Consider the following 113658-nt stretch of genomic DNA (forward strand, 5'->3'; position numbering starts at 1 on the left):
GGCACCTGCGGCCGAGGATGTCGCCGTTCAACCGGCGGATCACGCTGCACACCCCGTTCCGGGTCACCGGCCCGGCCGCGGGCAGCGACCTGCTGAAGACCCCGGCCGACCCGAGCGGCACACTCGTGCACGGCACCATGAACAACTGTGCCGGTGGCGTGACCCCGTGGGGCACGATCCTGTCCGGCGAGGAGAACGTCAACCAGTACTTCGCCAACGCGGACCTGGTCGCCGACGAGACCACCCGCAGGCGGCTGGCCCGCTACGGCATCCGCGGCAAGGAGACCGTCCGCAAGTGGGAGCGGTTCGACTCCCGGTTCGACCTGACCAAGCAGGTCAACGAGGCCAACCGGTTCGGCTGGGTGATCGAACTCGACCCGCACGACCCGAACTCGACCCCGGTCAAGCACACCGCGCTGGGCCGGTTCAAGCACGAGTGCGCCAACGTCCGGGTCGCCCACGACGGCCGGGTCGTCGCGTACTCCGGCGACGACGAGCGCTTCGAGTACATCTACAAGTTCATCTCCGACAAGAAGATGAAGCACGGCGACAGCGCGCACGCCCGCAGGCACAACATGACCCTGCTCGACGAGGGCACGCTCTACGTCGCCCGGTTCACCGGCGACAGCCCGCCCGCCGAGATCGACGGCTCCGGCAGGCTGCCCTCCGACGGCGAGTTCGACGGCGTCGGCGAGTGGATTCCGCTGGCCGCGGGCAAGCGCTCGTTCGTGGACGGCATGACCGCCGAGGAGGTCTACGTCTTCACCCGCGAGGCCGCCGACAAGGTGCACGCCACGAAGATGGACCGCCCGGAGGACATCCAGGCCCACCCGCGGACTGGCCGGATCTACTGCGCGCTCAGCAACAACGTCGAGCGTGGCAACCCGGGCAAGGAGGGCGCGACCGAGCCCAACCCGCGGGTCAACAACAAGCACGGCCAGGTCCTCGAGCTGGAGGAGGCCCGTGGCGACGCGCTCGCGCTGCGGTTCTCCTGGCGCCTGCTGCTCGTGTGCGGCGACCCGAGGTCGCCGGACACCTACTTCGCGGGCTTCCCGAAGGACCAGGTCTCCCCGATCTCCAGCCCGGACAACGTCGCCTTCGACCGCCACGGCAACCTGTGGATCTCCACCGACTCCGCCGGCGCGCTGGGCATCAACGACGGCCTCTACGCCGTGCCGCTGGAGGGCAGGCGCCGCGGTGACCTGAAGCTGTTCCTGACCGTGCCGAAGGGCGCGGAAACATGCGGGCCGGTCGTCCAGGACAAGATCGTCACCGTCTGTGTTCAGCATCCCGGTGAGGTCGACGGTGCCAGCGCCGACAAGCCCGTCTCGCACTGGCCGGACGGTGGGAAAAGCCAGCCGAGGCCGTCGGTGGTGGCCGTCTGGAAGCCGGGTAGGCACGGTCTGTCCGATATCGGCGGTAGGTGAAAAGTCCAGCTCAGGGGTAGTGCGTCACTCACGGTTCGCGTGTTGTTAACCAAGCCGTCGAGGCGAAATCGCCTTGCTTGCTTAACGTCACGGCGTTCCCCTGACTGGACTACCCCGGAGGCACTGTGTCCACCGAACCTCGGCGGCTGCTGCCGCTGATGACCTCTCACCCGGGCGGCCGATCCGCGGTCACCTGCGAGTACCGCTGTGGCAACGCCTGCGCCCACCCCGCTCCGAACACGAGCGACAACGAGTACTTCGGTGACGTCGCCAAGGACGTCCTGTCCCGCCGCGGGGCACTCAAGGCCGGTGCGGTGATGGCCGCCGCGGCCGGCGGGTTCGCCGCGTTGTCCGGCACCGCCGCCGCGGCCGAGCCCGCCGGTGTGGAGGCCGCGGGCCGCGGCCGCCCCGCCCGCAAGGTGCCCGGCACCGACTTCGACAAGGTGCCGCCGAACACCAACGACGCCGTCACCATCCCGCCCGGCTACGACCAGCGGATCGTCATCCGCTGGGGCGATCCGGTCGTCCCCGGCGCGCCGAAGTTCGACTTCGCCAAGCAGACGGCTGCCGCGCAGGAGAAGCAGTTCGGCTACAACAACGACTTCGTCGGGCTGATCCCGCAGGACCCGCTGGGCCTGCGCAGCCTGCTCGTGGCCAACCACGAGTACACGACCGAAACGCACATGTTCCCGGCCGACCAGTACGACAAGAACAACCCGACCGAGGAGCAGGTCCGCATCGCCTGGGCCGCGCACGGGCTGTCGGTCGTCCAGGTCACCCGTGACCTGCTGCGCGGCGGCCTGCACGTCGTGCCCAGCCGGTACAACCGCCGCATCACGCTGAACACGCCGTTCGAGGTGCGTGGCCCCGCCGCCGGGTCGCAGTACCTGAAGACCTCCGCCGACCCGACCGGCCGCCGGATCCTCGGCACGCAGAACAACTGCGCGGGCAGCGTCACCCCGTGGGGCACGGTGCTGTCCGGCGAGGAGAACGTCAACCAGTACTTCGGTCACGCGGGCGAGGTCACCGATCCGGTGGTCGCCGCGCGGCTCAAGCGGTACGGCTTCTCCGGCGCGGAGAGCACGCGGAAGTGGGAGCGGTTCGACAAGCGCTGGGACGTCCGCGCCGAGCCCAACGAGACCAACCGGTTCGGCTGGGTCGTCGAGATCGACCCGAACGACCCGAACTCGACGCCGATCAAGCACACCCACCTCGGCCGGTTCAAGCACGAGGCCGCCGCGGTGAAGATCGCGCGCGACGGGAGGGTGGTCGCGTACTCCGGCGACGACGAGCGCTTCGAGTACATCTACAAGTACGTCTCCAACGGCAAGTACAAGCCGGGCAAGAGCGCGCACGCCCGCAGGCACAACTCGGCGCTGCTCGACGACGGCACGCTCTACGTCGGCCGGTTCACCGGTGACAGCCCGGCTGGCGAGATCGACGGTTCCGGCAGGCTGCCGTCCGACGGTGAGTTCGACGGCGTCGGCGAGTGGATCCCGCTGGCCGCAGGCAACAAGTCCTTTGTGGACGGTTTCACGGCCGAGGAGGTCTACGTCTTCACCCGGCTCGCCGCCGACAAGGTGATGCCGACGAAGATGGACCGCCCCGAGGACATCGAGCCGAACCCGGTCAACGGCAGGGTGTACGTCGCGCTGACCAACAACAGCGACCGCGGCAAGGCTGGCAAGGCGGGCGTCGACGAGGCCAACCCGCGCAACATCAACCGCAACGGCCACGTGCTGGAGTTCGAGGAGATCGGCGACGCCACCTCGACGAAGTTCGCCTGGCGGCTGCTGCTGGTGTGCGGCGATCCGAAGGAGGCCGACACCTACTTCGGCGGGTTCGACAAGAACCTGGTCTCGCCGATCTCCTGCCCGGACAACGTCGCGTTCGACCCGCACGGCAACCTGTGGATCTCCACCGACGGCAACGCGCTGGGCTCGCACGACGGCCTGTTCTCGGTGCCGGTGACCGGTCCGGAGCGGGGCTACGTCAAGCAGTTCCTCTCGGTGCCGGTCGGCGCGGAGACCTGCGGCCCGGTGGTGACCGACAACGTCGTGCTCGTCGCCGTGCAGCACCCCGGTGAGAACGCCGACAGCTCGGCCAACCCGACGTCGCACTGGCCCGACGGCGGCAACTCGCAGCCGCGCCCGTCGATCGTCTCGGTGTGGCGCAAGGGCGCCTGGGGCCTGCCCGGCCGCATCGGGATTAGGTAGTTAGGTGGTGGTCCGCGGGCGTGGCCGCAACGCGATGGCCACGCCCGCGGCGACCACCATGCAGATGCCGACCGCCCACATGCCGGCCTTCTGGCTGCCGGTCAGGTCACGCAGCCAGCCGGTGACGTAGGGCGCGGCGAAGCCGCTGATGTTGCCGAGCGAGTTGATCAACGCGATGCCCCCGGCCGCCGCCGCGCCGGACAGGAACTGCGACGGCAGCGCCCAGAACGTCGGCAACGCGGCGCAGACACCGACGGCGCAGACCGTCACCGCTGCCATCGTGGCGAACGGGTTACCGAGGTAGAGCGCGACCGGGATGGCCAGCCCGCCGACCAGCATCGGCAGTGCGACGTGCCAGGTCCGTTCGCCGGTACGGTCGCCGTGGCGCGCCCAGAACACCATGACCACCGCGCCCACCACGTACGGGATGGCGTTGATCAGCCCGGACTGCGTCACCGTGAACGTCGTGCCGAACTGCTGGGCGAACCCGGCGATGATCGTCGGCAGGAAGAAGCCCAGCGCGTACAGGCCGTAGGCGATTCCGAAGTAGACGAACGCCAGCGCCAGGATGCGCGGGTGGGTCAGCGCCTTGCGCAGCGGCCAGTGGTGTTGTGCCTCGGTGGCCTTGCGCTCGGCGTCCAGCGTGCGGGTGAGCCAGTCGCGTTCGGACTCGGTCAGCCAGCGGGCCTTCTCCGGCCGGTCGGTGAGGTAGAACCAGGTGACGAACGCCAGCAGGATCGCCGGGATGCCCTCGACCAGGAACATGAACCGCCAGCCGGGCAGCCCAGCGACCCCGTGACCCGCCGAGATGAGCAGGCTGGACAGCGTCGCGCCGACCGCCGACGAGATCGGCACCGCCATCATGAACAACGCGACGGCCTTGGCGCGCTGCGCGGCGGGGAACCAGTAGGTCAGGTAGAGGATGATGCCGGGGAAGAAACCCGCCTCGGCGACGCCGAGCAGGAACCGCAGGATGATCAACGTCGTCGCGTTCGGGACGAACGCCATGGCGGTGGCCACGATGCCCCAGCTGATCATGATCCGGGCCATCCACCGGCGGGCACCGAAGCGGTGCAGCGCCAGGTTGCTCGGCACCTCCAGCACGAGGTAACCGAGGAAGAAGATGCCGGAGGCGAAGCCGAACGCGGTCGCGGTCAGGCCCAGCTCGGCGTTCATGCCGTTGGGCGCGGCGAAGCCGATGTTGACTCGGTCGAGGTAGTTGACGAAGTACAGCAGGCACAGGAACGGCATGATCCGCAGCGCGACCTTGCCGAGCACCCGGTCGCCCTCGGTGATCTTCTTCGCCGTCCTCAGCCCCGCCGCCACCCTCAACGGAGACGCTTCGCGTCGCTTCTTCATCCGTGGCATCCCACGCCCACGCGACCGCCGAGTCAAGGGGTTACCGTGAGCCGGTGACCGATCTGCCGCTCGCGTTGGTGACCGGGGCGTCCCGGGGCATCGGCGCCGCCGTCGCCCATGTCCTGGAACCGTCCTACCGCGTGCTGCTCGGCGGCCGGGACGCCGACGCGCTGCGGGAACGGGCCGATGAGCTGCCCGGTTCGGAGCCGTGGCCCGTCGACCTCGCCGACGCCGGTGCCGTGCGGGAGGCCGCTGCCCACATCGACAGCCTCGACGTGCTGGTGCACTCGGCAGGCGTCGCCGAGCTGGGCACGATCGCCGAGGCGGATGACGCTGCCTGGCAGGCGAACTTCGAGGTCAACGTGCTGGCCATGGTGCGCCTGACCCGGCTGCTGCTACCCGCCTTGCGAGCGGCCCGCGGACACGTCGTGGTGATCAACTCCGGCGCCGGGCTGAACGCGCGGCCGGGCTGGGGGCCGTACGCGGCGAGCAAGTTCGCCGCCAAGGCGTTCGCCGACGCGCTGCGGGCCGAGGAGGAGGGCAACGGCGTGCGGGTCACCTCGATCCACCCCGGCCGTACCGACACCGAGATGCAGCGCGGCATCGTCGCCGGCGAGGGCAAGGAGTACGACCCGTCCCGCTTCCTGCGGCCGGACTCGGTGGCCACGGCCGTCCTGACCGCCGTGTCGGCCACGCCGGACGCCCACCTCACCGACCTGGTCCTCCGCCCCTCCTAACCACGCAAACGCACCGCGCGGGCGGCCACGTCGGCCTGCGCCGCGGCGCGGTCCACGCGGGTGGACTCCCCGTCGCCGACCACCTGCTCACCGGCCACCCAGACGTCCCGCACCCGGCGCGAGCCGGCCGCCCACACCAGGTTCGCCAGCAGCTGGTCGTCGGGCACGTCCAGGCCGGTGGCGAACGCCGGGTCGTCCAGGTCGACGTGCACCACGTCGGCCCACCGGCCCGGCTCCAGCGCGCCGATGTCGTCCCGGCCCAGCGCCTCGGCGCCCCCGCGGGTCGCCATCAGCAGCGCCTGCGCCCCGGTCAGCGCCGCGGAGTCCATCGTGGACACCCGGCTGAACATGGCCGCCAGCTGGATCTCCTCCCACAGGTCGAGGTCGTCGTTGCTGGCCGGACCGTCGGTGCCGAGGCCGACCCGGACCGCCGCCTCCCGCATCCGGGCCAGCCGCGCGATCCCGGAAGCCAGCTTCGCGTTCGACCCGGGGCAGTGCGCCACCCCGGTGCCCCGCGCGGCGAACAACGCGATGTCCTCATCGGACAGATGCACGCAGTGCGCGGCCAGCGTCCGCCCGGCCAGCATGCCGACCTCGTCGAGCAGCCGCGGCACCGATCCGTGCTCGGCCCGCTGCCGCGCGTCCTCCTCGGCGGACTCGGCCACGTGGATCTGCACCAGCGCACCCCGCGCCGCGGCGGCCTTCGCGGTCAGCGTCAGCGCCTCGACCGGCAGCGTGTACGCCGAGTGCGGGCCGTAGCCGAGCTCAATCCGCTCACCCGGGCCGAACCGCAGGCCGTCGGCGTCGATCCAGCGGTCGGCGTCGTCCAGCATGGCCCGCCAGTCCAGGCCCGGCAGGTCCAGGATCGGCAGCCCGAGCACCGCCCGGCCGCCGGTGGTGAGCACGGCGTCGGCCGCCTGCTCGTTGTAGAAGTACATTTCCGCGCTCGTCGTGACGCCGCGCCGCAGCATCTCCAGCGACCCGAGCAGCATCCCGGCCCGCACATCGTCCGGCCGCAGTTTCGACTCGGCAGGCCAGATCACCTCGCGCAGCCACCGCAGCAGCGGCAGGTCGCCACCCATGCCACGCAGCAACACCATTGGGGTGTGCGCGTGGGTGTTCACCAAGCCGGGCAGCAGGATCCCCGGCAGGTCGGTGACCATGGCGTCGCCCGGCGCCTCGGTGGCGGGCCCGCAGTAGGCGATGCGGCCGTCGGCGTCGATGTCGACGACGGCGTCACGCAGGACGGAACAGGCGGGGTCGGCGGGAATGACGACCGGGGCACGGAGGCGGCGCATGCCCGACTTTAAGCCTTAGTCCATGAGCCCACTACGCCAGGCCCAGGCCGCGATCTCGACCCGGCCGCGGGCGCCGATCTTCGACTGCACCGAAGCCAGGTGCGTCTTCACCGTGGACAGCGAGAGGAACAGCTCCGCGCCGATCTCGGTGTTGGTCAGTCCGCGCGCGGCGGCCTTGACCACGTCGATTTCCCGCGGGGTCAGCGGCTCGGCAGGCGGGTCGACCTCGGGCCGGGCGGGCGCGGTGTTGAAGTGCTTCAGCAGCCGGACGGTGATCTGCGGCGACACCAGCGCGTCACCCCGGTAGGCCGCCCGCACGGCCTCGATCAGCAACGCGGGCCCGGCGTCCTTGAGCAGGAAGCCGCTCGCGCCGTTGCGCAGTGCCGTGTGCACGTACTCGTCGAGGTCGAACGTCGTCACGACCACGACCTTCAGTGGATCGGCGACGTCCGGCCCGGCCAGCGCCTTCGTGACGGCCAGCCCGTCCATCCCCGGCATGCGGATGTCCAGCAGGCACACGTCCGGCCGCAGCTCGCGGGCCTTGCGTACCGCCTCGACGCCGTCCGGCACGTCGGCGACGACCTCGATGTCCTCCTGGGCGTCGAGAATCATCCGGAACCCCGTGCGCACCATGTCCTGGTCGTCGGCGATCAGTACCCGAATCACTCTGCCCCTTCCAGCGGCAACCAGGCCTCCACCAGCCACCCGCCCTCCGGCGACGGACCGGCCTCGAGGCGCCCGTTCAGCAGCGCGACCCGCTCGCGCATGCCGACCAGACCGTAGCCGCCCGATCCGCCGGGCGGGTTGGCGCTCCCCGTGCTGCCGTCGTCGTGCACCCGGATGTACAGCAGATCACCCGCCGTGCGCACCGAGACGTGGGCCAGTGACGCGCCGGTCGCGTGCTTGCCGACGTTGGTCAGCGCCTCCTGCACCAGCCGCAGCGCGGACCGGGACACCTCCTGCGGCAGGCCGGGCGGCAGGTCCAGCTCGACCTCGGTCGGCACGCCGTGGCTGGCCTGGTCGACGAGTTTGCGCAGGTCCGCGGCCAGGTCCATGGTCGCCTGCTCGCTGAACTCGGTACTGCCGATCGGCGCGTCCCCGCGCATGCTCCTGACCAGCCTGCGCATGGCCGTCATCGCCTCGGTGCCTGCCAGCTCGATGCGTTCCAGCGCCTCCAGCGCGGCGCCCGGGTTCTGCGCGGCGACCACCTTCGCTGCCTGTGCCTGCACGACGATGCCGGTGACGTGGTGGGCGACGACGTCGTGCAGTTCCCTCGCCAGTGCCATCCGCTCGGACGTCTGCGCGCCGGCGACCGCGGACTTGACCACCTGCTTGCGTTCGGAGTCACGCGACTTCAGGAACAGCCCGAACGCCACGGCCATGCCGAGCAGCATGCAGGCGCCGATGAACAGCGACTGGATGTCGCCGCGGAAGGTCCGGTTGGCGATCACCGCGACCGCGACCCCGAACGACATGGCCGCGATGCCGCCCCACGCGCGCGGCGGCGATTCGTACCGGATCAGGAAGATGGTGACCGCGATGCCGGCGGCGACGGCGGTCAGCGGCAGCGAGCCGGGGATGGTGGCCGAGGTACGCCCCAGGCCGAACAGGTACACCGTCGCCCCGACGACCAGGAAGGTGCCTGCCAGCAGCACCGCGGCGGGCAGCCGCCAGCGGCTGGCGGCGATCGCGAGCACGGCGGCGGCGACCGAGCACATCGCCAGCGGGATGCCGACAAGACCCCTGCCGACCTGGTTGGTCACTTCGAAGAACAGCAGCAGCGACATCACGCCCATCAGCGGCCACTGCGCGCGGGCCAACCGGGTGATGACGTTGTCGTCGGACTTGCGGTCAGGTGAGCGTCCGACGAAACCGACCGCGACGGCGACGATCAGCATCACCAGGCCGAAGATCCCCGACCGCAGCACCGCGTATCCGTCGCCGCCGGTCATGTCGCGGCCGAGCACGGCGCCGAGCCCGCTGATCACCAGCATGGTCACCGCCACGAACGCGGCCCCGCCGCGGACTCCGCGCACACACAGGTAGACCAGCTCGAACCCGGCGACGGTCTCGGCGAAGGACACGTTGGCCAGCACCGTGCTGTAGGCCGGGATGTCACCCAGTCGAACGACCACAGTGGACACCATCATCGTCGCCGCACCGGCGAAGGCGGCCGCCAGCGGCTGCGTCCGCGCCCACAGCGCGCACCCGGAGATCGCCAGGACGCCGGGCAGGAACAGCAGGTCACGCAGCACCGGGCCGGTCTCGTCGACGGCGGCCGGAAGGATGATCGCCAGGTCCACCAGCAGAGCGGCGAGCAGCACGATTCCCGGCGGGCCGAGCCAGCGGGCAGCCGCCGTGGCCCGCTCTACGAGTCTGGTGGCGGTGGACACCAGACTGACGGTAGAGGATCGCGCGTACCGCGCACCCCGGCCATGGAGCCACCGCGGGGTCGGCCGATCGGCCGAGGCGGGCCGGGCCCGGCATGGCCGTCTGCCCGAAGTCCCGCACCCCTTCCGAAGGCGAGTCTTACCGCCGAGACAAACACGGAGGGAGTACGAGACAGTGCACGCCGAGCAACTGCAGCGTCCGAACAGGACAACGGGAACACCGGTGCTGTCCGGGCGCGGGCTGGTCAAGCGCTACGGCACCCAGCACGCACTCGACGGGGTCGACATCGACATCGCGGCGGGTGAGGCCATCGCCATCGTCGGGCCGTCCGGCTCGGGCAAGACGTCGCTGCTGCACGTCCTGGCCGGCATCCTGCGTGCCGACGCGGGCGAGATCCACCTCGCCGGCCAGCGCATCGATCAGCTGAACGAGAGCAAGCGCAGCCTGCTGCGGCGCAGCGAGTTCGGTTTCGTGTTCCAGTCCGGGATGCTCGTGGCCGAGCTGACGGCCGAGGAGAACGCCGCGTTGCCGCTGCTGCTCAGCGGTACGAGCCGGGGCGACGCGTTGACGGCGGCCCGCGGCTGGCTGACCCGCCTCGGCCTGCGTGGCAAGGAGTCCAGGCGGCCGGGTGAGCTGTCCGGCGGTGAGGCCCAGCGGGTCGCCATCGCCCGCGCACTGGCCCACCAGCCGAAGGTCATCTTCGCCGACGAGCCGACCGGCGCGCTGGACACCCGCACCGGCGGGGAGACCATGAACGCCCTGCTCGCCGCGGGGCGGGAAACCGGCGCCGCGGTTCTCGTCGTCACGCACGACCGTGACCTCGCCGCCGCCATGCCGAGGACCGTCGCCATCCGCGACGGCCGGATCGACGTCGAGGTGCCGGTGTGAACCCGGTGCAGCTCGCCCTGCGGGTGCTGCGTGGCGACCGCCGTACCCGTACCTCGGCCATCCTCACCGCGGTCGGTGTCGCCGTCGCCACCGCGCTGGTTTTGCTGCTGGTCAGCCTGCCGTTCGCGACGGAGGCCAGGTCGCAGCGTGGCCTGTGGCAGGAGTACCCGCGCGAGTCCACGCAGGACAGCACGCCGACCCTCGCGCTGGCATACAGCAAGGACTTCACCGGCGATCGGCAGATCAGCCGGGTCGACGTCGCGCGGCTGGCCGACGTCCCGCACCGCAGCCTGCCACCGGGCATCGACCGGCTGCCCGAGCCCGGCGAGGTGCTGCTGTCGCCGGAGCTGGCGCAGCTGGCCTCGAAACTGCCCGCCTCGCAGCTGTCCGACCGGTTCGGCGGCAAGGTGGTCGGCGTACTCGGGCAGGACGCGCTGACGTTCCCCGAGCAGCTGGTCGCCCTCGTCGGGCAGACACCACAGTCCATCGGGGACAACGCCGTGCCGGTACCGGCCTTCCCCAGCACGGGGGCGCAGGTCGACCCGTATCTGCAGCTGCTGTCCGGCGTCGGGATCGTGGTGTTGCTGGTGCCCAGCCTGGTGCTGGTGGCCTCGGCGGCACGGCTGACGGCGGCGCGCAGGGAGCAGCGGCTGGCCGCGCTGCGCCTCGCCGGTGCCACGCCCGGCCAGGTCACCGCGACCGTCGCGGCGGAGACGGCCATCGCGGCCGTCGCCGGTGCCGTGCTCGGCGTCGCGGCCGGTCCCGGGTTCCACCTGCTGGCCTCGCTGGTGCCGTGGGCGGGTGGCACGTGGCAGACCGACGACTTCGTCCTGCCGGTCGGGGTGACCGTCGCCATCGCCGTCGCCATCCCCGCACTGGTCGTGCTGGCCGCCGTGCTCGGCCTGCGCCGGGTGGTGCGGCAGCCGCTCGGGGCGGCCTCGTCGCACGCCCGCAGGCCGCTGCACTGGTGGCGGCTGCTGGTGCTGCCGGTCGCCGGTCTGCTGTTCGCGCTGGCGCTGATCGCCTCGAAGGAGTCCGGCGCCGGGATCCTGCCGGTGCTGGCTGGGCTGGCGCTGCTGGTCGGCTCGGCGGCGGTGGTCGGGCCGTGGGTGACCTCGGCCGTCGGCGGCATCTTCGTCAAGCTGTGGCGCAGGCCCGCGGCGCTGCTGGCCGGCAGGCGGCTGCGGGACGACCCGAGGGGTGCCTACCGTGCGTCGGCGGGCGTGGTCCTCGCGGTGTTCGCCGGTTCGATGGCGCTCACCCTGCTGCCCAGCCTGGAGTCGCTCGCCGGTGGCGGACGGTCGTTCCAGGACTCGGTGCTCTACATCGACACGTCGCCGGACAAAGCCGCCCAGGTCGCCGAGAAGGCCGGCGCCGAGCTGGACCGCTACGGCATCGCCGAGCGTCCGGTGTCGATCCCGCAGGTCAGCCTCAAGTACGGCAACACCGGCCAGTACGCCATGGTCATGCCCTGCGCCGACGCGGCGCGGCTCACCCGGCTCGTGCCCGGCGCCGCCTGCACCGGCGGGCCGGCGATCTACTCCGGCTACCCGGTGACCGCCAGGGACGTGACCGTGTCCGCCGACTACGAGCAGCCGGGCGTGCCGCTGACCCCGGGCACCGTGGAGCGGACCGTGCCGGCCACGGACAGCGACGCCCGTGGCGCGGTCATCGTCGAACCGTCGGCGGTGCCGGCCTCGGTACGGCCGGAAAAGGTGACCGTGGCCGTGCAGACCACCCCGGCCAGCCGGGAGGTCGTGCGGACCGCGCTGGTCGGCGCGGCGAACGGTGAGCAGATCGAGAGCAGGGAGCTGCACCTGAGCGACCAGCAGACCCAGCTGGCCGACCTGCGCAGGGTCACGGTGATCGGCCTGGTCGCGGCCGGGCTGCTCGCCGGATGCAGTGCCGCCATCGCCACCGCGGGTTCGGTGATGGACCGCAGGCGGACGTTCGGTGCCCTGCTGGCGGCGGGAACGCCGGTCCGCACGCTGGCGCGGGCGCTGCGTACGGAAGCCGCGCTGCCCGCGATGGTCGCCACCATCGGGGCAGGCGTGGTCGGGGCGTTCGTCGGGCTGGGGCTGTTCAGCATCGTCGACAGTTCGCCGGTGGTGATCAGTCCCTGGATCCTCGCGCCGGTCGGGGTCGGCGCGCTGGTCGCCGTGCTGGCGGCGTCGGTCTGCACACCCGCGTTGAAGCGGGTCCAGGCCGAACCGCTGGCCGACGAGTAAGGGGGCCGCCTGGGTTGCCCTCTCGTCGGGGGGAGGGCAACCCAGGCATGATCGGCGCTGTGCTGAGCAGAGATCTGGGTGACGGCGCCGAGCTGCGCCCGCTGGAGCCGTGGCAGGCGGCGGAGTTCGCCGCGTTCGTCGACGAGGCGCGGGAGATCCTGGCGCCGTACCTGCCGTGGGCCTCGACGGTCGTCGACGAGGAGTCCGCCCGGGAGTGGCTGCGGTCCTTCGCCGACGAGCAGGCCCGTGACGGTCGCCGCATCCTCGGGATCTATCTGGACGGGACACTCGTCGGGGGGATCACCGTCGTCGTCTTCGACAAGGTCCGGAGCATTTGCGAGCTGGGTGTCTGGCTGACGCCGTCCGCGCAGGGCCGCGGCCTGGTCACCCGGGCGAGCCGGGTGCTGATCGACTGGGCCGTCCGCGTCCGCGGCATGGCCAGGATCGAGTGGCGCGCCTCGGCGGACAACGAACGCAGCCTCGCCGTGCCCAAGCGGCTCGGCATGACCTACGAGGGCACGTTGCGATCGGCCTTCCCGTGCAACGGCGTCCGGCAGGACATCGAGGTGTGGTCGCTGCTCGCAGACGAGTGGACCGGCTAGCCCGCGACCCGTTCGAAGATCAGATCGCGGCTGATCCGGTTCTCCTCGCGGGCCCGGTTCTCGAACTTCGTCACCGGGCGCCACGCCGGGCGCGGCGCCCAGTCGTCGAAGCGGTTACGCAGCAGCGGCTCGGCCGAGCACACCGCCAGCATCTGGTCGGCGTAGTCGGCCCAGTCGGTCGCCATGTGGAAGGTGGCGCCCTCCGCGAGACGCGACGCGACCAGCGCCACGAACTTCGGCTGCACCAGCCGGCGCTTGTGGTGACGCTTCTTCGGCCACGGGTCCGGGAAGAACAGCCGCACCCCGGCCAGCGACCCGGGCGCCACATGCTCGGTGAGCAGCGTGACCGCGTCGCCGTGCAGCAGCCGGAGGTTGTCGACGCCGAGCCGCTCGGCACGCAGCATCAGCTGCCCCAGCCCGGCCTGGTAGACCTCCACCGCGACGTAGTTGACCTCGGGCGCGGCCGCGGCCAGCGCCGACGTCGTCTCGCCCATGCCGGACCCGATCTCCAGCAGTACCGGGGCACGACGGCCGAACCACTCGGCGAAGTCGATCGGTCCCGCCGGCAGTTCGGACACCTCACGGCCCAGCCGCGGCCAGTGCTGTTCCCAGGCACGCTGCTGGCCGACGGTCATCCGCCCGCCACGCTGCACGTAGCTGACCACACTGCGCAGCCTCGGTTGCTGCTCGCTCTCCACCAGCCTCACGCTAGCCGGGAGCTACCTGACGGCCTCGAACTCCCCCAGCCTGGCCCGCAGGCCGGCGAGACCGGCGACGGCGATCGGCGCCGGGCTGGTCACGCTGTAGGCGGGCAGGACGTCGATCCAGCCGGTGTGCCGGTCCGTCGTCAACACGGTGGTGGGAATGCGGTTACCGGTGTTGCCGCCCTCCGACGGCATGAACTCCCAGTAACCCGACTCGCCGTCGGCCGCCCACGGCACGAACTCCCAGCCGGGACGGCGGGTGAGTAGCTGGTGGATGCGGTCTTCGACGCGGAAACCGTCCTCACGGGACAGCAGTGTCCCCGCGGCCATGGCTCGTAGCCACCAGGGCGCCGGCATGGGCCCGCCGCTCGCGCTGGCGGCGTGGTAAAGCGCCAGCACCTGTTCTTCGGGTGCGCGGTGCACCCAGGACCGCCGGGCTTCCGACGGCTTGGTCGCGCTCGACGCGACCCGGGGCAGTTCGATGGCCTGCGACCACTCGAGATCGACCATCGGCTCCAGGCGGAGCTGTGGGGAATCGTGACGTGGTGCCGGGATCGTGCTGTCCACTCCTCGACCGGAATCCACCACCGTCAAGTGTCACCTCCGTAAGGCTTCCTAGGCGGGGTTCTGAACCAAATATCGCCTGGTCAGCGCGGCGTGTCCGGTGCTTGTGGGCGATCCCACAGGCAATTAACGCGGTCTTAATGTCCCGCCGTGCATTAATGCGCCTCACGTTATATCGAATTGATCTTCGCGATTGTTACCGCGCGCGAACGGGTGATCACAGCGAAGGCCCGGGTCGCCCCCCGATAGGCGACCCGGGCCTTCATCCCCTGTCCGATCAGGCCGTCGCCGGCCCGATCGTGTTTCCTGTGGAAACGATCATGCGTCCCGCTTCTTCGCCACCCCGATGGCGACGGCCAGCATCACCAGGGCGAACCCGGCGAAGTACGCCAGCGCCCAGCCGGGGGTCAGCGGGGAGTTCGACAGCGGCGGACCGTCCTGCGCCACACCGTCACCGGCGATGAACCGGTGCGCGACGTTGAACGGCAGCCAGGCGTAGATCTTCTCGCCGACGGTGGGGATCAACTGCACCAGGTTCTCCACCGCGAGTGCGTAGATCAGCAGGATGGCGACCGCGCCGGCGCTGTGCCGGACGAGGATGCCGATGGCCACCGCGATGATCGCGGCGAGGCCGTAGACCACGCTGATGCCCGCGACGTTGATCCAGTCCGCGGCGCTGTCCAGCGCGAGGTCGCCGTCGGGCTGGATCAGCAGCGCCACCGCCCAGGAGCCGAACCCGGCGAGCAGGCCGATGAACGCCGCCAGCGCGGCGACGACCGTCGCCTTGGCGGTGAGCGCGGCGCCGCGGTGCGGCACGGCCTGGAAGGTGGTGCGGATGGTCCCGAAGCGGTACTCGGTGGTCACCGCCAGCGCGGCGAGCACCATGACGACGGCCATGCCGAACCGGTAACCGAACTCGGAGCTGGCCACGTTGACGAACTCGGCCGAGGGAGCGGAGGCGCTGATCATCGCGGCGAACCCGACGGTGACCGCGAGCGCGACGAGGGCACACCACCACGGCGAGCGCGTGGTGAACAGCTTGATGCGTTCGACTGCGAGCAGAGTCATGGGAGAGGTTCCTTCGAAAGTCAGCTGGCCGCGGACGCCAGCACCTGGCGCGCCTCGGTGTCCAGGTCGGTGTGGTACTCCACCGAGTCGCCGGTGATCTGCATGAACGCCTGCTCCAGCGAGCCCTGCTGGGGGCTCAGCTCGTGCAGCACGATGCCGTTGGCGGCGGCCAGCTCACCGATCTTCGAGCTGTCCACATCGGACACCAGGATGGCGTCGTCGACGTCGTTGACGGTGGCGCCGAACTCGGCGAGCGCGGCACGGAGCCGCGGCAGGTGCGGGCTGCGCACGCGCACCGAGCTGTCCGAGGCGCGGGCGACGAACTCCTTGGTGCTGCTCTGCGAGATCAGCCTGCCCTTGCCGATCACCACCAGTTCGGTGGCGGTCAGCGCCATCTCCGAGAGCAGGTGGCTGGACACGAACACGGTCCGGCCCTCGTCGGCGAGGCGGTGCATGAACTTCCTGATCCACAGGATGCCCTCGGGGTCCAGCCCGTTGACCGGCTCGTCGAACAGCAGCACCTCGGGGTCACCGAGCAGCGCGCCCGCGATGCCGAGCCGCTGCGACATGCCCAGCGAGAAACCGCCGGCGCGCTTGCCCGCCACCGAGGTCAGGCCCACCGCGTCGAGCACCTCGTCGACCCGGCGGGCGGGGATCTGGTTGGACCGCGCCATCCAGGTCAGGTGTGCGCGGGCGGAGCGGTTGGGGTGGACCCACTTCGCGTCCAGCAGCGCGCCGACCGTGCGCAGCGGGTGCTTGAGTTCGTGGTACTGCTTGCCGCCGATCCGGACACTCCCCGACGTGGGGTTGTCCAGGCCGAGGACCATACGCATGGTCGTCGACTTGCCCGCCCCGTTCGGGCCGAGGAAGCCGGTGACCTTGCCCGGTGCCACGGTGAACGACAGGTCGTTCACCGCGACCGTCTTGCCGTATCGCTTGGTGAGGCTGGTCGCCTCGATCATGTCTCCTCCTGTGGCCTGCGGACGTTCCCCCGGTCCGTAGCCGTAGCTTGGTGCCTCGAGGGGGTCGAGCACGATCGGGAATGACCCTGAACCGCACCCTGAACTCTGTCCGCCGAAAGTCAGGCGACGCCGGGACGGGTGAGGCCGGTTTCGTAGGCCAGCACCACGGCCTGGACGCGGTCCCGCAGGCTGAGCTTGGACAGGATGCGGCCGACGTGGGTCTTCACGGTCGCCTCGGAAAGGAACAGGGTCTCGGCGATCTCGGTGTTGGACAGGCCCTTGGCGATCAGCACCAGGACCTCCCGCTCCCGGTCGGTCAGCACGTTCAGGACGGACGCGTCGCGCAGCGGCACGTCGCCCGCGCCGAAGAAGCGGTCGAGCAGCCGCCGGGTCACCGACGGCGACACCACCGAGTCGCCGCTGGCGACCGCCCGCAGCGCCGAGACCAGGTGATCCGGCGGAGTGTCCTTGAGCAGGAACCCGCTGGCTCCGCCGCGCAGCGCGGAGTACACGTACTCGTCCAGGTCGAACGTGGTCATCACCAGGACCTTCGACGTCCCGGCCTCGACGATCCGCTTCGTCGCCTCGACGCCGTCGAGCACCGGCATCCGCACGTCCATCAGGACGACGTCCGGCCGCAGTTCCTCGGCGAGCCGCGCGGCCTCGGCGCCGTTGCCTGCCTCGCCGACGATGTCGATGTCCGGCTGCGCGCCGAGCACCATCCGGAAGCCGACCCGCATCAGTTCCTGGTCGTCAACCAGGATCACCCGAATCACGTCTCCAACCTAACGGGAATCCGCGCGTGCACGCGCCAGCCCCCACCCGGCCGGGGCCCCGCGGTGAGTCGCCCGCCGAGCACGTTGGCCCGCTCGCGCATCCCGATCAGCCCGTTCCCGCCGGGTAGTGCGGTGGTCAGCCCGGTGGTGCCGTTCACCCGTGTCCTGGTTCCGACCAGGGACGGGCCCCTGCCGTTGTCGAGCACCTCGACCTCCACTTCGGACTCTTCGAGCCGGACCGACACGGTCGCCCGCGCCTGCGGTCCGGCGTGCTTGAGCACGTTGGTCAGCGATTCCTGGACGATCCGGTAGACGCCGAGGGACACCCCGGTGGGCAGCCTGTCCAGGTCCTTGTCGAGATCGACCGACACCGGGAGGCCTGCCGCGGTCATCCGCTCGGCCAGCTCGGCCAGCGACCCGGCCGTCGGCTGCGGCACCCTCGGTTCCTGGTCGTCGTCGTTACGCAGCACGTCGAGCAGCCGACGTAGCTCGGCCAGCGCCCCGCGGCCGGTTTCCGAGATGGTCCGCACCGCGCGTTCGGCCAGCTCCGGGTTGCTGCGCACGGCGTAGGACGCGCCGTCGGCCTGCACCACGATGACGCTGACGGCGTGCGCCACCACGTCGTGCAACTCCCGCGAGATCCGGCTGCGCTCCTGCGCCACCGCGATGCGGGTGGCCTGGTCGCGCTCGGTCTCCAGCAGGTGCAGCCGCGCCTCGACCTCGGCGTGGTACGCCCGCCGCGCGCTGACGAACTCGCCGAGCACCCAGCAGAACGCGAAGCTGACGGTGAGGATCAGCGTGGTCGCGTTGTTCTCGCCGTCCTGTGGTCCTCCGGTCACCAGTTGTATGGAACTGATCGCGATCAGTAGCAGCAGGTACACCACGCCACTGCGCCTGCCCGTGTAGACGACCAGGGTGTAGACGGCGATGGCATTGACGATGATCCCGCTGACGCCGACGGCCAGCGTGCCCTGGAGCAGGCCGAGCGGCAGGGCCAGGTATGCGAACCACAGCGGGTGCTTGCGGCGGATGGTCAGCGGGGCCACCGCGACGACGTTGAGCAGGACGGCGGCCGACCAGTCGTCCTCCAGCACGAACTCGAGGAACCCGATGTCGACGACCAGGAGCAGCAGTGCGACGAAGCAGTCCCCGACCATCGGGTGCTTACGCATCCAGAGGCTCAGCTGTCGCACCGGTTCACACTAGGTCGTTCGGGGCGCCACCGCGTCGGTCGCCGGGACCACCTTCGGTGCGACCGGGGGATGACAGGCATGGCACGATGCAGCGGGGCCGAGTTCGAGGGAGGGACACGCGGGTGACGGCAGTGAGTGAGCAGGGCGGCCGGCTGGCGGGGCCGCTGTCGACCTCCGTCGGCAACCTGTGCCACCGCCTGCAGTCCCAGGTCTCGGCGCGGACGGCGGCCGGCTTCGCCGAGGTGATGCGCAGGCTGGCCGCGCCACTGCAGGTCGCGGTCGCCGGCCGCATCAAGTCCGGCAAGTCCACCCTGGTCAACGCGCTCATCGGGCGCCGCGTGGCGCCGACAGACGTCGGTGAGTGCACGCGGCTGGTGACTCGTTTCCAGTACGGGACGGTCGACCGGGTCGAGGTCGTCTTCAACGACGGCCACAAGCAGGTGCTGCCGTTCGGCCCGGACGGGATGATCCCCGCCGAGCTGGGCGTGGACATCGAGCGGGTGTCGCACCTGGAGGCGTACCTGACCAACGCCGTGCTGCAGAGCATGACCGTCATCGACACACCCGGTCTCGGTTCGCTGGACGCCGCGTCGGTGTCGCGGACCGAGGAGCTGCTGGGCGCCGCACGCGGCAGGCACAGCAAGGAGGACGGCGACGCCGACGAGGACGGGACCGACGAGCTGGACGACACCTCGCGCAACGCCGTCGCCGGTGCGGAGGCGGTGCTCTACGTCGTGACCCAGGGCGTGCGGGCCGACGACCAGCAGGCGCTGGCCGCGTTCACGGCGGCGACCGCGAGCCGCGAGGCCGGGCCGGTCAACGCCATCGCCGTGCTGAACAAGGCCGACACCATCACGCCGGAGTCGGTCGAGGGCTCCGACGGCGAGGTGTGGAAGGCGGCGACCCTGCTCGCCGAGCGGCAGGCGGCCACCCTCAAGCCGAGGGTGGCCGACGTGCTGCCGGTGATCGGCCTGCTGGCCGAGTCCGCCGAGTCCGGCGGTTTCACCTCGTCCGACGCCGACGCGCTGCGGCAACTGTCCGAACTGGACGACGCCACGCTGGAGACCATGCTGATCTCCGCGGACATCTTCACCAGCTGGGAGTGCGACGTCCCGTCCGGCATCCGGCTGCGGCTGCTGGAGAAGCTGGACCTGTACGGCATCCGCAGCGCCATCGACGCCATCCGGGCCGACCCGCAGATCACCGCGGGCGCGCTGCGGCGCACCCTGCTGGACCGCTCCGGCCTGGAGGCCGTGCGGGCCAGGCTGGCGACCGTGTTCGCCGCCAGGGCCGACGGCATCAAGGCCGCCGCCGCGCTGGCGTCGGTGACCGCGCTGGCCCACGCGTCCGGCGACCCGGCCGAGCGGCAGCGGGTGCACGACGCCATCGAGGTACTGCTGGCCAAGCCGGAAGCTCATCAGCTGCGTCTGCTGGAGGCGTTGACGCTGGTGGCGTCCGGTGCGGTGGACATGCCCGAGGACCTCGCCGACGAGGTACTGCGGGTCGGCAGCAACGCCGACGTCGGCGCGATCCTCGGCATGCCGGGCCGCCCGCGCGAGGAGCTGGCCGCCCAGGCGCTGGAGCGGGCCGGCTGGTGGCGCTCGTTCGCGTCGTTCGGGGCGACCCCGGCGCAGAGCCGGGTCGCCCACGTCGTGCACCGCGCCTACTTCCTGCTCTGGCAGTCGCTGCGGGACACCGCCGCGGCGCAGTAATCCGGCAGGTCGATGTCCTCGGTGACGTCGACGCCGTCCTCGATCCGCTCGGCCGTGGCTGAGACGTCGGCGAACGCCGCGTCGCGTTCGGCCAGCGCGGCGGCCGTCGGCGGGGCGAGCACCGCGGCGGTCTCCGCACCGCCCTCCTGGCAGCGGGTGGCGTAGCCGCGGACCATCCGTTCGTACCGTTCGAACGCGACGCGGTGCTCACCGCGGGCGAGCTCGCCGGCCAGCACGTACGCGGCGACGAGTGCCGTCCCGGTGCCCCTGCCACCGAGCGTCGCCCCGCATGCGGCGTCGCCGACCAGCACGACCCTGCCGCGGCTCCACGGTTCGACGTCGATCCGGCTGATGGAGTCGAAGTAGAGGTCCTCGGCGTCGTCCAGGGTGGCCAGCAGGCTGGGAACGAGCCAGCCCATGCCCGCGAAGGCCTCCCGCAGCTGCCGCTTCGGGTCGGCGTCGGTGTCCCGCTCGGAGGCGAACAGCAGGTAGGCGTTGTTGCCCGAGATGCCGGCGTACCGGCCCGGCTGGGAGTGCGCAAGCGTTTGCCTCCCGGCGTCGCCGGGCAACTGCCAGCCCGCGACCTGATAGCCGAGGTACGTCCGGTACCGCGACTCGGGGCCGAACACCAGCGCGCGGACGTTCGAGTGCATCCCGTCCGCGCCGGCCACCAGGTCGAAGCGGCGGGCAGGCGCGTGGCCGAACTCGACGTGCACACCGTCGCCGTCGTCGTGCAGTGAGCGGATCGAGTCGCCGTGGACGTACTCGGCGCCGGACTCCTCGATCAGCAGCCGCGAGAGGTCACCTCGCCGCACCTCGAGTGCGCCGGCGGCCCACTCGGCAGGCAGGACGAACTTCGTCGCACCGTGCTCGTCGACGAACCGGGGTGCCACCGGCTCGGTCCGCAGCTCACGCAGCCGGTCGAGCAGCCCCATCCGGCGCAGCAGGCCGAGGTGGACCTCGCCACGGAAGTCGACGGCGTAGCCGCCCGTGCGGGGGCGAGGGGCGGTCTCGACGACGGTGACGTCGAAGCCGTAGCGGCACAGCCAGAAGGCGAGCGCGGGACCGGCGACACCGGCGCCGGAGATCAGAACAGAAGTACGGGAGAGCAAGCGACACTCCTTCGAGTGAGGATCGGGAGGGCATGACGAACCGCCGTGTCACGGGCCATGGCGGTCAACCTCCCCGGTCGCAGTGCTCTTGGCGGGCAGACTATAGGTTCTGCTGGACTTGTTGCGGCGGTTTTCTGACCAGCGGGGGTTGGGATGTCACTCTGGTCCCGGAGGGGGAAGCAGGGCGAGAACCCGGACGATGTGCCGACCGTGAAGATCGGCGCGGACGATCTGACGAGAATCCTCGCGGACCCGGGAACCGAACCGGTGCCCGCCGCGTCGAAGGTCATCGTGGAGCCGTCTGTGGAGGCCGTCGAGCTGGCCGATCCCGACCGCGCGCTGACCGAGCGCAGGGCGCTCATCCAGCTGTGCCTTTACGCCATGGACCGCGCGCGCAGCGGCGGTGTCGTCGAACGGCTGGAACACGGCCTCGCCGAGGTGGGGGTCCGGGCACTGCGCCCGGACGGTGAACGGTTCGACCCGGCCCACCACGAGGCCGGCGGCGCCGTGCCGACCGACGACACCACGCTGGACGGCATCGTCGCCGAGACCGAGGTGGTCGGGTTCGCCGACCGCGACGTCGTGCTGCGCGCACCCGTCGTCACGGTGTACACCGCTCGCTAGAGTTCGGTGCGTGACCGCACCAGCCGCCTTAGGGTCCATCGGCCAGCCGTCCCTGCCCGCGCAGGTCAAGCAGGTCAGGGAAAGCCTGCTCACGCTGCTGAAGGAACTGGACCCGGCCGCGGCCAAGTGGGTCGAGGACCAGCGCAAGGCCCGGCCGAAGAAGCCGTCGGTCGTCGTGGTCGGCGAGACCAACCGCGGTAAGAGTTCCCTGGTCAACGCCCTACTGGCGATGCCAGGCCTGTCCCCGGTCGACGCGAACGTCGCCACCTCCACCTACCTCGTGTTCGAGCACGCCGAGGAGTGGGCTGCCCAGGCGTGTTATCCCGGCCAGCTCGCACCGGTCGGCATCGGCATGGACGAGCTGGTGCGCTGGGTGTCCGCGCAGCACGAGCTGCCCGAGGGGCAACTGCCGCCGCGCTACGTCGAGGTCGCCGGGCCGGTGCCGCTGCTGGAGCGGGTGTCGATCGTGGACACCCCCGGCGTCGGCGGGCTCGACTCCTCACACGCCGAGCTGGCCATGGAGGCGGCGGCCAACGCGACGGCGCTGCTGTTCGTCGTCGACGCGTCGGCCCCGTTCACGTCCAGCGAGCTGAACTTCCTGAGCAACATGGGCGATCGTGTCGAGACAGTGGTGTTCGCACTGTCGAAGACCGACCAGTTCCGCGGCTGGCGGCAGGTGCTGGAGGCCAACCAGGAGCTGCTGGCCGAGCACGCGCCGCGGTTTGCCGGTTCCCCGTTCCACCCGGTGTCGGCCCGGATGTTCGAGATGGCCGCCAAAGCGCCCAACGAGCAGGCGATGTCGATGCTGCGGGAGCGCTCCGGCGTCGTCGAACTGCAGATCGCGCTGCAGGAGCTGGTGGTCGGCCGGTCGGCCATGCTCGGCGAGGCCAACACGCTGCGGTCGCTGTCCAGCGCGATGGCCGAGCAGCACGCGAAGCTGCAGGCCGAGCGCAGGGCACTGTCCGCGGGCGAGGCCGAGGCCGAGGCGCTGCGGGAACGCCGGGATCAGCTGGCGGTCGAGCGCCGGTCGTCGACCAGGGGCTGGCAGCTCAAGCTGCGGGGCGAGATCCAGCGGACCAGGGTCGAGATCGGCCACGAGGGCGCGCGGCAGATGCGGGACGCGCAGGCGTACTTCCGTCAGCAGATCGACGGCGCCAAGCGCGAGCAGCTGCAGGAGCTGCCCGGTCAGGTGGACGTCGCGTTGCAGACGATCTCGCAACGGGTGTCGCTGACGCTGGCGCAGCGGCTCAACCAGGTCACCGACGTGGCGCTGTCCGAGCTGTTCTCCGCGGAGGAACTCGACGTCATCCGGGCGCAGTTCGCCAGGGCCGGTGGCCCGCCGGTGGTGCTGCGCCCGCCGGACAAGCGGCCGCCGACCGCCGAGGACAAGCTGCTGGTGTTCATGGGGGTCTCCGGCGGGGTCGGCGCGGGCAAGCTGGTGGCCGCGCCGCTGGCCGGGGTCGCCCTGCTCAACCCCGTCGTGCTGCCCGCGACGATCGTCATCGGCCTGGGTGCGGGCTGGTGGATGGCCCGTACCCGCAGGCACGCGGCGGACAAGCAGCACATGAAGCAGTGGCTGGTCGAGTCGATTGCCGACGCACGCTCCACACTGGACCAGCTGGTCGCCGAGCAGCTGATCGAGGCGGAGCAGCAGCTGTCGCTGGCGCTCGACGAGGCGCTGGGCCGTCGCATCGACGCCATCGAGGCCGAGCTCAAGGAAGTCGACAAGACGATCAAGATGAGCACCCAGGAGCGGAACAAGAAGCTCAGCGTGGTGGTCAAGCGGCTGAAGGAGGTCGGCGACGGGCGGGATCGCGCCGAGAACTTCCTCAACCGCATTCGCAGCCTGCGTGACAAGGCCTGACCAGCCACTCGAAGGGGACCCTCGGTTGTGGATGGGAACCGAACGGGCCTACCGTGAGTCTCACCTTCAACGAAGCAAACAGACAGCTGAGCAGCCGGCCAGGCCGGCGAAGGGGGCAGTCCCGTGTGGGTTGACGAGAGTGGTGGCACCGACACCACCGAGACCGCCTCGGACGAGATGACCATCTCGGTCGGAGGCGAGGAGTACACCGCCGACGTCAACTTCGACATCAACGAAGACGGCGTCAACGACACCGCGACCATCGAGACCGAGGACGGCGGGGTCCAGGCCTTCGTCGACAAGGACGGCGACGGCGACGCTGACGAGTACCTGCAGCTCGACGCCCAGGGCGAGAAGGTCGCGCACGCGACCTACGACGAGGCCAGCGGCCAGTGGATCGACGCGGGCGGCGCCGGCACCGGCCCGACCGGTACCGACTCGCAGACCGGGTCCGAGGGCACGATCACCGCCGACCTGCCGCAGGGCGACGTCGAGGTGGGTCCGGCGACCGTCGACACCAACGAGGACGGTGTGAACGACACCGCCGTGGTCAAGGACGAGGCGGGCAACACCATCGGCTTCACCGACGTGGACGGCGACGGCAACGCCGACGTCGCGGTGGTCATCGACTCCTCGGGCAACGCCACCACCTACGAGCACACCGGCGACGGCCAGTGGACCGAGACGCAGGGCGGCCAGCCCAGCGGTGCCGTCGGCGACACCGGCGTCGACACCAGCGACGCGGCGTGGGGCGGTGCGGGCACCGACCACGTCGAGGGCGTCGCCAAGATCGACCCGGGCACGGGGCAGTGGATCTCGCAGAATTAACTGGCCAGTAGCCAGACAAATTTCCCGAAGGCCACCTTCACTACGCCAATCGTGGTGAAGGTGGCCTTTGCTCGTTTGTCTCGCGCGTTGTCTCGCCGTGCCGGAATCCTTTTCGTGCTCGTCCGGTTCAGCGACAACTGAATCGATTCCCTTATCGTTCCTGTGAGAGAACCGACAGGCCAGGGCTCGGTTACCTGACGTTTGCCCCGCTACTCTCGGGGAATCCCAAAACCTGCACACCGGTTCGCCGCCGGTGTGCGAAGCCATTCGGTCGCCGGCGATGGAGCCCGCATCCGGACGATGAAGTCCGGGGTGGGCTTTATTCGTCGGAGTTCAGGAGAAGAGATGACTGCAGTAGCCATCCCCGGACTCGACAACGCCCCCACGACGCACAGCGGGGTCGTGTCGTGGGTGCGGGAGGTCGCTGAGCTGACCACCCCGGACCGAGTGGTGTGGGTGGACGGCTCCGATGAGGAAGCCGCCCGCCTGAACGCTGAGCTGGTGGAGGCAGGCACGTTCGTCCCCCTGAAGAACCGGCCCAACTCGTACTGGGCTGCCTCGGACCCGGAAGACGTCGCCAGGGTCGAGGAGCGCACCTTCATCTGTTCGGTCGACGAGGAGGACGCCGGCCCGACCAACCACTGGGCGGACCCGGTCGAGATGAAGGCCACCATGACCGAGCTCTACCGGGGCTGCATGCGGGGCCGCACGATGTACGTCATCCCGTTCTGCATGGGCCCGCTCGGTGACGACAACCCCAAGCTCGGAGTCGAGATCACCGACTTCGCCTACGTCGTCGCCTCGATGCGGGTGATGACCCGCGCCGGCAAGGCCGCGCTGGACAAGTTCATCGCCCCGGACGGCACCGAGCGTCCGTTCGTGCCCGCACTGCACTCGGTCGGCGCGCCGCTGGAGCCCGGCCAGAAGGACGTGCCGTGGCCGTGCAACAAGACCAAGTACATCACCCACTTCCCCGAGGAGCGCACGATCTGGAGCTACGGCTCCGGGTACGGCGGCAACTCGCTGCTCGGCAAGAAGTGCTACTCGCTGCGGATCGCGTCGGTCATGGCCCGCGACGAGGGCTGGCTGGCCGAGCACATGCTGATCCTCAAGCTGATCTCGCCGGAGGACAAGGTCTACTACGTCGCCGCCGCGTTCCCCAGCGCCTGCGGCAAGACCAACCTCGCCATGCTGCAGCCGAGCATCCCCGGCTGGCGTGCCGAGACCCTCGGTGACGACATCGCCTGGATGCGGTTCGGCGAGGACGGCAGGCTGTACGCCGTCAACCCCGAGTTCGGCTTCTTCGGTGTCGCGCCCGGCACGGACTGGCACACCAACCCGAACGCCATGCGCACCATGGAGAAGGGCAACACCGTCTACACCAACGTCGCGCTGACCGACGACGGCGACGTCTGGTGGGAGGGCATGGGCAACCCGCCCGCGCACGCCACCTCGTGGAAGAAGCAGGACTGGACGCCGGACTCCGACGAGAAGGCCGCGCACCCGAACTCCCGGTACTGCACGCCGATGTCGCAGTGCCCGATCCTGGCGCCGGAGTGGGACGACCCGAAGGGCGTGCCGATCTCGGCGATCCTGTTCGGCGGCCGTCGCAAGACCACCGTCCCGCTGGTCAACGAGGCCCGCGACTGGCAGCACGGCGTGTTCATGGGCGCCACCATGTCGTCGGAGACCACCGCCGCCGCCGCGGGTGCCGTCGGCAACGTCCGGCGCGACCCGATGGCGATGCTGCCGTTCCTCGGCTACCACGCCGGTGACTACTTCCAGCACTGGCTGGACATCGGCAAGAACGCCGACGACGCGAAGCTGCCGAAGGTCTTCTACGTCAACTGGTTCCGCCGCGGCGACGACGGCCGGTTCCTGTGGCCGGGCTTCGGCGAGAACTCGCGTGTGCTGAAGTGGGTCGTCGAGCGGATCGAGGGCACCGCCTCGGCCACCGAGACCCCGGTCGGCTTCGTGCCGAAGGCCGAGGACATGGACACCTCCGGCCTGTCCGAGCCGATCGAGGACATCCAGGCCGCGCTGAACGTCGACCCGGCGGAGTGGCGCGAGGAGCTGCCGCTGATTGAGGAGTGGTTCGCCAAGATCGGCGACAAGGTGCCGTCGGCGCTGCGTGACGAGCTGGAGGCGCTGCGGCAGCGTCTCGGCTAGAAGATGACTCCGGTGGGGCCCGGGGCGCGACAACGGCGTCGTGTCCCGGGCCTCATCGGTAACGTCGGAGCATGACCCTGCCCCGGGAACGTCCCTTCCGTTTCGGTGTCGTCCTGCTCGCCCCCGCCACGCGTGCCGAGTGGATCGCCGCGTGCCGCAGGGCGGAGGAACTCGGCTACGACGTCGTGTCCGCGGCCGATCACCTAGGCAGGCCCGCTCCGTTTCCCGCGCTGGTGCTGGCCGCCGAGGCCACCGAGCGGATCCGGCTGGGCACCTGCGTGATCAACACGGCGTTCTACAACCCGACCCTGCTGGCCAGGGACATCGCCACCACCGACCAGTTCACCGGCGGCAGGCTGGAGCTGGGCCTCGGCGCCGGCTACGTCAAGGCAGAGTTCGACGCCGCCGGGATCGAGTGGCAGCGCGCCGGCAAGCGCGTCGACCACCTGGAACACACCATCGAGGTGCTGGACCGGCTGTTCGCCGACGAGCGTGTCCAGCCTCGTCCGGCCCGGCGGCCGCCGCTGATGCTGGCTGGCAACGGTGACCGCATGCTCGGGCTGGCCGCCCGGCACGCCGACGTCGTCGGGTTCACCGGCGCACCCATCCCGGCCGACGGCGAGCTGCCGAGCCTGGCCAGGAGCGAAGCCGTCGCGGAGCGGGTCGCCTACGTCACCGGGCTGCTCGGCGAGCGGATCTCCGAGGTCGAGTTCAACATCCTCGTCCAGAAGGTGCTCCCCGAAGGCGCCGAGGAGGTGCGGGATGTCTGGGGTGGCCCGGTCCACGCGTCGGATGCCGAGCTGCTCGACGTCCCGACGTTGCTGATCGGCTCGCCCGCGGAGAAGGCGGAGATACTGCGGCGGCGGCGCGAGACCTTCGGCTTCAGCTACGTCACGGTGCTCGGCGACGCCATGGAGGAGTTCGCCGAGGTGATCAGCGAGCTACGGTGATGGGCATGGGGGTGACCGCGAGAAACTTCGGGGTGCGGGCAGGCGACGTCTGGCTGTTTCGTGAGCTGGACCTGGACGTGCCGGCCGGTGAGTGCCTCGCACTCGTCGGGGAGAACGGCAGCGGGAAGTCGACGATCCTGCGTTGCCTGTACGGGATGCAGGTGCCGCTGGAGGGCACGCTCAGCGTCGCGGACAGGCAGCCGGACGAGCTGGACGTCGAGTTCCGGCGGGACGTCGCGGTGCTGTTCGACGACTCCGACCTGTTCGTCGAGCTGACCCCGGTCCAGCACCTCGAACTGCTGGCCGGCACGTTCGGGCTCGACCTCGACATCGGCGAGCTGCTGCGGGACGCCGGGCTCGACGAGCGGTCCGACGTCACCGCGGGCAGCCTGTCCGCCGGTCAGCGGCGCCGGCTGATGCTGCTCGGCGCCACCGCCCGGCCGTTCCGGGTGCTGCTGCTCGACGAGCCGGAACGTGCGCTGGACGCCGGTGGCAAGCAGTGGCTGACCGAGGTCGTCGGCAGGGCGAAGGACGCGGGTGCCGCCGTGGTCGTCGCCACCCATCATCCGCCGCTGCTTGAGGTTGCCGAGTCCGTCGTCGACCTGTCCGGTCAGCTGTGACGGACACGCTCACCCGCGTCCGGATCCCCGGTAGGCAGCGGTTCGCCGGGGTGTTCACCGGTGACACGCCGACGCTCGTCGCGTTGTTCGTCGTCGGCCTGCTGGTCAGTGCGTTCTACAAGCTGGCCTGGTGGCGGGGGTTCCTGCTTGGACAGTCCACACCGGACTCCGGTGGAGCGGCGGCGATGGTCGCGCTGGTGCTGGTGTTCTCGGCGCTGGCCGCGCGGTCGATGCTGCGCCGCGGATTCCTGTGGGCCGAGGCCGCTGAGTTGACCTGGGTCCACCTGGACCGGGTGCCGCGGCTGGGTGTCCGGCTCTGGCGGCTGTGGTTCGGCTGGCTGGTCGCGGTGGGATACGCGGGCACGCTGGCGACGGCGGTCTACGGGCTGGGTGCGGCGCTGTGGTCGGCCGGTGCCGCACTGCTCGTCGCCGGTTTCACGTTGACGCTGGCCGCGACCCGCAGACCGGGTGTGTTCGGTGAGCACGCAGGCCCGGTGGTGCTGGCGGGAGCGGGTCTGCTGGTCGCGGTCGCCGGACTGTCGGTGTTCTGGCTGTATGTGCTGGCCGGGGTGCTCGCGGTGGCGGCGGTCGTCCTGCTGTGGGGTTCCGGCGGACCGCTGCGGCCCGAGTCCGCGGCGCGGGCCGACCGGGCTCAGCTGCTGGAGAACTGGCGTGAGCGAGTGGTCCGTTCGGTCGCCGTCACGTTCCTGGATCCGATGCTGCTGCTGCCGTCGGGCCGCCCGATCGGTGGCCGCTCGCTACGGAAGGCGACCGTGCTGCGGTTCGCCTGGCTCTCGGTGCGTTCCCGTGCCCGCTACGCGACGTCCGCGGTGCTGCTCGCCGTGCTGGTCGTCATCGGGCACCGCGCGTTCCCCGCGTTCCCGGACACGGTGCTGGTCGCCGTCGGGATGTTCGTCGCGTTGATTCCGTTCGCCGGTGGCATCGGTGCCGTCTGGCGCAGCCCCGGTCTGCGCAGGTGGATCGGCGGGAAGGACCTGACGGTCCGTGCCTGGCACTCGCTGGTGTTCGCCGGGGTCGGTGCGGCGTGGGCGGTGGTCCTGCTCGGTCTCTCGCTGCTGGTGGCGGCCCCGTTGAGCCTCGCCGCGTGGCTGACCGTGCCGCTCGCGGCCATGGCCATCGGCCGCACGGCGACCCGCAAGCAGATGGACTACGGGAACGTGGCCGTCAGCGACACCCCGATGGGCCAGCTGCCGGTCGGCCTGGCCACGCAGGCGGTGCGCGGGCCGGACCTGCTGCTGGTCGGTGTCGTCCTGCTGACCGCGTGGCCGGGTCCACTGCTCGTGCCGACGCTGGTGGTCGCTGTTCTCACGCTGTGGAGTGCGCTGCGCTGAGTTGGTACGGTCACTCTGGGGATGGGGGTGAACCGTGACAGTTATCAAGGCTGGCTGGGAAGCTCTCACCGAGCGCGAGAGTGCGCTGGGTGAGGCAGGCCGAGCCTGGGACGCCGACTTCGAGGACCTCGAGTTCGGGCTGCGTGCTCTGCACGCGAGCTGGAAGGGACTAGGTGCGGACGCGTTCGGCCGCGCGATCGACGAGTGGCGGGCTGCGGCCGAGGAGATGCGCGAGGTGCTGCGCGACATCGAGCGCCGCATGGGCACGGTCCAGTCGAACTACGGATCGGCCGTGCGCTCAGCCAACGAACTGTGGGCCGGCGGCGGAGGGGCAGCCCCGGGAGCCTCCGGTGGTTTCGAGATCACCGTCGACAGCCTGCGGGAGACCGTCCGGACGATCGCCGATGTGCAGTTGGGGCTGGTCGCTGCCGTCGACCGGGCGACTGGGGCCTTGGCGGCCACGGGTGGAATGGTCGGCGACGCCCTTCTGGAGGGTTGGCGTGAGCCGTACGATCGGTGCGCCAAGGCGGTGTGCAACGCGGTGGGCGGTGTCGTCACTGTGCTCGGGGCGGTGGCGATCAGTCTGAAGGACACCGCCAATCGCTTCCTGGAGGCTGAGGAAGCCAACGGCGCGCCACCCGAGGAGCCGATTCCATTTCCGGGAACGCGGTCGGACTTCGAGATGGCGCCGCCACCCGGCAGTGGGGGCCAGGGACCGGAGCCGTTCGTTCCGGAGATTTTGGCTGGCTTCTGGCCGAATGCCCACCTCGACCGACTGTGGGGGGCTGCGGAAGCATGGCGGCAGCTGGGGTTCAAGCTCTTCGAGGCCAACCAGGTTGCGACACGAGCCTTTATGGCGCTCTCCGAGCAGAATCAGGGCGAGACGTTCAGTTTGATCCGTGGCTATTGGGGTGCGCTGTGCAGCGGCGAAAACTGCCGTCCTGACCTGCCGTTCGACTGTGCATTTGTGACGACGATGGCGATGGCGGGATCATGTAAGACCCTGGCCGACGCCATCGCTGAGGTCCAGCACGGTGTGGCGAATGCCGTCAACAATGCCACCGAGCAGCTGGAGGTATTCGAGCAGATCGCCATCGCGATGGACGCCCTGCTGACCCGAGGTGCATCGCAATGGGTGGTCAAAGTTGCCACGGCGTTCTGGGCTGGCGCTGATATGGCGGATTTCAGGCATGCCTACCTGGCCAATCTTCGTTCGGCGATCGACCAGCTTCCCACGGAGTACCAGAATGCGTTGAACTTGTTCGGCGATACGCACAAGAAGACCTTGGTCGAGGGCGGTCGTCTGGAACAGGTCGACGACGTGGTGATGGGAGAACTGCGTGGCAAGTGGGACGAGGTAGAAGGTGATCACCCCAGGCCTGACCAGATTCATATCACGCAAGATCGTGTGGTACATATTCTTGACGGTGACGGGCCCGGCCTAGGTGGCGGCCATCGACATGGGACAGGGAAGCCTGGTAAGACAGAATTTCCGGACGACTGGGACGATCCGCAGATAACCAATAATGTAGTCAGTGTTGCAAGGAATCCAGATTCTGTCGAACTGCAATCCAATGGACGGTACAAGCTCTCAGGAGTTCGAGATGGAGTGCACATCATTGTGATAGTCATGCCGGACGGCAGGGTATGGACCGCGTGGCCGCCTCCTCAACCTGGTATAACTAAGAACCCGAAGTAGGTGGAGATATGGCGGGGATCGACCTCGGTGCTGAAATGGAAGAATTGCTTACATCTATGGAAGATCGCTTGCCTGTCAAAGATGTAAGGTCGCTTCGGGAATTTTTGGAGGGCGGCGAAGAAGAGGAATTTGCGGACCTCATGCTGGCCAGTTTGGAACAGGGAAACATTGAGGTAAAGCAGGTGGAGCGGGGCCGTCTTCTGGCGATCGCTGACGTCTACCGAGAGGTGCACACGGTTGGGTATCCTTACCTCGTCCGCATTGACGAGATCGTCGAGGCATTGCCTGACGCGGGATCGTGAACCACCTTCGGGTACGGGTTCACCCGTCCGATGAAGGGGCAGCCGACAGTAGTGCGGAGTAGTCTGCTCGCGCCGGAAGGAGGCACCGTGGGTGGTGGACACGCACCGGGCAAGGGACGAAGAGCGACCACCGAGTTCCCCGTCGGCTGGACCGACGAGCGGATTCTGAGCACCGTCGTCGACGTCGCCAAGAATCCGGACGAGCGACCCCGCCGACTACGCAACGGGCGCTGGCGCACCGCCGGCGTCCGCGACGGCGTCGAGATCGTCGTCCTCATCGAGCAGAACGGCCAGGTCCACATCGCCTACCCGGTCGGCGGCACCGGCGTCGTGCGCAATCCGGACACGGCCCGCGATCCGGCCCATCCGACGGTCGCCGACCTGACCGACGGCCGCGTCAGCTACTTCGCCGAGACGCTGTTGTCCCAGCTGTCCGACCGCATCCCGCCCGACGACCTGGCGCACTACCGCAGCCTGCACCACTCCGGGGAGTGGGAGGAGCTGGTCGACGTGCTGGCGGCGCACCTGTCGGCGCAGGACGTGGTGCTCACCCCGGACGAGCTGGCCGACTTCACGCGGCTGATGAACAGCTACGACATCCCGCGGCCGGGCTACAACTTCCTCAACGACAGGGACAACATCCTCGGCCTCCTGCGACCGCGACGCCTCGTCTGAAGTCCCAAGCACGTGAAGGCCACCTTCATTACGTGAGACGTCAGGGCCCCGGCAAAGTCCGGGAGTCGTGGTGGTGCGGGAGCGTGGAGTTCGCGTGCCGGAGCGTGGGACTCGCGTGCACGACGGTGGGACTCGCGGGTCCGGATGGTGAGTGTCGTGTTCGGGAACGCGAATGACGTGTTCAGGAACGCGAAACTCGCGTTCCGGCCCGGCAGGGCCGCGCGAGCGGCCCGTTCGGCCAGGCGAGGACGGGTTCGTCCCGCGATCTGGAATCGGCGTGCCGGGCGGTGGGACCAGGTGGACGGGAACGTGCGACTCGTGGGTCCGCAACGGTCGACTCGCGGGTCGGGAACGGAGGACTCGGCGACCGGCCCGTTCACGCGGCGATCGGCACGAGGTGAGAACCGGCGTCCACATCGTGAGTTCTGCGCTCACGCACGCGAGTTCCGCACTCCGGCCCGCGAGTTCTGCGTTCGAACGCACAGAGCCCGACTGTGCCGGGGCCCTGGCGTTTCACCTAATGAAGGTGGCCTTCACGAGCTTGGAGCCCGCGCCACCGCCGGAACGTCAGACCGCCTGCTCCAGCGGCGCGGCCTCGACGGCGCGCCGCAGCAGGTCCAGCGGCAGGTCGACCGCGTCGGCGATGGCCGCGACAGTGAAGAACGCCGGGGTCGGGATCCGGCCGGTCTCGATCTTGCGCAGGGTTTCCACGGAGATCCCCGCCCGCGTGGCCACCTCCGCCATGCTGCGCGCGCCCCGCGCCTCACGCAGCACCACGCCCAGTCGCTCGCCCCGCTCGCGTTCGGCTTCGGTCAACGGCACACGCACCATGGAACCAATAGTAATACCACTCGTACCCGACACTTGCCCACAGCCTGTGGACAACTCTGTGCACAGGCTGTGGGCAAGTGAAATGCAACTGAACGGATCGGGTCCCCCGTGCGTCTCAGTCAGTGACGGTGGTCACCGAGGCCGCTGCGGACAGCGCACGAGGAGGTAGGTCATGCTGCTCGCCGGAATCGCGATGCTCGTCCTCGCGCTCGGCGCGGTCCTGCTGGTCCTGGTCAGCGGGATGTTCGGCGACGACGAGGTGGAAACGAAAGAGAGCCCCGCCGAGCCGAGGCTCGACGGGGCTCTCGCCCGCTAGCGGAAATCAGGCGCCGGGCGGCACCGGCAACGGCAGGCCGGGCAGGCTCTGGTCGTTCGGGACGATCCCGTCCACCAGGTAGCGCTCCACCACGTTGTCCACCGGCGCGTTGCCGCCGGCGTAGATGCCGTGGTCACCCTCAGCGGTGACGGTGATCATCCGCGAACCCTGGAACGCCCGGTGCGCACGCTGCGCACCCTCCAGCGGCGTCGCCGGGTCGTTCACCGACTGCACGATCAGCACCGGCGGAACGCCCTTGCCGTCGACCGTGGGCAGCGGCATCGGCTGGTTCTTCCAGAAGATGCACGGCTGGATCAGCCAGCCAGCGCCCAGCAGCGGCAGGTCCTGGTCGATCAGCCGCTGCGACTGCCGGATGACGCTGTTGCGGTTGGCGTTCCACGGACCCTCGTTGCACGGGATGGTCCAGAAGCTGGCGTCGTAGGCGTCGTCGTAGTCGGTCGGCACCATCAGCGGCTGCGGACCGATCACGTCGCTGTCGGCCTGCTCGGCCTTGACCTTCTGCTTCGCGGCGACCTTCTGCTCGGCCGTCGTGGAGCCCTCTGTCAGCGTGCGCACGGCGACCAGGTACTCGGCCAGCACCGGGAAGTTCCGCTTGGCGTAGAGGTAACCCGGGATGGTCGAGTCGAACTTGGCCGCGCTGACCTTCTCGCCGTCCAGCTCCACCGGGTTCTGCGTGAGCGCGTAGCGGACCTTCTCGTAGGTCTGCCGCGCGGCCTCACCGGTGGCGCCGAAGTGGTAGACCGAGTCGTACTTGGCCATCCACGGCAGAAAGTCCTCCCGCCAGCGCCGCTCGAAGCCCAGCGGCTGCCAGTCGAACGACTTCTGCCAGGTGGTGGTGAACTCGGTCGCCGAGTCCAGCACGAACCGGCCGACGTGGTCCGGGAAGCGGGTCGCGTAGTGCGCGCCCATCCAGGTGCCCGCCGAGTAACCGACCCAGTTGATCTTGTCGCGCTTGAGCAGCACGCGCAGCAGGTCGATGTCCTTGGTGGTCTGGTAGGTGTTGATCAGCGGGCCCAGCTCGCCGGACTTCACCTGGCACGAGTTCGCGGCGTACCGCGTGGCGTCCAGGATCAGGTTCAGGTTGGCGCGGTTGCGGTCCCTCGGGTCGAGGTGGCTGCCGGTGCCGATGGCACCGCCGCAGGTGATGTTGGTGCTCTTGCCGGTGCCGCGCGGGTCGAAACCGACGATCTCCTGGCTGGCACGCAGCTTGGCCTGGTTGCGCAGCCGGGTCGGGAACGCGCGGCCGGGCGCACCCGGGCCGCCGGGGTTGGTGATGACGCTGGCGGTCGCCTCACCGCCGGTCGCCTTCAGCCTGCTGACCGCGATGGTCAGGTCCTGCTTGTCGTCGGCGCGGTCCCAGTTGCGCGGGGTCCGGTACGTCGCGCACTCGATGTCCTCGGCACCCGGCGGCGGCGCCGACGGCAGCTCGCCCTCCCCGCAACGGTGCCAGTCGAGGACCTGGTCGGCGTAGCGGGCCGGAATGTTCGTCGAGTTGAGTGGCGGCGCGGCCGCCGGCTGGGCAACGGCAGGCGCCACGCCGGCCAGCATCCCACCCGCCAGCGCCGGAATCGCCACGGCGAGGCGAAGTTTTTTCATTTATTGACCCCTTGCTATCCGTTTTCTCGGCTCCCCGACCGCACGATCAAACTCAGGAAGTCCCTCGGTGGACAACAGACGTTCGTCGGGTAGACCAACCCGTTATCTGGGCAGCGGTGCGTTGCCGATGCCCTTGAGCTGCCGCGTCACCGGGGCGTCCACCTGGGCGAAGCAGGTGACGTTGGTGTAGCCCTGCGCCCACTCCTGCTGGCTCGGCCAGCGCCACGCGGCCAGCACGTCGGACCGCGTCGACGTGCCGAGGTAGTTCACCAGCGCCTGGGTGCACTTCGGCCGCGCGGCGGCGTTGAACTGCTCCGGGCTGGGGATCGGGTCGGTCGGCTTGCCCATCGGCACGACGGCCAGGCCTTCCGCGACGTGCGGTCCGGCGCAGTCGACCCGGGCGACGGCCGCCTCCTGCGGCTTGACCGACGAGCACGCCTGGAAGGCGTAGAACCCGTCGCCGGCCAGCGCGCCGCGGACCGTTCCCGCGCGCATCATGGCCTTGTTGTCCGGGGTGAGCTGCGCGATGCCGCACCGGTACCAGCGGTTGCCCGCTTGCCAGTCCTGCTCGCTGGCCCACAGCATCCACGCCGCCAGCGTCGTCGCGTCGTACGCGTCGCTGCCCAGGTACCGCGCCGCCTCGGCACGGCAGTCGGGCAGCGCGGCCTTGAAGATGTCCAGCTGCGGCGGCCGGGTCGCGGGCAGTTCCATCGGGAACGTGCCGCCCTTGGTCACCTCGACCGTATGTGGCTTCGTGCAGTCGATCGGTGTCAGGCTGTCACCGGCGACGCACTGCCCTGCCTCGGGCAGGCCGGGACGCCCGGACGTCGGGGTGGCAGGCGCCGACGGACTCGGCGGAGGTGGGGGCGGCGCTCCGGCGACGGCACGCCCGCTCACCTGCGTGGTGCAGGCGGCGAGCGTGGTCACCACCAGCGCGGCCATCACCACGTGCGACAGTCTCATCACCGCTCGCACTCCTCACCCCCGATCGCTCGCGCTGACCTTACCTACCGGTTCGATCAAATCGACACAGGACGGCGTGACGGGACCGCCCCGAGGTTCTAGGGTCTACGCGATCTAACGCGTCCCTGCCCAGGGCGTGACCGGAAACGTTGGTGAGGCCGCATGTCGTCAGGCAAGCACGGTGGCAGGGCGACCGGGCTGGTGTTCAGCCCGTGGAACCTGCTGCTGATCATTCCACTGTGGATCGTGATCACCCCGTTGTTCAACTTCGAGGGGCCCGCCCTGTTCGGGTTGCCGTTCTTCTACTGGTTCCAGTTCGTGGGAATCGTGATCGGCGTGGTCAGCACCTCGCTGGTCTACCTGGCGACGAAGAACAAGCCGACCGTCGCGCCCCGTACGCCTGAGCACGACGTGGACGAGCTGGACGAGGGGAGCGCCCGGTGAACGAGATCCAGTGGCCGGAGCTGATCATCTTCGCCCTGCTCTTCCTGGTGGTGACCGTCCTCGGGTTCGTGGCGTCCCGCTGGAAGGCAGGCGAGACCCTGGACCACCTCGACGAGTGGGGCCTCGGCGGCCGCAAGTTCGGCTCGTGGATCACCTGGTTCCTCATCGGTGGTGACCTCTACACGGCCTACACGTTCGTCGCCGTGCCCGCGCTGATGTTCAGCGCCGGCGCGATGGGCTTCTTCGCCCTGCCCTACACGATCCTGGTGTACCCGCTGGTGTTCCTGCCGCTGCTGCGCCTGTGGTCGGTGTCGCGGGCCCGCGGTTACGTCACGCCTGCCGACTTCGTGAAGGGCCGGTACGGCTCGAAGGTGCTGGCCACCCTCGTCGCCATCACCGGCATCGTCGCCACGATGCCCTACATCGCGCTGCAGCTGGTCGGCCTGGAGGCCGTGCTGCGCACCATGGGCTTCAACGAGGCAGGCTTCCTCGGCCACCTTCCGCTGCTGATCGCGTTCATCATCCTGGCGGTCTACACCTACCAGTCCGGCCTGCGCGCGCCCGCGTTGATCGCGTTCGTCAAGGACATCCTGATCTACGTGGTCATCCTGGTCGCGGTGATCTACCTGCCGCTCAAGCTGGGCGGCTGGAGCGAGATCTTCGGTGCCGCCGACGCGAAGTTCGACGCGACCCCGTCGCCGAACGACGGCATCCTGCTCAACTCGAACAACCAGCTGCAGTACGCCACGCTGGCGCTCGGTTCGGCACTCGCGTTGTTCCTCTACCCGCACTCGGTCACCGGCGTGCTCGCCTCCCGCGGCCGCAACGTGATCAAGCGGAACATGTCGGCGCTGCCCGCCTACTCGCTGCTGCTGGGCCTGCTGGCCCTGCTCGGCTACGTGGCCATCTCCGCCGGCACCAAGGCGCTGACCAACAACGCCACCGGCAAGCCGGACACGAACACGGTCATCCCGGTGCTGTTCGAGCAGCAGTTCCCGGCCTGGTTCGCCGGGATCGCATTCGCCGCCATCGGCATCGGCGCACTGGTGCCCGCGGCGATCATGTCGATCGCGGCGGCCAACCTGTGGACGCGCAACATGTACAAGGAGTTCATCAAGCCGGACGCCACCCCGGTGCAGGAAGCCAAGCAGGCCAAGCTCGCATCGCTGATCGTGAAGTTCGGCGCGGTCGCGTTCATCCTGTTCATCGACCCGCAGTTCTCGATCGACCTGCAGCTGATCGGCGGCGTGATGATCCTGCAGACGCTGCCCGCCGTGGTCATCGCGCTGTACACCAGGTGGCTGCACATCTGGGGCCTGGTCGCCGGCTGGATCGTCGGCATGGGCTGGGGAATGCTGCTGCTCTACAACATCCCCAACCCGGCGACCGGCAAGGCGCACTTCGGCGGATCGGCGCTGACCCTGGACAAGCTGAACCTGTTCGGCTGGCAGCCGTTCCCCGGCTCGCAGGTCCAGATCTACGTCGGCATCGTCGCCCTGGTGGCGAACCTGGTCGTGGCGCTGGTGGTGACGGCGATCGTCCGCCGGTTCAAGGTGTCCAACGGCACCGACGACACCGACGACGCCGACTACCACGTCGACGAGGGCGACAAGGACCTCCGTCCGGTCGCCGCACCGCACTAGCCGGACGTTCGCGGCGGCGGCGGTGCCAGCGCCGCCGCCGCGGACACCAGGTACAGCACCAGCCCGTTGAGCAGGTGCCACAGGAAGTGCGTGCCCGGCGGGAAGCTGCCGCAGACACTGTGGTCGGCGGTGCGCAGCGCGAGCGAGGCGCCGAAGACGCCGCCGGTCACCGCGAACCGCGGCCACCATCGCCGGATCTCCGGTCTGCGTGACGCCGCCAGCAGCCCGGCGAACACGAACAGGCCGATCAACGCGGGCAGGTACGTCCCGCCGATGCCGAGCAGTCCGAACGCGACGGTCACGGCGAGGAAGGCGGGCGCGGCCAGCCAGGCGTAACGCCACCGCACGTCGAGGAACAGGCGCGTGAACGCGGCCGCGTAGAACAGGACGAACACCAGGATGAACCCGGTGTCCGCGGCCCCGGCCCACCGCGTCGCCAGGGTGTGGAACGCGCTGCTGGCCAGGAAGATCAACCCGAGCAGGACCGAGAGGGTCCTGGTGATGCGCGGGTGCGCGCTGCGCCCGGCCAGCCGCCAGGTCGCCACCGTGGCGACGAGGAACGACAGGTTGCTCACGGCGTTCAGCGGTTCGGCCCAGAAGCCGGGCGCCAGCCGCTCGCAGTAGCCGTCGACGTAGGCCGTCCAGTCCACGCGGCGTGTCTATCAGCCCGAGGTGAACTCCAGACGTCGTTCGATAAACCTTCGCTGAGGCTCTGAGCAGGGCAGTTCCAGTGCCCGCCGGTAGCACTCGGCCGCCTTCCGCGGCTCGTCCGCCCGCAGCCACAGCGCGCCCAGCGCCGCGGGCAGCAGGACGTACCCGGCGAGCCGGGGATGCCCGGTCAGCTTCTCCAGCTCGGCGATCCCGGCCGCCGGACCGTCCACCATGGACACCGCGATGGCCCGGTTGAGCCGGGCGACCGGTGACGGGTGCAGCTCGATGAGCTGGTCGTAGAGCGCGACGATCCGCGCCCAGTCGGTGTCCTCCGGCTGCTCGGCGGCCGCGTGACACAGCGCGATGGCCGCCTCGACGTGATACGCCGACAGCTCGGGACCGGTGCACGCGGCGGCGAACAGCCGGGTGCCCTCGCCGATCATCGCGCGGTCCCAGCGGGTGCGGTCCTGCTCGTCGAGCAGCAGCAGGTCACCGGAGGAGTCGGTGCGCGCGGGCAGCCTGCTGGCCTGCAACAGCATCAACGCCACCAGGGCACGGGCCCGCGGGGTGTCCGTGCGACGGTCGGTGAGCAGCAGCCTGCCCAGCCGGATCGCCTCCCCGCACAGCTCGCCGCGGACGGCCGCCTCGCCGCTGGACGCGTCGTACCCCTCGGTGAACAGCAGGTAGAGCACGGCCAGCACGCTGTCCACCCTGGACTCCAGCTCGGTAGGCGAGGGCAGTTCGAACGCCTGACCGCTGGCGGCCAGCCAGCCCCGCGCCCTGGTCAGCCGCCGCGCGACGGCCGCGGGTTTGGCGAGCAGCGCGGCGGCGATCTCGCCGATGCCGAGACCGCCGACGGTCCGCAGCGTGAGCGCCACCTGCGAGGACATCGACAGTTCGGGGTGGCAGCACAGCAGCATCAGCGCCAGCTCGTCGTCGGTGCCCTGCCGGTCGGTGGTGACGTCCAGCTCGGCGAGCATCGGCAGCTTGCCGCGCAGGGTGTTCTCCCTGCGCAGGAGGTCGACGGCCCGGTTGCGGGCGGCGCGGAACAGCCAGCCCCGCGGGTTGTCCGGCACGCCGGCGTGCGGCCACGTCCGCAGCGCCTGCTCCACCGCGTCGGCGACCGCCTCCTCGGCGAGGTCGAGCCGTTCCGGCCCGAGGAACCGGGCGAGCGTGGCGGTGATCCGCCCGGCGCTGTGCCGGAACAGATGCGCCACCAGCTCGCCCGGCTCCGCGCTCATTCGAGGACCACCTCACGGACCTCCAGCGGCCCGAACTCTAGGTGCGGGTGATCGGAGAAGATCCGGACGGCCTCGTCGTAGTCGGCCGCCTCGATCATCGCCCAGCCGCCGACGACCTCGCTGGCCTCGGCGAACGGCCCGTCGCTGACCAGGACGTCGTCCTCCTTGCGGCGCAGTACCCGGGCGGTCTCGTTGAGACCGGCGCCGGAGACCATCCGGCCCTGCGCACGCAGCTTCTCGTCCCACTCGCCGTAGCGGGCCATCGCCTCCTCGGCCGTCTTCGGATCGGCCCACACCGGGTGATCCTCCCCGCCGATGGCGAACCCCACGTACTTCGGCATCTCAGTCCTCACATCCCTTTTCGCCGATCTTGCGGATCTCGATGGGCCCGTAGGCAAGGTGCGGGTGCGTGCCGAAGATCCGCTCGGCCTCGTCGAGGTCGGCCGCGGCGATCTCCAGGTACCCGCCGACGATCTCGGTCGCCTCGGTGTGCGGCCCGTCGGTCGTTTTCAGGCCGTCCCGGAGCACCCTGCCGCTACGGGAGAGCGGGTTGCTGCCGGTCAGCACCCCGTCCAGCCGGGCCTTCTCGCTCCAGTTCAGGTAGTCCTCCAGCAGCTGCTGTGCCTCGGCAGGTCCCAGGTGGGCCTGCGCGTCGCTGGTGGACCGGAGCATTCCGACATATCTGGGCATCTCGTCCTCCACTGCCTCTGTGGTCGGTGTTCGGAACGGAGACGAACGACGACACCGCAACCAGGACACCCGTAGCGTGGACAGCATGACCGAAACGAGCAGGTTCGGCGTGGTCGAACCGGACGAACTGCCCGCTGACCTGGCCGAACGTGTCTCGGCGATCGCCGAGAAATCCGGCTTCGTCCCGAACATCTTCCGTGCGCTCGGGCACCGTCCGGCCGAGCTGCGGGCGTTCCTCGACTACCACGACGCGTTGATGGACAAGTCCGAAGGACTGAGCAAGGCCGAGCGGGAGCTGGTCGTGGTGGCGACGTCGGGCGCCAACCACTGCACCTACTGCGTGGTCGCGCACGGCGCCATCCTGCGCATCCGGTCCAAGGATCCCGAGCTGGCCGACCGGGTGTCGAGCAACCCGTGGCAGGCCAAGCTGGACGCGCGCGGCCGCGCCATCGTCGACCTCGCGCTCGCGCTGGCCCAGGACTCGGCCCGGTTTGGTGACGAGCACGTGTCCGCCGCGCGGGCGGCCGGCCTGACCGAGGACGAGATCTGGGACGTCGGGGCCATCACCGCGTTGTTCGCCATGTCGAACCGGCTGGCGCACCTCACCGCGCTGCGCCCGAACCCGGAGTTCTACTCAATGGGGCGATAGCCGCGGCCACAGCGCCAGCAGACGCGTCCACCAGCGGCGCGACGTGCGCAGCCAGCACGGCCTCGTGTCGAAGACCCTCGGGTCGACGCGCGGAGTGAACGACTCGCCGGTCAGCACCACGAGCTGGTGCCCGCGCGGGCAGGTGCTGGTCACCGAGATCAGGCCAGGTGCGAGGTTGTGCACCCACTCGACCTCGTCGATCCCGACCAGCATCCGCCGGTCGCACACCGCGCAGTACCCGACTAACACGGCGGGAACTCCAGTCGCCAGGTTTGCCAGACCAGGCGGTGACCGAAGTCGTCGCTGGGGTTCTGGTCGATGAGCTGGAAACCGGCGTCCTGGTAGAGCTTGCGGGCAGCGGCGAGCAGGTCGACGGTGAGCAGTTCCATGGCCGTGTAGCCGTGGCTCCTGGCGAACTCGACGCACTCGGTCACCAGCCGTCTGCCGACGCCGTAGCCACGGGCGGTCGGTTCGACCAGCAGCAACCGCAACTTGGCGGTCTGCTCGTCGGAGCCGCGGACGCAGGCGATGCTGCCGACCCGCTCGCCGTCCAGTTCGGCGATCCAGACGGCTTCGCGCCGCGGGTCGTGCTGCTCGACGTAGTCGGCGACGATCTTGGCGACCATGGCCTCGAAACCGGCGTCCCAGCCGTACTCCCTGGCGTAGATGTCGCCGTGCCGCTGGACGACCCAGCCCAGGTCGCCCGGTCGCGGCGGGCGAAGGACCAGCGTCGGCCGCTCCTCGCGGCCGGCCACGACGTCGGTGATGGTGGCCATGGCACGCAGCAGCCGCTGCTGCTGGTCCTCGTCGAAGCGGCCGAGCAGCGAGCTGATGTTGCTGACACTGCGCTGGTCGAGGATGCGGAACGCGGCGCGGCCGTGCTCGGTCAGTTCGACGACCTGGCGGCGGCCGTCGTCCGCGCAGCGGCTGCGGGCGACCAGGCCGCGGGATTCGAGCCTGCCGAGCAGGCGGCTGGCGTACCCGGGGTCGAGGTCGAGGCGTTTGCGCAGGTCGGGGACGGGGGTGCGGTCCCGGCGGGACAGCTCGAACAGCACCCGCGCCTCGCTCAGCGAGTACTCGGCGTCGGCGGGGCCTTCGTCGAGAACCCCGATCACACCCGTGTAGAGGCGGTTGAACGCACGCACGGTGGATACGCGTTCGGCCAGATCGACGTTGTTCATTGACCCGCTCCAACAAGTTCGTTGACTGAGTCAATGATCAGGTCACAGGTCGGCCGAAGGCAAGTCATTTTCTCGCTGCGGCGCCCTGAACAGGGCAGACATATGGAAACCCCGTGATGCTGCCAGGTCGGGGGTCCGCCAGCATCACGGGGTCATACGGGGTATCGACGGCGCCTTCGGCTGCGTTACACCCCTGGCTTGATGTGTCCTAGGTCACTCGTTTGGGTGAAAATCACCCGCCGAGGACCGTCAGCGCATGGTGGTCTGACGGGCCTGGGCGATGGCGATGAGCTCCTGACGAACAGTCGCGGTGGCCGCGGTGTCGATCGCCCGGTTCAGCGCCCGGCGAGTACGAGCCTCGGCGCGGCGGGCACGGAGCTTGGCGGCGATGTTGTTCATCGGTTCTGGCATCCCCTTCGGAGGTCTTTGGTCTTGCTCGGTGGCTGTGCTTCTAGTATGCACCTTTTTTCACAAGGTTGCCAACGATTATCCGGTGATGTGGCACACCAGCCGATGAATCATCGGCAACATCGAGCTGAATCCGGCCAGATTAGGTGTCACCGCTCACTCTCGCGGCGTATGCCGTAATATCGCGATTTCGCTAGAAAGCTGTAGCGACAGCTAGCCGCCGACGCCGTGCCCGGCAAAGTCCGGGTGCTGTGTGCCCCCAATGTGGCATTGGCGACCCTGCTTTTGTGTACATACTCTTGAGGCATGGGTGCCGACAACGAGGTTAATGCAGGTCAGGGCTCCGACCGGCCGTTGGTGCTGGACTCCTACGGCCGGTTGTCGAAGAAGCCGGACACGGGCGAGTTGGAGAAGGTTGAGGACCAGTGGGCCGATAACCGCGAGGTCATCGCCGAGATTCCCAACGCGGTGTTGGGGCTGGAGTTGGCCGACGGGATGTCGGCGTGGCGGCGTGGTGCCCGGCGTAAGGACTGGGAGAAGCTGCTAGCGCGGGTGGAGTCGGGCGAGTCGCAGGGTGCGGTCATCTGGCACACTGACCGGCTGTTTCGGCAGCCGCGTGACCTGGAGAAGCTCATCGAGTTGGGCGAGAGTGGCTACAAGATCTACTCGGCTCATGGCACCCGGGATCTGTCCAACCCTGACGACCGGTACGCGTTGCGTATTGAGGTCGCGCAGGCGTGTAAGTCCTCGGATGACAAGTCGCGTCGCATTCGGCGCCGGTTCAAGACGAAGCGCAAGCAGGGTCGGGCATATCTGGGGGGTCCGCGTCGGTTCGGCTGGCCGGGCAAGGAGGCGTTGTGGACGCCTGGTCCCGGCGAGTCTGAGGAGGATCGGCCGGATGTGGCGCCGGAGAAGCTGGAGGGCGAGCGGGAGGCCATCCGGACGGGGACGGATGCGCAGCTTGCCGGGATCGGGTTGGGCACGATCGCGGCGGAGTGGAACGCGGCAGGTGTGCGGTCGGTGAACGGGAATGAGTTCGTGCCGGTCACGGTGCGGGCTGTGCTGGAGCGTCCGGCCAACGCTGGGCTGATCGAGTACGAGGGCAAGCTTGTCGGGCGTGTCGATGGTGAGCCGATCGTGGACCCGGAGAAGTTCAAACGGCTGCGTGCGCTGTACGCGGGTCGTCGGCGGGGACGGAAGTCCGGCGAGACGGGACAGACCTACATCGGCACGGGGATTCTGCGGTGTGATTGCTGCGGTATGCGGCTCACGGCTCGCAAGCAGGCGCCCAAGACTTACCCGGACGGCACGACGCGGGCGACCTACTACTGCGCCAAGCACCGGCGCGGCTGCGGCAAGGTTTTCGCGGACATGCGGGCCGTGGATAACGCGATCATGCTGTTCACGGTGGCCCGGTTGTCCGACCCCCGGCGCGCGGCGGCTGTCACGGCGGCGCGGACCCGGCACAGTGAGCGTCTGGACGCGGTGGAGAAAGAGATCACGTTGTGCACCTCGTTGCAGGCCGCGTTGTCGGACCGGCTGGGACGTCGGCAGATGACGTTGGAAGCGTTCGACGCGGCCAACGAGCCGTTAGTCGCTGATCTTGCCCGGCTGACCGCAGAGCGGGAAGAACTGGAGAAGGTTTCACCGACCGGACCGGGGCAGGCCGCGAGCAAGGATGCTCTGATCGCGGAGTGGACCGCTGACGCGACCACTGTTGCCGACAAGCGCGCGATGTTCCTCAACGCTCTGGGACGGGACCGCATGACGATCGCACCGAGCAGCCGGACGGGGAAACGGACATTCGACAAATCCCGGATCAAGGTCATCCCGGCCGCAGAGCTGATCACGGCGGACAAGGAGTAACGTCCTGTCGCAGACTGATGCGCCCCCGGTCACCTCGTGACCGGGGGCGCGTCTGTACGGCAGGCTCCTTACGGTGAGCGTCGCCGTTGGTCGATCCTGCGGAGCACGGTCGCGGCTCCGTTGATCTGCTCATCGGTCATAGGTGGCAGCGCGGCCACGATCTTCGCCCAGTAGTTGAAGTCGTCGGCAACGGTGGTTGCCGCCGGGGTTCGGGGGCGCGGTACCGGGTGGTCGGCCGTGGTGTCGTCGTTGCCGGGGTCTGTGGGTACTCCGTCGCGTTCTGTCCGGTGCCGGTAGTCGGTGTCATGGTCACTGGCCTTTCGTGGGTGTCGTGCTGGGGTCGGTTGTGGTTCAGGTGAGCTGGGATTGGTCAGGGTGATCACCTCCCCTCGACCGGGTTGTTGGGGAGCGCGGGGAACGGCCGAACGGGGTCGGCGACACCCCCGGTTTCCGGTGGTTCAGTCGGCGTCGCGGGTGGCGCTTCCCCGCCTCCCCACGCCCGGTTTGGCCTGGTCATCGGGGGGATGTTGGCCGGGGGGCGTGGCGGGGAGGACTCCCCGGCTCCCCGGCTGTTCCCCGTCCGGCTCCCCGGTCTCATCCTCGGTGTCGCGGCGGGTCAGCGCGGCTGTCACGTCGGCGGCGTGCACGGTCATCACGCCGTGGGACTTGCGCGCGGTGATGCCGTGTTCGGCCAGCATCGCGGCCAGTGCGGCGAAGGACCAGGCTCCGTAGTGCTCCGGGTTGGCCTCAGCCAGCCGCGCCAGCACGTGTTGCGTTCGTACCCGCTCGTCACCGGCCATGACGTCGGCGAGGTCGGCGAGCGTGTCTACCTCGACCGGCCCGGCCGCCTCGATCTCGCGTCGTGCGCTGGTCTCGATCGCGCGGCCCGCTTCCTCGATCAGCGCCATAGCGCGCGCAATGACCGGGGTCACGTCGTCGGCCCCATCCTCGAACGGGACGTAGAACGTGCGGACCAACTCGAACGTCTCATCAGTGATGCCGACGGCTACGCAGGTTCCCCGATCGGTGTTGATGCGTAGCTCCGTCGCCCGGATACCGGCCGCGTACTTGCCCGACCCCAACAGCCCGTCGTTGGCGACCTGATCGGCCACGGAGAACGCGGCACCGCAGGACACGTTGCGGGTGACCTCCCGGGGGATGCTGTCCTTGGTCGGCGACTGTGTGGCCAGTAGCAACGTGATGCCGTACTTGCGGCCGCGTTTGATCAGCCGCACGGCCAGCTCCGCGGCTTTCTTGCCGTAGCTGGGATGCTGGAACAACTCGTGACACTCGTCGATCCCACACACCAGCGGGTGCAGCCCCAGGGCGCGCTTGTCGGCGAGCTTGCGCGACACCTTGGGCGGCCGGCCCGGCTGCTCACCCAAGATCTTGCCGCGTCGCTCCATTTCGGACAGCAGGTCCGCCAACGCTTGTGTCGCGGCTTCGGCAACGCTGTCATCCATCCCCATCCGGTAGCGGGACAAGCGCGGCGTGAACGGGTCGAAGTCCGGGGACTCGCCCATGACGAACACCCACAGTTCGGCCGTCGGGTCGAGCGCCGCACCGAGCAACAAGGTTCGCAGGGCAGCGGACTTGCCTTGGCCGGGTCTGCCGCCGATCAGCCAGTTCACCCCGATCAGCGGGGCGTTGATGACCAGTCCACGTTGCGACAGCCCGAACGGCACCCCGTCGAACAGGTCGACCTGTCCCTCATCGGCCAGCGGCCACTGTCCGGCGCCGCCCCGAAGCACGCCCTTGTCAGCGATCCACAGATCGAGGATGCCGTCTTCGTCGCCCTTAGTGGGCCACGTTTCCAGCGACGCCCTGCCCAGGTTGGCGGCCAGTTTGGACCGGCGCGCGGCCACCATGTCCGCTGTCACGCCCAGCGGTAACCGAATCTGGGCGAAGGTGCCATCACCGTCCTTGCGAGCGGCCACGGTGTAGACCAGCTCACCACCGTCCCGATAGAACCGGTCCAGCGGGCCGATTCCCAAGTGTGCCAACGCTTTGGAGATCATCCGTTCGTCAATCCACGAATCAGCGTCGTCCCGGTCCGGCTGGACCAGCCATCCCGCACCCGGCGTACCGTCCCGCCCCTCGAACGCGGCAGCCACCGCCCACAGCACCGGCACCGTCCACAGCAGCACCGGTACCGCGGCCGTCAACGCCGACCACACCGTGTCGAGTGCCGCGTAGACCTCTGCCAGCCACGTCCACATCGCTTTCCGATCCATCAGGGAATCAGCCGCCCACAGCACCACCGCGACCGGCGCGACCACCCGCAGCGTGATCACGATCCGCTGCAAGGCGATCCCGAGCTTGGCCCACCGTGCCCGGGCGTCCGACCGGATCAACTCCTGTGCCGTCCGCCGTGCTTCGGCGTCCCCGGCCAGCCGCGCCCGCCGCGCGTCGGCCCGCAAGTCGGCGTAGGTGGCCCACTCCCAGAACTTGACCAGCCACCGCCAATGCCCCCGCACCACGAACCACGCCAGCCGCGCCACGTCGGCCGGGGCCTTGCGCACCCGGTAGGCGGCCACTGAACGCGCCCGCACCGCCGGGCCAGACTGCCAGCCCCGGCCGACCAATCGAGCCAGCCACAGCGGCACTCGGGGCGCGTACCGCCACCACCGCGTGATCCGCTGCCGCAGCGTGCGGCGGCGAGGCTGGGGCAACGTGTCGTCGACAAGCTCCCCGTCCAGGATCGGGCCGACATGCTCCACATCGGTCCCGCCGTGCTTGGCCACGGTCCCCGGGTCCGTGCGCCGGGCGTCTTCCCGCTGCTCGTCGGTCATCGACGCACCCCCTCACCGGTGGTGGCCAGCTCCTCGGCGAGCGTCCTCGCCAACCGCGACGACAGACCCCGTGAACACGAGGTGACCTCACGCACCCACGCGGGGGTGACCTCCACCCCCGGCGTCCACGCGCGCCGGGCGTCTGCCAAGTAGTCGGCGAACAACTTGCGCCGGGCACCCGGCGCCCCAGCCGCGTCGGCGTCCACGTCCGCGTCCGCGTCCGCGTTCACGGGCGCCGGACACGGTTCATGGACAGCCACGGCCGTCACAGCGGACGTGGTGATCACGGCCGCGCGGGTGACTGCCTCGGTGAGCTTGTCCCGCAGGTCCGTAATCGCCTCCACCGCAGCGAACACGACCAGCGGCGGCACCGAGTGCAGCACCACCCCGGCGGGTGAGCCGGCCACCCAGGACTCCCACGTGTTCATGACGTAGGTCGCCGAGAGTGTGAGCCACTTCGCCAGCCGCACCGACCGGCCCGTCCGCACCCGGTACCGGGCCGTCACCTGCTCTGCCCGCAGGATCGCGACCAGGACCAGTGACACCGTGGGGTCCAGCACCCACGCGGTCAGCCACGGCAGCGACCACGCTGCGGCACCCTCAGCGGCGAACCGCTGAACGTTGGCCGCCGTAAACGCCAACCCCAGCAGGATGCCCGTCCAGCACAGCCGTTCCACCTGCCGCCGCACGCGCTCCACCCACGCGGCCACATCACCGTTGCGGCCCTCCGAGTCCCGGCCCGGCCCTGGCAGCGTCCGCGCCGGGGCCACGCCGTGTACGCCGTCGTTCACCGCGTTCATCGGCGTTCACCGCCCCGGCGGTAGTGCCGCCGACCCGTCGTCGTGCCGTCCGGCGGCGTCAGCGTCAACGCCCGTGTGAGCACGTAGGCCGCGATCAGGTCCGGCAGGGCCAGCACCACGATCAACAGCGTTGGGTTGCCCGGGTTGGAGATGACCAGCCACTGAACGCCGACGAACGCGGCGGCCATCAACAACACCCGGCCCGTCAGCGACACCGCCCGCGCACCGGCCCGCGCCGCGTCCGCCGCACGCTTGGCTTTGCGCGATCCCGCACGCCACACCATGAACACCACGACCAGCACCGCCACCCCGGCGACAATCTGTGTCGGGCTCAGCGTCACGCCGTTCATCGGGCCTCACGGCCCCGGCGCCGACGCCACACCGGATACAGCTCCCGCCGGTCCGTGTCGCTCATCGCGCCCCACACACCGGTCGTGTCCGGGCCGTGTGTGCGCAACTCCAGTTCAAGACACTCGTTCATCACCGGGCAGCCGCCACACATCCGCGCGGCCAACTCCCGATCCGGCGTGTCCTTCCCGGTCAGCTCCGGCATCGCCGAACGGTCGAACGCCCAGAAACACAACCCGTCCCGTGTTACAACCTCCGCTAGCACGTCGTCAGGCGCCCCGGCGTACCGGTCGAGCTGTTCGGCAAGCTCCTCCCAGCGGTTCATCGCACATCACCACCGGCAAGCACGCGCTGCACGTCCGCGACCGGAATCGCCACCCGAGACCGCCGCCGCACCGCCCGTAGCAACCCCACCCGGATCGCCCAAGAAACGCGGGACTCAGAAACACCCAGCAGCCACGCAGTCTGCCGGATTGTCAGAAACACCGAAGATCCGGCGTCACAGAATTCCGTGTAACTCATTGTTGATTGCCCTAACTCTTTGGCTGCGACTCGCGGGACTGCGAACCGCTGCCATCAAGTAGGCCGCCGATCTGGAGAATCAACTATGCGCGCTTAGGCATACAAAATCCTCTGGGCGAATACGCCTAGGTCGGAAACATTGGGACGCGCATGAATATTCTGAGAAAGAATATTATGTGCTCGAAATATTCTCGCCTGGAATGTTGAGCTTCGGGGCGCGCTTGATGTCGGCAAGCACCTCGCGGAAGTCAGCGCCTGCGCTGGCGCCGTAGGTGTCAAACTCCCGCTCCAGCTCGGTCGACACCATCAGCAGGGAGGGACGACTCTGCCGACCACTCTGGAGAGCCTGCAGCCCCAGGGCGGTCGCTTCTTCCAGGTCGCCGCGCCGTGCTGCGATGACGGCAAGCGTGAGCTGAGCTTCGGCCGTACGCATGGGGGACGTGAGGACACCCTCGGAGTTGACGCCGCGTCGGATCACCTCGTGCGCGTTGCGCTCCGCGAGCTGGTCCTCGCCTACGATTCGGTAGGTGTCCATCGCGTAGAAGTCCCACTTATCCGGGTCCACTACGAAATGGTTTTCCGGCCGTTCGGGATACGGGAGACGGTCAAGCAGTGCGCGGCCCCGGTCTAGAGCTTGGTGGACTTCTTCCGCCCTGCCCATACGCGCGTACGCTTTGGCCTGCTGCCCGTAGAGTTGGACCGCGACCGAGTGCGAGGGTGCCGCCCCTGCGCCTGTTTCGGCCGCGTTGATTACCGCCCGGTAATTTCCGGAGGTTAGGTGGAACCAGGCGGACATTTCGTGAGCCCAGCCGATAATTCCGGCGTCGCCTGACTCTTGCCCTAGTTCCATCGCCATGCGCCGGGTGGCTTCTGCCGCCCGAACGTCGCCCATGTCATTCTCAAGACATCCCACGAGCAACGCCAGCATTCCGGCCTTGTTGAGAATGTCTCGGTGCTGAGCGAGTGTCAGCCGGTTGTTGAGTAGCTCGGTCATTTTGCCAAGCCACTCCTTGCCGCTTTTCATCAGCTCACGCGCATCCGCGTGCGAATATTCGCAGCAAAGTTGTTCTACAGTAATGTCGAGAGCGTCGATTGTCGACGAGTCGATAGCAGAGGCGCGCACGCGCCGTAGCAATTCCAATGTGTCCATACCAGTGTTGGCCACGAGAATTGCATCCTTGTCGGGAACGACCAAACCATTTCCCGATCCCAGCTCACTGCCTGCGCTTACGTCCTGCGCCCGTCGGGTTATCCGGAGGCGGCTTTGCCCGGGAAAATCGAACCAGAGTAGATGTTGCGGCAAGTGAAGAATCCTGGCGTAATTCCTGAGCGTTTCAAGATTCTGTTCCGGCTTACCGTTCTCCAACTTACTAACCTGCGCCTGCGTGAGGCCAAGCCAGCGCCCAAGAAGCTCCTGATTGAGAGCCTTGCCGAACAACTGAAGATGACGCGGATGATTTCTGTACGCCTTGAAGACCTTACCGATGTGCTGGCTCTCGAACGCAGCCCGGAACTCGTCCGTTTCGAAAAACTCGTCTCGCAGTTGCGCGGGAGGTGTACGAAGCTGGTCGCGTTGCTCGCGGTGGCAGCGACTACACAACCGAGCGGTGTTGTCGGCAGCCAACTCGATTCCGCAGCCTTTACAGCGTCGGCCCGGCGCGCGGCTCGTGCGTCGCGCGCTGCCGCCTGCACTCATCCCGATTCCCCTGTCGATCACGCCTTCCGACCTATCAGACCAGCCTACCCAGGGCAGCCACGTCCGGCCAGATCTCGGACCGGAAAACCGCCCATGACCTGCTGATATGCCAACCGCGGCATGCCCCATTCCCAGCGCGGCATAGACGGAATGGTCGCAGAGCGTGAGCGTGGTCGCAAGGCAGGACCGGGACACCAGATGCGAAGTCTGGCGAACCGGACGACCCACCCGACCTGGGAGAGACTTCCCCCGAGTGAACGGCGACATCCGGGACATGCTTGTCACAGCATCGCTCACGACCGGCGTGGCGAAAGTCGCGCGGGGAATGCATGCGGCAACCAGATTGGTCGACGAAATTCTTGCAACAAATCACGTGGACTGGGAAACAACACTCGCCGTTGGCGACGTCGAATTCCATCGAACCAAGGATGGCCCGTTTCCCAACCATCAATTCCGTGTCAGCGTTCGCCCTTCGGCTGGCCTCGCGGCGCTGAACTACATGGATCACGACGACGCGAAAATGCCTATCGCGAACTCGTTCAACCCCAAACGTCCCCTGCCGGAACTGGACCTCATCTTTAACGGCACAACGGGCGCCGTCTTCCCCAGAAGCGCCGCAATCCCCATCGCTGACACTCGCAGGGCACTCATCGAATGGCTAGGCACGCGAAAACGGCCATCCTGCATCGAATGGCGACCCTATGACATGTACTAGCGCACTCGACGTTAGGGCCTTTGTGAAATGCCTACGCAGGCAAGCTAGTAGGGCGATTCGCGCCGCGCGGCTTGTGAAGTAGACGACTGTCGGACGGCGAATGGAGCGACTGTGACCGGTGCACTTGCGGACACCCCGCTGATGGACAGGAATGTCGGGCGGCACTCTCGGCGACGCCTGCAGCAGAGCCGGGCTACCCGCCTGACTGTGAGTGACACAGACGCGGCCGTTCGACCAGCTCCACGTTTCCGTCCACCAGCTTATGAATGGCACGCGTTCATTGACGGATTGGCCCATTGGTACCTCGTAGTGCAGTTGGATTCCGACTGGCCTCCGCTACTCATGCCGAAATGCGAGGAAGGGCAGCGTTTCCCGCGTCGGCACGAGCGCGAGAACGTGACAAGCTGGCCTGTGCGCCCTATTCCCGGCCGAACCTGCCTGGGTTGCGAGCGTCTCGCCCTGAGGTCGACTCGGGAAGCCCTTCACGAGCAGGGCTTTATTCTGGAGGTGCCGCGTGCACGAACGCGATAGAGAATTGCTCGCGAGAATGGCCAGCGTCAACCGCGCGATGGGCGATATAACGCTGCGACTTCTTCACGTGCAAACCCGAGACGACGAATACGAACAGCACCTACGACAACTCGGTAAACGCCTCACCGAGCTCGGCAAAGATTTGGTCGAACGTGCCGACGAGATCGGCCACGTCATTGAAATCGATCCCTAACTCCCCGGTCGACGCCGCTGCATTCATTCGCGCCGCGTCGACCGGGGCACCACAGCCCCCAATCCGGCGTCAACGTCACCGCCCGGCTTTTTCACCGTTTTCCCGGGAGAACGGAATCCAAGGCGTCATCACGTGCATGCCCCGTAAATATGATGCCTGCGCCGGATTGGGTCCCACACGCGACCAGTTCGTGAGAACTGTCTGGGCTCCACGGAAGGACAAGGGCAGATGAGCACGCGACGTGATGAGCCGGGTGAGGATTCCGTGTCACGGGCCGAACGCAAGACGGCCGAATGCCTGGATAACGTTGCCGACGACCTGACCGAGGTCGCGGACAGGCTGCGCCGAGCGGTTGAGGATGGCACGGTGCCGCCGAACGTGGCAGCGCGACTTATCCGGCATCTGGAGAGCCTGACCGCACGGATGCGAGAAACCGAACCACCCGGCGTCAACGACTGAGTAGAAATACCTAGATATCCCTGCGTGGATCTCCTTCAGTGGTGAGTGACACCCCCACTGAGGGTGACCGGCTGGTTGATAGGCCGCGCGGTCTTCCCATAGTGTGATTGAGCGACTACGGGAGGGAGCCGCTGTGTCGGGCTATCAAGTGGTGATCGACGGCATCAGATCCGCAGGTCAAGCCGCAGGACGTGTGGCCGATGGCCTGCGTGGGGTGGACTGCGCGGCAGCGGTACCCACGGGGGACGCCGGGGTGCCGGGGGCGCGTTGCGTGGGCAAACTGGCGTCTGTGAAGCAGGCACTGGAGGGCCGTGAAGCCCGCTTCGTCTCCGGTCTGGGCGACTATGCGGGCAGCATGGGGCAGGCCGCGCACCTCTACAGCGGCCGTGAAGACGCCGCCGCCCGTGATCTGACGGTCGCAGGCCAGCCCCTGCCCTCAGGGCGGCGGCCCGTCTGATGGTCACCTGGGGAGAGGTCAGACGCTGGCAGCCCGGCCCGCTGCAGAACGCGGTCGGGCCGATGAACGACGCTTACAACAAGATCATCGCCTGCGGTGACGACCTGCGGGCAGCTGGCACGCCGTATGGCTGGTCCGGGCAGGCCGCGTCAGCGGCAGCGGGCAAGATCAACGCGATCATCGACGGGCTCGAAGAACACGCGGCGGATGTGGCGGCGGCTCGCCGGTCCTTCGGTGACACCGGCGACGCGATCACCGGCGTGGTGAACGGGGTGCGTGAAGCCGAGGACTTGGCTAAGGCGCATCACTTCAGCATCGGCGATGACGGGGCCGTGATCGACCACGGCCCGCCCCCAGATACCCCGGAGGACCAGAAGGCCGCCGTCGCCGAGGAACGCAAGGCCATCGCTGAGGAAGTCCGTGAGCGGGTCATCCAGGTGTTGCGCAGTGCTACCGACGTTGATGACGACTTCTGCGCGGTGCTGGACAAGATCTTGTCCGAGCACACCATCGATGCCGCCGCGACCAGCAACGACCAGACCAGTCTTGCGGCGGCCGGCAACGCCGGACACATACTCGGCTCGCTGTCCGTCCCAGCGCCCCCGCCGGACGGGGCAACCGCCACACAGAACGCGGCATGGTGGGCATCCCTGTCCCGCAATCAGCGGCTACAGCTCGTCGCCGACAGGCCAGACCTGGTAGGCAACCGGGACGGCCTCCCGGCCACCTACCGCAGCCAGGCCAACCTCAACGCGATCCCGAAGGAACGCAACCGGCTCCGCACCGAACTCGACAACCTCAAAGCTCAAGCATCTGGCGCGACCCCCGCTGAGGCGCTCATGCTCAACCTGCAAGGGCAGGAAATCGAGAACAAACTAGCCTCCCTCGACAAGATCGACGAAATGATGTACGTAGCACCCGGCCAAGTGAACCCTGACCGTCAGTTGCTGTCGCTGGACATGTCGGGCGACTCCGCGATGGCAGCCGTAGCCAACGGTAATGTCGACACCGCCCGTCACGTCGCGGTGTTCACTCCCGGCATGAATTCCGCCGTCAACGAAAACATGCTGGGCTACGTCAAAGAAATGGAGAGCGTTCAAAGGCACTCCGAATATATGTCGGAACGGTTCGGCGATGAGGGATCTGTGGCGACGGTGACATGGCTGGGTTACGAGCCGCCACGGGTTCCCGATCTTGAGGCGAATTTCCTGGAAGTGGGTAAAACGGGAGGTGACCTCATCGGGGGCTATGAAGCCGACAAGGGCGCCGAGAAGCTGGCGAGCTTCAACCAGGGCATCAATGCTTCCCGTTCTGACGACCCGCACTTGACAGCCCTCGGGCATTCCTACGGCTCACTCACCACCGGCATCGCGTTGCAGCACAACACCGGGGTGGATGACGCGGTGTTCTTCGGATCGCCGGGAATCTCGGACGCCCCTGATATCCCAATCTCTCCGGACGGAGTCAATAACGAGATCAAGGACCTGAAAATACCGCAGGGACACGCCTACAACCTGGAAGCCGATGGCGACGCCGTCGCAGACATCGGCAAGACCGGTCGATTCGGCAGCGACCCGGGAACCATGTCCGGCATGCAGCAACTATCCACCGAAGGCGCGGTCACGAAAGACGGCAAGCAGGTGTTCGGCGTTACCGGCCATAGCGACTATCTGAAGTCCATCGGTGATGGACCGGACAAGATGCATAGCACCAGCCTCCACAACATGGCTTCCATCGTGGCAGGACTTCCGACAATGGCAGTCCGCACACCCTAACGAAAAGAGCACGAACGTCTGATGCCCTACCGCAACCGTGGATTAGCAATCACAGCCCTGACCCTCGTGGCAACGCTGACCGTCGGCTGCGGTAACAGTGCAGACCGCTACTTCGGTAACGAGACGAGCAAAAACACCATGCCCTCCCAAGAACAATTCCAACAACTCATGTCTCGCCCCACGGTCGAGGAAGCGGCCGCCAGCAACGAAGAAATGCTTCGCCAACTGCGCGAACGCCTGTCGGCCGAGTTGAACGTTAAACCCTGGATAGAGAAGCCGGATACCGCCTCCAACTATGGAGGCTGCATGCAGGAATTCTCAGAAGTACACGGGTGGGATGCAACTATTATCGGATCGAGCCTTTGGTCCACAGAAGCTGCCCTGTCTGGAGCCGATTGGCAGCGAGGCAAGCAAATAGCCAAAGAAATTGGGGCACAGTTCGGCTTCACGAAGGTAGCCCAGGAGAGCGATCAACAAACTGACTTGTGGCTGCGCGACGATTTTGGCGCCGAACTCAAATTTGGCTCTGGCAATCGAACTGCCGTGAGTGTCACCACCGGTTGCCACCTCTACGCAGAGGCGAAGAAACGCGGAACGCCACGCCAAGGCTCCACGACCGCCACACCTCCGCCCACATAAGGACAGCCGGTTGCAGTGACTGGTCGCGATCCTACTGTCGCTGCGTTCAGGGGAACCGCACGGCGACTTCAACGCTCTCCCCGCTTCGCCGTGGCTCGCGCGCCGACGCCGCGCAACCGGCCTACCCCCGTCCCGAAGGCGGGACAGGTGCCCGCAACCCGTCCCAGTCACGGGACGGGACGAAATGGCCTCTGACCTGGACGAACACGCCTAGGACGGCTGGGACAGCCTCGCTGGCACCCGTCCCAGAAGCTCAGAACCTCCCTGCGCCCCGCACCTTGAGACTGTCCGGCCACCAGCTTCCTCACGCACGCGCTCAACTCGCCCAGCGACGGCGTATCGCCAGGTCACAAGTAAGTAAACAAATAACGGTTCGCATTGGGGAACTTGAACTCCCCCAATGCCACATTGGGGGAGTTTGCTGGGTCTCTTTCGTGGTGACGGCTGGGTCTGCTGGGCCGGGTGTGACTGGTGAGGCCGCGACCGCCGGGCGGGAAGGTCGGTGAAGGCCACCTTCATCCCGTCAGACGACACAAACTCGGCCTTCACACCAGCACCGGGCTTCCGCCCACCTGTCCGTGGCAAGCATGCCGTGAAGGGGGCACTCACGGCATCAGACGTCAGGGCCCCGGCAAAGTCGGGAGTCGTGGGCGCGATTGCCGTGAGGGCCCCCTTCACGGCATCAGACGCCACCACATCCGCCCTCACCCCGGCACACCCGCCCCACCAGCCTCGAACACCACAACCACCCCACCAGCCACCACGAACGAGACAACCCCAGCAAGCACCAGCTTGACCTCAAGCCCGCGTCTCGTGATCCGGAACCGGCGCGCCGGACAGTGGAACCAGCCGGGCGGGAACAGACAACTCGCGGGTCCGGAACGGACGACTCGCGCGAGCGGGCCGGTCACGCAGGCGACCGGCGCCACGGGAGAACCGGCGTCCACATCGTGAGTTCTGCGCTCACGCACGCGAGTTCTGCGTTCCGGCCCGCGAGTTCTGCGCTCGGGACCACCGCCCACCCCGCTGCACCCGACTTTGCCGGGGCATCAGACGCCGTGAGCGCCCCCTTCACGGCACAGTCGGCGCGGGTTGGCTTGTCTCGTTCGTGGTGGCCGGTGGGGCTGCTGAGCCCGCTGTGACCGTTGTGCTCACAGAGGTCGCTACACCCGGGCCGGCAAGCTCATGAAGGCCACCTTCATTCCGTCAGACGACACAAACTCGGCCTTCACACCAACCCACAACCCCACCCGCCCCAGCCACCGCAACAGCACCAGCGATCACCACGAACGAGACCCCACACCCGCAGCCAACGGCACCATGCTTGCGAATCACGCAACCAAAGGACCCCTCGCAACAGCGCCACAGCCGCGATCGGGAGCGTCAGTCGGCGCGGCTCAGCAGGTAGTGGCCGAAGTGGGGCACGGTGAAGGCGATCCGGCCACGCACGGCGGAGTAGACCAGGCCCTTCTTCATCAGGCTGTCCCGCGCGGGCGACAGCGACGAGGGCTTGCGGCCCAGGTAGACGGCCACGTCCGAGGTCCCTGCGGCCTCGTCGCGGCCCTGGGTCAGCTCGGCCATCGCCAGCAGGTACTCCCGCTCCGCGGGCGTCGCCCGCTCGTAGCGCGAGCCGAAGAACCCGACGGCCAGCTCCGATTCCGCCTCCGGCGCGGCGACCTGCACGTCCTGGACGGTGATCGGGTCCGCCGGGGCGGCGTCCCACGCGGCTTTGCCGTAGGCCTGGATGAAGTACGGGTAGCCGCCCGACGCGTCGAACAACGCGTCCAGCGCCTCCGGGACGATCCCGGCGTCCTCCCGTTCGATCGGCGCCAGCACCGCGCGGTCGGCTTCCGAACGGTCCAGCCGGTCGATCCGGGCGTAGCGAAAGAGCCGTTCGGAGTATGACTTCGACGCCGACAGCACCGCGGGCACGTGCGGCAGTCCCGCGCCGACCACGACCAGCGGCGCCCCGGACTGGGACAGCTCGTGGCAGGCCGCGCACAGCGCCGACACGTCGTCCGGCCCCAGGTCCTGGATCTCGTCGATCAGCAGGGCGACGCCGGTGCCCACGTCGGCGGCCAGCTCGGCGACGTCGGTGAACAACTCGACCAGGTCGATCTCGATATCGCCGGAGTCCGCGCGGCCCTGGGCGGCCGGGACGTCGATGCCCGGCTGCCAGCGGTCACGCAGCTTCGCGTCCGGCTTGGCGGCCCGCAACGCGAACGCCTTCAGGACGCTGAGCACCTGCTCGACGCGGTCGGGCGCGCGGTGGCGCACCGCCAGGTCCCGGATGGCACGGTGCAGCGCGGCCGACAGCGGTCTGCGCAGCTCGGACTCGGGCCGGGCCTCGATCTTGCCTGCGCCCCAGCCCCGGCGGACGGCCATCGACCGCAGCTCGCCCAGCAACACCGTCTTGCCGACGCCACGCAGGCCGGTCAGGACGAGGCTGCGTTCCGGGCGGCCACGCGCGACCCGTTCCAGCACGACCTCGAAGGCGTGCAGCTCGCGTTCCCGGCCGGCCAGCTCCGGCGGACGCTGCCCCGCACCGGGGGCGAACGGGTTGCGGATGGGGTCCACTCTGGGACCGTATCCGCGTTTCTAGGCCGGGTCCAATACTGGCGAAGAAAGGGGTAGGTCTGCAGCCCTACCCCACGGCCTACAGGTTGCGCTCCGCGTAGACCTTCATCGCGTCGCGGACGAACTCCGCGGCGCCCTTCTCGTGCTTGTCGTAGACCTCGGTGAATCGAGGGTCGGCGACGTACATCTCACCCAGCCCGGCGAAGTACTCCTTGCTGACCTCGACGGTCTGGCTCAGCCAGCGGTGCTGCCGCCCGGCCAGCGCCTGCGCGACCTCACCGTCGGCCGGCTCACCGGCACGCAATGCGGCGCCGAAGTCGACGGCGATCGACGTGCCCTCGTCCTGGAACGCCTTGCGCTCCTCGGCGGACAGCGAGCGCCACCAGTTGTCACCCCGCTCGTAGGCGTCGCGACCCCAGCGGCGGACGACCTCCTCCTCGTACCGAGTGTGGTCGAAGCCGGCGAATGCCTCTTCTGCCATCAGTTGTTCACCTCCTTCCAGTTTCCGCAGTGTCGTCCGTACCGACTCGATCTGGCGGCCGATGCGCTCGCGTTGCTCCTCGAGCACCTCGAGATGTGTCGTCAGCGCCGCCGCGGTGTCCCGCTCCCCGGCGAGTACCTCGCCGATCGCGGGCAGGCCCAGCCCCAGCTGTCGCAGCAGCAGGATTCGCTGCAGCCGCACCACGGCCCGCTCGTCGTAGAAGCGGTACCCGCTGCGGCCGACCCGGCTGGGCCGCAGCAGCCCCACGTCGCCGTAGTGACGCAGTGTGCGGCTGGTCGTCCCGGCCGCACTGGCCAGCTGCTGGATGGACCACTCCACCCCGTTTCCCCCTTGATCTCCGTCGGTGAAATCCACGATAGAAGTTGACGCTACGTCAAAGTCAACCCGACTTTTCCCGCCGATCACCCGTTCGTGCTTGGCTGCTCGAATGAGAAGACTTCTGCTGGTCGCGGTGGTGCTGAGCCTGCTGGTGCCGGGCACCGCGCAGGCCTCCGGCCGCCGTGACTTCGACATCCAGGCCCACCGCGGCGGTCTCGGCCTGACGGTGGAGGGGACGCTCGCCGCCTTCGCCAAGGCGATGACGCTCGGCGTCACCACCCTCGAACTCGACATCCAGATCACTCGCGACGGCCGCGACGTCGTCACCCACGACCGGAAGACGAACCCGGCCAAGTGCCGGGACACCGCGCCGGCCACCCCGGGCGACCCCGATTTCCCCTACGTCGGCAAGTACGTCAAGGACCTGACGTTCGCGCAGGTCCGCACGCTGGACTGCGGCTCGCTGCGGCAGCCCAGCCACCCGAACCAGGAACTCTCCCCCGGCGCGAAGATGCCCACGCTGGCCGAGGTGTACGCGCTCGCCCGCGAGCACCGTGCCTGGGGCATCCGGTTCAACGTCGAGACCAAGGTCGAGGCGGCCGCACCACACGAGACGGCACCACGCGAGCAGTTCGTCCGGCGGGCGGCGTGGGAGATCACCCGCTCCGGCTTCGCGCACCGCACCACCGTGCAGAGTTTCGACTGGGGCGCGTTGATGCTGCTGAAGCGCACGGCGCCGTGGCTGAAGACGGTCGCGCTGACTCAGCCGGAGTTCCTGCAGGTCGGTCAGCCCGGCCGGTCGCCGTGGCTGGGCGGCCTGGACATCGACGACTTCGGCGGCAGCCCGGTGCGGGCGGTGCGCAGCTTCGGGGCGAGCGCGCTGTCGCCGGTGCACGGCAACCCGCAGGGTGGCAGCGTCAACGACCCCGGCTACCAGCCGTTCACCACGGCGGCGCTGGTGCGCGAGGCGCACCGGGCGGGCATCGAGGTGGTGCCGTGGACGGTCAACGACAAGCCGACCATGCACAAGCTGATCGACGACGGCGTCGACGGCATCATCACCGACTACCCGGACCGGCTGCGGGAGGTCGCGGCCGAGCGCGGCTTCCGCCTGCCGAGGGCCTATCCAGCTCGCTAAAGCTTTATAGCTCAGATTCTAGAATCATGTAGAGGGTGCTAGCGGCCGGTCGGCGCGTGAATCCACGCGGTTTTGGGTAGCTTCGTCAGTGACCGGGAACCTGCGTGAAAGGCGAGGACCGTGATTGTGCGTCGGCTGGCCCGCCCCCTGCTCGCGTCCATCTTCATCTTCGGTGGCATCAACGCCCTGCGGTACGCCGAGGGGCACGCGGAGCAGGCCAAGCCCGTGCTCGACAAGCTCGGTGAACGGGCCGACGCGCTGCCCGCGTCGATCCCGACCGACCCGGTGACGCTGGTGAAGATCGACGCCGGCGTCAAGATCGCCGCCGGCTCGCTGCTGGCGCTGGGCAAGATGCCGCGGCTGGCGTCGCTCGCGCTGCTCGGCAGCCTGGTCCCGACCACGATCGCCGGTCACCCGTTCTGGGAGGAGAAGGACCCGCAGCAGCGCCAGCAGCAGCTCATCCACCTGCTGAAGAACGCCGGTCTCGCCGGTGGCCTGCTGATCGCGGCCGCGGACACGCACGGCAAGCCGTCGCTGGGCTGGCGTGCCCGCCGGGCCGCCCGCAAGGCCGGCGAGCAGATCTCCGACACCGCCGAGTCGACCCGCAAGTCCGCCCGCAAGGCGGCCAAGCAGGCCCGCAAGCAGGCCAAGGACCTGATCCCTAGCTGATCCGGCGGTACCGCATGGTCGCCAGCGGCGCGAACACGGCGATGATGCCGACGCAGCACAGGATCGAGTAGAGCACCGCGTTCTCCGCCGGCCAGCCGGTGGGCGGCTCGCCGAAGCGGTTGCCGAACAGGTCCCTGGTCGCGTTGATGACCGCGGTGAACGGGTTCCAGTTCGCGATCGTCCGCATGAACTCGGGCAGGTTCTGCACCGGGACGAACGCCGAGGAGATGAAGCTCGCCGGGAACATCCACATCAACCCGGCACTCTGCGCGACCTCGACGCTGCGGGCCATCAGGCCGACCAGCGCGCCCACCCAGGACAGCGCCCACGCGAACAGCAGCATGATCAGGTAGCCGGACACGGCGTCGACGAAGCTGCCCCGGATCCGCCAGCCGACCAGCAGGCCGCACACCGACATCACCACCAGCGCGAGCACGCTCACCACCAGGTCGGACAGCGTCCGGCCGACGATCACCGACAGCCGGGACACCGGCAACGCGCGGAACCGGTCGACGATGCCCTTCTGCAGGTCGTTGGCGAAGCCCACCACGGTGAACGACGAGTTGAACGCCATGAACTGCGCGAACACCCCAGCCACGATGAACTCCCGGTAGCCCGCCTCGCCGGTCGGGCCGCCGACGGCGTTGCCGAACACAGTGGAGAACAGCACCACGAACAGGATCGGCTGCAGCGTCGCGGTCAGCAGCCAGTCCGGATTGCGGCGGACGTTGAGCAGGTTGCGCCAGGTGATGACCGTGCTGTCGGCACACGCCTTCAACAGCCCGCTCACCGCTCGCCGTCCCTGGTCAGCGCGAAGAACACCTGGTCGAGCGTCGGCCGGTGCAGTGCGACGTCACGCACCACGATGTGCCGGTCGTCCAGCCGGCGTAGTGCCTCGACCAGCGCCTTCGGCCCGGTGTCGACGAGCACCTCCGCGCGCCGGGTGTGCTCGTCCCAGGTCGGCAGGCCGGTGCCGACGGCGCTGAGGATCCGCAGCGTCTCGGGTGCGTCAGCGGCCTCGACGACCAGTTCGAGCCGCTCGCCGCCCAGTTGTTCCTTCAGTCCGTCGACCGTGCCCCTGGCGATGACCCTGCCGTGGTCGACCACCACCACCTCGTCGGCGAGCTGGTCGGCTTCCTCCAGGTACTGCGTGGTGAGCAGCACCGACGTGCCCCCGGCGACGAGTTCCCTGATCACCGCCCAGGTGTCCTGCCTGCCGAGCGGGTCGAGGCCGGTCGTCGGCTCGTCCAGGACGACCACGGGTGGCTCGGCGACCAGCGCACCGGCGAGATCCAGCCGCCTGCGCATGCCGCCGGAGTAGCCCTTGGCCGGACGGTCGGCCACCTCGTCGAGGCCGAACCGCCGTACCAGCGCCCGCGCCCTGGCACGCGCGTCGGTCCGGCGGCAGCCGTACAACCGGGCGACCAGGTAGAGGTTCTCGTAACCGGTGAGGTGCTCGTCGACCGCCGCGTACTGCCCGGACAGGCCGATCGACCGCCGGACGGCGTCCGGCTCGGTCAGCACGTCGTGCCCCGCCACCCAGGCCCGGCCGGAGTCCGGGCGCAGCAGGGTGGTCAGGATTCGAACGGTCGTCGTCTTTCCGGCGCCGTTCGGCCCGAGCAGGCCGAGTACCCGGCCCGGTGGCAGTTCGAGGTCGACCTGGTCCAGTGCCCTGGTCGGCCCGTAGGTCTTGACCAGGGCTTCGGCACGGACCGCCAACGAGAGGTTCCGCATCGGCCCGCACTCCCCTGTTCGGCTCGAAACCAGACTAGGAAGGGTTGCGGGTCGAATGCGTCAGCCGGTTGGGCTTACTTCTCCAGGATCGCTGTTACACCTTGGCCACCCGCGGCACAGATCGAGATGAGTCCCCGGCCGGAGCCCTTCTCGTGCAGCAGCTTGGCCAGCGTGGCGACGATCCGGCCGCCCGTTGCGGCGAACGGGTGACCGGCGGCCAGCGACGAGCCGTTGACGTTCAGCTTCGACCGGTCGATCGACCCGACGGCCTCGTCCCTGCCCAGCTTCTCCTTGGCGAAGGCCGGGTCCTCCCACGCCTTCAGCGTGGCCAGCACCTGCGAGGCGAACGCCTCGTGGATCTCGTAGAAGTCGAAGTCGCCCAGGCCGAGCCCGGCGCGGTCAAGCATGCGCGGCACCGCGTAGGCGGGGGCCATCAGCAGCCCCTCGCCGCCGTGAACGTAGTCGACGGCCCCGGTCTGCGAGATCGTCAGGTAGGCCAGCACCGGCAGCTTGTGCTCCTTGGCCCACTGCTCGCTGGCCAGCAGCACCGCCGACGCGCCGTCGGACAGCGGCGTCGAGTTGCCCGCGGTCATCGTCCCGTCCTGGCCGCCGAACACCGGCTTGAGCTTGGCCAGCTTCGCGGCCGACGAGTCAGCCCGCAGGTTCTGGTCCCTGGTCAGGCCGAGGAACGGGGTGACCAGGTCGTCGAAGAAGCCGCGATCGTAGGCGGCGGCGAGGTTGCGGTGGCTGGCGGCGGCCAGCTCGTCCTGGTCGGCCCTGCTGATGTCCCACTCGCGTGCGGTCAGCGCCGCGTGCTCGCCCATGGACAGGCCCGTACGCGGCTCGGCGTTGCGCGGGATCTCCGGCACGATGTGCCCCGGACGCAGGCGCGTGAGCAGCTTGAGCCGGTCGCCGACCGACTTCGCCGCGTTGAGCCGGACCAGGATGCGGCGCAGGGAGTCGTTGACGGCCAGCGGCGCGTCGCTGGTGGTGTCGACGCCGCCGGCGATGGCCGAGTCGATCTGGCCCAGCGCGATCTTGTTGGCCACGTTGATCACGGCCTGCAGGCCGGTGCCGCACGCCATCTGCACGTCGGACGCGGGGGTGTCCGGCGACAGCCTGCTGCCGAGCACGCTCTCCCTGGCCAGGTTGAAGTCCCTGGAGTGCTTGAGCACCGCGCCCGCGGCGACCTCGCCGATGCGTTCCCCCTGCAGGGCGAACCGGCTGACCAGCCCGTCCAGCGCCGCGGTGAACATGTCCTGGTTGGACGCGTTGGCGTACGGCCCGTTGGAGCGGGCGAACGGGATGCGGTTGCCGCCGAGCACGGCGACCTTGCGGACCTGCTGCGAGGCTTTCCTGGTGGCCATACTCACCAGTGTAACCTACCCGCGAGTAGGTTAGGCTGGAGCGTGACGCACCCGGCACCGAAGGGAAAGCCATGGCGGACAGGTACCAGCAGTTCACGAGGAGCCCGATCGGCCGGTTCCTGGTTCCCAAGCTCGGCCTGCCCAGTCCCGCGCCGCTGCGCCGCTACCGCAGGGGCGAGCCGCCGCTGGACGGGCCCGCGCTGGTCGGCTCGGCCCCGGGTGGACGGCTGGCCAAGGTGGTCGACGACCAGCTCGCCGCCGCGGGCATCGAGGTGCTGTCGCTGCCCGACGGTGGCCGCAGGCACGGCGCGCTGGTGTTCGACGCCACCGGCGTCACCGAGCCCGCCCAGCTGCGCGAGCTGTACGACTTCTTCCACCCGGTGATGCGTGGCATCGGCCCGTGCGGCCGGGTCGTCGTCCTGGGTACGCCGCCCGAGCAGTGCGAGGGCACCGAGCGCGTCGCGCAGCGGGCCCTGGAGGGGTTCGTCCGCTCGGTCGGCAAGGAGCTGCGCCGCGGCGCGACGGCCCAGCTCGTCTACGTGGCGCGGGGCGCGGAGGAGGCGGCCGAGTCGACGCTGCGGTTCCTGCTGTCCGGCAAGTCGGCGTTCGTCGACGGCCAGGTCATCCGGGTCGGCACGCACACCAGCACGGCGAGCGCGCCGGAGTCCTGGGAGACCCCGTTGGCCGGCAAGGTCGCGCTGGTCACCGGCGCGTCCCGGGGCATCGGTGCCGCTATCGCCGAGGTACTGGCCCGCGACGGCGCGCACGTCGTCGCGCTGGACATCCCGGCCCAGGGCGGGGACCTCTCGAAGGTGGCCAACGAGGTCGGCGGGTCGGCGCTCCAGCTCGACATCACCTCGGCGGACGCGCCCCGGACGTTGTCCGAGTACCTGAGCCAGCGGCACGGCGGCGTCGACGTCGTGGTGCACAACGCGGGCATCACCAGGGACAAGACCCTGGCCAACATGGCGGCGGGCGCCTGGGACGCCGTGCTGTCGGTCAACCTCGCGTCGCAGCTGGCCGTCAACGACCGCCTGCTCGCCGACGGCGTGCTGCGGGACAACGGCCGGATCATCGGCGTCTCCTCGATCGCGGGTATCGCCGGCAACGTCGGCCAGACCAACTACGCGACCAGCAAGGCAGGCGTGATCGGCATGGTGGACGAGGGCGCGGCCCGGCTGGCCGAGCGCGGCGCCACGATCAACGCCGTCGCGCCCGGGTTCATCGAGACCAAGATGACCGCGGCCGTCCCGCTGGTGATCCGGGAGGCGGGCCGCAGGATGGCCAGCCTGTCGCAGGGCGGGCTGCCGGTCGACGTCGCCGAGACCATCGCCTGGTACGCCAACCCGGCGTCGTCCGCCGTCAACGGCAACGTCGTCCGGGTCTGCGGCCAGGCCCTGCTGGGAGCGTGACCATGGTCGTCAAGGAACTCGACTCGCCGCCGAGCCTCGCCACGCTGTACCCGAAGGCCGTGCTCGGCGGGCTGCGGTCCTCCGGCGGCGACACCCTGCCGGACACCGAGTTCGCCCGGTCCGGCGTCGTCGTCGACCCGGCGCACCTCGCCGCGTACAACGGTGTCTGCGGCTTCCGGCTGGAGGACCGGCTGCCCGCCACCTACCCGCACATGCTGGTGTTCGGCCTGCAGATGGCGTTGATGACCGAGCCGGACTTCCCGTTCCCGCTGCTGGGCATGGTCCACCTGGCCAACCGCATCACCGTGCACCGGCCGGTGCTGCTCGGCGAGACGTTCGACCTGCGGGTGCGCGCGGAGAACCTGCGCCCGCACGAGCGCGGCAGGCAGTTCGACGTGGTCAGCGAGCTGACCGTGGGCGAGAGTCCGGTGTGGACGGAGGTGTCGACCTACCTGCGCAGGGGCGGTGGCACCGGCGGCAAGTCCGGCGACCGGCTCGCACCACCGTCGCCGACCGCGATCTGGCGGGTGCCCGCCGGCATCGGCCGCCGCTACGCCGAGGTCTCCGGCGACCGCAACCCCATCCACCTGCACCCGCTGACGGCGAAGCTGTTCGGCTTCCCGACCGCGATCGCGCACGGCATGTGGACCAAGGCCCACGCGCTGGCGGCGTTCGAGGGCAGGCTGCCCGACGCCTACACCGTCGACGTGCGGTTCAAGCAGCCGGTGACGTTGCCGGCGAAGGTGGCCTTCACGTCCTGGGAGCACGACGGCGGCTGGGCGTTCGAGCTGTGGCGGGCCGGCAAGCCCGTGCCGCACCTGTCCGGCTCGATCGGCCCCTACTGAGCGCCGGTCGGCTTCCAGACGTCGCCCTCGACCAGGTCATTGAAGCCCAGCCAGACCAGGTTCATCAGCCAGGACGCGAGCACGCCGTCGGGGATGTCCGGGTGGTCCAGTGCCCAGTCGGCGAGCGACTCGGCCGCGCCGACCAGCGCGGCCGCCAGGCCCTCGCCGGACCGTTCCGCCTCGGCGGCCAGGCCCTTGCGGCTGCCCGCGGACACCACGAGCGCGGCGACCAGCTCGATGGCCCGGCCCCGCATGGCGGTGACCTCCTCGGCGAAGCTGCCGCCGACGGTGAGCGCCTGCCGGTGCAGGACCGTCCACGATTCCCGGTACTCGGCGACGAACCGGTAGAACGAGCGCAGCCCGTGCCACAGCTGCATGTCCGGGGCGACCTCGGGCTGGATCCCGGCCTGGATGGCCTCCAGCAGCCGGGCGGCCTCCCTGCGGATGCAGGCGCCGAACAGGTCCTCCTTCGAGCCGAGGTAGGTGTAGATCATCGGCTTGGACACCCCGGCCACGTCGGAGATCTCGTCCATCGAGGCCGCGTGGTAGCCGTAACGCGAGAACACGGACACCGCGGCGTCGAGGATCTGCCGTTCCCTGACCGCCCTCGGTAGCCGCTTGGCCCGCTCGGGTGCTCGCTGTACTTCCTCTGACACACCTACCTCCTCGTGTGGGTCAAAGTACCTGGATGCCCCCCGACCGGGTTACCGCGACGCTCTTGTCGACGTTACCTACTCGTACGTAGACTTACTGGCGAGTAAAATAAGGTCGGGAGGCGCGCATGACGGACATCGGTGGGCTCGACGGCCCGGCGCTGGCGGAGATGCTGCGCGGGGTTGACCTCGGCGAGATCGAGCCGGAGCAGTTCGCGCAGCTGGTGGCCACGGTGACGCCCGCGCAGCTGAAGATGATCACCGACGACCCGCAGCTGCGGGAGATCGTGCTCGGCGAGATCTTCGGCCGGATGAGCAAGCACCTGCGGCAGCAGCGGGCTCGCGACCTGAACGCCGTGATCCGCTGGCGGCTGACCGGCGGCAGCGGGCCGGACGGCTACGACCGGTACGAGACGATCATCTCCGGCGGCACCTGCACGGTCAGCCGGGAGCCGTCGGATCGCAAGCCGAGGGTGACGATCACGATCTCCCCCGCCGACTTCATCCGGGTCATCACGCACCAGGCCACGGCGGCGACCCTGTTCGTGACCGGAAAGATCAAGGTGAAAGGTGACCTCGCTTTCGCCGCGGGCCTGACCGGCTATTTCGACCTTCCCCGCGCGAGCTGAGGTTACTTTCCAGTACACTCCATTTTCGTGTCCACTCGATATTCCGGTACCTGGTGGGACAGATTACGTCGCCGTCGTTTTCACCGGCTTGCCGCCGAGGTGGAGAAGCCCGCGGTGGTGGACGCGTTCGCCAGGGAGATCGACATCTCCGCGCTGTCCGCCGAGCAGTTCACCCAGGTGCTGGAAACCTTGCACATGCTGGACTCGGCCGGGTCGGGCATCGAACTGGGCGGGTTGTCGACCCCGACGCTGGTGAGCGTGGTCAGCCGCGCGTCGAAAGAACAGATCAACGCAATTGCCGAACACGATGTGTTACGGCCGGTGTTTCTCGACGAGATATTTCGCCGGATGGCCGACCAGGTGATCGAGGAAAAGGCCAGGAATGCGTCTTTCGTGATCGGCTGGCGGTTTACCGACGGCGACGGTGACGGCGGGTTCGACCGGTTCCAGACGGTGGTCGAGGACGGCGTCTGCGTGTCCAGCGCCGACCTGGGCAGGGAGCCGGACGCGACCGTCACGCTATCGGCAGCCGACTTCATCCGCATGGCCACCGGCTGTGCCGCGCCCACGGCCATGTTCGTCACCGGCAAGGTCCGGGTGAAGGGCGACTACGCCCTGGCGGTCCGCTTCTCCAGCTACTTCGACATCCCCAAGCCGGAGTGATCAGCCCTCGATCACCGGGCGGGTGTGGTCCGGACGCGGGTCGTTCGGGACGACCTCGCTGTCCACCACGATGGTGGCGCCGGCAGGCCTCGGCATCGACGCGACCCGGCGCTCCACCCGCCGCACCCAGGCACGGCGCAGCGGCTTGCGGGTGAACGGCAGGAGCAGCAGCAGACCGAACACGTCGCTGACGAACCCGGGCAGCAGGATCAGCACACCGCCGAGCGCGACGAGCATGCCGTCGGTGATCTCGTTGTGGGCCGGACGGCCCGCTCGCGCGGTGTCCATGAACGCCCTGGCCGCCTTGCCGCCCTCGCGCCTGGCCAGCCAGGAGCCGAGGAACGCACCGGCGACCAGCAGCCCGATCGTGCCGAGGAAGCCGACGGCCGACCCGACGGCCCACACGGCCACGACCTCGGCGACGACGTACAGCAGCAGAACGACAGCCATACCCGCTCAACGCCCGAAACGTCCGCGTCGTTCCCGGCACGTGAAGGCCACCTTCACCACGTGAGACGTAATGAAGGTGGCCTTCACGAGCAGTGCGTCAGAACAGGAACGCCGTCGCCGGATCGGACAGCAGCGCGCCGACGTCGGCGAGGAACTGCGAGCCCTGCTGCCCGTCGATCACCCGGTGATCGAACGACAGCGACAGCTGCATCACCTTGCGGACGACGATCTCGCCGTCGACCACCCACGGGGTGTCCCGGATGGCGCCGAGCGCCAGGATCGCGGACTCCCCGGGGGTGATGATCGGCGTGCCGGTGTCGACGCCGAACACGCCGACGTTGGTGATCGTGAACGTCCCGCCGACCATGTCCTCCGGCGGGGTCTTGCCCTCCCGCGCGGTGTTCGTAAGCTGCTCCAGCGACCCGGCCAGCTCGGCCAGTGACTGCCGCTCGGCGTTGCGGACCTTCGGCACGATCAGCCCGCGCGGCGTGGCCGCGGCGATGCCCAGGTGGACGTAGTTCTTGTAGATGATCTCCTGGGCGTCCTCGTCCCACAGGGCGTTGACGTCCGGCGTGCGCTTCACCGCGAGGCACACGGCCTTGGCCGCGAACGCCAGCGGGGTGAGCTTGATCCCGGCGAACGCGGGCGTCTTCTTCAGCTTGTCCCGCAGCTCCATCATCGGCGTGACGTCCAGCGTCAGGAACTCGGTGACGTGCGGAGCGGTGAACGCGCTCTGCACCATCGCCTTGGCGGTTGCCTTGCGCACGCTCCTGATCGGCACCCGCCGCTCGTCCAGCACGCCGGAGATGCTCTCCACGGGCTCGGCCGGCGCCGGAGCGGCCGCCCGCTGGACGTCCTCCCGGGTGATCACGCCGCCGCCGGCCGTCCCGGCCAGTGCGTGCAGGTCGACGCCGAGGTCCTTGGCCAGCTTGCGCACCGGCGGCTTGGCCAGCGGTACGTAGCCACCGGGGGCCGGCGCCGGGGCGGCCGTGGCCACCGGAGCGGGTGTGGTGTCCTTGCGTGCCCGCCGCTTGGCGACCGTCGTCTTGGAGCCGTAGCCGACCAGCGGCTTCATCTCCTCCTCGGCCGGAGCCTCGGCGGCAGGCGCGGAGCCGTTGCCCGACGGTGCCGCGGGCGCGCCACCGGGATCGGTGTCGACGGTCAGGATCGGCGTGCCGACCTCGACCGTCTGCCCCGGCTCGACGTGCAGCTCGGTGATCACCCCGGCCCACGGGATGGGCAGCTCGACCGCGGCCTTCGCGGTCTCGATCTCGACCACGATCTGGTTGACGGTGACCTCGTCGCCCGGCTGGACGCGCCAGCTCAGGATCTCGGCCTCGGTCAGCCCCTCCGCCGTGTCGGCAAGGGGAAACTGCTTGTAGTTCGGCATTCGATGTTCCCCCTTACCAGTTCAGCGAGCGGTCGACGGTGTGCAGGACCCTGTCCAGGTCGGGCAGGTAGTCCTCTTCCAGCTTCGTCGGCGGGTACGGGGTGTCGAAGCCGGTCACCCGCAGCACGGGTGCCTCCAGCGAGTAGAAGCACTCCTGCTGGACGCGGGCCGCGATCTCCGAGGTCAGCGACGACTCGCCGGGCGCCTCGCTGATCGCGATCAGCCGGCCGGTGCGCCGCACCGACTCGAACACCGGGTCCAGGTCCAGCGGCGACAGCGTGCGCAGGTCGATCACCTCCAGCGAGGTGCCTTCCTCCTCGGCGGCCGTTGCGGCGTCCAGCGCCACCTTGACCGACGGCCCGTAGGCCACCAGCGTCGCCGCCGTGCCGGTGCGGACGACCCGGGACGCGAACAGCGGATCGGGCGTGGCGGACGGGTCGACCGGCGCCTTCAGGTTGCCCGAGTGGTACAGCCGCTTCGGCTCGAAGAACAGCACCGGGTCGTCGGTGGTGATGGCCTGCTGGATCATCCAGTAGGCGTCGACCGGGTTCGAGCAGGACACCACCTTGAGGCCCGCGACGTGCGCGAACAGCGACTCGGGCGACTCCGAGTGGTGCTCGACCGCGCCGATGCCGCCGCCGTAGGGCACCCGGATGACCACCGGCACCTTGATCTTGCCCTGGGTGCGGTAGTGCAGCTTGGCCAGCTGGCTGGAGATCTGGTCGAAGCCGGGGAAGATGAACCCCTCGAACTGGATCTCGCACACCGGGCGGAAGCCGCGGACGGCCAGGCCGACTGCGGTGCCGATGATGCCGGACTCGGCCAGCGGCGTGTCCAGCACGCGCTGCTCACCGAAGTCCTTCTGCAGGCCGTCGGTGATCCGGAAGACGCCGCCGAGCTTGCCGACGTCCTCGCCGAGGACGATGACCTTGCTGTCGGCCTCCATGGCCGTGCGCAGACCCAGGTTGATGGCCTTGCCGATGGTCAGGTTCTGCACGGCCGAGTTCGATACGTCCACAGTGGACTTCATGGTCGCGGTCATCAGTGCTCACTCCCCGCGAAACCGTCGAGGTAGGCGAGGTACTCGCGGCGCTGGGCCTCCAGCACCGGCGAGGGCTCGGCGTAGACGTTGGAGAAGATCCGGTCCGGCGGCGGGTCCGGCATGTTGAACACGTGGTCGCGCAGCTCGGCCGCGAACTGGTCGGCCTCGGCCTGCACCTGGTCGAAGAACGCCTGGTCGGCGCCGCCGCCACGGGCGAGGTGGGCCCGGACCCGCTCGATCGGGTCCTTCAGCTTCCACTCCTCCAGCTCGTCGGAGAGCCGGTAGCGGGTGGGGTCGTCGGTGGTGGTGTGCGCGTCCATCCGGTAGGTGAACGCCTCGATCAGCACCGGGCCGTTGCCGTGCCTGCACTGCTCCAGCGCCCAGCGGGTCACCGCCAGGCAGGCGAGGACGTCGTTGCCGTCGACGCGGATGCCGGGGAAGCCGTAGCCGCGGGCACGCTGGTACAGCGGCAGCCGGGACTGGCGCTCGGTCGGCTCGGAGATGGCCCACTGGTTGTTCTGGCAGAAGAACACCAGCGGCGCGTCGTACACCGCGGCCCAGACGAAGCCCTCGTGGACGTCGCCCTGGCTGGTGGCGCCGTCACCGAAGTAGGTGATCGTCGCCTCGCCGTCGTCGTCACCGACCTTGCCCTCGAACTTCTGCCCCATGGCGTAGCCGGTGGCGTTGAGGACCTGGTTGCCGATGACGATCGTGTACGGGTGGAAGCCGTGCCTCTTGAAGTCCCACCCGCCGTGGTCGGTACACCGGAAGATGCCGAGGAGCTCGCGGAAGTCGACACCGCGGGTGTAGGCGACCCCGTGCTCGCGGTAGCTGGGGAAGGCCATGTCGGTGGGCTTGAGCGCGCGGCCGGAGCCGATCTGCGCGGCTTCCTGGCCCAGCAGCGGAACCCAGATGCCGAGCTGGCCCTGCCGCTGCATCGCGTTCGACTCGCGGTCCGCGCGGCGCACCAGGACCATGTCGCGGTACAGGCCGCGCAGCGCCTCGTGGTCGACGTCGGAGACGTACGGGTCGAACTGGGCGGACGGGATGCGCTCGCCCTCGGGGGTCAGCAGCTGAGTCAGCTCAGCGCCGCCTTCGGATGTGGTTCGCAAACCTGCGATCACCTGCTCGGGGGTTGGTGCGGCCGCGGTGGCGGCCGGCCCGGCGCCCGGCTCGGGATGCGTCCACTGTTCGGGGGACGACATGCGATTGACTCCTCGGTTCGGTGCCGCGCAGCCGCTTGTGGCGACTACCACGACATCGCCGGCGGCCGCGAACGCGTCGGTCGAAGCGCTCGGGTCCGTCAGCGGTGACGGTTCACGGCAGCCATCCTGGCACGAAGCCGCCGATCTGGTGAGCCCTCGAAGCCGATTTGTTGCTCTGAGCTGGGCAAACGCTTGGAAGACCAATGGTGGGGGCGCCGAAGGTAGGTGGTGCATGCGCGGCTGGACCTGCTACTGCGCGGCCCCGCCCGGCGCTGCGCCGGCCCGGTGGGACCGGCAACGTGATCTGGGTCGCACCGCCTCCCGCGTGTCAGTATCGGAGGTATGGACCACGGGGTGCTGCGCGAGACGATCCGGAACCTGTGGGAGGGGGACGCGCTGGCCGGCCTCTCCGAGTTCGTCAGCATCCCGGCGTTGTCGCCCGCGTTCGACGGGCTGTGGGCCAGCAACGGGCACCTGCACGCCGCCGTCGAGCACGTCCGCAAGTGGCTGGCCGCACGCCCGGTCCCCGGTCTGACGGTGGAGGCCGTCAAGCTGCCCGGCCGCACACCGGTGTTGCTGCTCGAAGCGCCGGGCACCGGCTCGGACGGCACCACCGTCATCTACGGCCACCTGGACAAACAGCCCGCGGCGGGTGAGTGGTCGCCGGGGCTGGACCCGTGGATTCCGGTGCTGAAGGACGGGCGGCTGTACGGCCGGGGCGCGGGCGACGACGGTTACGCGGCGTACGCGGCCGGTGCCGCGCTGGAGGCACTGCACCGAGCGGGTGGCAGGTACGGGCGGACGGTCGTGCTGCTGGAGACGTGCGAGGAGTCCGGCAGCCCGGACCTCGCCGCCTACCTCGACCACCTGCGGGACCGGATCGGCGCGGTCTCACTGGTGATCTGCCTGGACGTCGCGGGCGGCGACTACGAGCGGTTGTGGCTGGCCACCTCGCTGCGCGGCATCGCGTTCCTCGACCTGACCGTGCGGGTGCTGGAGTCGGGGGTGCACTCGGGGCACTCCAGCGGGCTCGTCGCCAGTTCGTTCCGGGTGGTCCGGCAGCTGCTGGACCGGCTGGAGGACTCGCGGACCGGCGAGATGCTGCTGCCCGAGCTGCGGGTGGACGTCCCGCCGGACCGGCTGGCGGAGATCCGCGAGGCGGTCGCCGAGGGCGGGCTGCGACCGGAGCTGCCGATGACCCCCGGCGTGCGCCTGGCCGCCGACGACCCGGTGGAGCTGGTGCTGAACAACACCTGGCGCACGACGCTGTCGGTCACCGGCGCCAGCGGCCTGCCGTCACTGGTCGACGCGGGCAACGTGCTGCGGCCCTACACCGGCCTGAAGCTGAGCTTCCGGCTCCCGCCGACGGCCGACGCCGAGGTCGCGCTGAGTGCCATCCGCACCGCGTTGACCACCGACGTCCCGTACGGCGCGCAGGTGAGCATCGAACGGGCCGCCGGCGCGGGCGGCTGGAACGCGCCGCCGCTCGCGCCGTGGCTCGTGTCCACTTTGGACAAGGTGAGCCACGAGGTGTTCGGCAGGCCGTGGCGGGCGATCGGCCTCGGCGGGACCATCCCGTTCCTCGGCTTGTTCGCTCGCGCATACCCGGACGCGCAGTTCGTCGTCACCGGCCCGCGCGGGCCCGGCAACAACGCCCACGTGCCGGACGAGTGGCTGCACCTGGAGCAGACCGCCCGCGTGACCGAGGCGGTCGCCCACATCCTCAGCCAGCGGCCTTGAATTCGTAGGCGCGAGCCGCCTCGGAGCTGAAGTTGTACTTGAGCTTGGCCAGGCCGAACGGCTTGGCCGGGTCGATGCTGAACAGCGTGCTCGACCGCGGCGGGTTGCGGTCGGCGGCCGCGCCGTAGGCGTAGTCGCCTGCCAGCCCGTCGAACGTCACCGTGCCGACCTGCTTCGACGCCTCCAGGATGCCCTCGCGGGACAGGTTGCCCAGCTGCACGGCCTTCTCCAGCACCGCGCCCATGGCCCTGGCCTGGTTGTAGCCGAACGCGAAGTAGTAGTCCGGCTGCTGCTGCGGCGCGAACTGCGTCGCCCGCGCGACCATGTCCCGCATGCCCGGCACGCTCGCATCGCCCCACTCGGTGCCCTCGGACACGATCGTCACGTTCTGCCGCAGGTACGGCGCGATGGCCGACTTCGCGAACGCGCCGGTGTAGCTGGGCGACTGGCCGTACCACTTGGCGCCGAACCGGGCCTGCGCCGCCGTGCCCCAGATCTTCGCGGCGTCGGTCGGGGTGGCGGTGAGGAATACGAGCTGACAGCCTGCACCGGCGAGCTGGCCGATCTGCCCGGCGAAGTTCTCCGTCCCGGCCTTGTACCGCTGGGTGTTGGCGACGGTGAAGCCGTAGCGTTGCGCGGCGAAGTCGATGCCCTGCTGCCCGGCCTCGCCGTACACGTCGTCCTGGATCATCGTGCAGATCTTCGACTGCGGCGTGCCGCCGCCCTCGGTGAGATAGTGGTCCATCGCGTTGATGGCTTGGATCTGGTACGGCGCGCCAACCGGCAGCAGGTTCTCCTCCCGCACCCACAACGCGTCCAGTGACGCGGGCGCCGCCAGCACCTTGTCCGCCTTCAGCTGCGGCAGCACGGCCAGCGTCGACGGCGTGCCGAGCAGCTGGGTGAACGCGACGACGTTGCCCTTGACCTTGTTGTACTGCTGGACCGCCACGTCCGGCTTGTACTGGGTGTCCTCCTGGACCAGTTCCACCTTGTACTTGCCCGCGATGCCGCCCGCGGCGTTGACCTGGTCGAACCACACCTTGTTGCCCGCGGTCAGCGGCTGCCCGATCACCGCGACCGGCCCGGACAGCGGGCTGAGCACGCCGAGCTTGATCGTGGTGCCGTCGAACCCGGTGGCCGACCCGGGTGCGCCGGCCGTGCCGCCGGCGGAGTCGTTGTCATTGCCCGCACCACCGCAGGCCGCGACCAGCAACGCCGTCGCGGCGAGGACTACCCAACGCATGATGAGCCTCCTAGTACGAGAACGGCCAGGCCCTGAAGTAGGCCTTGATCCGCAGCCAGATCCCCGCGAGCCCCAGTGGTTCGAAGACCAGGAACAACACGATCAGCACCCCGAAAATGGCCTGGTTGAGGGCGAAGACGCTGATGAACCCGTCGTCCCCGACGCTGGTCTGCACGCCGGGGATGACCTCGCTGTACCGGTCGATCAGCGCGGGCAGCGCGCCGACGAACAACGCGCCGAGCACCGAGCCGAAGATCGTCCCCAGGCCGCCGACGATGATGATCGCGATGTACTGGATGGACAGCAGCAGGTTCCACTCGTCCGGGCTGACGAACTGCTGGTAGGACCCGAACAACGCGCCAGCCATGGCCGCGATCGCGCTGGAGATCATGAACGCGCCGACCTTGTACCGGCCTGCCCGCACGCCGATCACCTCGGCGGCCTGGTCCCGGTCGCGGATGGCCTGCAGCGCGCGGCCCGGCCGGGTCCGTACCAGGTTCTTCGCCAGCAACGCCACCAGCGCGACCATGCCCCAGACCAGCCAGAACCAGCCCTGGTTGCGGGAGTACTCCTCGCCCGCGATCTCCAGCGCGCCGAGGTCGACCGGTCCCAGCGCCGGTTTCGCCGTGACGGCCGTTCCGGAGTTGCCGCCGGTCACGCCCGTCAGGTTCCGCCACAGGTGCTCGCCGATGAAGATCAGCCCGAGCGTCACGATGGCCAGGTAGTTTCCCCGAAGCCGCAGGGCGAACGGCCCGATCAGCCCGCCGAGCACGGCGCCGGTCAGCGCCGCGGCGGCCAGCCACAGCGGCAGCGGCAGGCCGAGGTCGCCGCCGACCCTGGCCGTCACGTAGGCACCCGCGCCGATGAAGAACGCGTGGCCGAGCGAGATCTGCCCGCAGTAGCCGGTCAGCAGGTTCAGCCCGATCGCGCCGACCGCGGTGATGCCGACGTAGATCAGCACCGACAGCCAGAAGTCGTCGCGCACCACGGTCGGCAGCACCAGGAACACGACCACCATGGCCGCCAGTCCGGCCCGTGCCCACGGCGTGCCGAACAGCCGCAGCTGCTCGGCGTGCGAGCGCTGGAGGTTGCGATGCGGGCGCTGCCTCATCAGATCCTCCGCACGTCCTTGGTGCCGAGCAGGCCGTACGGCCGCAGCAGCAGGATGACGATCATCAGCAGGTACGGCACGATCACCGACACGTTGTCGCCCGCCCAGGAGAACAGCTGGTCCTGGTAGCCGCGGGTGAGTGCCTCGGCCAGCCCGATCAGCAGGCCGCCGAGCACCGCGCCACCCGGCGAATCCAGCCCGCCGAGAATCATCGCCGGGAACGCGGCCAGCGCGATGAACCCGATCGACGGCGACAGCCCGCCCGGCCCGGCCGCCATGGCGATGCCGGCCAGCGCGGCGAGTGCCGCGGCGATGGCCCAGGACACCGCGTACACCCGCCGCGCACTGATGCCCTGTGCCAGCGCGGCCTCCGGGTCGAACGCGGTGCAGCGCATGGCCAGGCCGAGCGAGGTGTAGCGGAAGAACAGGAAGAACCCGGTCACCGCGGCCGCGGTCAGGCCGATCGTCCACAGGTCACGCACGCCGAACACCAGCCCGCCCGCCTCGACCGTGCGGATGTTCCACGGGTTGTCCAGCTGCAGGTTGTCGAAGCCCCAGATCGCGGTGATCACCGGCTCCAGCACGAACAGCAGGCCGATGGTGATCATGATGACCGCGAACGGCGGCTGGCCGACCATGCGCCGCAGCACCAGCCGTTCGAACGTCGCCCCGACCAGCGCCGCGGACAGGCAGGCCAGCAGCACCGCCACCGCGAACGCCAGCGCGAGGTTGGTGGAGAACGTGTAGCCGAGGTAGGCGCCCAGCGCGAGCAGGCCGCCCTGCGCGAAGTTGATGACGCCGGTCGACTTGTAGATGACCACGAACCCGAGTGCCACCAGGGCGTACGTCGACCCCAGCGCGAGCCCGGCGAACACGTTCTGCAAAAAGAAGGTCATCGGTACATCGCCTCGATCTCACTGGCGAAGCGGTCGGCGATGGCCCGGCGCCGGACCTTCTGCGTCGCGGTCAGCTCACCGTCGTCGTGGTCGAGTTCCTTGGTGAGCAACGAGAACCGCTTGACCTGAGCGACGGCGGCGAAGTCCCGGTTGGCCTCGGTCACCACGCTCTGCACCAGCTCCCGCACGTCCTTCTTCGACGCCAGGTCGGCGTAGGTCGTGTAGGCCAGCCCCCGCCGGGTGGCCCAGTTGCCGACGGTGTCGGCCTCGATGCCGATCAACGCCGTCAGGTACGGCCTGCGGTCGCCGATCACCACGGCCTCGCGCACGAACGGTGACACCTTGAGCCGGTTCTCGATCTCCGACGGCGCCACGTTCTTGCCGCCCGCGGTGATCAGGATGTCCTTCTTGCGGTCGGTGATGCGCAGGTAGCCGTCCTCGTCGACGACGCCGACGTCGCCGGTATGCAGCCAGCCGTCGGCGTCGACGGCGGCCTCGGTGGCGAGCGGATCGTCGAGGTAGCCCTGGAACACCCCGGCCGAACGGGTGAGGATCTCGCCGTCGTCGGAGATGCGGATTTCCACGCCGTCCAGCGCCGTGCCGACCGCGCCCAGCCGCACGTCACCGGCGGGCGTGAGCGTGCACAGCGCGGTGTTCTCCGTCTGCCCGTAGCCCTCGCGGACGGGAACCCCGATGGCCCACAGGAACTCCAGCACCTTCGGCGCGATGGGCGCGGCGCCGGACAGCGCCGTGCGTACCCGGACCAGGCCGAGCTTCTCCCGCAGCGCGCGGAACACCAGCAGTTCACACAGGGCCAGCACGAACCGGTCGGCCGGGCGCACGGCGCCGGTCATCCGGCGGGGTGCGATCCGCCTGCCGTGCCGCATGCCGAAGCGGTACAGCGCCCGCTTGAGCCGGGAGGCGTCGGCCATCCGGATCTCGACACCGGCCAGCATCTTCTCCCAGACGCGGGGTACACCGAGGAACACGGTCGGCTGAACGTCCCGCAGGTCGGCGGTGAACGAGGGGCCGCCCTCACCGAAGTTGACCACCGAGCCCGCCCACACCGGGTCGATGACCGACAGCAGCCGTTCGGCGATGTGGCACAGCGGCAGGTAACTGAGCACCTCGTCGCGTGGCCCGGCGCCGACGGCTTCGGTGAACGTCCGGCCGGCGGCGACCAGGTTGGCGTGCGAGATCATCGCGCCCTTCGGCGGTCCGGTGGTGCCGGAGGTGTAGACGAGGATCGCGGTCGACGCGGGGTCGAGTTCGGCCACCGAGGACGCGTATTCGGCGGCAGCGTCCTCGGTGGCCCCGCGGGATTCCAGCTCGGTGAAGGTGAGCAGGTCGTCGACACGGACACCTCGGGGGTCGATCACCACGAGGTGCCGCAGGTTCGGCAGCCGGTCGCGGACGGCCAGCGCCTTGTCCAGTTGTTCCTCGTCCTCGGCGATCAGCACCTCGGTGCGGGAGTGGTGCAGCAGGTACTCGACCTCGTTGGCGGGCGACGTCGGGTAGATACCGACCGCGACCGCGCCGATGCCCTGCACCGCGAGGTCGGCGATCACCCACTCCGGGCGGTTCTCGGAGTGGATGGCCACGCGGGCGCCCGGCCGTACGCCCAGCGACCGCAACCCGGCGGCGACGTGCGCGACCCGCTCGGCGTACCGCCGCCAGCTCGTCTCCCGCCACAGGCCGCGGTGCTTGTCCCGCAACGCGATCCGGTCACCGGCGGTGTGTGCGTGGTGCAGCAGTCGTGCGGGCAGCGTCATGGTGTCCACAGTGGACGCGAGGGTCGCCGTCATGCCGCACCGCCAAGGTAGGCGGCGATGACGTCGGGGTCGGACTGGATGTGCTCCGGCGTGCCGGTGGCCACCATGACCCCGAAGTCCAGCGCCAGCACGCGGTCGGCGAGGTCCATGACCAGCCGCATGTCGTGCTCCACCAGGATCATTGCCGGCTTCAGCTCGCGGCGGACCTCGACCAGGTAGCGGGCCATGTCCTCGGTCTCTTCCAGGTTCATGCCCGCGACCGGCTCGTCCAGCAGCAGCAACCGCGGTTCCATCGCCAGCGCTCTGCCCAGCTCCGCGCGCTTGGCGACGCCGTAGGGCAGCAGGCCGGCCGGGGTGTGCCGGTAGGGCTCCAGCTCCAGCAGCTCGACGACCTCTTCGACGGCCGCGCGGTGGGCGATCTCCTCGCGCTTGGCCCTGCCCCACCACAGCATTCCGGTGAGGAACCCGGTGCGCATGAGGTGATGGCGGCCCAGCATCAGGTTCTCCACCAGGGTGAGGTGGGTGAACAGGCCGAGGTTCTGGAACGTCCGCGCCACGCCGAGTGCGGCGACGGCGGCGGGCGCGCGGCCGGTCAGCGGCTGCCCGTCCAGCGTGATGGTGCCCTCCTGCGGTCGGTAGACCCCGTTGAGGCAGTTGAAGATCGACGTCTTGCCCGCGCCGTTCGGGCCGATCACCGCGAGCAGTTCGCCGCGGTCGACATCGAGGTCGACGGAGTCCAGCGCGGTCACCCCGCCGAACCGGAGGGTGAGCCCGCGGACCCGCAGCAGCGGCTCGCTCACGCGCTCCATCGTTTCCTCCTGCGGTAGCTCTTCACCTCGGCGAAGGAGCCGCCGACCCCCAGGTAGAACTCGCGGATGTCCTCGTCGGCGAGCAGTTCGGCGGCCGGGCCGTCCTTGACGACCTTCCCGGTCTCCAGCACGTAGCCGTAGTTCGCCACCGACAGCGCCATCACGGCGTTCTGCTCGACCAGGAGCACGCTCGTGCCCTGCTGGTTGATCTCCTTGACGATGTCGCGCACCTGCTCGACCAGCTTCGGCGCCAGCCCGAGCGACGGCTCGTCGAGCAGCAACAGCTTCGGCTCGGCCATCAGCGCGCGGCCGATGGCGAGCATCTGCTGCTCGCCGCCGGACAGGTACCCGGCGATCGCGGTACGGCGCTTGGCCAGCACCGGGAACAGGTCGAGCACCCGCTGGTAGGACTGCCGCGCGTCGGCCCTGCGCCGGGTGTAGCCGCCCGCACGCAGGTTCTCGTCGACGGTCAGCTCGGCGAAGACCCGCCTGCCCTCCATCACCTGCGCGATGCCGCGCCGGACGACGTCGGCCGGGTCGGCCCCGGTGATCGGCGCACCGGCGAGGTGCACGGTGCCCTTGGTGATCTTGCCGCGATGCGGGCCGAGCAGGCCGGTGACGGCCCGCAGCAACGTCGTCTTGCCGGCGCCGTTCGCGCCGAGGAGGGCGACCACCGCGCCGTCGGGCACCTCGAGGCTCAGGCCACGCAGCACCAGGACGACGTCCTGGTAGACCACCTCCAGGTTGGCGACGGACAGCATCGGTGTCGACACAGGTGGTCCGCCCTTCAGCCAGCCCCAGCCGTCAGGTGATCTGGATCACAGTGATCTCGGAAGGTAGCCGCCAGCCCGGCGCCGGGGCAAGAGCCCCGGTCGAAACTGTGACCTGTCAGGATGGCTGCCGTGGAACAGACAACAGTGCGTGAGACCGTCCGCCGTATCTGGGCCGACGACGTCCTGCCGAGCCTGTCGGGACTGGTGGAGATCCCCGCCCTGTCCCCGGCTTTCGACACCGAATGGGCCGCGACCGGGCACCTCGACGCGGCGATCGCCCACGTCAAGGGCTGGCTGGAGGCCCGGCAGATCCCGGGCGCCACCGTGCGCGTCGTGCGGCTGGAGGGCCGCACGCCGGTGCTGCTGCTCGACGTGCCCGCGACGCCCAGTGCCGAGGACAGGGGCACCGTCCTGCTCTACGGCCACCTGGACAAGCAGCCGCCGGTCGGCGGCTGGGCCGAGGGCCTCGGCCCGTGGAAGCCGGTGGTCCGGGACGGCAGGCTGTACGGCCGCGGTTCGGCCGACGACGGCTACGCCGGCTACGCGGCCACCGCCGCACTGGAGTCGATCCACGCCGCGGACGGTGCGCACGCGCGGGCCGTCGTGCTGCTGGAGACCGGCGAGGAGTCCGGCAGCCCGGACCTGCCCGCCTACCTCGACGAGCTGAGCGACTTCCTCGGCGACGTGTCGTTCGTCGTGTGCCTGGACTCCGGCGGGCAGGACTACGAGCGGCTGTGGCTGACCACCAGCCTGCGCGGGCTCGTCCAGGTGCGGGTCACCGTTCGGGTGCTGGAGTCCGGGCAGCACAGCGGCCTGGCCAGCGGCGTCGTGCCCAGCTCATTCCGCGTGCTGCGGCTGCTGCTGGACCGGCTGGAGGACCCGGCGACCGGTGAGCTGAAGCTGCCCGAGCTGAACGTCGATATCCCGGCGAACCGGGTCGAGGAAGCCACCCGGACGGCGGAGTCCGTCGCCAGCATGAGCACGGCGTTCCCGCTGGCCGGCTCGACGCGGCCGGTCACCGAGGACAGCCTGGAGCAGCTGCTGAACAACAGCTGGCGGCCCACGCTGTCGGTGCTCGGCGCCGCCGGCCTGCCCGACCCGGCCGAGGCAGGCAACGTCCTGCGGGACTCGACGACGCTCGCGCTCGGCTTCCGGCTGCCGCCCACCGCCGACTCGGCCGCCGCACTGGCCGCCATCGAGAAGGTGCTCACCACCGACGTCCCGTACTCGGCGACCGTCGAGCTGTCCGGCCTGGAGTACGCCGACGGCTGGAACGCCCCGGCGACCGCGCCGTGGCTGTCGGCCGCGCTGGACCACGTCGGTGAGGCCGTGTTCGCGGCGCCGTCGCGCTCGGTCGGCCTCGGCGGGTCGATCCCGTTCATGGGGCTGCTCGGTGAGAAGTACCCGAACGCGCAGTTCCTGGTGACCGGCGCACTGGGCCCGGACTCGAACGCCCACGTGCCCGACGAGTGGCTGCACCTGGACCAGGCGCAACGCGTCACCGAGGCCGTCGCCCACATCCTGGACGCGCACGCCCGCGGCTGACGCCCAAAGCTCGTGAAGGCCACCTTCACCACGTGAGACGTCAGGGTCCCGGTAAAAGTCGGGAGTCGTGGGCGATTGCCGTGAGGGCCCCCTTCACGGCATCAGACGCCACCACATCCGCCCTCACCCCGGCACAACCACCCCGCCAGCCTCGCACGCCACAACCATCCCACCAGCCACCACGAACGAGACAACTCAGCAAGCACCAGAGCACGTGAAGGCCACCATCACCACGTCACACGTAATGAAGGTGGCCTTCACGAGCTTGATCCAAGCCCACCTCTCGCGATCCGGAACCGGCGTGCCGGACAGTGGAACCAGCCGGGCGGGAACGGACAACTCGCGGGTGTGGCCTTCACGTGCTTCGACGGCGACGCTACTTCCAGTCCCGCCGTTTCGCCTCGTCCTCGGTGACGAACGAGATGTTGGTGGCCCCGCCGACCCACACCTCGCGGACGTCGGTGGTGACGTCGTAGTGGTAGCAGCGGATGCCCGTCTCGGTCCAGTCCCGGTCGGGCTTGATGGGCACCGTGGTCACCTCGGGCATCTTGTCGCAGCGGACCTGGTCTTCGGCGGCGGGCGGCTCGCCGTCCTCCTCCGAGACCAGCATTTTGTAGAACTCGCGGTGCACGTACGCGCGGGTGAGGAAGCGCGTCTCCGAGCTGATGTCCAAGGTGTAGAGGCTGCTACCGGTGCCGCCGATCTTCGCGGTGAAGGTCACCTCATGCCCGTGGAAACGCGCGTTGCACGGCACGATCTGGCCGTACTGCGACCACGTGCACTTGACCTCCAGGGCTGGGTCCGGTCCACCGATCATGGCCTCGGCGTCCTCCCGGACCTCATGCGTGACCTGCCCGGACATGTCACGGGGGCGCTCCACACTCGCCGGGCTCGGCGTGGGCGGCGGACTGGTGACGGGGTCGGTCTTCGCCTCCTCGAACCTGGGCCCGCACGCGGTCAACGTGACCAGGAGCAGGCAGGCCAGGGCGACAGGGCGGTTCATGATCGGCGACCGTACCGCCCTGCGATGGCAAACTCATGTCAGAACGCCTGCCGTGGGCGTGCCCGTGCGCCATGGCCCGCGATGGCCTGACTACTTCCAGTCCCGCCGCTTGGCCTCGTCCTCGGTGACGAAGGACAACTGGCTGACCCCGTCGGTCCAGACCTCCCGGACGTCGGTCACGTTGTCGTAGTGGTAGCACCGCACGCCGGTGTCGGTCCACGCATCGCCCGGCTTGACCGGAATCGTGGACATCTCCGGCATCTTGTCGCAGCGGACCTGGTCGTCGGCGGCGGGCGGCTCGCCGTCCTCCTCGCGGACCAGCGTCTCGTAGAACTTGCGGTGCACGTCCGCGCGGCTGAGGAACCGGCGCTCCGCGGTGATGTCCAGCTTGACGAGGGCGCTGCCGCCGCGGTGGAGCTCGACGTTGAACGTCACCTCGTGCCCCTGGTAGCGCGCGGTGCACGGCACGAACTTGCTCTGCGAGGAGTACGCGCACTGGACGTCCAGGCCCGGGGTCGGCCCGCCGAGCATGCCCTCGGCGTCCCGCCGGACCTCATGGGTGATCTGACCGGCCATGTCGCGTGGGCGTTCCACGCTGGCGGGGCTGGGCGTGGGCGGCGGGCTGGTGACGGGGTCGGTCTTCGCCTCCTCGAACCTGGGCGCGCACGCGCTCAGCGCGAACAGGCAGGTCAGCGCGGCGGTGAGACGCTTCATGATCGTGAAGCTAGCGCCACCCGATGGCAGAACTATGCCAAGCGCGTCAGCTGCACCGAGACGTCGAGGGTGGACTGACCGCCGCCGGTGAAGATGCCCTTCAGCGGGGCGACGTCGGCGTAGTCCCGGCCGGTCGCCACCCACACGTGGCGAGGGCCGACCGGGATGGCGTTGGTCGGGTCGTAGGCCCACCAGCCACCGGTCCACGCGTCGATCCACGCGTGGCTCTCCCCCTCGACAGTCTCGTCCAGCTTCGCCTCCGGCCTGGTGTGCAGATAGCCGGAGACGTAGCGGGCCGGGATGCCGACCGACCGCAGCATCGTCAGCGAGACGTGTGCGAAGTCCTGGCAGACGCCCTCCCGCGCCCGCCAGGCGTCGGTGGCCGTCGAGTGCACGCCGGTCGTGCCCGGCTGGTACTTGAGCTGCTCGTACACCCAGCCGCAGATGGCCAGCACCGCGTCGGCGGGTCCTTTGCCGCGGCACAGCTCGCGTGCCATCCGGGACAGTTCGCGGTCGCGCGGGGTGTAGTCGGTGGTCTCCAGGTACTCCGAGCGCTCGTCAACGACCTCGTCGGACCGTAACTGCTTCCAGTTCGCGTCCCGTACCGGCACCGGGGCGTCCATGGTCTCCACCACCGACGTCGCCACCACGGTGAACTCGGTATGCGGTGCGTGCAGGTCGAACGAGGTGACGACCGTGCCCCAGTAGTCGGAGTAGCGGTACGCCCTGGTCGCGGGCGAGGTCTCGATCCGGTGCGCGACGACGTTCTGCCGCCGGTCCGACCGTGGCGTCAGCCTGGCCTCGTTGTACGACTGGGTCGCCGGGGTCTCGTAGCGGTACCCGGTGCTGTGCACCACCCGCATCCGCCAGGTCACAGGCTCACCTCCGCGCCGTGCCACGCCACCCAGGGCGAGGAGTGGAAGTACTGCACGGACACGGCCTCCCCGGTCTCGCGGATCGTCGTCTGCAGGCCGCGTAGCCGTTTCGGCAGGTCCTCCAGCAGGTCGGCGGGGCGCAGGAACTCCAGCTCACTGCGGGCGCGGCCGAGCAGCCGCAACGCCTCGGCCTTCTCGTTGCCGCGCCCGTGTGTGCCGCGCGCCAGCTGGTCCAGGCAGGATTCCGCCTGCCGCAGCGCGTGGAACACCGAGCGTGGGAACAGCGTGTCCCGCAGCAGGAACTGCACCACCCTGCCCGCGTCCAGCGCGCCACGGTAGGTGCGCAGGTAGGTGTCCTGCGCGCCGGCCGAGCGCAGCACGGTGATCCACCCGGGGCTGGACGCCTTGTCCTGCACCCGCGACAGCAGCAGCCGCACCACCATGTCGGCGCGCTCGACCGACCGGCCGAGCACCAGGAACAGCCAGCCGTCGTCGCGGCTCATCGTGGAGTCGGCGAGGCCGGCGAACATCGCGGCGCGTTCCTCGATGAACGACAGGAACGAGTGCGGGCCCGCCCTGCGCGCGTACCGTTGCCGGTCCGGCACGGCGTTCCAGGTCGCGTTGAGGCACTCCCACATCTCCGTCGAGACGACCTCGCGCGCACCTCGGGTGTTCTCCCGCGCCGCGGTGATCGAGCCGACGATGGAGCTGGCGTTCTCCTTGGCGTAGGCCACCAGCTCGGTCAGCTTCCACACGTCCAGCTCGACACCTGCCTGCGGCGGGATGCCCAGTACCGCCAGGAGCTGGCGGCTGGCTTGGTCGGGGTCGACGCTGGCGTCCTCCAGCAGCTGGTGCACCGAGACGTTCAGGATGCGTGCGGTGTCGTCGGCGCGTTCGACGTAGCGGCCGATCCAGTACAACGATTCGGCATTGCGAGCCAGCACGTCCGCCTCCTCGTCATTGTTGCTGCTGCTGGGCGCTGGTCAGCTCGGGCCCCTGCTCGGCCACCAGCCCGTCCACATCGGACTGTGTGGCCAGCGCGGGCTGGGCCAGTTCGCGCTCGGCGGTCGACGACCGGCTGGCCAGCACCCAGGTGTCCTTCGACCCGCCGCCCTGCGAGGAGTTGACCACCAGGCTGCCCTCGGGCAGCGCCACCCTGGTCAGCCCGCCGGGCAGGACGAAGACGAAGTTGCCGTCGTTGACCGCGAACGGCCGCAGGTCGACGTGCCGCGGCGCCAGCCGTTCGTCCACCTTGGACGGAACGGTGGACAGCTGCACCACCGGCTGTGCGATCCAGCCGCGGCGGTCCGCCCTGATCTTGCGGCGGACCTCGGCCAGTTCCCTCGCGGTGGCGTTGGGCCCGAACACGATGCCGTACCCGCCGGAGCCCTCGACCGGCTTGATCACCAGCTCGTCGAGGTGGGCGAGCACGTGGTTCAGCTCGTCGGGCAGCCAGCAGCGGAACGTGTCGACGTTGGGCAGGATCGGTTTCTCGTTCAGGTAATAGCGCACCATCTCCGGTACGTAGGTGTAGACCAGCTTGTCGTCACCGACGCCGTTGCCGACCGCGTTGGCGATCACGACGTTGCCCGCGCGGGCGGCGTTGAGCACGCCCGCGATGCCGAGTACGGAGTCCGGCCGGTAGTGCACCGGGTCGAGGAACTCGTCGTCGATGCGCCGGTAGATGACGTCGACCTGCTGCTCGCCCTCGGTGGTGCGCAGGTAGACGACGTTGTCGCGGCAGAACATGTCCCTGCCCTCGACCAGCTCGACGCCCATTTGCCTGGCCAGCAGCGAGTGCTCGAAGTAGGCGGAGTTGTGGATGCCCGGCGTCAGCACGACGATCATCGGATCCGCGACGTTGGCCGCCGCCGCGGCACGCAACGCCCGCAGCAGGTGCGTGGCGTAGTCGCCGACCGGGCGCACCCGGTGCTGGGCGAACAGGTCCGGGAACACGCGCGCCATCGTGCGGCGGTTCTCCATCACGTAGGACACCCCGGACGGGTTGCGCAGGTTGTCCTCCAGCACCCGGAACGTCCCGGCCTCGTCGCGGACCAGGTCGATGCCGGCGACGTGGATGCGCACGCCGTTGGGCGGGCTGATGCCGAACGCCTCGCGCTGGAAGTAGGCACACGAGGTGACCAGCCGCCGGGGCAGCACCCGGTCGCGCAGGATCTGGGCGTCGCCGTAGACGTCGTCGAGGAACGCCTCCAGTGCCCGGACGCGCTGCGCCACCCCGCGTTCCAGCCGGGCCCACTCGGCCGCGGTGATCACCCGCGGCACCAGGTCCAGCGGGAACGGCCGTTCCTGGCCGGAGAGGGAGAACGTGATGCCCTGGTCGACCAGCGCCCGGTCGAGTGCCGCCGAGCGGGCGGTGAGGTCGCCCGCGTCGAGTGCGGCGATCGACTCGTACAACGCGCGGTAGGGCGGGCGCACGGTCCCGTCCCCGGCGAACATCTCGTCGTAGGCACCCGGATGCGGCCGGTTGGCCGCCAGGTAGCCGTCGAACTGCGCGCCGGGCCTGCCGTTGGTCCGAGCACGCGCCGTCCGGGGCCGCATTCCCGCCGGCGGCAGCTTCGGCGGCGCGTTGTTGTTCATGGAGGTCATCGTGACGCACCGCGCGTCGGTTGCACGAGGTGTGTTTGTGATTCACCAAATTAGCGAAGTTTCAGGTGAACTATAGACATGGAGGGTCACCTAGCGCGTCAGTCCCAATGCCCCGTCCACATAGGCGACCAGGGTCCGTTCCGGACCTACTACACGGATACTTTCGGCTGGTATACGACCAGCGTCAGCTATCTCGCCGTCAAGAGCCCCGAGGTCACGCTGACCTGCTGAGTGTCCGCTGAGTGGTGCACAGGCGTCCGCTTCGCAACGGGGCCGTAACGTCCGAACTCTGGGCAGTTGGTACTGAAGAGTGGCAGGATGCAAATCTGCCCGAGTACTGACTACTAGGAGTTACACAGTGGCGCGTCGACACACACGCAGAGCGCTCGCCGTGGTCCCCGTCGTGGCACTGGCCGTGACCGCGGCAGGCTGCGCCCAGCAGGTGAACACCGGTGGAAACACCGAGGCCGGAGGGCAGATCACCCTCGTGGAGGCGGGCAAACTCACGACCTGCACGCACCTGCCGTACGCGCCGTTCCAGTTCACCCAGGGCGACAAGACCGTCGGCTTCGACGTCGACCTCGTCGACCTGGTGCTCCCGCTGGTCGGGGCTTCGGAGCAGAAGATCTTCGACACGCCGTTCGAGGGAATCCAGACCGGTGAGTCGCTGAACATCGGCAAGTGTGACGTGGCCGCCGCCGCGATGACGATCAAGCCGGAGCGTCAGGCGGTGATGGACTTCTCCGACCCCTACTTCGACGCCAAGCAGGCGCTGCTGGTCAAGAAGGGCTCCGGTCTGGACAGCCTGGAGAAGCTGCGCGGCAAGAAGCTGGGCGTGCAGCAGGGCACCACCGGTGAGAAGTACGCGAACGAGAACAAGGACAAGTTCGGTTACGAGATCATCCAGTTCGAGGACCTCGCGCTGGAGCAGACGGCCGTGAAGACCGGCCAGGTCGACGCTGGTATCAACGACGACGTGGTGCTGTTGGACTACCTCAAGGCCAACCCCGACGTCGAGGTGACGACCACCTTCGACACCGGCGAGGTCTACGGCATCGCCGTCAAGAAGGGCAACGGCGCACTGCTGGCGAAGGTGAACGAGGCGCTGAAGAAGGCGAAGTCGGACGGAACGTACGACCGCATCTACGAGAAGTGGTTCGGCAAGAAGCCGACTCCCTGATCCGTCGCCGGAAGGGGCGGCCACCGCGGTGGCCGCCCCTTCCGCTGTCAGCCCTCGACTGGAGAAATCCCGATCATGGCACTATCGAAGCGCAAGCGACGTCAGCGAATTCAGCTGGCTCAGTACGCGCTGCTGGCGATCATCATCGTCGTACTCGCGCTCATCGCGGACTGGGGCGACATCCAGCGCGCGTTCTTCGACGTTGACGCCGCTGCCAAGCAGTTCCCCGGCATCCTGACCGTCGCGCTGAAGAACACCATTATCTACACCCTGCTCGGTTTCGCCGTCGGGCTCGGGCTCGGCTTGGTGCTGGCACTGATGAAGCTGTCCTCGGTGCCGCCCTACCGCTGGATCGCCACGGTCTACATCGAGTTCTTCCGTGGTGTTCCCGCGCTGCTGATCTTCATCGCGCTGGGCTTCGGCGTGCCCACGGCGTTCGGCCTGATCTTCGACATCTACTCCACGGTGGCGATCTCGCTGGGCTCGGTAGGCGCCGCCTACATCGCGGAGACGATTCGCGCCGGTATCCAGGCTGTCCCGCCCGGCCAGGTGGAGGCCGCGCGTTCGCTGGGCATGAGTCAGGGCAGGGCGATGGTGACCATCGTCATCCCGCAGGCGTTCCGCATCATCCTGCCGCCGCTGACCAACGAGCTGATCCTGCTCACCAAGGACTCCTCGCTGATCTATCTGCTGGGCGTCAGCCGTGACCAGTTCGAGCTGACCAAGTGGGGCCGCGAGGGCCTCAACGACACCGGTTCGATGACCCCGATCCTGCTCGCCGGCCTCTGCTACCTGATCATCACCCTGCCACTGGGTTACCTGTCGCGGTACCTGGAGCGTCGTGCCGGCAGGCAGAAGGACCGCGGCCTGGAGGTTGAAGCGTGAGCCCCGTCGTCGAGATCACCGGACTGCAGAAGGCGTTCGGCGAACTGCAGGTGCTCAAGGGCATCGATCTGCAGGTCGAGCGTGGCCAGGTGGTCTGTGTCATCGGGCCGTCCGGTTCCGGCAAGTCGACGCTGCTGCGTTGCGTCAACATGCTGGAGGAGCCCAACAACGGCACGATTGCCGTCAACGGCACCGAGTTGACCGATCCGGACGTCGACATCGACGCCGCGCGGCGATCGATCGGCATGGTGTTCCAGTCGTTCAACCTGTTCTCGCACCTGTGTGTCCTGGACAACCTCACGGTGGCCCAGCGCAAGGTCCTCAAGCGAGACAAGGAGGAAGCCGAGCGCATCGCCAGGGACAACCTGAAGCGGGTCGGCCTGTCGGACAAGGCCGGTTCCATGCCCTCGCAGCTGTCCGGCGGTCAGCAGCAGCGGGTGGCGATCGCCCGTGCGCTGTCGATGAACCCGGACCTGATGCTGTTCGACGAGCCGACCTCGGCGCTCGACCCGGAGCTGGTCGGCGACGTGCTGAGCGTCATGCGCCAGCTCGCCGAGGAGGGTATGACGATGCTCGTGGTGACGCACGAGATGCAGTTCGCCCGCGAGGTCGCCGACGTCGTGCTGTTCATGGACGGCGGCGTCGTCGTCGAGCAGGGGCCGCCGGAGCAGGTCATCGGCAACCCGCAGCAGCAGCGCACCCAGACGTTCCTGTCCCGGGTGCTCAACCCGACCCACGTCAGAGACGGGGAGGGGTCCCTCCCGGACGCGTGACACTAGTGGTCACGACCACTAGGAGTCGACGCGACCGGGGAGGTGAGCGATGCCGGGCATCCGGCGAAACCGCGGCAAGGAACCGGATGAACCCGAGTTCCAGCCGCCGAGCGACAACGGCACCGCGCCGCTCGACCCGTTCGCGGGCGTGCCGGACAAGAAGTACGAGATCAAGGCGGCCGACCTGGTACGGCCGCTGATCGAGCCCGAACCGGGCAGGCTGCTGCGCTGGCGCAAGCAGCCGACCAACGCGCCGCTGGTGCAGGTGGAGGACGCCTACATCACGGGTCGGCTGGACGTGCGCGCACTGGATCTCGGCTACCTGTTCCGGTTCGAGCGGTGCCGGTTCGAGCATCCGCCGGACGTCCGCGAGGCCACCCTGCTCGGGCTGGTCTTCCGCGACTGCTGGCTGCCCGGCCTGAAGGCGCGCAACCTGTGCAGCCGCAACGATCTGCGGCTCATCCGGTGTGTCGTCGACGCCGGTGAGTCCACACAGGACGCCGGGGAGACGGCCGTCCAGCGGGGCGACGACAGGGAACGCGGCAAACCGGACGCCGCGATCAACCTGACCGACGCCACCGTCGAAGGCTCGGTCGTGCTGACCCGCACGAAGATCCTGCACCCGAAGGCCAAGGCCGTGCAGGCGGACAGGCTGGTCATCAACGGCGCGTTGCTGGCCTACCGGATGGAGGCCGTCGGCGAGGTCAGGGTGCCGGGCATGCGGACCGGCGGTAACGTCAACTTCTCCGGCGCCCAGCTGTCCAATCCGGACGGTTTCGCGCTCAACGGCAACGGGTTGCACATCGGCGGCAGCCTGCTCTGCGAGGTCGACACCTACGGCAGGCGCAGCCAGCGGCGGCGGTTCTCCGCCGACGGCATCGTCTACCTGCCCAGCGCCAAGGTCGACAGCGACCTGGTGCTGCGGGGCGCCTGGCTGCGCACCGACCAGCACGGGCCGATCGCCGTCGACGCGTGGAAGTCCCGTGACCCCGGCCTCGATCCACGGCCCGCGCTCTACGCCGACCGGCTCACCGTCGACGGCAACCTGGAGCTGAGCGACGGGTTCAAGGCCAACGGAACCGTGCGGATGCTCAACGCCCACATCGGCGGCACGCTCCGGCTGGCGCACGCCGAGGTGTCGGTCGCACGCGGCAACGTCGAGCCGTTCTACGACCGCGCCCTGCACCTGGACGGCTGCGAGATCAACGGCGACATCGAGGCCACCAACCTGTCCGTGCCGGTCGGCATGGTGCGGATGGCCGACGTGACCGTCGGCGGGAACCTGCTGGCGTGGAACGCGACGATCCTGCACCACGACCGCGACGCGTTCTCCGCACGCCGCACCAAGATCGCGGGCAACCTGCACATGACCGACGCCACCGTCCACGGCACCGTGCGGCTGCAGGGTGTCGAGGTCGGCGGCAGCATCTACCTGTACGGCACGCAGCTCACCGAGCCCGCGGTGAAGGAACGCAACAGCTTCTCGCTGGACGTCCGCACCGCCAAGATCGGCCGTGACCTGCTGCTCACCGCCAACCGGGACCGGGTGTTCCACGCGGCCGGCGGCGTGAACCTCGACGGCGCGACGGTCGCCAGGCGGGTCGACGTCGGCGGCGCGGTGCTGGAGTCGCTGGAGCGGGACGGGGTCGCGCTGGACGCCGGTGACGTCACCGCGGACGAGTTCGTGCTGACACCGGAGAAGCCGCCGCAGGGCAAGGTGGTGCTGCTGCGGGCACACTGCGGGACGCTCAGCGACAGTCCCGAGCTGTGGGCCGCCACCGACGGCATCGACCTGGAGGACTTCCGCTACGACGCGATGAAGACCCCGATCGGGCTGAAGGACGACCGGGAGGTCGACCGGCGGATCGAGCTGCTGCGCCAGGCCATGGGCGGGTACCGGCCGGGGCCGTACGACCAGCTCGCCGAGATGCTGCGCACCAGCGGTAACGAGGAGCACGCCGCCACGGTGATGTTCCGCAAGCAGCAGTTCCGGTACGAGTCGCTCGCCGACGGCTACCGCACGCTCGGTCCGCTGGTGAAGGTGTGGAGCTGGCTGCAGCGGATGATGGTCGGCTACGGGTACCGGCCGGTGCGGGCGGTGGCGTGGCTGCTCCTGCTGCTGGCGGCGGGCAGCATCTGGTTCGCCGTCGGCGAGACCGACCACCCCTGCCGCACCGACACCGAGAACTACGCGCAGAGCAACGGCCGGTGCGCGGTGAACAGCGACGACAAGGGCCTGGAGTGGAATCCGGCGCTGTACACGGTCGACCTGCTGGTCCCGATCGTCGACTTCGGCAACAAGGGCCGCTGGTTCATGGAGGGCGCCGACAAGTGGGTGGCCGTCGGCTTCACGGCCTCCGGCTGGATCCTCGCCACGACGGTGGCCGCCGGCGTCACCCGGACCCTCCGCCGCCAGTAACCCCGCACGAGTCGTACGTTCAGCGCACGGTCTCGGCCACCAGGACGGCCGCCAGCGCGCCGTAGACCCCGGCCGCTAGCCGCTCCAGCAGCTTCCGGACGCCGGAGCGGCTCAGCACCCGGTCGCGGACGGCGCCCGCGGCGTACCCGATTGCCAGGTCCGTGAGCAGGCCCAGCAACTGCAGGATCAGGCCGAGCATCAGCAGCTGGAGTACCGGGTTCTCGCTGGTGTCCCCGAGGAACTGCGGCAGGAACGCCGTGAAGAACAGCATGATCTTCGGGTTGGAGATGTTCACCAGGAAGCCGCGCCGGAACGCGCCGGTGGCTCCCGCGGACGCCTCCATCGGAGCTCCGCCTGCCCGCCAGCTCGACCAGGCCAGGTAGGCGAGATACGCGGCTCCGGTGAGCCGGATCGCGTCGGCGACACCCGGCGCGGCGGCGAGGAACGCGCCGAGGCCCAGCGCCGTGAGCACGACGTACACGCTGACTCCCGCGGTGATGCCGAGGGCTGCCCGGGTGGCGCCCTTGCGGCCGTCCCGCAGTCCGGTGGCGACCATGAACGCCATGTCCGGTCCTGGCGCCAGCATGAGGACGACGGCGGCGCCGATGAACGCGGGCAGCACGCCGACGTCGATGTAACCAGAAGACACGGATTAGGAGGTTACACTGGTTTCGTGTACGACGTTCCGGTGCTCGACATGGGCCGCGTGGTCGAGTTCGTCAACGAGCACGCCGACCGTCCACGTGTGGTCGCGGACGAACAGGACATGCCCTACCCGGAGATGGCTGTCCCGTCCGGTGACCTCGTGCCGGCGGCCAACGCGGCCTTCGAGGTGTTCGCCGCTGCACCCGACGGGCGCGCCTTCGAGCGGCTGAACGACCTATTGCGTGCTGCCCGCCCGCTGCCGGTCGCCACCGAAGCGGGCCTGCGCTGGACGGTCGACGCGCCGGAGAACGTTCTCCCCGCGGCCCTGGGCGCCTGCCTGCTGGAGTGGCTGGTGAACCACGGGCAGGAGCGCCTGGGCACGTGCCATGGTGCGAAGTGTGTCGACGTCTACGCCGACGCCTCCCCGGCCGGGCGACGGCGGTTCTGCTCGTCCACTTGCCTGAACCGCCACAAGGTCGCCGCCTACCGTCAGCGCGCCCGGTAGTACATACTGCCGGTATGTCGGAGCCGAACGCGACCGGGACCGTCACCGTGCTGGCCGAAGCGGACACCGTGTACGCCCTGGTCAGCGATCCGGGCGTGCTCGCGGAACTGTCCGAGGAGTACGCCGGTTTCAGCTGGCTGAACGGCGCCACCGAGGCGACGGTCGGTGCCCGCTTCCGCGGCCGCAACCAGCGGGGCGTCCGTCGCTGGAGCACCGTCTCCACGGTGACCGAGACCGTCCCCGGCCGCCTGTTCGCGTTCGACGTGACGTTCCTCGGCCTGCCGATCTCCCGCTGGCGCTACGACCTCGAACCGGCCGAGGACGGCTGTGTGGTGACCGAGAGCACCTGGGACCGCCGCCCGGCCTGGCTGCGCCTGCCCACCGGCCTGGCCACCGGGGTGATGAACCGCGCCGAGCAGAACACCGCCAACATCGCCGCCACCCTGCGCCGTCTCAAGGCGCGAGCCGAGGGAACAGCGGGCGTCGGCACGTAGTTGACTCCGGACGTGACGCCTCGAACCCAGGCGCGCGTGCGCGCCCCCGAGCTGACCGGTGACCTGTGGCTCAACACCGGCGGCAGGACCGTCAGCCTCGCCGAGCTGCGCGGCAAGATCGTCCTGCTCGACTTCTGGACCTCGGGCTGCATCAACTGCCTGCACGTGCTCGACGAACTGCGCCCGCTGGAGGCCGAGTTCGCCGACGAGCTGGTGACCATCGGCGTGCACTCGCCGAAGTTCCTGCACGAGGGCACCGCCGACGCCATCGAGGCCGCCGTCCGCCGCTACGAGGTGCACCACCCGGTACTCAACGACCCCGACATGGTCACCTGGTCGCAGTACGCCGTCCGGGCCTGGCCGACGCTGGTCGTCATCGACCCGGAGGGCTACGTCGTGCACGTCGCGGCCGGGGAGGGGCACGCCGAGGCGCTGCGCCGGGTGATCGCCGGCCTGGTCGACAAGCACGACGTCCGCCGCGGCGGTAGCCCCTACATCCCGGTCGAGCGGGCCGACACCGCGCTCAGTTTCCCGAGCAAGGCGGTGTCCACACCGGACGGACGGCTGCTGGTCGCCGACACCGGCAACCACTCGGTCGTCGAGCTGAGCACCGACGGCGCCACCGTGCTGCGCCGGTACGGCACCGGCCGCCGGGGTGAGCCGTTCACCGAGCCCGGCGGCCTCGCCGTCCTGCCGCCCGACGTCGCCGAACGGGCAGGTTATGACGTCGTCGTCGCCGACACGGCCGCTCACCTGTTGCGTGGGCTCGACCTCGACACCGGCGAGGTCACGACCGTCGCCGGCACCGGCGAGCAGTGGCGTGACGGCCCGGACACCGTCCTCACCAGCCCGTGGGACGTCACCTGGTGGAACGGCGCGGTCGTGGTCGCCATGGCAGGCAACCACACGCTGAGCACGTTCGACCCGCTGACCGGCCACGTCGAACGGCTGGCAGGCACCACGGTCGAGGGCCTGCGGGACGGGCCGGCGCGGGAGGCGTTCTTCGCCCAGACGTCCGGCTTCGCCGCCACCGAGGACCGGCTCTGGCTGGTCGACGCCGAGACGTCGGCGTTGCGCTGGCTCGACCGCGACCACACGGTGCACACGGCCGTCGGCACCGACCTGTTCTCCTTCGGCCACCGCGACGGCCCGGCGGCCGACGCGTTGCTGCAGCACCCGCTCGGCGTTGCCGTGCTGCCCGACGGCTCGGTCGCGATCGCCGACACCTACAACGGGGCCGTCCGCCGCTACGACCCGTCGACGACCGAGGTGTCCACGCTGGCCACCGGCCTCGCTGAGCCGTCCGGGCTACTGGTGACCGCCGACGGGCTGCTGGTCGTCGAATCGGCCGGGCACCGCGTGTCCGTGCTGCCCGTCGAGCAGACCACCGTGGCTGGCGACCAGCACGTCGTCCGCAGGCCACCGACCGTGCTCGCGCCGGGGACGCTGGAGTTCGCCGTCGTGTTCACCCCTCCCCCTGGGGAGAAGCTGGACGATCGCTACGGGCCGTCGACCAGGTTGGAGATCAGTGCCTCGCCACCGGAGCTGCTCGCCGAGGGTGCCGGAACCGGCACCGACCTCACCCGCACGCTGCGGCTGGCCGGCGCGGTCACCGAGGGCGTGCTGCAGGTCGTCGCCCAGGCGGCCAGCTGCGACAGCGACGCCGAGCACCCGGTTTGCCGGGTGACCCGGCAGGACTGGGGTGTCCCGGTGCGGATCGCGCCGGACGGGGCGGGCACCTTGGAGCTGGTGATGGCAGGCATGCATACCGAGGCCACGTAGCATGACCCGCGTGTCGGACCCCAATACATCGTTGCCCACAGCGGCAAAGCTCGAAATCCAGATGTTGCACGACCGCGTGCTGGCCCGGCTGTCCGGCGAGGAGGGTGAGCGGCGCAGCAGCGGCGGCATCGTGATTCCGGCGACCGCGCAGGTGGCGCGCCGGCTGGCGTGGGGTGACGTCCTCGGTGTCGGCAACAACGTTCGCAACGTCAAGGTCGGCGACCGCGTACTGTTCAACCCGGATGACCAGCTGGAAGTGGAGATCCAGGGTGAGGCGTACCTGGTGATGCGGGAACGCGACATCCACGCCATGGCCAGCGAGCGCACCGAGCACGGCACGGGACTTTACTTGTAGCGCTGGAGGGGCAGTGCGCGACGAACCCGAGTCAGACGACGAGGAGCTGGTCGGCGCACTGCTCGGCATGCCGACGGTGCTGGAGCGCCCGCGGACACCCGCCACCCGGTTCCGGCGCAACCTCGGCAAGGTCTTCATCGGCCTCGGCCTGTTCGCCGTGGCGTTCGTCATCGCCTACGCCGTCGACCTCATCGCCACCATCGGCACGGTCCCGCGTGGCGTCACCGTCGCGGGCATCGACGTCGGCGGCATGGACCGCGAGGACGCCGAGGCGAAGCTGCGGACCGAGCTGGAGCCGCGGCTCACCCAGCCGGTCCGGATCACCGCCGGCGACGTCGTCGTGCACCTGGACCCGGTCCGTTCCGGGCTGGGGCTGGACTGGCCACGCACCCTGGAGCAGGCAGGTGATCCGCCGTTCAGCCCGATCACCCGCCTGCTGTCGTTCTTCACCTCCCGCGAGGTCGGCGTGGTGACCGTGAGCGACCCGAACCTCCTGCGGCAGGCCGTCGTGGATCTCGCGGTCCAGCGGATCAACCACGGCATGACCGAGGGCAGCATCGGGTTCCGTCCGGCGGCCGGTGACGGCGCCGTGGAGGCGTACCCCATCGATCCGCGCCAGGGCCAGGAGCTGACCGACATCGACGGCGCGGTCACACTGATCCGTGACAACTGGCTGCTGTCCGGCGGCGTCACCGTGCCGGTGTCGGTCACCCACCCCAAGGCCACCGCGGCCGGGGTGCGTGCCGCACTGGACAGCCTGGTCGCCAAGGCGGTCGCCCAGCCGGTGATCGTCCAGGGCGACGGGCGCGACGCCGTGCTGCGCCCCGCGGAGATCGCCGCGGGATTCCGGTTCCGCCCGCTCGACGACGGCAGGCTGGAGGTCCTGCTGGACCAGAACGCGTTGCAGGCGGGCCTCGCCCCGCAGCTGGCGCCGACCGAGCGGCAGGCCAAGGACGCCCAGATCACGTTCCCCGGCGACCGGCCGGTGGTGCAGCCCGCCGAGGACGGCAGGCGGGTCGCCTGGGTGAAGACGTTCGAGCCGTTCATGCGGGTCATCCAGCAGCCCGGCGAACGTCGGCTGGTGGCGGTCTACGAGCCGCAGCGGCCGGGCGTGACGACCGACGCGGTGAACGCGCTGGGTATCCGGGAGGTCGTCGGCGAGTTCACCACCTCCGGCTTCTCCGGGGCGATGGTCGCCAACGTCCACGCCATGGCGGGGAAGGTGACCGGCGCGATCGTCCGGCCCGGCGAGACGTTCAGCCTCGACCAGCGCACCGGGCCGAGATCGGCCGCCAACGGCTTCGTCGCCGCACCGGTACACGAGGACGGCACCGGCCCGGCGCTGATCGGCGGTGGCGTCTCGCAGTTCACGTCCACCCTGTACAACGCGGTCTACCTGGCCGGTCTCGCCGACGCCGGGCACACCGAGCACGACTACTACATCGACTGGTTCCCGCCGGCGCGGGACGCCAAGTCGCTGGCCGAGGACGGGTCCACTGTGGACATGCTGTTCACCAACGACGGGCCGACCGGCGTCGCCGTGCAGGCCGTCGCGTCGGGCTCGTCGGTGACGGTACGGATCTGGGGCACCAAGCGGTTCCGGGTGGAGAGCGCGACCGGCCCGCAGACCGACATCGTCGACCCGCCGGTGCGGGTGGGTGGCCCGGGTTGCCAGCCGAGTCCCGGCATCCCCGGCTTCACGGTCGCCGACACGCGGATTCGGTACGACCTGCGCACCGGCGCCGAGGCCGGCCGGGACACCCGGACGGTGACCTACCGGCCACGTCCCCACGTCCTGTGTCCCTGACCGATCGTGTGATTGCCGTGGGCGCCGGAATGGATACTGTCGGTGACACCTGTCGTCTCGAACTAGGAGGTTGGGTGTCCCGCCTACGCGCGCTGCTGGTCCTTCCCGTCGTACTGCTCGGCGCGGTGCTGCTACCGGCGCAGGCCGGAGCCGCCGAGCCCGAGCCACAGCTCGTGCACGCCAACACCGTCAACAAGTGCAAGCTCAACGTGCGGGCAGGCGCGGAGCTCGCTTCGCAACTGCTGCACACGCTGACCTGCACCAACTACACGACCTGCACCCAGCCCGCGGAGAAGGACGCCCCGTGCGGCAAGCCCGTCGTCGGCGGCAGGTACAGCTGCGTCGGACCGGACGGTAAGCAGGTCACCGACGACCGCTGGGTCCCGGTCGCCTGGCGGACACCGCAGGCCGCCTACGTCGCGCTGGCCTGCGCGGCCTTCCGGAAGTAGGCAGCAGGCCGCCGTCGCCCCACGAGGGACGACGGCGGCCAACCGGTCAGTGCGTCACCCGGCGCCTGCCGTAGGCGCCGGCCGCGATCATCACGCCGACCACGGCGATGCCGACCTGGGTCAGCAGCTCCAGCCAGTCGAAACCGGCGGTGTCCGCGTAACCGATACCCCGCGCGATGGCCGTACCGATGAACGCGGCCACGATGCCGACCACGATCGTCAGCCAGATTGGAATGCCCTGTTTTCCGGGTGCGACCAGCCGGCCGAGCACCCCGATGACCAGGCCGACCAGTATCGCGCTGATGATTCCGGCGATCTCCATCGCTCGTCTCCTCACAGCAGGTTTGCGATGCCAGGAGAGTTCCCCGAAAAATCTCCGCCAAACGATGTCGAGAACCCGTCATCGGCTCCGTCCCGGTGGTGAACGTGACCAGAATGGGTCACCACCGCACCGAGGAGAGCGACCATGGCCAAGTACCTGCTGCTCAAGCACTACCGCGGCGCCCCGGCCTCGGCCAACGACGTGCCGATGGACCAGTGGACGCCGGAGGAGATCTCGGCCCACATCGAGTACATGGACACCTTCGCGGCCAGGCTGGAGAAGACCGGCGAGTACGTCGGCAGCACGGCGCTCGCGCCGGAGGGGACGTTCGTCCGCTACGACGGCGAGGGCCGCCCGCCCGTCACCGACGGCCCGTTCGCCGAGACGAAGGACCTCATCGCCGGCTGGATGATCATCGACGTCGACAGCTACGAGCGCGCCCTCGAACTGGCCGCGGAACTGTCCGCCGCCCCCGGCGCGGGTGGCAAGCCGATCCACGAGTGGCTCGAACTGCGCCCCGTGATGGCCGAGCCGCCGACCATCACGGAGTGAACGTCCGGATGGACGAGGCCCTGCTCCGCGAGCTCACGCCGCAGGTACTCGCCGTCCTCGTCCGCCGCGGAGCCGGCTTCGCGGCGGCCGAGGACGCCGTGCAGGAGGCGTTGCTGGAGGCCGTCCGGGTCTGGCCGGCCGTCCCGCCGCGGGACCCGAAGGGCTGGCTGGTCACCGTGGCGTGGCGCAAGTTCCTGGACACCGCCCGGTCGGAGACCGCCCGCCGCAGGCGGGAGACCGTCATCGAGGAGGAGCCGGGCCCGGTGCCCGCGGTCGACGACACGCTCCAGCTCTACTTCCTGTGCGCGCATCCGTCGCTGACGCCGTCGTCCGCCGTCGCGCTCACGCTGCGGGCGGTCGGCGGTCTCACCACCCGTCAGATCGCCCGGGCGTACCTGGTGCCCGAGGCGACCATGGCGCAGCGCATCAGCAGGGCCAAGCGCACCGTCTCCGGCGTGCGGTTCGACCAGCCCGGCGACGTCGCCACCGTGCTGCGGGTGCTCTACCTGGTCTTCAACGAGGGCTACTCCGGCGACGTCGACCTCGCCGCCGAGGCCATCCGGCTGACCAGGCAGCTCGCGGCGGCGATCGACCACCCCGAGGTATCCGGCCTGCTCGCGTTGATGCTCCTGCACCACGCCCGGCGTGCCGCCAGGACGGCTCCCGACGGCAGCCTGGTGCCACTGGCCGAGCAGGACCGCGGCCGGTGGGACACCACCGCGATCGCCGAGGGCGTCGGGATCCTGCAGGCGGCACTGGCCCGTGACCGGCTCGGCGAGTTCCAGGCGCAGGCCGCCATCGCGGCACTGCACGCCGACGCGCGGACCGCCGGGGAGACCGACTGGGTGCAGATCGTCGAGTGGTACGACGAACTCGCCGGCCTGACCGGCAGCCCGGTGGTCCGGCTCAACCGCGCGGTCGCCGTCGGCGAGGCCGACGGACCCCGTGCCGGGCTGGCGGCACTGGCGGAACTGGACGGTTCACTGCCGCGGCACACCGCGGCGGCGGCCTACCTGCACGAGCGGGCCGGTGACCTGGCACTGGCCGCGCGGCTGTACGCCGAGGCGGCGGGCAAGGCGGCCAACCTCGCCGAGCGCGACCACCTGATGCGCCAGGCCGCCCGGCTCAACAGCGGCTGAACGGAAAAGGGCCACCTCCGTCGCGGAGGTGGCCCTTTCCAGGGGACCGGATCAGAACGCCGCTTCCGGCACGTCCATCAGGTCGTTGTCGGCGGCCTCGACGATCGCGCGCCGGGCGGTCAGCTCGGGCAGCACGGTCTTGGCGAAGTACGACGCCACGGCCACCTTGCCCTCGTAGAACGCGGTGTCCTTGCCCGCGCCCGCGTCGAGCCTGTCGATGGCCACCTCGGCGTTGCGCAGCAGCCGCCAGCCGACCAGCAGGTCACCCGCGGACATCAGCAGCCGCACGGTGTGCTGGCCCACCTTGTTGATGTTCTGCGGGTCCTCCTGCGACGAGGTCAGGTAACCGATCATCGCGCCGAGCATGCCCTGGGTGTCCTCCAGCGCCTGCTTGAGCAGCGCACGCTCGTTCTTGAGCCTGCCGTTGCCGCCCTCGGCCTCGATGAACTTCGTGATCTCGCCCGCGATGTGGGCCAGCGCCTGGCCCTTGTCGCGGACGATCTTGCGGAAGAAGAAGTCCAGCGACTGGATGGCCGTGGTGCCCTCGTACAGCGAGTCGATCTTCGCGTCGCGGATGTACTGCTCGATCGGGTAATCCTGCAGGAAGCCGGAGCCGCCCAGCGTCTGCAGCGACTGCACCAGCTGCTCGGTGGCCCGCTCGGAGCCGACACCCTTGACGATCGGCAGCAGCAGATCGTTGACCCGGTGGGCGAGCTTCTGGGTGTCCTCGCCGCCCTCGCCGGTCCACAGCTGGTCCTGGAAGGTCGCGGTGTACAGGTACACCGAGCGCAGGCCCTCGGCGTAGGCCTTCTGCAGCATCAGCGAGCGCCGGACGTCCGGGTGGTGGGTGATGGTGACCCGCGGCGCGGTCTTGTCCAGCATGTTCGGCAGGTCGGCGCCCTGGACCCGCTCCTTGGCGTAGTCGAGCGCGTTCAGGTAACCGGTGGACAGCGTGGCGATGGCCTTGGTGCCGACCATCATCCGGGCGTGCTCGATGACCTGGAACATCTGCGCGATGCCGTCGTGCACCTCGCCGAGCAGCCAGCCGACGGCGGGGGTGCCGTGCTGGCCGAAGGTCAGCTCACAGGTGCTGGACGACTTGATGCCCATCTTGTGCTCGAGGCCGGTGACGAAGGCGCCGTTGCGCTCGCCCAGCTCGCCGGTCTCGGAGTCGAAGTGGAACTTCGGCACGAGGAACAGCGAAAGGCCCTTGGTGCCGGGCTTGGTCTCGATGCCGGGACCTTCGGGGCGGGCCAGCACCAGGTGCATGATGTTCTCGGTCATGTCCTGGTCGCCGGAGGTGATGAACCGCTTCACGCCGTCGAGGTGCCAGGAGCCGTCCTCCTGCAGCACGGCCTTGGTGCGGCCGGCGCCGACGTCCGAACCGGCGTCCGGCTCGGTGAGGACCATGGTGGCACCCCAGGCCTTGTCGAGCATGAACCGCGCCCAGCGCTTCTGCTCGTCGGTGCCGTTCTTGTGCACGATCATCGCGAAGTTCGCGCCGGCCATGTACATGAACAGCGGCGGGTTGGCGCCGAGGATCAGCTCGGCCGCGGCCCACTGCACGGTGGGCGGCAGGCCGAAGCCGCCGAGGTCGCTGGTCAGGCCGAGCCGCCACCACTCGCCGTCGATCAGCTGGGCGTACGACTTCTTCAGCGACTCCGGAACCGTGACGCTGAACGTCTTCGGGTCGTAGGTCGGCGGGTTGCGGTCCGCGTCGGCGAACGACTCGGCCAGCGGGCCGGTCGCCAGGTTGTTCAGCTCGGCGAGCACACCGCGGGCGGTCTCCTCGTCGGACTCCTCCAGTACGCCCTTGCCGAGGCGCTCCTGTACGCCGAGAACCTCGAACAGGTTGAACTCGAGGTCACGCACGTTGCTCTTGTAGTGGCCCATGTCGTCTCTCCGTGTCGCTCGGGAACCCGGCTGGGCACGCCATCCCTACTGGCCGGTAACATCAGGATATTACCTGCCGGTAACTCGCGGCAAGCGAAACCGCCCAGATGTGATCCACGGATCGGTGACCGGCGTCACTTCCGTTGCGGCAGCGGAGCGAGGTCGGCACCGTCCGTGCAGGACTCCGGAATGAGCAGGCCGTGCCGGAAAGCCGTGGTCACCGCGTGCGTGCGATCCCGCGCCGAGAGCTTGCGCAGGATGCTCTTGACGTGGGTACGGACGGTCTCCACCGAGAGAAACAGCATTTTCGCGATAGCCGAGTTCTCCAGGCCTTCCGCGACCAGTTGCAGGACCTGGTACTCGCGGCGGGACAGCGGCATGGCCGGACCGGCGACCCGTGGGGGCTGGCCGTCGTCGGTGGCCGGACGGCGTTTCGGCCGGGTGGCCAGCGGCGCCAGCGCCGGGTCGACGTACCGGCGTTCCAGGTGCGCCCTGCGCACGGCCTCGATCACGCGGCGGGAGTCGGCGTTGCGGGGGACGGCCGCCCTGGCCCCCGCGGCGAGGATGCCAGCGAGGTAGGCAGGGTTGCGGGCGGCGTCCCGCACCAGGACGACGATGGTCAGGGTCGCGTCTCCGGTGTGCAGCAGCCGGGTCAGGTGGCAGTTCGGGTCGATGCCCGAGTCGATCAGGACGACGTCAGGGCGTGCCTGCTCGCACAGTTGCATCGCCGCGTGGTGGGTGGCGGCGTGCCCGGCCCAGTGCAGGCCGGGTGTCCGGGTCACCAGTGCGGACAGGCCGTCGCGGTAGATCGGCACCGCATCGATGGCGACCACACCCACGCTGCGGTTGCCGTTGGTCGGGGGCGTTCCGGCCGCGTACATCAGTCGCCGGTCAGTGCTGCGCGTCATCAACAATCCCACTCTCACACCGCGCATCACCGGTGTGAACGCCCATCCCGCCTGACAGCCGCCCCCCGGCCGTCATGCGCTCTGGGCGTCGTGGTTCCGGTCCCCCTGCGGACCGGGCCGGCGACGCGCACTCACTGGTGTGAGTCGTCTCCGGGCAGCTCGTGACGCCAACTCACCCTCATGGCCGTATCGGAGGGTTGCAGTAAGACCCAGAGTCGAAACACGGCGAAATTGACGTGGCGGCCGTCACCGATCTGTGCTGGTGGGCCGGCGTTTTGTTACCCAGGGTGTGTCCGTGACGGTCAGGACTTGCGCTCGCGCTTGACCGAGGCGCCGATCAGCGCCAGGCCGCCCACGCCGACGGCGAAGTTGACCCACAGAGGTATGTCGACGGCCCGTTCGGCCAGTGCGAGCAGGCCCCAGTTCGTGTCCCAGACCAGCTCGGCCAACGCGGAGCCGAACCCCTGGATGATCAGCAGAATGCCGATGAAGACCACGGCGATCCCCCATTTCAATGCGTGCGACTTGATTTGACGCCGACGGTAGCATAGCAATACAAGTGCATGGGGATGGGTGGTGACAACCGGTTGACCCGGACACGCGGGCTGGGTGCGAAGCACCAGGAGCGGCGGGCGCAGATCGCCGACGCGCTGCTGCGGATCATCGACGCCGAGGGGCTGGAGGCGGTCAACCTTCGGCAGGTCGCCCGCCAGGCGGGGGTCTCCATGGGGGCCGTGCAGCACTACTTCCGCACCAAGGACGAGATGCTGCTGTTCGCGCTGGACTACGTCTCCGAGCGCGGCGGCGAGCGGATCCGCGCCCGGCTGGAGTCCGACTCGCCGCACCGCGTGGTCCTGCGGGAGGTGCTGGCCGAGTTCATCCCCGCCGACGACACGCGTCGCGCCGAACTGCGGGTGTCGACGGCGTTCCTGGCCAGGGGCCTGGTCGACGACCGGGTGACCGAGCACGTCCGGCAGGGCTACGCCGGGATCCACGGCCTGCTCACCCTGCTCGTCCGGCGGGCGAGCGGCGCCGTCGATCCCGAGCAGACCGCGGTCACGTTGTTCGCGCTCGCCGAGGGGCTGGGCGACCAGGTGCTCGTCGGCCACCTCGACGCCACTGCCGCGCTGGCCGTCCTGGACGCCCAGCTGGAACGGATGGTGGCGGGCCCGCCACGCGATGCGTACGCTGAGTGATCCGGGACACAGCGACGTGGAAGGGGCAGGGCGTGGACTTCGCGCTGGTCATCGGCCTCGTCCTGGTGATCTTCCTGGTCGCGGGGATCGTCGTCGTCTCGCAGGACCGCAGGGCCGCCCGGCAGGCGGCCCTACGTCGGCAGGAGCGGTTAGCGCGCCTGGGTGAGGTGGATCCCCTTGCGGTCCGGGATGGGCAGCCGGACCGTCGTCCGCGTTGACGTCGCGCGAGCCTTGCGCAGTGCCAGGAACAGCGCCGCGGCGATCCAGCCGAGCAGTGCGCCCGCGGTGTTGGCCATGAGGTCGTCGACGTCGAAGACCCGGTAGACGAACGGCGCGGTGCCGAAGTTCGCCGTCGCCTGGGTGATCTCGATCAGCAGCGAGAACCCGAACCCGAGCGCCGCGCCGCCGACGATGCCGCGCCGCCACAGCGTCCTGGCGAAGAAGCCGAGCGGGACGAACAGCAGGACGTTCATCGCCAGCTGGCTGAACGTCTGCGTGGTGAACCACTGCGCGTCGCTCAGCCCGTGCTTGTGCAGTTCCGAACCGATGTCGGCGACCCACTGGAACGGCTGCAGCTGCACGGTCTGGCTCAGCCGCGGCGTGTTCGGGCCGGGCAGCGGGAGCATCACCAGTGCCAGCGTGAACGTGAAGTACATGGTGACGACGCCCGAGGTCAGCAGCCGCTTCGGCAGCACCATCGCGTAGCGGTGCAGGTGCACGACGATCTGCGGCACCAGCACGATGCCCCAGATGGCGAGGAAGCCGATCAGTCCGTATTGGAGGGCGGTGACCTGTGCGTACGTCATGTGATCAAGGTAGGAATCCGGGTGGGTGCGCCACTTCGGTCGACCGGTTCGCCCCCGGCGACCGGACTCGGCCATTCGGCCGAGGCGCCCCGGGCCACTTGACCGGGCGAGGGTGACCGGCAAGAGTGCCCGCGTGAAGATGCCCAGCTTGCTGCGCCGCACCGCCGTGGTCGGCCTCGCCGTCGCCGCCGGTCTCGGCCTGAGCGTCACCGGTGCTTCCGCCGAGTCCACTGTGGATGTCCGGCTGATCGCGTTCAACGATCTGCACGGCAACCTCGAACCGCCGTCCGGCTCGTCGGGCCGGGTGACGCTGCCCGACGGCAAGACCGTCGACGCCGGTGGAGCCGCCTACCTGGCGACGCACGTCAAGCGGCTGCGGAGCGAGGTCCGCGACTCGATGGTCCTCTCGGCCGGTGACAACATCGGGGCGTCGCCGGTGATCTCCGCGCTGTTCCACGACGAGCCGACGATGGAGCTGCTGAACTCGCTGGGCGTCAAGGCGTCCGTGGTCGGCAACCACGAGTTCGACGAGGGCTACGCCGAGCTGAAGCGCATGCAGTTCGGTGGTTGTCATCCGGCCGACGGCTGCCAGTTCCGCGACCGCTACCGCGGTGCCCGGTTCCCGTTCCTCGGTGCGAACGTCACGTTCGACAACGGACTGCCCGCGGTCCTGCCGTTCAGCATCGAACTCTCCGGTGGCGTTCCGATCGGCATCATCGGCGTCACGCTGAAGGATCTGCCGTCCGTGGTCACCCCGGAGGCGATCAAGGGCCTGAAGTTCGGTGACGAGGTCGCCGCCATCGACCGCACGGCGAACCTGCTGGACCGGCTGGGCGTCAAGGCCCAGGTCGTGCTGCTGCACCAGGGCGACAACACCGAGGGCGGCGGCCCGGACGACTGCCGCACCACGCCGGGCCCGGCGAGCGAGATCGCCCGCAAGGCCTCGCCCAAGGTCGACGTCATCTTCACCGGGCACAGCCACCAGCAGTACAACTGCGTGGTTCCCGACCCGGGCGGCAAACCACGCACGATGATCCAGGGCGCGTCGTTCGGCAGGCTGCTGCCGGTCGTCGACCTGAAGGTGGACCGCCGCTCGCGGGACGTCGTGCGCGAGAAGAGCAAGGCGCACAACGAGATCGTCACCCGCACGGTGCCTGCCGACGCCGGCGTGACGAAGCTGATCGAGGACGCCAAGGTCAAGGCGGCGCCGATCGCCAACCGCAAGATCGGCGCGATCACCGCCGACCTGCCGAGGGCGGCCGCGCCGTCCGGCGAGTCGCCGCTGGGCGACGTGATCGCCGACGCCCAGCTGGAGGCGACGAAGGGCAACGGCGCGCAGGTCGCCATCACCAACCCCGGCGGCATCCGCGCCGACCTGACGTTCGCGTCGTCGCCCGCGGGCGAGGGCGACGGGGTGGTGACCTACGGCGAGGCGTTCACCGTGCAGCCGTTCGGCAACATCATGCAGACCGTCACGCTGACCGGCGCGAACCTCAAGGCCGTGCTCGAGCAGCAGTGGCAGGGCGCGTCGCCGCGCATCCTGCAGGTGTCGTCGACGCTGAAGTACTCGTACTCGACGTCGGCACCGGCCGGTTCGAAAGTCCGCGACCTGACGATCGAGGGCAAGCCGGTCGAGGACGCGGCGCAGTACCGGGTTTCGGTGAACAACTTCCTGGCCGCGGGCGGGGACGGCTTCACCGAGTTCACCAAGGGCACGAACCTCACCGGTGGCCCGGTGGACCTGGACGCGTTGATCGCCTACTTCGCCGCTCACCCGACGGTGGCGCCCCCGCCGGCCGACCGGATCACCGTGGTGGGCTGAGTTCCCGTTTCACCAAGACTCCGCCGCCGCGATGGCCGACGATGTCGGTATGCCTACCTGGGAAGACGTCGTCGCCATCGCGGCGAAGCTGCCCTCGGTCACCGAGGAGACGTGGTACCGCACGCCGTCGCTGAAGGTCGCGGGCAAGGGATTCGCCCGCCTGCGTACCGAGGCCGAGGGCGGACTGGTCCTGATGTGTGAGCTGTCGGAGAAGGAGGCCCTGCTGGCCTCCGGCGACCCGGCGTTCTACACCACCCCGCACTACGACGGCTACGGCGCGATCCTGGTCGACCTGGACAGGGTCGACGAGGAGCAGCTGGCGGAGCTGATCGAGCAGGCCTGGCTGCTCAAGGCCCCCGCCAAGCTGCGTAAGTCCCGCTGACGGCCCAAAGCACGTGAAGGCCACCTTCACCACGTCTCACGTCAGGGCCCCGGCAAAGTCCGCTGCGGCGGGCTCGGCCCTGGTGTTGTCTCGTTCGTGGTGGCGGCTGGGGTGGTTGTGCCTGCCGGTGCCGATGTGGCAGGTGTGTCCCGTCCGTGGGTCTGGCCAGGGTGGGAAGGCCCCCTTCATTACGTCTGACGTGGTGAAGGTGGCCTTCACGTGCTTGGGACGGGACAACTCGCGCGAACGGGCCGCTCACGCGGGTGACCGGCACAGGGTGAGAACCCGGTCCACATCATGAGTTCTGCGCTCCGGCCCGCGAGTTCTGCGTTCGAACGCACAGAGCCCGACTTTGCCGGGGCCCTAGCAGACCCAGCACGCCCGGTAGCCCCACCGACCACCACCAACGAGACAACACCGAGCCAACACCACGCCACGAACGGCACCTTGGTGGCGCAACGCGCAACCACGGTGCCCTTGGTAGCACCGCCGGGAGCCCGACCGCCCCGGACTTTGCCGGGCCCCTGACGGCTCACGTAATGAAGGGGGCCTTCACGACCCCGGTAAGCGAACTGTCCTAGCGATTGCTAGCAGTTGCTATGCTGTCGGCGTGGACGAGGAGAAGGTGGCCGCCGCGTTGCGGCAGATCAGCAGGGGCTTCGCGGCGCTGGCCGACGCCGTCGCTGCTCCACCCGACGTCTCCGGCCCGGATCGCTACCGGGCCGTCATGGCCGAGTGGGGTGAGCGCGGCCTGACCCGTGCCGAGGTCAGCGAGCTGTTCCGGCGGCACGGCTTCTCGCCGCAGGCGTCCGGCGGCTGGGCCCGGGGCGACTGGATGGAGACGCGGGGAGACGGCCTGCGTTACCTGACCCCGCGTTCGCTGGACTGGCTGCGGTCATGACGTTCTCCGTGCGCGTGTCGGTCCGGGTCTACGAGGTGGACCCCCAGCTGCACCTGAACAACGCCGTTTACCTGCAGTACTGCGACCACGCCCGGTTCGCGTTTCTGACGTCGGCCGGCGTGGCGGTCGACGAGCTACTGGCCGGCGGTGTCGGCCCGGTCAATCTGGAGACCACCCTGCGGTACCACCACGAGCTGCGTGGCGGTGACGAGGTGGACGTGAGCTGCGCGTTCGTCTGGGGCGAGGGCAAGACCTACCGGGTCGAGCAGTCCCTGACCCGCGCCGACGGCGTGCTGGCCGCGGAGGTAACCCACGTCAGCGGCCTGCTCGACCTGGCGAAGCGTCGCCTCGTCCCCGACCCGGCGGCCCGCTTCCGAGCCGTGGCGGCGAACCCGGCAGCCCTCGGCTGACGCGAGTTCTGCATTCCTGCACGCGAATTCCACATTCCGGCCCGCCGGCAACAAAAATGGCGCCTCCCGAATGGGGAAACGCCATTTCAAAACCGTTTTGGAGCGGATGACGGGAATCGAACCCGCGTTCTCAGCTTGGGAAGCTGATGTTCTACCATTGAACTACATCCGCAGTGCCGACGAGCATACCGTGTCCGCCGCGGCGCCCGCACCCACCCCCTCGCCTCTTGACTGCTCGCGCAGCAAGTGACAACACTTGTTGTCGAAGAGGTGAGGCCCATGCCGGACGAGCCCCTGCCCGACCCCGAGCTGTTCCGCCAGGGCGGATTCCGCCTGGTCTCGAAGCTGCTCGCGCCCGGCGATATCCGGGGCACCGAACCCCAGCTGCGGCGCCTGCGGCAGTACGCCCAGGTCGAGGACCCGCTCGCCGACGCCGTCGTGGCGCTCTTCGCCGACCTGCCACCGGGCGAGGGCCGCGCCCAGTTCGAACGCGCGCTCGCGGGCGGCACACCGGAACACCCAGCACTCAAGGACTTCTTCCACACCGTCCAGGCCACGCCCTACTGGGTCGACGAGGCCCGCCTCGAACGGGGCGCCCGCGCCATCACCCGCACCGGCCTGCTCGGCCTCTTCCCGCTCGGCGACATGTCGCTGATGGGCGGATACCTCGCGTCCCGCGCCACGAAGTCGCTGGTCGGGACCGGGGAGATCGAGCACAAGGCCACCCGGCGGCTGGTCGAGACGGCGATCTGGTGGATTCAGGTCACCACGCCCGGCGCGCTCACCAGGGGCAGGGACGGGTACGCCGCCGCGCTGCGGGTACGGCTGGTGCACGCCCACGTCCGCGCCGCGATGAACCGCCGCCCCGACTGGGACTACGCCGCCTGGGACCGCCCGGTCAACCAGGTCCAGACAGTCGGCACGCTGCTGCTGTTCTCGCTGGTCTTCGTCGTCGGCACCCAGCTGCTCGGCATCCGCTACACCGACCGCGAGCGCGAGGACATCCTGCACCTGTGGCGGTACGTCGGGTGGCTGATGGGCGTCGACGACGCCCTCCTGCCCGCCAACGAGCAGGACGCCTGGCGGCTGCTGTGGCTGCTCGCGTCCAGCGAGTTCATCCCCGACGCCGACTCGCAGCGCCTCGCCGCCGCCCTGCTGGAGTCACACGCCGAGGTCGGGCACGGCCGCGGCGCGGTCGGCAAGGTGCTCTCGCACGTCTCGGTCCGGGTGCACTCCTCGATCAGCAGGCTGGTGCTCGGCCGGACCAACGCCGACTTCCTCGCCCTGCCGAACGACCCGCTCGCGCAGCTCGCCGTGCTGACCGGCGCCGCCACGACGTTCGCCACCGAGACCGTCCGCCGCCGGATTCCCGGTGCCACCGCCCTGGCCGAACGCGTCGGGCAGGCCGAACGCAGGCTCTACGTCCAGCGTCTCGGCAGCCTGTTCCGACTCGACCCCACCTACCTCCGGCACATGTCGCTACCCTGACCGGGTGCTGCTCAGTGACCGCGACCTGCGCAAGGAACTCGACGCCGGCCGCCTCGGGGTCGAACCGTTCGACCCGCCGATGCTGCAACCGTCCAGCATCGACGTCCGGCTGGACCGGTACTTCCGCGTGTTCAACAACACCAAGTACACCCACATCGACCCGCAGCTGCAGCAGGACGAGCTGACCTCGCTGGTGGAGAAGGACGGCGAGGACCCGTTCGTCCTGCACCCGGGCGAGTTCGTCCTCGGCTCGACGTTCGAGCTGGTGACGCTGCCCGACGACCTGGCCGGCCGGCTGGAGGGCAAGTCCTCACTCGGTCGTCTCGGCCTGCTGACCCACTCGACGGCCGGGTTCATCGACCCCGGCTTCTCCGGGCACATCACGCTGGAACTGTCCAACGTGGCCAATCTGCCGATCACGCTGTGGCCGGGCATGAAGATCGGCCAGCTCTGCCTGTTCCGCCTGGAGAGCCCGGCCGAGCACCCCTACGGCTCGACCAAGGCCGGATCGCGGTACCAGGGCCAGCGCGGCCCGACCCCCAGCCGGGCCTACCAGAACTTCCATCGGACCGACACGAGCCGCTCACCTGGGTGAACCCGCTGTAACAACCGGGGCCCCGTCAGCGAACAGTGACAAGATCCGTCTCGTCATGTCCGGCTGCCCCGGGGGTTCGCGCACATGTCCAAGTTCCGGCTCGCCGCTGCTGCTTTGCTGGTGGTCAGCGGCGTCGCGGTGGCACAGCCGGCCGAGGCCGGCGTGGTCAAGCCGTTCTCGCTGGGCTTCAACAAGGTGGTCTACGGCGATTTCGCCTACACCGGCAACGCCGTGCTGCGCTGCCCGGTGGCCTCCGACGGCGCGCCTCAGACGGGTGACAACACGCCGGCTGCCTGCCAGCGGGGTGCGAACCAGCAGGAGAACCGGGTCAACGACAACTTCTTCATGCAGTGGTCCGACGTGGACAGTGATGCCGGGACGTTCAACTCCAGCCGGACCACCGTCCGGATCCCGCCCGGGTCCACTGTGGAGTACGCGCGGCTGAACTGGGCGGGCAACACCGGCTCGTTCCACCGCACCCCTGGCAGGCCGACGAGCGTCCAGATGTGCCAGGACCGCAACCGCTCGACACCGGCAGAACTGCCGCCAGGCTCGCCGAGGGATCAGGCCGTGCGGCTGAGCGTGGGAACGGGTGGCGCTTCGGACGTCGCACCGGCCTCCTACGCCGACGACCCGTCCGGCACGTTCAGCGGCGGCCAGTACTACTCCGCCTTCGCCGACGTCACCGCCAAGCTCAAGGGCATGCCCACCGGGACGGCCGTGCCGGTGACGGTCGGCAACGTCTGGGCGCCGAAGGGCTTCGGCTGCATGGGCGGCTGGTCGCTGGCGGTCGTCTACTCCTACCCGCAGCGTGACCCGGTCAACGCGCCGAGCAAGCGGGAGGTCTTCTTCTACGACGGCCACGTCCGGCAGAACAGCAACGACCCGACCACGAACACCACCATCTCCGGCTTCCGTGCCGCCGCCGCGGGTGCCCGGGTGGGCGTCACCGCCTACGAGGGCGACTACGGCATCACCGGCGACAAGTTCCTGATCAACGACCAGCCGGCCGGCGATCCGAACAACTTCTTCGTGTCCGACGCCCAAGGCGCGCAGCAGCCCAACAACTACAGCGTCGACGCCCGCGCGTTCGACACCGGCGCGATCCCGGCCGGCGCCACCAGCGCCAAGCTGGGCTTCGCCACCAGCGGTGACGCCTACCTCGCGCAGCACCTCGCCTTCTCCGTGCCGGTGCCCGAACTGCAGCTGACCAAGACGGCCTCCCCCGACCGAGTCCACGCCGGTGAGCAGGTGACGTTCACGCTCACCGTCACCAACCCCAGCGGGGCACCCGCCCGCGACGTCCGGGTCGCCGATCCGGCCTTCCCGCAGTGCGCCTTCACCGTCGGCACGCTGGCCGGTGGCGCCTCGGCCAGCCACACCTGCACGGTCACCGCGGCCGAGGACGACTTCACCAACACCGCGACCGCGACCGGCACCAGCGCGGTCGGCGAACCGCTGGACGGCACCGCGACCACCGAGGTCGACGTCGTCCACCCGGCCGTCGACATCGCCAAGCGAGCCGACCGCGAGGCATACCGGGCCGGCGACACGGTCACGTTCACCATCGTGGTGACCAACACCGGCGACGTGCCGCTGACCAGCGTCACCGTCGCCGACCCGAAGACCCAGTCCTGCGCCCGCACGCTGCCCGGCAGCATCGAGCCGGCTGGCAGCGTCAGCTACACCTGCACCACCACGGCGCCGGTGCCCGACGGCGTCAACACCGCGACGGTCAACGCGACCGACCCGCTCGGTGCCCAGGTCACCGCGACCGCCGACGCCCCCGCGCCGACCATCGCGCCCGCGCTGAAGGTCGACAAGTCGGTCGACAAGCCGACCGTCCGGGCCGGTGAGCAGGTCACCTGGACCATCGTCGTCACCAACACCGGCGACAGCCCGCTGACCGGGGTGAAGCTGGCCGACGACACCACCACGGCCTGCTCGGTCACCTTCGACGGCACGCTGGAGCCCGGTGCGTCCCGCACCCACAGCTGTACCGCCAATCCCGGCGAGACCACGACCAACACCGTCACCGCGTCCGGAACGGACAGGTCCGGCCAGCAGGTCGAGGCCACCGACTCGGCGACCGTCACCGTCATCAACCCCGCGCTGAAGGTCGACAAGTCGGCAGCACCGGCGACGGTGCGGCAGGGCGACACGGTCACGTTCACCATCGTGGTGACCAACACCGGTGACGTCGCACTGACCGGAGTGTCCGTTTCGGACAGTCGCACGCCGGAGTGCGCACGCACGATCGGCACGCTGGAACCCAGGGCGTCGCAGACCCACACCTGCACCACGACCGCGCCTGCCGACGACTTCACCAACACCGCCACCGCGACCGGCAACGATCCGACCGGGCGCCCGGTGACGGTGACCGACGACGCCGCGGTCGACGTCATTCACCCCGCGGTGACGCTGGACAAGCAGGTCGGCACCGAGGTCGTGCGGGAGGGTGACCAGGTCACGTTCACCGTGGTCGCCACGAACACCGGCGACGTGCCGCTGACCGGCGTGA

General features: G+C 69.4%; 109 protein-coding genes and 1 tRNA gene (2 of these 110 running past the window's edge). 56 read left to right on the forward strand and 54 right to left on the reverse strand.

Features of this window, described 5'->3' with window-relative positions:
• Together EWH70_RS04000 and EWH70_RS04005 are read left to right on the forward strand one after the other, a co-directional pair.
• Positions 1-1427, forward strand: the 3' portion of a protein-coding gene (locus EWH70_RS04000; RefSeq protein ID WP_130473860.1) for a PhoX family protein. Its footprint begins 619 nt before the window's first position; the window shows 1427 of its 2046 coding nt (coding positions 620-2046); its start codon lies off the left edge, out of view; it ends in the stop codon at positions 1425-1427.
• A 125-nt stretch (positions 1428-1552) separates the two neighbouring features.
• The gene (locus tag EWH70_RS04005; RefSeq protein ID WP_165436142.1) at positions 1553-3643 is read left to right on the forward strand and encodes a PhoX family protein; all 2091 of its coding nucleotides are present in this window, start codon (positions 1553-1555) and stop codon (positions 3641-3643) included.
• Here EWH70_RS04005 and EWH70_RS04010 read toward each other — a convergent pair whose 3' ends face one another.
• On the reverse strand, positions 3644-4894 hold the full coding sequence (locus EWH70_RS04010) for an MFS transporter (RefSeq protein ID WP_240686823.1): 1251 nt from the start codon (positions 4892-4894) through the stop codon (positions 3644-3646).
• Positions 4895-5055: 161 nt separating this feature from the next.
• Here EWH70_RS04010 and EWH70_RS04015 point away from each other — a divergent pair, with 161 nt between their 5' ends.
• Positions 5056-5739 carry an SDR family oxidoreductase gene (locus EWH70_RS04015; RefSeq protein WP_130473862.1) on the forward strand — a complete coding sequence of 228 codons (684 nt, stop codon included), beginning with the start codon at positions 5056-5058 and terminating at the stop codon, positions 5737-5739.
• Here EWH70_RS04015 and EWH70_RS04020 read toward each other — a convergent pair.
• Genes EWH70_RS04020 through EWH70_RS04030 form a run of 3 tightly spaced genes read right to left on the reverse strand, consistent with a single transcriptional unit; the run spans position 5736 to position 9430 of the window.
• Complete coding sequence (locus EWH70_RS04020) at positions 5736-7037, reverse strand: amidohydrolase family protein (RefSeq protein ID WP_130473863.1); 1302 nt, start codon at positions 7035-7037, stop codon at positions 5736-5738. The genes EWH70_RS04015 and EWH70_RS04020 overlap by 4 nt on opposite strands.
• A gap of 15 nt (positions 7038-7052) precedes the next feature.
• Entirely contained in the window at positions 7053-7703 is a 651-nt protein-coding gene (locus EWH70_RS04025; RefSeq protein WP_130473864.1) for a response regulator, read from the reverse strand.
• A complete protein-coding gene (locus EWH70_RS04030; RefSeq protein WP_240686784.1) occupies positions 7700-9430 on the reverse strand; it encodes a sensor histidine kinase in 1731 nt (576 codons plus the stop codon). The genes EWH70_RS04025 and EWH70_RS04030 overlap by 4 nt, the downstream gene beginning before the upstream one ends.
• A 172-nt stretch (positions 9431-9602) precedes the next feature.
• On the opposite strand from EWH70_RS04030, the gene EWH70_RS04035 reads away from it, so the two are divergent.
• The 3 genes from EWH70_RS04035 to EWH70_RS04045 are packed head-to-tail and all read left to right on the forward strand — an operon-like array spanning position 9603 to position 13146.
• Complete coding sequence (locus EWH70_RS04035; protein WP_240686785.1) at positions 9603-10316, forward strand: ABC transporter ATP-binding protein; 714 nt, start codon at positions 9603-9605, stop codon at positions 10314-10316.
• Entirely contained in the window at positions 10313-12544 is a 2232-nt protein-coding gene (locus EWH70_RS04040) for an FtsX-like permease family protein (protein ID WP_130473865.1), read from the forward strand. The genes EWH70_RS04035 and EWH70_RS04040 overlap by 4 nt, the downstream gene beginning before the upstream one ends.
• A gap of 59 nt (positions 12545-12603) precedes the next feature.
• Positions 12604-13146 carry a GNAT family N-acetyltransferase gene (locus EWH70_RS04045; protein ID WP_130473866.1) on the forward strand — a complete coding sequence of 181 codons (543 nt, stop codon included), beginning with the start codon at positions 12604-12606 and terminating at the stop codon, positions 13144-13146.
• On the opposite strand, the gene trmB is transcribed toward EWH70_RS04045, so the two are convergent.
• The 6 genes from trmB to EWH70_RS04075 form a co-directional block, all read right to left on the reverse strand.
• Positions 13143-13844 (reverse strand): tRNA (guanosine(46)-N7)-methyltransferase TrmB, encoded by a 702-nt coding sequence (trmB, locus tag EWH70_RS04050; protein ID WP_130473867.1) that lies wholly within the window; start codon positions 13842-13844, stop codon positions 13143-13145. The genes EWH70_RS04045 and trmB overlap by 4 nt on opposite strands.
• A gap of 21 nt (positions 13845-13865) precedes the next feature.
• Complete coding sequence (locus tag EWH70_RS04055; protein ID WP_240686786.1) at positions 13866-14360, reverse strand: hypothetical protein; 495 nt, start codon at positions 14358-14360, stop codon at positions 13866-13868.
• Positions 14361-14732: 372 nt separating this feature from the next.
• Positions 14733-15482, reverse strand: coding sequence for an ABC transporter permease (locus tag EWH70_RS04060; protein ID WP_130473869.1), 750 nt, complete (start codon positions 15480-15482; stop codon positions 14733-14735).
• A 20-nt stretch (positions 15483-15502) separates the two neighbouring features.
• A complete protein-coding gene (locus EWH70_RS04065) occupies positions 15503-16444 on the reverse strand; it encodes an ABC transporter ATP-binding protein (protein ID WP_130473870.1) in 942 nt (313 codons plus the stop codon).
• 119 nt (positions 16445-16563) lie between these two features.
• Entirely contained in the window at positions 16564-17220 is a 657-nt protein-coding gene (locus EWH70_RS04070) for a response regulator (protein ID WP_130473871.1), read from the reverse strand.
• A complete protein-coding gene (locus EWH70_RS04075) occupies positions 17217-18392 on the reverse strand; it encodes a sensor histidine kinase (RefSeq protein WP_420809033.1) in 1176 nt (391 codons plus the stop codon). The genes EWH70_RS04070 and EWH70_RS04075 overlap by 4 nt, the downstream gene beginning before the upstream one ends.
• 143 nt (positions 18393-18535) lie before the next feature.
• On the opposite strand from EWH70_RS04075, the gene EWH70_RS04080 reads away from it, so the two are divergent.
• Positions 18536-20125 carry a dynamin family protein gene (locus EWH70_RS04080; RefSeq protein ID WP_165436143.1) on the forward strand — a complete coding sequence of 530 codons (1590 nt, stop codon included), beginning with the start codon at positions 18536-18538 and terminating at the stop codon, positions 20123-20125.
• Here the strand turns inward: EWH70_RS04080 and EWH70_RS04085 are convergent.
• Complete coding sequence (locus tag EWH70_RS04085) at positions 20077-21237, reverse strand: FAD-dependent monooxygenase (RefSeq protein WP_130473873.1); 1161 nt, start codon at positions 21235-21237, stop codon at positions 20077-20079. The genes EWH70_RS04080 and EWH70_RS04085 overlap by 49 nt on opposite strands.
• 153 nt (positions 21238-21390) lie before the next feature.
• Between EWH70_RS04085 and grpE the strand changes: the two genes are divergently transcribed.
• The 10 genes from grpE (at position 21391) to EWH70_RS04135 (ending at position 32320) form a co-directional block, all read left to right on the forward strand.
• Positions 21391-21861, forward strand: a complete 471-nt coding sequence (gene grpE / locus EWH70_RS04090) for a nucleotide exchange factor GrpE (RefSeq protein ID WP_130473874.1) — start codon at positions 21391-21393, stop codon at positions 21859-21861.
• Positions 21862-21871: 10 nt separating this feature from the next.
• Positions 21872-23725, forward strand: a complete 1854-nt coding sequence (locus EWH70_RS04095) for a dynamin family protein (RefSeq protein ID WP_240686787.1) — start codon at positions 21872-21874, stop codon at positions 23723-23725.
• Positions 23726-23848: 123 nt separating this feature from the next.
• Complete coding sequence (locus tag EWH70_RS04100) at positions 23849-24553, forward strand: DUF6802 family protein (RefSeq protein WP_130473875.1); 705 nt, start codon at positions 23849-23851, stop codon at positions 24551-24553.
• A 345-nt stretch (positions 24554-24898) separates the two neighbouring features.
• Positions 24899-26722 (forward strand): phosphoenolpyruvate carboxykinase (GTP), encoded by a 1824-nt coding sequence (locus EWH70_RS04105; RefSeq protein ID WP_130473876.1) that lies wholly within the window; start codon positions 24899-24901, stop codon positions 26720-26722.
• A 71-nt stretch (positions 26723-26793) separates the two neighbouring features.
• Complete coding sequence (locus tag EWH70_RS04110; protein ID WP_130473877.1) at positions 26794-27672, forward strand: TIGR03621 family F420-dependent LLM class oxidoreductase; 879 nt, start codon at positions 26794-26796, stop codon at positions 27670-27672.
• 5 nt (positions 27673-27677) lie between these two features.
• Positions 27678-28292 carry an ABC transporter ATP-binding protein gene (locus EWH70_RS04115; protein WP_240686788.1) on the forward strand — a complete coding sequence of 205 codons (615 nt, stop codon included), beginning with the start codon at positions 27678-27680 and terminating at the stop codon, positions 28290-28292.
• Complete coding sequence (locus EWH70_RS04120; RefSeq protein ID WP_130473878.1) at positions 28289-29644, forward strand: hypothetical protein; 1356 nt, start codon at positions 28289-28291, stop codon at positions 29642-29644. The genes EWH70_RS04115 and EWH70_RS04120 overlap by 4 nt, the downstream gene beginning before the upstream one ends.
• A gap of 34 nt (positions 29645-29678) precedes the next feature.
• Entirely contained in the window at positions 29679-31343 is a 1665-nt protein-coding gene (locus tag EWH70_RS04125) for an EndoU domain-containing protein (protein ID WP_130473879.1), read from the forward strand.
• Positions 31344-31351: 8 nt separating this feature from the next.
• The gene (locus EWH70_RS04130) at positions 31352-31645 is read left to right on the forward strand and encodes a hypothetical protein (RefSeq protein ID WP_130473880.1); all 294 of its coding nucleotides are present in this window, start codon (positions 31352-31354) and stop codon (positions 31643-31645) included.
• 87 nt (positions 31646-31732) lie between these two features.
• Positions 31733-32320: an EndoU domain-containing protein gene (locus EWH70_RS04135; protein ID WP_130473881.1), complete on the forward strand. Its 588-nt coding sequence runs from the start codon at positions 31733-31735 to the stop codon at positions 32318-32320.
• A gap of 567 nt (positions 32321-32887) precedes the next feature.
• On the opposite strand, the gene EWH70_RS04140 is transcribed toward EWH70_RS04135, so the two are convergent.
• Entirely contained in the window at positions 32888-33151 is a 264-nt protein-coding gene (locus tag EWH70_RS04140; RefSeq protein ID WP_130473882.1) for a helix-turn-helix domain-containing protein, read from the reverse strand.
• A gap of 172 nt (positions 33152-33323) precedes the next feature.
• On the opposite strand from EWH70_RS04140, the gene EWH70_RS35380 reads away from it, so the two are divergent.
• Positions 33324-33467 (forward strand): hypothetical protein, encoded by a 144-nt coding sequence (locus EWH70_RS35380; protein ID WP_165436144.1) that lies wholly within the window; start codon positions 33324-33326, stop codon positions 33465-33467.
• Positions 33468-33473: 6 nt separating this feature from the next.
• On the opposite strand, the gene EWH70_RS04145 is transcribed toward EWH70_RS35380, so the two are convergent.
• Together EWH70_RS04145 and EWH70_RS04150 are read right to left on the reverse strand one after the other, a co-directional pair.
• A complete protein-coding gene (locus EWH70_RS04145; RefSeq protein WP_130473883.1) occupies positions 33474-35084 on the reverse strand; it encodes an alpha/beta hydrolase in 1611 nt (536 codons plus the stop codon).
• A gap of 102 nt (positions 35085-35186) precedes the next feature.
• Positions 35187-36047, reverse strand: a complete 861-nt coding sequence (locus tag EWH70_RS04150; protein ID WP_130473884.1) for a septum formation family protein — start codon at positions 36045-36047, stop codon at positions 35187-35189.
• Between the two features lie 162 nt (positions 36048-36209).
• On the opposite strand from EWH70_RS04150, the gene EWH70_RS04155 reads away from it, so the two are divergent.
• Both EWH70_RS04155 and mctP read left to right on the forward strand, forming a co-directional pair.
• Complete coding sequence (locus EWH70_RS04155) at positions 36210-36491, forward strand: DUF3311 domain-containing protein (RefSeq protein ID WP_130473885.1); 282 nt, start codon at positions 36210-36212, stop codon at positions 36489-36491.
• Positions 36488-38134: a monocarboxylate uptake permease MctP gene (gene mctP / locus EWH70_RS04160; RefSeq protein ID WP_130473886.1), complete on the forward strand. Its 1647-nt coding sequence runs from the start codon at positions 36488-36490 to the stop codon at positions 38132-38134. The genes EWH70_RS04155 and mctP overlap by 4 nt, the downstream gene beginning before the upstream one ends.
• Here mctP and EWH70_RS04165 read toward each other — a convergent pair.
• From EWH70_RS04165 to EWH70_RS04180, 4 genes are read right to left on the reverse strand one after another with little or no spacing between them, the layout of a single operon-like run.
• Complete coding sequence (locus EWH70_RS04165; RefSeq protein WP_130473887.1) at positions 38131-38784, reverse strand: hypothetical protein; 654 nt, start codon at positions 38782-38784, stop codon at positions 38131-38133. The genes mctP and EWH70_RS04165 overlap by 4 nt on opposite strands.
• 12 nt (positions 38785-38796) lie before the next feature.
• Positions 38797-40026 (reverse strand): RNA polymerase sigma factor, encoded by a 1230-nt coding sequence (locus EWH70_RS04170; protein ID WP_130473888.1) that lies wholly within the window; start codon positions 40024-40026, stop codon positions 38797-38799.
• Positions 40023-40367, reverse strand: a complete 345-nt coding sequence (locus EWH70_RS04175) for a YciI family protein (RefSeq protein ID WP_130473889.1) — start codon at positions 40365-40367, stop codon at positions 40023-40025. The genes EWH70_RS04170 and EWH70_RS04175 overlap by 4 nt, the downstream gene beginning before the upstream one ends.
• 1 nt (position 40368) lies before the next feature.
• Positions 40369-40716 (reverse strand): YciI family protein, encoded by a 348-nt coding sequence (locus EWH70_RS04180; RefSeq protein WP_130473890.1) that lies wholly within the window; start codon positions 40714-40716, stop codon positions 40369-40371.
• Positions 40717-40801: 85 nt separating this feature from the next.
• Between EWH70_RS04180 and EWH70_RS04185 the strand changes: the two genes are divergently transcribed.
• Positions 40802-41365, forward strand: coding sequence for a peroxidase-related enzyme (locus EWH70_RS04185; protein WP_130473891.1), 564 nt, complete (start codon positions 40802-40804; stop codon positions 41363-41365).
• Here the strand turns inward: EWH70_RS04185 and EWH70_RS04190 are convergent.
• From EWH70_RS04190 to EWH70_RS35385, 3 genes are all read right to left on the reverse strand, one after another.
• Positions 41351-41614, reverse strand: a complete 264-nt coding sequence (locus tag EWH70_RS04190) for a hypothetical protein (protein ID WP_130473892.1) — start codon at positions 41612-41614, stop codon at positions 41351-41353. The genes EWH70_RS04185 and EWH70_RS04190 overlap by 15 nt on opposite strands.
• On the reverse strand, positions 41608-42546 hold the full coding sequence (locus EWH70_RS04195) for a bifunctional helix-turn-helix transcriptional regulator/GNAT family N-acetyltransferase (protein WP_130473893.1): 939 nt from the start codon (positions 42544-42546) through the stop codon (positions 41608-41610). The genes EWH70_RS04190 and EWH70_RS04195 overlap by 7 nt, the downstream gene beginning before the upstream one ends.
• Positions 42547-42795: 249 nt before the next feature.
• On the reverse strand, positions 42796-42945 hold the full coding sequence (locus EWH70_RS35385) for a hypothetical protein (protein WP_165436135.1): 150 nt from the start codon (positions 42943-42945) through the stop codon (positions 42796-42798).
• A 315-nt stretch (positions 42946-43260) separates the two neighbouring features.
• Between EWH70_RS35385 and EWH70_RS04200 the strand changes: the two genes are divergently transcribed.
• The gene (locus tag EWH70_RS04200; RefSeq protein ID WP_130473894.1) at positions 43261-44820 is read left to right on the forward strand and encodes a recombinase family protein; all 1560 of its coding nucleotides are present in this window, start codon (positions 43261-43263) and stop codon (positions 44818-44820) included.
• Positions 44821-45278: 458 nt separating this feature from the next.
• Here the strand turns inward: EWH70_RS04200 and EWH70_RS04205 are convergent, their stop codons facing one another.
• The 5 genes from EWH70_RS04205 to EWH70_RS04230 all read right to left on the reverse strand — a co-directional run bounded on the left by EWH70_RS04205 (position 45279) and on the right by EWH70_RS04230 (position 50906).
• Positions 45279-47612 (reverse strand): FtsK/SpoIIIE domain-containing protein, encoded by a 2334-nt coding sequence (locus EWH70_RS04205; RefSeq protein ID WP_130473895.1) that lies wholly within the window; start codon positions 47610-47612, stop codon positions 45279-45281.
• Positions 47609-48412, reverse strand: a complete 804-nt coding sequence (locus tag EWH70_RS04210; protein WP_240686789.1) for a hypothetical protein — start codon at positions 48410-48412, stop codon at positions 47609-47611. Before EWH70_RS04210 ends, EWH70_RS04205 begins: the two co-directional genes overlap by 4 nt.
• Positions 48409-48762, reverse strand: a complete 354-nt coding sequence (locus tag EWH70_RS04215) for a hypothetical protein (RefSeq protein WP_130473896.1) — start codon at positions 48760-48762, stop codon at positions 48409-48411. The genes EWH70_RS04210 and EWH70_RS04215 overlap by 4 nt, the downstream gene beginning before the upstream one ends.
• Positions 48759-49085: a WhiB family transcriptional regulator gene (locus EWH70_RS04220; RefSeq protein ID WP_130473897.1), complete on the reverse strand. Its 327-nt coding sequence runs from the start codon at positions 49083-49085 to the stop codon at positions 48759-48761. The genes EWH70_RS04215 and EWH70_RS04220 overlap by 4 nt, the downstream gene beginning before the upstream one ends.
• A gap of 369 nt (positions 49086-49454) precedes the next feature.
• The gene (locus EWH70_RS04230; RefSeq protein ID WP_130473899.1) at positions 49455-50906 is read right to left on the reverse strand and encodes a helix-turn-helix domain-containing protein; all 1452 of its coding nucleotides are present in this window, start codon (positions 50904-50906) and stop codon (positions 49455-49457) included.
• A 325-nt stretch (positions 50907-51231) separates the two neighbouring features.
• Here EWH70_RS04230 and EWH70_RS04235 point away from each other — a divergent pair, with 325 nt between their 5' ends.
• The 6 genes from EWH70_RS04235 (at position 51232) to EWH70_RS04265 (ending at position 55747) form a co-directional block, all read left to right on the forward strand.
• Positions 51232-51693, forward strand: a complete 462-nt coding sequence (locus tag EWH70_RS04235; RefSeq protein WP_130473900.1) for an Imm1 family immunity protein — start codon at positions 51232-51234, stop codon at positions 51691-51693.
• A 514-nt stretch (positions 51694-52207) separates the two neighbouring features.
• Complete coding sequence (locus EWH70_RS04245; protein ID WP_130473901.1) at positions 52208-52417, forward strand: hypothetical protein; 210 nt, start codon at positions 52208-52210, stop codon at positions 52415-52417.
• Between the two features lie 228 nt (positions 52418-52645).
• Positions 52646-52876, forward strand: a complete 231-nt coding sequence (locus EWH70_RS04250) for a hypothetical protein (protein ID WP_130473902.1) — start codon at positions 52646-52648, stop codon at positions 52874-52876.
• A 289-nt stretch (positions 52877-53165) separates the two neighbouring features.
• A complete protein-coding gene (locus EWH70_RS36690) occupies positions 53166-53333 on the forward strand; it encodes a hypothetical protein (protein ID WP_420809031.1) in 168 nt (55 codons plus the stop codon).
• 62 nt (positions 53334-53395) lie between these two features.
• On the forward strand, positions 53396-55108 hold the full coding sequence (locus EWH70_RS04260; RefSeq protein ID WP_165436145.1) for an alpha/beta hydrolase: 1713 nt from the start codon (positions 53396-53398) through the stop codon (positions 55106-55108).
• A 21-nt stretch (positions 55109-55129) separates the two neighbouring features.
• A complete protein-coding gene (locus EWH70_RS04265) occupies positions 55130-55747 on the forward strand; it encodes an LppA family lipoprotein (RefSeq protein ID WP_130473905.1) in 618 nt (205 codons plus the stop codon).
• Positions 55748-57130: 1383 nt separating this feature from the next.
• On the opposite strand, the gene EWH70_RS04270 is transcribed toward EWH70_RS04265, so the two are convergent.
• A complete protein-coding gene (locus tag EWH70_RS04270; RefSeq protein ID WP_130473906.1) occupies positions 57131-58324 on the reverse strand; it encodes an ATP-binding protein in 1194 nt (397 codons plus the stop codon).
• Between the two features lie 79 nt (positions 58325-58403).
• Positions 58404-59144, reverse strand: coding sequence for a MerR family transcriptional regulator (locus EWH70_RS04275; RefSeq protein ID WP_130473907.1), 741 nt, complete (start codon positions 59142-59144; stop codon positions 58404-58406).
• A 109-nt stretch (positions 59145-59253) separates the two neighbouring features.
• Between EWH70_RS04275 and EWH70_RS04280 the strand changes: the two genes are divergently transcribed.
• Positions 59254-60282 carry a glycerophosphodiester phosphodiesterase family protein gene (locus tag EWH70_RS04280; RefSeq protein WP_130473908.1) on the forward strand — a complete coding sequence of 343 codons (1029 nt, stop codon included), beginning with the start codon at positions 59254-59256 and terminating at the stop codon, positions 60280-60282.
• Between the two features lie 120 nt (positions 60283-60402).
• Complete coding sequence (locus tag EWH70_RS04285) at positions 60403-60951, forward strand: DoxX family protein (RefSeq protein ID WP_165436146.1); 549 nt, start codon at positions 60403-60405, stop codon at positions 60949-60951.
• On the opposite strand, the gene EWH70_RS04290 is transcribed toward EWH70_RS04285, so the two are convergent.
• The 3 genes from EWH70_RS04290 to EWH70_RS04300 form a co-directional block, all read right to left on the reverse strand.
• Positions 60944-61741, reverse strand: coding sequence for an ABC transporter permease (locus EWH70_RS04290; RefSeq protein ID WP_130473909.1), 798 nt, complete (start codon positions 61739-61741; stop codon positions 60944-60946). The genes EWH70_RS04285 and EWH70_RS04290 overlap by 8 nt on opposite strands.
• Positions 61738-62685 (reverse strand): ATP-binding cassette domain-containing protein, encoded by a 948-nt coding sequence (locus EWH70_RS04295; protein ID WP_130473910.1) that lies wholly within the window; start codon positions 62683-62685, stop codon positions 61738-61740. Before EWH70_RS04295 ends, EWH70_RS04290 begins: the two co-directional genes overlap by 4 nt.
• A 74-nt stretch (positions 62686-62759) precedes the next feature.
• Entirely contained in the window at positions 62760-64052 is a 1293-nt protein-coding gene (locus EWH70_RS04300) for an acetyl-CoA C-acetyltransferase (protein ID WP_130473911.1), read from the reverse strand.
• Positions 64053-64123: 71 nt separating this feature from the next.
• Between EWH70_RS04300 and EWH70_RS04305 the strand changes: the two genes are divergently transcribed.
• Together EWH70_RS04305 and EWH70_RS04310 are read left to right on the forward strand one after the other, a co-directional pair.
• Complete coding sequence (locus EWH70_RS04305) at positions 64124-65464, forward strand: 3-oxoacyl-ACP reductase (protein WP_130473912.1); 1341 nt, start codon at positions 64124-64126, stop codon at positions 65462-65464.
• Positions 65465-65466: 2 nt separating this feature from the next.
• On the forward strand, positions 65467-66309 hold the full coding sequence (locus tag EWH70_RS04310; protein WP_130474235.1) for a MaoC family dehydratase: 843 nt from the start codon (positions 65467-65469) through the stop codon (positions 66307-66309).
• On the opposite strand, the gene EWH70_RS04315 is transcribed toward EWH70_RS04310, so the two are convergent.
• On the reverse strand, positions 66303-66965 hold the full coding sequence (locus tag EWH70_RS04315; protein WP_130473913.1) for a TetR/AcrR family transcriptional regulator: 663 nt from the start codon (positions 66963-66965) through the stop codon (positions 66303-66305). The genes EWH70_RS04310 and EWH70_RS04315 overlap by 7 nt on opposite strands.
• Positions 66966-67090: 125 nt before the next feature.
• On the opposite strand from EWH70_RS04315, the gene EWH70_RS04320 reads away from it, so the two are divergent.
• Both EWH70_RS04320 and EWH70_RS04325 read left to right on the forward strand, forming a co-directional pair.
• A complete protein-coding gene (locus EWH70_RS04320; RefSeq protein ID WP_130473914.1) occupies positions 67091-67591 on the forward strand; it encodes an SCP2 sterol-binding domain-containing protein in 501 nt (166 codons plus the stop codon).
• Between the two features lie 117 nt (positions 67592-67708).
• Positions 67709-68254, forward strand: coding sequence for an SCP2 sterol-binding domain-containing protein (locus tag EWH70_RS04325; protein WP_165436164.1), 546 nt, complete (start codon positions 67709-67711; stop codon positions 68252-68254).
• On the opposite strand, the gene EWH70_RS04330 is transcribed toward EWH70_RS04325, so the two are convergent.
• From EWH70_RS04330 to pdhA, 4 genes are all read right to left on the reverse strand, one after another.
• Positions 68255-68704 carry an FxsA family protein gene (locus EWH70_RS04330; RefSeq protein WP_130473915.1) on the reverse strand — a complete coding sequence of 150 codons (450 nt, stop codon included), beginning with the start codon at positions 68702-68704 and terminating at the stop codon, positions 68255-68257.
• A 97-nt stretch (positions 68705-68801) separates the two neighbouring features.
• Positions 68802-70094: a dihydrolipoamide acetyltransferase family protein gene (locus EWH70_RS04335; RefSeq protein ID WP_130473916.1), complete on the reverse strand. Its 1293-nt coding sequence runs from the start codon at positions 70092-70094 to the stop codon at positions 68802-68804.
• Positions 70095-70107: 13 nt separating this feature from the next.
• Positions 70108-71136: an alpha-ketoacid dehydrogenase subunit beta gene (locus tag EWH70_RS04340; protein WP_130473917.1), complete on the reverse strand. Its 1029-nt coding sequence runs from the start codon at positions 71134-71136 to the stop codon at positions 70108-70110.
• Positions 71136-72341: a pyruvate dehydrogenase (acetyl-transferring) E1 component subunit alpha gene (pdhA, locus tag EWH70_RS04345; RefSeq protein ID WP_130473918.1), complete on the reverse strand. Its 1206-nt coding sequence runs from the start codon at positions 72339-72341 to the stop codon at positions 71136-71138. The genes EWH70_RS04340 and pdhA overlap by 1 nt, the downstream gene beginning before the upstream one ends.
• Positions 72342-72683: 342 nt before the next feature.
• On the opposite strand from pdhA, the gene EWH70_RS04350 reads away from it, so the two are divergent.
• The gene (locus EWH70_RS04350; protein ID WP_130473919.1) at positions 72684-74081 is read left to right on the forward strand and encodes a M20/M25/M40 family metallo-hydrolase; all 1398 of its coding nucleotides are present in this window, start codon (positions 72684-72686) and stop codon (positions 74079-74081) included.
• Here the strand turns inward: EWH70_RS04350 and EWH70_RS04355 are convergent.
• Genes EWH70_RS04355 through EWH70_RS04380 form a run of 6 tightly spaced genes read right to left on the reverse strand, consistent with a single transcriptional unit; the run spans position 74065 to position 80673 of the window.
• Positions 74065-75324 (reverse strand): ABC transporter substrate-binding protein, encoded by a 1260-nt coding sequence (locus tag EWH70_RS04355; RefSeq protein ID WP_130473920.1) that lies wholly within the window; start codon positions 75322-75324, stop codon positions 74065-74067. The two genes, EWH70_RS04350 and EWH70_RS04355, sit on opposite strands and share 17 nt — an antisense overlap.
• A 10-nt stretch (positions 75325-75334) precedes the next feature.
• On the reverse strand, positions 75335-76435 hold the full coding sequence (locus EWH70_RS04360; protein WP_130473921.1) for a branched-chain amino acid ABC transporter permease: 1101 nt from the start codon (positions 76433-76435) through the stop codon (positions 75335-75337).
• Positions 76435-77331, reverse strand: a complete 897-nt coding sequence (locus EWH70_RS04365; RefSeq protein WP_130473922.1) for a branched-chain amino acid ABC transporter permease — start codon at positions 77329-77331, stop codon at positions 76435-76437. Before EWH70_RS04365 ends, EWH70_RS04360 begins: the two co-directional genes overlap by 1 nt.
• Positions 77328-79136, reverse strand: a complete 1809-nt coding sequence (locus EWH70_RS04370; protein WP_130473923.1) for an AMP-dependent synthetase/ligase — start codon at positions 79134-79136, stop codon at positions 77328-77330. Before EWH70_RS04370 ends, EWH70_RS04365 begins: the two co-directional genes overlap by 4 nt.
• On the reverse strand, positions 79133-79912 hold the full coding sequence (locus tag EWH70_RS04375) for an ABC transporter ATP-binding protein (RefSeq protein ID WP_130473924.1): 780 nt from the start codon (positions 79910-79912) through the stop codon (positions 79133-79135). The genes EWH70_RS04370 and EWH70_RS04375 overlap by 4 nt, the downstream gene beginning before the upstream one ends.
• Positions 79900-80673 carry an ABC transporter ATP-binding protein gene (locus EWH70_RS04380; protein WP_130474237.1) on the reverse strand — a complete coding sequence of 258 codons (774 nt, stop codon included), beginning with the start codon at positions 80671-80673 and terminating at the stop codon, positions 79900-79902. The genes EWH70_RS04375 and EWH70_RS04380 overlap by 13 nt, the downstream gene beginning before the upstream one ends.
• 132 nt (positions 80674-80805) lie before the next feature.
• Between EWH70_RS04380 and EWH70_RS04385 the strand changes: the two genes are divergently transcribed.
• Positions 80806-82230: a M20/M25/M40 family metallo-hydrolase gene (locus EWH70_RS04385; RefSeq protein ID WP_130473925.1), complete on the forward strand. Its 1425-nt coding sequence runs from the start codon at positions 80806-80808 to the stop codon at positions 82228-82230.
• A 376-nt stretch (positions 82231-82606) separates the two neighbouring features.
• On the opposite strand, the gene EWH70_RS04390 is transcribed toward EWH70_RS04385, so the two are convergent.
• The 5 genes from EWH70_RS04390 to EWH70_RS04410 form a co-directional block, all read right to left on the reverse strand.
• The gene (locus EWH70_RS04390) at positions 82607-83233 is read right to left on the reverse strand and encodes a hypothetical protein (RefSeq protein WP_130473926.1); all 627 of its coding nucleotides are present in this window, start codon (positions 83231-83233) and stop codon (positions 82607-82609) included.
• A gap of 90 nt (positions 83234-83323) precedes the next feature.
• Complete coding sequence (locus EWH70_RS04395; RefSeq protein WP_130473927.1) at positions 83324-83947, reverse strand: hypothetical protein; 624 nt, start codon at positions 83945-83947, stop codon at positions 83324-83326.
• Positions 83948-83979: 32 nt separating this feature from the next.
• Positions 83980-84822: a transglutaminase family protein gene (locus EWH70_RS04400; protein ID WP_130473928.1), complete on the reverse strand. Its 843-nt coding sequence runs from the start codon at positions 84820-84822 to the stop codon at positions 83980-83982.
• On the reverse strand, positions 84819-85766 hold the full coding sequence (locus EWH70_RS04405) for an alpha-E domain-containing protein (RefSeq protein ID WP_130473929.1): 948 nt from the start codon (positions 85764-85766) through the stop codon (positions 84819-84821). Before EWH70_RS04405 ends, EWH70_RS04400 begins: the two co-directional genes overlap by 4 nt.
• Positions 85767-85779: 13 nt before the next feature.
• Positions 85780-87429, reverse strand: coding sequence for a circularly permuted type 2 ATP-grasp protein (locus EWH70_RS04410; RefSeq protein ID WP_165436147.1), 1650 nt, complete (start codon positions 87427-87429; stop codon positions 85780-85782).
• 358 nt (positions 87430-87787) lie between these two features.
• Between EWH70_RS04410 and EWH70_RS04415 the strand changes: the two genes are divergently transcribed.
• The 4 genes from EWH70_RS04415 (at position 87788) to EWH70_RS04430 (ending at position 92686) form a co-directional block, all read left to right on the forward strand.
• Positions 87788-88609, forward strand: a complete 822-nt coding sequence (locus EWH70_RS04415) for a transporter substrate-binding domain-containing protein (RefSeq protein WP_130473931.1) — start codon at positions 87788-87790, stop codon at positions 88607-88609.
• A gap of 75 nt (positions 88610-88684) precedes the next feature.
• Entirely contained in the window at positions 88685-89494 is an 810-nt protein-coding gene (locus EWH70_RS04420; RefSeq protein WP_130473932.1) for an amino acid ABC transporter permease, read from the forward strand.
• Positions 89491-90267 carry an amino acid ABC transporter ATP-binding protein gene (locus EWH70_RS04425; protein WP_130473933.1) on the forward strand — a complete coding sequence of 259 codons (777 nt, stop codon included), beginning with the start codon at positions 89491-89493 and terminating at the stop codon, positions 90265-90267. Before EWH70_RS04420 ends, EWH70_RS04425 begins: the two co-directional genes overlap by 4 nt.
• A 49-nt stretch (positions 90268-90316) precedes the next feature.
• Positions 90317-92686, forward strand: a complete 2370-nt coding sequence (locus tag EWH70_RS04430) for an oxidoreductase (protein WP_130473934.1) — start codon at positions 90317-90319, stop codon at positions 92684-92686.
• A gap of 19 nt (positions 92687-92705) precedes the next feature.
• On the opposite strand, the gene EWH70_RS04435 is transcribed toward EWH70_RS04430, so the two are convergent.
• Complete coding sequence (locus EWH70_RS04435) at positions 92706-93335, reverse strand: LysE family translocator (protein ID WP_130473935.1); 630 nt, start codon at positions 93333-93335, stop codon at positions 92706-92708.
• Positions 93336-93359: 24 nt separating this feature from the next.
• On the opposite strand from EWH70_RS04435, the gene EWH70_RS04440 reads away from it, so the two are divergent.
• The 6 genes from EWH70_RS04440 to EWH70_RS04465 all read left to right on the forward strand — a co-directional run bounded on the left by EWH70_RS04440 (position 93360) and on the right by EWH70_RS04465 (position 98723).
• The gene (locus EWH70_RS04440; RefSeq protein ID WP_130473936.1) at positions 93360-93836 is read left to right on the forward strand and encodes a CGNR zinc finger domain-containing protein; all 477 of its coding nucleotides are present in this window, start codon (positions 93360-93362) and stop codon (positions 93834-93836) included.
• A gap of 14 nt (positions 93837-93850) precedes the next feature.
• Complete coding sequence (locus EWH70_RS04445) at positions 93851-94330, forward strand: SRPBCC family protein (protein ID WP_130473937.1); 480 nt, start codon at positions 93851-93853, stop codon at positions 94328-94330.
• A 36-nt stretch (positions 94331-94366) separates the two neighbouring features.
• A complete protein-coding gene (locus EWH70_RS04450; protein ID WP_130474238.1) occupies positions 94367-96112 on the forward strand; it encodes an NHL domain-containing thioredoxin family protein in 1746 nt (581 codons plus the stop codon).
• Position 96113: 1 nt separating this feature from the next.
• A complete protein-coding gene (locus EWH70_RS04455) occupies positions 96114-96467 on the forward strand; it encodes a GroES family chaperonin (RefSeq protein WP_130473938.1) in 354 nt (117 codons plus the stop codon).
• A 13-nt stretch (positions 96468-96480) separates the two neighbouring features.
• A complete protein-coding gene (locus tag EWH70_RS04460) occupies positions 96481-98274 on the forward strand; it encodes a VanW family protein (protein WP_240686790.1) in 1794 nt (597 codons plus the stop codon).
• 74 nt (positions 98275-98348) lie between these two features.
• The gene (locus tag EWH70_RS04465; RefSeq protein ID WP_240686791.1) at positions 98349-98723 is read left to right on the forward strand and encodes a hypothetical protein; all 375 of its coding nucleotides are present in this window, start codon (positions 98349-98351) and stop codon (positions 98721-98723) included.
• Positions 98724-98769: 46 nt separating this feature from the next.
• Here EWH70_RS04465 and EWH70_RS04470 read toward each other — a convergent pair whose 3' ends face one another.
• A complete protein-coding gene (locus EWH70_RS04470; protein WP_130473939.1) occupies positions 98770-99045 on the reverse strand; it encodes a GlsB/YeaQ/YmgE family stress response membrane protein in 276 nt (91 codons plus the stop codon).
• Between the two features lie 144 nt (positions 99046-99189).
• Between EWH70_RS04470 and EWH70_RS04475 the strand changes: the two genes are divergently transcribed.
• Positions 99190-99597 (forward strand): YciI family protein, encoded by a 408-nt coding sequence (locus tag EWH70_RS04475; protein WP_130473940.1) that lies wholly within the window; start codon positions 99190-99192, stop codon positions 99595-99597.
• Positions 99598-99605: 8 nt separating this feature from the next.
• Positions 99606-100736 carry an RNA polymerase sigma factor gene (locus EWH70_RS04480; protein WP_130474241.1) on the forward strand — a complete coding sequence of 377 codons (1131 nt, stop codon included), beginning with the start codon at positions 99606-99608 and terminating at the stop codon, positions 100734-100736.
• A gap of 51 nt (positions 100737-100787) precedes the next feature.
• On the opposite strand, the gene EWH70_RS04485 is transcribed toward EWH70_RS04480, so the two are convergent.
• The 3 genes from EWH70_RS04485 to EWH70_RS04495 all read right to left on the reverse strand — a co-directional run bounded on the left by EWH70_RS04485 (position 100788) and on the right by EWH70_RS04495 (position 104034).
• Complete coding sequence (locus EWH70_RS04485; RefSeq protein ID WP_130473941.1) at positions 100788-102629, reverse strand: acyl-CoA dehydrogenase; 1842 nt, start codon at positions 102627-102629, stop codon at positions 100788-100790.
• 134 nt (positions 102630-102763) lie between these two features.
• The gene (locus EWH70_RS04490) at positions 102764-103537 is read right to left on the reverse strand and encodes a response regulator transcription factor (protein ID WP_165436148.1); all 774 of its coding nucleotides are present in this window, start codon (positions 103535-103537) and stop codon (positions 102764-102766) included.
• Between the two features lie 302 nt (positions 103538-103839).
• Positions 103840-104034 carry a hypothetical protein gene (locus EWH70_RS04495; RefSeq protein WP_205669025.1) on the reverse strand — a complete coding sequence of 65 codons (195 nt, stop codon included), beginning with the start codon at positions 104032-104034 and terminating at the stop codon, positions 103840-103842.
• 90 nt (positions 104035-104124) lie between these two features.
• Between EWH70_RS04495 and EWH70_RS04500 the strand changes: the two genes are divergently transcribed.
• On the forward strand, positions 104125-104733 hold the full coding sequence (locus EWH70_RS04500; protein ID WP_165436149.1) for a TetR/AcrR family transcriptional regulator: 609 nt from the start codon (positions 104125-104127) through the stop codon (positions 104731-104733).
• A 149-nt stretch (positions 104734-104882) separates the two neighbouring features.
• Here the strand turns inward: EWH70_RS04500 and EWH70_RS04510 are convergent, their stop codons facing one another.
• The gene (locus EWH70_RS04510; RefSeq protein WP_130473944.1) at positions 104883-105539 is read right to left on the reverse strand and encodes a VanZ family protein; all 657 of its coding nucleotides are present in this window, start codon (positions 105537-105539) and stop codon (positions 104883-104885) included.
• A 139-nt stretch (positions 105540-105678) separates the two neighbouring features.
• On the opposite strand from EWH70_RS04510, the gene EWH70_RS04515 reads away from it, so the two are divergent.
• From EWH70_RS04515 to EWH70_RS04530, 4 genes are all read left to right on the forward strand, one after another.
• On the forward strand, positions 105679-107361 hold the full coding sequence (locus tag EWH70_RS04515) for a bifunctional metallophosphatase/5'-nucleotidase (RefSeq protein WP_130474244.1): 1683 nt from the start codon (positions 105679-105681) through the stop codon (positions 107359-107361).
• 49 nt (positions 107362-107410) lie between these two features.
• Complete coding sequence (locus EWH70_RS04520; RefSeq protein ID WP_130473945.1) at positions 107411-107743, forward strand: MmcQ/YjbR family DNA-binding protein; 333 nt, start codon at positions 107411-107413, stop codon at positions 107741-107743.
• Between the two features lie 610 nt (positions 107744-108353).
• Positions 108354-108644, forward strand: coding sequence for a hypothetical protein (locus tag EWH70_RS04525; RefSeq protein WP_130473946.1), 291 nt, complete (start codon positions 108354-108356; stop codon positions 108642-108644).
• The gene (locus tag EWH70_RS04530; RefSeq protein ID WP_130473947.1) at positions 108641-109054 is read left to right on the forward strand and encodes an acyl-CoA thioesterase; all 414 of its coding nucleotides are present in this window, start codon (positions 108641-108643) and stop codon (positions 109052-109054) included. Before EWH70_RS04525 ends, EWH70_RS04530 begins: the two co-directional genes overlap by 4 nt.
• A 98-nt stretch (positions 109055-109152) precedes the next feature.
• Here the strand turns inward: EWH70_RS04530 and EWH70_RS04535 are convergent.
• Positions 109153-109226 (reverse strand) — tRNA-Gly (locus EWH70_RS04535).
• A gap of 107 nt (positions 109227-109333) precedes the next feature.
• Here EWH70_RS04535 and EWH70_RS04540 point away from each other — a divergent pair.
• The 3 genes from EWH70_RS04540 to EWH70_RS04550 form a co-directional block, all read left to right on the forward strand.
• Complete coding sequence (locus EWH70_RS04540; protein ID WP_130473948.1) at positions 109334-110542, forward strand: oxygenase MpaB family protein; 1209 nt, start codon at positions 109334-109336, stop codon at positions 110540-110542.
• 4 nt (positions 110543-110546) lie between these two features.
• A complete protein-coding gene (gene dcd / locus EWH70_RS04545) occupies positions 110547-111137 on the forward strand; it encodes a dCTP deaminase (RefSeq protein ID WP_130473949.1) in 591 nt (196 codons plus the stop codon).
• Between the two features lie 84 nt (positions 111138-111221).
• Positions 111222-113658: the 5' portion of a DUF7507 domain-containing protein gene (locus EWH70_RS04550; RefSeq protein ID WP_130473950.1), read on the forward strand. 2207 nt of this gene lie beyond the right edge of the window; only the first 2437 of its 4644 coding nucleotides appear in the window; the start codon lies at positions 111222-111224; the stop codon falls past the right edge of the window.

The organism is Amycolatopsis suaedae, from assembly GCF_004214935.1.
Taxonomy (GTDB): domain Bacteria; phylum Actinomycetota; class Actinomycetes; order Mycobacteriales; family Pseudonocardiaceae; genus Amycolatopsis; species Amycolatopsis suaedae.

Excerpts from the sequence above, each read along its gene's own strand:
- EWH70_RS04010 (WP_240686823.1), bottom strand. The coding sequence starts at position 4,894 with ATGCCGTTCCTGTGCCTGCTGTACTTCGTCAACTACCTCGACCGAGTC.
- EWH70_RS04020 (WP_130473863.1), bottom strand. The coding sequence starts at position 7,037 with ATGCGCCGCCTCCGTGCCCCGGTCGTCATTCCCGCCGACCCCGCCTGT.
- EWH70_RS04055 (WP_240686786.1), bottom strand. The coding sequence starts at position 14,360 with ATGGTCGATCTCGAGTGGTCGCAGGCCATCGAACTGCCCCGGGTCGCG.
- EWH70_RS04060 (WP_130473869.1), bottom strand. The coding sequence starts at position 15,482 with ATGACTCTGCTCGCAGTCGAACGCATCAAGCTGTTCACCACGCGCTCG.
- EWH70_RS04065 (WP_130473870.1), bottom strand. The coding sequence starts at position 16,444 with ATGATCGAGGCGACCAGCCTCACCAAGCGATACGGCAAGACGGTCGCG.
- EWH70_RS04075 (WP_420809033.1), bottom strand. The coding sequence starts at position 18,392 with ATGCGTAAGCACCCGATGGTCGGGGACTGCTTCGTCGCACTGCTGCTC.
- grpE (WP_130473874.1), top strand. The coding sequence starts at position 21,391 with ATGTCACTCTGGTCCCGGAGGGGGAAGCAGGGCGAGAACCCGGACGAT.
- EWH70_RS04105 (WP_130473876.1), top strand. The coding sequence starts at position 24,899 with ATGACTGCAGTAGCCATCCCCGGACTCGACAACGCCCCCACGACGCAC.
- EWH70_RS04110 (WP_130473877.1), top strand. The coding sequence starts at position 26,794 with ATGACCCTGCCCCGGGAACGTCCCTTCCGTTTCGGTGTCGTCCTGCTC.
- EWH70_RS04115 (WP_240686788.1), top strand. The coding sequence starts at position 27,678 with ATGGGGGTGACCGCGAGAAACTTCGGGGTGCGGGCAGGCGACGTCTGG.
- EWH70_RS04130 (WP_130473880.1), top strand. The coding sequence starts at position 31,352 with ATGGCGGGGATCGACCTCGGTGCTGAAATGGAAGAATTGCTTACATCT.
- EWH70_RS04140 (WP_130473882.1), bottom strand. The coding sequence starts at position 33,151 with ATGGTGCGTGTGCCGTTGACCGAAGCCGAACGCGAGCGGGGCGAGCGA.
- EWH70_RS35380 (WP_165436144.1), top strand. The coding sequence starts at position 33,324 with ATGCTGCTCGCCGGAATCGCGATGCTCGTCCTCGCGCTCGGCGCGGTC.
- EWH70_RS04145 (WP_130473883.1), bottom strand. The coding sequence starts at position 35,084 with ATGAAAAAACTTCGCCTCGCCGTGGCGATTCCGGCGCTGGCGGGTGGG.
- EWH70_RS04150 (WP_130473884.1), bottom strand. The coding sequence starts at position 36,047 with ATGAGACTGTCGCACGTGGTGATGGCCGCGCTGGTGGTGACCACGCTC.
- EWH70_RS04155 (WP_130473885.1), top strand. The coding sequence starts at position 36,210 with ATGTCGTCAGGCAAGCACGGTGGCAGGGCGACCGGGCTGGTGTTCAGC.
- EWH70_RS04170 (WP_130473888.1), bottom strand. The coding sequence starts at position 40,026 with ATGAGCGCGGAGCCGGGCGAGCTGGTGGCGCATCTGTTCCGGCACAGC.
- EWH70_RS04175 (WP_130473889.1), bottom strand. The coding sequence starts at position 40,367 with ATGCCGAAGTACGTGGGGTTCGCCATCGGCGGGGAGGATCACCCGGTG.
- EWH70_RS04180 (WP_130473890.1), bottom strand. The coding sequence starts at position 40,716 with ATGCCCAGATATGTCGGAATGCTCCGGTCCACCAGCGACGCGCAGGCC.
- EWH70_RS04185 (WP_130473891.1), top strand. The coding sequence starts at position 40,802 with ATGACCGAAACGAGCAGGTTCGGCGTGGTCGAACCGGACGAACTGCCC.
- EWH70_RS04195 (WP_130473893.1), bottom strand. The coding sequence starts at position 42,546 with ATGAACAACGTCGATCTGGCCGAACGCGTATCCACCGTGCGTGCGTTC.
- EWH70_RS35385 (WP_165436135.1), bottom strand. The coding sequence starts at position 42,945 with ATGAACAACATCGCCGCCAAGCTCCGTGCCCGCCGCGCCGAGGCTCGT.
- EWH70_RS04200 (WP_130473894.1), top strand. The coding sequence starts at position 43,261 with ATGGGTGCCGACAACGAGGTTAATGCAGGTCAGGGCTCCGACCGGCCG.
- EWH70_RS04205 (WP_130473895.1), bottom strand. The coding sequence starts at position 47,612 with ATGACCGACGAGCAGCGGGAAGACGCCCGGCGCACGGACCCGGGGACC.
- EWH70_RS04210 (WP_240686789.1), bottom strand. The coding sequence starts at position 48,412 with ATGAACGCGGTGAACGACGGCGTACACGGCGTGGCCCCGGCGCGGACG.
- EWH70_RS04215 (WP_130473896.1), bottom strand. The coding sequence starts at position 48,762 with ATGAACGGCGTGACGCTGAGCCCGACACAGATTGTCGCCGGGGTGGCG.
- EWH70_RS04220 (WP_130473897.1), bottom strand. The coding sequence starts at position 49,085 with ATGAACCGCTGGGAGGAGCTTGCCGAACAGCTCGACCGGTACGCCGGG.
- EWH70_RS04250 (WP_130473902.1), top strand. The coding sequence starts at position 52,646 with ATGAGCACGCGACGTGATGAGCCGGGTGAGGATTCCGTGTCACGGGCC.
- EWH70_RS04260 (WP_165436145.1), top strand. The coding sequence starts at position 53,396 with ATGAACGACGCTTACAACAAGATCATCGCCTGCGGTGACGACCTGCGG.
- EWH70_RS04265 (WP_130473905.1), top strand. The coding sequence starts at position 55,130 with ATGCCCTACCGCAACCGTGGATTAGCAATCACAGCCCTGACCCTCGTG.
- EWH70_RS04280 (WP_130473908.1), top strand. The coding sequence starts at position 59,254 with ATGAGAAGACTTCTGCTGGTCGCGGTGGTGCTGAGCCTGCTGGTGCCG.
- EWH70_RS04295 (WP_130473910.1), bottom strand. The coding sequence starts at position 62,685 with ATGCGGAACCTCTCGTTGGCGGTCCGTGCCGAAGCCCTGGTCAAGACC.
- EWH70_RS04300 (WP_130473911.1), bottom strand. The coding sequence starts at position 64,052 with ATGGCCACCAGGAAAGCCTCGCAGCAGGTCCGCAAGGTCGCCGTGCTC.
- EWH70_RS04305 (WP_130473912.1), top strand. The coding sequence starts at position 64,124 with ATGGCGGACAGGTACCAGCAGTTCACGAGGAGCCCGATCGGCCGGTTC.
- EWH70_RS04310 (WP_130474235.1), top strand. The coding sequence starts at position 65,467 with ATGGTCGTCAAGGAACTCGACTCGCCGCCGAGCCTCGCCACGCTGTAC.
- EWH70_RS04320 (WP_130473914.1), top strand. The coding sequence starts at position 67,091 with ATGACGGACATCGGTGGGCTCGACGGCCCGGCGCTGGCGGAGATGCTG.
- EWH70_RS04330 (WP_130473915.1), bottom strand. The coding sequence starts at position 68,704 with ATGGCTGTCGTTCTGCTGCTGTACGTCGTCGCCGAGGTCGTGGCCGTG.
- EWH70_RS04335 (WP_130473916.1), bottom strand. The coding sequence starts at position 70,094 with ATGCCGAACTACAAGCAGTTTCCCCTTGCCGACACGGCGGAGGGGCTG.
- EWH70_RS04340 (WP_130473917.1), bottom strand. The coding sequence starts at position 71,136 with ATGACCGCGACCATGAAGTCCACTGTGGACGTATCGAACTCGGCCGTG.
- pdhA (WP_130473918.1), bottom strand. The coding sequence starts at position 72,341 with ATGTCGTCCCCCGAACAGTGGACGCATCCCGAGCCGGGCGCCGGGCCG.
- EWH70_RS04350 (WP_130473919.1), top strand. The coding sequence starts at position 72,684 with ATGGACCACGGGGTGCTGCGCGAGACGATCCGGAACCTGTGGGAGGGG.
- EWH70_RS04355 (WP_130473920.1), bottom strand. The coding sequence starts at position 75,324 with ATGCGTTGGGTAGTCCTCGCCGCGACGGCGTTGCTGGTCGCGGCCTGC.
- EWH70_RS04360 (WP_130473921.1), bottom strand. The coding sequence starts at position 76,435 with ATGAGGCAGCGCCCGCATCGCAACCTCCAGCGCTCGCACGCCGAGCAG.
- EWH70_RS04365 (WP_130473922.1), bottom strand. The coding sequence starts at position 77,331 with ATGACCTTCTTTTTGCAGAACGTGTTCGCCGGGCTCGCGCTGGGGTCG.
- EWH70_RS04370 (WP_130473923.1), bottom strand. The coding sequence starts at position 79,136 with ATGACGGCGACCCTCGCGTCCACTGTGGACACCATGACGCTGCCCGCA.
- EWH70_RS04375 (WP_130473924.1), bottom strand. The coding sequence starts at position 79,912 with ATGGAGCGCGTGAGCGAGCCGCTGCTGCGGGTCCGCGGGCTCACCCTC.
- EWH70_RS04380 (WP_130474237.1), bottom strand. The coding sequence starts at position 80,673 with ATGCTGTCCGTCGCCAACCTGGAGGTGGTCTACCAGGACGTCGTCCTG.
- EWH70_RS04385 (WP_130473925.1), top strand. The coding sequence starts at position 80,806 with ATGGCTGCCGTGGAACAGACAACAGTGCGTGAGACCGTCCGCCGTATC.
- EWH70_RS04390 (WP_130473926.1), bottom strand. The coding sequence starts at position 83,233 with ATGAACCGCCCTGTCGCCCTGGCCTGCCTGCTCCTGGTCACGTTGACC.
- EWH70_RS04395 (WP_130473927.1), bottom strand. The coding sequence starts at position 83,947 with ATGAAGCGTCTCACCGCCGCGCTGACCTGCCTGTTCGCGCTGAGCGCG.
- EWH70_RS04410 (WP_165436147.1), bottom strand. The coding sequence starts at position 87,429 with ATGACCTCCATGAACAACAACGCGCCGCCGAAGCTGCCGCCGGCGGGA.
- EWH70_RS04420 (WP_130473932.1), top strand. The coding sequence starts at position 88,685 with ATGGCACTATCGAAGCGCAAGCGACGTCAGCGAATTCAGCTGGCTCAG.
- EWH70_RS04430 (WP_130473934.1), top strand. The coding sequence starts at position 90,317 with ATGCCGGGCATCCGGCGAAACCGCGGCAAGGAACCGGATGAACCCGAG.
- EWH70_RS04445 (WP_130473937.1), top strand. The coding sequence starts at position 93,851 with ATGTCGGAGCCGAACGCGACCGGGACCGTCACCGTGCTGGCCGAAGCG.
- EWH70_RS04455 (WP_130473938.1), top strand. The coding sequence starts at position 96,114 with ATGACCCGCGTGTCGGACCCCAATACATCGTTGCCCACAGCGGCAAAG.
- EWH70_RS04470 (WP_130473939.1), bottom strand. The coding sequence starts at position 99,045 with ATGGAGATCGCCGGAATCATCAGCGCGATACTGGTCGGCCTGGTCATC.
- EWH70_RS04475 (WP_130473940.1), top strand. The coding sequence starts at position 99,190 with ATGGCCAAGTACCTGCTGCTCAAGCACTACCGCGGCGCCCCGGCCTCG.
- EWH70_RS04480 (WP_130474241.1), top strand. The coding sequence starts at position 99,606 with ATGGACGAGGCCCTGCTCCGCGAGCTCACGCCGCAGGTACTCGCCGTC.
- EWH70_RS04485 (WP_130473941.1), bottom strand. The coding sequence starts at position 102,629 with ATGGGCCACTACAAGAGCAACGTGCGTGACCTCGAGTTCAACCTGTTC.
- EWH70_RS04490 (WP_165436148.1), bottom strand. The coding sequence starts at position 103,537 with ATGACGCGCAGCACTGACCGGCGACTGATGTACGCGGCCGGAACGCCC.
- EWH70_RS04510 (WP_130473944.1), bottom strand. The coding sequence starts at position 105,539 with ATGACGTACGCACAGGTCACCGCCCTCCAATACGGACTGATCGGCTTC.
- EWH70_RS04515 (WP_130474244.1), top strand. The coding sequence starts at position 105,679 with ATGCCCAGCTTGCTGCGCCGCACCGCCGTGGTCGGCCTCGCCGTCGCC.
- EWH70_RS04520 (WP_130473945.1), top strand. The coding sequence starts at position 107,411 with ATGCCTACCTGGGAAGACGTCGTCGCCATCGCGGCGAAGCTGCCCTCG.
- EWH70_RS04530 (WP_130473947.1), top strand. The coding sequence starts at position 108,641 with ATGACGTTCTCCGTGCGCGTGTCGGTCCGGGTCTACGAGGTGGACCCC.
- EWH70_RS04540 (WP_130473948.1), top strand. The coding sequence starts at position 109,334 with ATGCCGGACGAGCCCCTGCCCGACCCCGAGCTGTTCCGCCAGGGCGGA.